Below are 82,462 nucleotides of genomic sequence, written 5' to 3' on the forward strand. Positions count from 1 at the left end.
ACGTGCGCCTCTGCGGTCCGGCAGCCACACCCCCGCCAGCACATCTGCGACGCACGCGCCGGCCAGTGACCGGCCGGCCCGAGACCCGAACCCCGACGCCCCGCCAGCGAGGAGCGCGGAGAGACGGGCCACGGACCGCCGCACACCGCGATCCCTGAGACGTGCGCCTCTGCGGTCCGGCAGCCACACCCCCGCCAGCACATCTGCGACGCACGCGCCGGCCAGTGACCGGCCGGCCCGAGACCCGAACCCCGGCGCCCCGCCAGCGAGGAGCGCGGAGAGACGGGCCGCGGACCGCCGCACACCGCGATCCCTGAGACGTGCGCCTCTGCGGTCCGGCAGCCGCAGTCACATGACTGTCAGCTCACCCGGCGCACCCTCGGACCTCGCGTCCGACCGCGACAAGAGCCTCGGCGACCGATGCGCACCACGGCGGGCCGCTACGCCCCGGACGCCAGCGCCCCCCGCTGCGGGGCGATCCCCGCCGGGACCGCGCGGGCCCGCGCCGGCGTGCCGGTCCAGCAGGTGCCGCGCCGGGCCAGCAGGCGCCGCAGCCACAGTTCGAGGGAGACCAGGTCGGCCAGCCCGTCCAGCGGCAGCGGCTCCCCCTGCGCCGCCGCCCGCAGGGCCTTGCGCACCACACGGGCCTCCACCAGCCCCGCCTCGGCGAGGAGCGGTGTGGCGAAGAGGTCGACCAGGGAGTTCACGGCCACCCGCAGCCCCGTCCGGGCCGCCGCGGCCGACGTGTGGGAGGGCGCGCCCCAGCCGGGCGGCAGCTCCCGCACCCCGGCCCCCTCCAGCACCGTCCGCAGGATCGCCGCCCGCGCCCCCGGCTGCACGCGCAGCGCCTCCGGCAGGGCCCGGCCCGCCCGCACGACCTGGTTGTCGAGGAACGGCATGTGCAGCCGCTGGGAGCGGATCTCGGCGGCCTGCTCCAGGACCCGCAGGTCCGCCGCCTGCCGGGCGAGCACGGCACGTGCCCGGTAGTCGCCGGGACGCTGTCCCGGCCCGACCCCGGAACGGCTGGTCGCCCGCTGCAGCCGAACCGATACTTCAGCCAGCGCCTCTCCGGTCAGCCAGCGTGCCGCGGGCCCGGGTCTGGCCCAGGTGAGCGCGGCGAGGGACGCGCCCACCGCGCCGCCGGGCTCGTCGAAGCCGCGCTGCCGCAGCCGCTCGGCGAGCGTCTCCAGGCCCGCGTGGTACGACGTCCGCGCCAGCCGCCGGGCCGCGCCGTACACGCGCGCGGGGACCATCACCGAACCGTCGGCGCGGGTCAGCGCGGCGACGGGCCGGACGAGGTGGCGCCGCTTGCGGTCCATCAGCAGGTCGGCCAGGCGCGCGGGGTGCGCGTCCAGGACCTCGCGGGCGCCGTACCCGGTGAAGTGGTCCGCGCTGCCGGAGACCAGCCGCGCCCGGTGCCGGGCCGCCGCGACCAGCGAGGGTCCCGGCTCGTCCGTCAGCGGCCCCTCCAGGTCGGCGTAGGGCAGCACCTCCTCGCCGCCCGCCACCACGACGTGGTGCACGCGGGGGCCGGCCGCGATCGCCCCGGCCCGTTCCAGTTCGGCCTCGCGCCCGCCGACGGCCAGGTCGTTGAAGGTGACGGCGAGCAGGCGCTCGCCGGCTCCCGTGCCGTGGCCCAGGAGCGTCCCCGGTCTGCCCGGCAGGCCGGCGGCGAGCAGGGCCAGGGTGCCGGAGGCCGGGCCGCCGGACAGGTCGGCCCCGATGCCCGGCACCGGCATCCCGCGGGCCGCGCGGCGCTCGGCGGGGCCCATGCCCGGCACGGGCCCGGGATCGATGTCGGGGACGTGGCGGGGCGCGGAGAGGCGCACGCGCACGGCCTCCACGAGCGCGTCCCGCACCGCGTCGACCGCGCTGTCCGGGTCGGCCGGGGGCGCCGCGACGGCGAGCGAGGCGACGGGGTCGTACCCCGCCACCTCCCGCGACCCGGTGCGCAGGATCAGCGCGTGGCCGGGCGGGACCCGCCGCACGCCCTCGTACGGCGTCGAGTCGTGCAGGGCGGCCGGGACGTCGGGGGCGGCGAGCAGCGCGGCGAGGTGCGCGAAGTCGAGGTTGGCCTCGACGAGGTCGGCCAGCGGCAGCGCGGCCGTCGCGTACGCGGTGCCGCCGGCCCAGGGGGTGTGGAAGACCGGGCGGGCGCCCGCGAGGTCGCCGCAGACGGTGATGCGCCGGCCCACCTGGACGACGGCCGTGTAGCTGCCCGCCCAGGCGGTCAGGTGCCGCAGGGCACCGCCGCGCGCGGCGAGCAGGCCGACCCTGAGCTCCTCGTCGGAGGCGCCGCAGATGCCGAGGACGGCGATGCGGGTCCGGGCGTCGACGCTCACCAGCCGGATCTCGTCGGGCCGCCAGTCGCCGACGGCCCACAGCGGGTCGGGGTCGCCCCACAGCAGCTGGGAGCCGACCGGCTGCACGGTCTCACCGTCGGGTCCGGTGGCGCCCGCGGAACCGATGCGGGCGGCCCCCGCGGCGGTGCTGCTCCATCCCACCAACCACCGCATCGCCGCCTCCACAGACCGTGGACCACCAGTGCACCGCACGAACAGGGCACCATGCTGCCACGAAGGAGGCGTGCCGGAGCGGAGGCGGCGCCGCCCGTGCCGGACGGCGCGCGCCCTCGCGCGCCTGCTCGAACACGGGTCAACTCCCGCACCGGGCACGGTTGCTGCGACCTGAATGCGCCCCCGGATGCGCTCGTGACGACACCCTGTACGCCCTCAACTCCCCTGGCGAGGAGGGAAATCGACGGCGGGAAGCAGGATCGATTTTCGGCCGAATCGCCGACGAGGGGACAGACGTGCGCACGCTCCGTACATGGTCCGCGCACCGGCGGACAACGCACGGTCCGGGAGGCGGAGTTCGCCTCCCGGACCGTTCCGCCGCCCGCGGGGATGGTGGCGGCGGTGTCCCCCAGCCCACTGGTCCAGCACAGCGGGCCGACCCACGCACCATCATGGAACCGCTCCCCCGGTGGCCGGAGAAGAGCGCACGGGCGGGCGCACGGCCACACGTCGGGAGCGCGCCGCAACCCTGCGTGCTGGGCCCGTACTTCCGTACGGGCCACAATCCCGCCATCCGGAAGAATGCCCCTTAACGCTTGGGATGCGGCGAACTACGCTGGGTTTACGAATGCCGCGTGCTTATGCCATCGCGGCAGCCGTCTGTGTCGAGGGGTGGCGCATGTCCAGGGAGCAACGCGGGCCGAACGAGAAACTCGGCGCCGTTCTCGCCCTCGCGGGCATCAGCAACGCGGGACTCGCCCGACGCGTCAACGACCTCGGCGCCCAGCGGGGGTTGACCCTTCGCTACGACAAGACCTCGGTGGCGCGGTGGGTGTCGAAGGGGATGGTGCCGCAGGGCGCGGCGCCGCACCTCATCGCGGCCGCCATCGGGCAGAAGCTCGGCCGCCCGGTGCCGCTGCACGAGATCGGCCTGGCCGACGCGGACCCCGCGCCCGAGGTCGGCCTCGCCTTCCCCAGGGACGTCAGCCAGGCGGTCCGGTCGGCGACGGAGCTGTACCGGCTGGATCTCGCGGGCCGCAGGGCCGGCTCCGGCGGCATCTGGCAGTCACTGGCCGGCTCGTTCGCGGTGAGCGCCTACGCGACGCCGGCCTCACGGTGGCTGATAACCCCGGCCGACAGCTCGGTGGCGCGCGAGGCCGGTCCGGCGGAGGGCTCGGGCGCACCGATCAAAGTCGGCCACAGCGACGTGCGGAAGCTGCGGGAGGCCGCCGAGGACGCCAGGCGCTGGGACTCCAAGTACGGGGGCGGCGACTGGCGTTCGTCGATGGTGCCCGAGTGCCTGCGGGTGGAGGCCGCTCCGCTGCTGCTCGGTTCGTACTCCGACGAGGTCGGCCGGGCGCTGTTCGGCGCGGCCGCCGAACTGACCCGGCTGGCGGGCTGGATGGCCTTCGACACCGGCCAGCAGGAGGCCGCCCAGCGGTACTACATCCAGGCGCTGCGCCTGGCCCGGGCGGCCGCCGACGTCCCCCTCGGCGGGTACGTGCTGGCGTCCATGTCCCTCCAGGCGACCTACCGCGGCTTCGGCGACGAGGGCGTCGACCTGGCGCAGGCGGCCCTGGAGCGCAACCGCGGCCTGGCCACGGCCCGCACCATGAGCTTCTTCCGCCTCGTCGAGGCCCGCGCGCACGCACGCGCCGGCGACGCGCAGGCGGCCGGCGCCGCGCTGAAGACGGCGGAGGGCTGGCTGGAGCGCTCGCGCGACGGGGACACCGACCCCTCCTGGCTCGGGTTCTACGGCTACGACCGGTTCGCCGCCGACGCCGCCGAGTGCTACCGCGACCTGAAGGCGCCGCGCCAGGTCCGCCGCTTCACCGAGCAGGCGCTGTCGCAGCCGACGGAGGAGTTCGTGCGCTCGCACGGTCTGCGGCTGGTCGTCTCGGCCGTGGCCGAACTGGAGTCGGGCAACCTGGACGCGGCGTGCGAGCAGGGCGTGCGTGCCGTGGAGGTCGCCGGGCGCATCTCGTCCGCCCGGACCACCGAGTACGTCAAGGACCTGCTGCACCGGCTGGAGCCGTACGGCGACGAGCCGCGCGTGGTCGAGCTGCGCGAGCGCGCGCGTCCGCTGCTGATGACGCCGGCCTGACCGGCCCGCCGACACGGCGCCGCGACGCCGGCCGGTCACGGACGCCTCCCGGGTTTGAGGGCATTGTCAGTGGCGCAGTGCACTATCGGAGGCCGGGAGGTGGCGCAGGTGCGGCGGGAGATCGCCTACGACTGTGACGTGCTCGTGATCGGCGGCGGCATCGTCGGTCTGTCGACGGCGTACGCGATCACGCGCGCCGCGCCGGGCACACGGGTCACGGTCCTGGAGAAGGAAGCGGGTCCGGCCCGGCACCAGACCGGGCGCAACAGCGGGGTCATCCACAGCGGGATCTACTACCGCCCGGGCTCGCTGAAGGCGCGGTACGCGGTGCGGGGCGCGGCCGAGATGGTCAAGTTCTGCGCCGAGTACGGCATCGCGCACGCGGTCACCGGCAAGCTGATCGTGGCCACCGGCCGGGAGGAGCTGCCCCGGCTGCACGCGCTGGTGCAGCGCGGCCGGGAGAACGGCATTCCGGTGCGGGAGCTGGGTCCGGCCCAGATCACCGAGTACGAGCCCGAGGTGCGCGGGCTGGCCGCGATCCACGTCGGCACGACGGGGATCTGCGACTTCACCGGCGTCGCCCGGCAGCTCGCCCTGGCCTCGGGCGCGGAGATCCGCTACGGCGCCCGGGTGGTACGGGTGGACCGGCGCCCGGAGCGGGGCGTGGCCGTGCGCACGGCGGACGGTGACGTGGTCCGCGGCCGGGTGCTGGTGAACTGCGCCGGGCTGTACTGCGACGAGGTGGCGCGGCTGACCGGGGACGAGCCCGAGGTGCGGATCGTGCCGTTCCGCGGGGAGTACTACGAGCTGGCGCGGCCGGAGCTGGTGCGGGGGCTGGTGTATCCGGTGCCGGACCCGGCCTTCCCGTTCCTCGGGGTGCACCTGACCCGCGGGATCGACGGGGGCGTGCACATCGGGCCCAACGCGGTGCCGGCGCTGGCGCGCGAGGGGTACGGGTGGGGGGTCGTCCGGCCGCGCGAGCTGGCGGCCACGCTGACGTGGCCCGGCGCCTGGCGGATCGCCCGCCGGCACTGGCGGTACGGGACCGGGGAGCTGCGGCGCTCGGTGTCGAGGGCGGCGTTCACGCGGGCCGTGCGCAGGCTGCTGCCGGCGGTGCGGGAGGACGACCTGGTGGCGGCGCCCGCGGGCGTGCGGGCGCAGGCGGTGCTCCGGGACGGCACCCTGGTGGACGACTTCCTGATCCGGGAGGGCGCCCGGGCGGTGCACGTGCTGAACGCCCCGTCGCCGGCGGCCACGGCGTCCCTGCCGATCGGACGGGAGGTGGCGAGGAGGGCACTGGCCGTGCTGCGGTCCGCGTGACGGGGCCGGACGCGCCCGGGCCCGGCGCCCCCGCCGGCGTGGGCGCGCAGGACGTCCCGGCCCTTCGCCCCGCCGCAGCGGGCGCCGGCGCAGGACGTCCCGGTCCGGCGCCCCCGCCGGGGTGGGCGCCGGCGCAGGACGTCCGGCCCGGCGGGCCGCCGCACTGGGCGCCGACGCAGGACGTCCGGCCCGGCGCCCCGCCGCAGTGGGCGCCGGCGCAGGACCCGGCTCGCCCGGCGGGCCGTCCGGTTCCCGCGCCGTCCCCGTAAAATCGGCTGCACTGTGTCGAACTTCCTGAACACCCCCGACGCCTCCCGGACCGCCCCCGGCGAGCGGCCCGGTCACACCCCCGGCGCGTCCGTCCCGCAGGCCCGGGCCAAGGGGGAGCCGCGCTTCCCCGGCGGGCCCCAGGCCGATCCGGCCGGGTCGCACTTCGAGCGGCGCATCCGCAGCTTCCAGCCGCGGCGCAGCCGCGTGACCACGGGCCAGGCAGACGCGCTGCAGCGGCTGTGGCCCGTCTGGGGGCTGGACATCGACGGGCAGCGGGTGATCGACCCGGCCGAGCTGTTCGGGAACACGAACCCCGTGGTGCTGGAGATCGGCTTCGGCATGGGCGAGGCCACCGCGCGGATGGCGGCGGCGGACCCCGGCACCAACATCCTCGCCGTCGACGTGCACACCCCCGGCCAGGGCAATCTGCTGGCCCTCGCCGAACGGGGAGGCCCGACCGGCCCGGACGGGACCGGAGGCGGAGGCGCGCTGACGAACGTCCGGGTCGCCAACGGCGACGCCATCATCCTGCTCCGGGAGATGCTCGCCCCGGACGCGCTCGACGGACTGCGCGTCTACTTCCCCGACCCCTGGCCCAAGAAGCGGCACCACAAGCGGCGGCTGATCCAGCCCGAGTTCCTGACCCTGGCCGCGTCCCGGCTGCGCCCCGGCGCCCTGGTCCACCTCGCCACCGACTGGGAGCCGTACGCCGAGCAGATGCTCGAGGTGCTGTCCGCGCACCCGGCCTTCGAGAACACGCAGGCCGACGGCGGTTTCGCGCCCCGGCCCGGCTTCCGGCCGCTGACCCGTTTCGAGGCCCAGGGGCTGGAGAAGGGCCATGTGGTGAACGACCTCCTCTTCCGCCGCGTACCGCACGGGAGCCGGCCGCGGCCCCAGCGCCCGTCGGACCGGCCCTCCACCGAGCGCCCCGACCGCGGCTGACCGGTCCTCGCCGCACGAGGTCCTGTCGCCGGGGGGCGCCCCACCTCGTTAGGGTCGATGCCGTGGCCACCTGTCCCCCGTACCCGACGTCCCCCAGCGGCCCGGTCGGCGGCGCGCCGCGGCACGCGCACTGGTGGCAGCGCCGGTGGGTGCGGTACGGCGCCCCGGCCGCCCTGCTCGCGCTGTCCGGGCTGGTCATCCTCGCCCTCGTCCGCGAGCAGACCGGCACCGAGGGGTTCCTCGTCGGGCTGGGGCTCGCCGTCCTGCCCGTACCGCTGCTCATGGCCGCCTTCCGCTGGCTGGACCGGGTGGAGCCCGGCCCCTGGCGGAACCTGCTGTTCGCCTTCGCCTGGGGTGCCTGCGCGGCCGCGCTCATCGCGATCGTCGCCAACAGCTTCGCGACGCACTGGATCGCCACGGCGACCGCCGACCCGTCGGGCGCGGACACCCTGGGGGCGACCGTGATAGCGCCGGTCGTGGAGGAGTCCGCGAAGGCCACCGCGCTGCTGCTGGTCTTCGTCTTCCGCAGACGGGACTTCACCGGCATCGTCGACGGGGTGGTGATAGCCGGGGTCACCGCCACCGGCTTCGCTTTCACCGAGAACATCCTGTACCTCGGGACCGCCTTCGGCACCGATCAGCTCTCCGGCGAGCCGGGCCTGCCCTCCGTCACCGCGGCGACCTTCTTCGTGCGCATCGTCATGTCGCCGTTCGCGCATCCGCTGTTCACCGTCATGGCCGGCATCGGCTTTGGCATGTCCGCCCTCCTCGCCGACCACCAGCGCGTGCGGCGGGCGCTGCTGCCGCCGGCCGGGCTGCTGCTCGCGATGGGCATGCACGCGATGTGGAACGGCTCCGCGTCCTTCGGCGGCTACGGATTCCTCGCCGTGTACGCCGCCTTCATGCTGCCCGCCTTCGGGCTGCTGACCTGGCTGGTGGTGTGGACGCGGCAGCGGGAGCTGCGGACCGTGCGGGAGGAGCTGCCGGCCTACGCGGCCGCCGGATGGCTGTCGCCGGCCGAACCGTACGCCCTGGGCTCCATGCGGGCGCGCCGGCTGGCCCGGGACCACGCGCGGCGCCACGCCGGGAGGGCGGCGGCCCGGGCCGTCGCCCAGTACGAGGCGTACGCGACGTCGCTGGCCTTCCTGCGGCGCCGGGGGCGCCGGGGCCGGGCCGGCGCCGACTTCGTCCCGCGGGAGCAGGAACTGCTGTGGGAGCTGTGGCGGCGCCGGGACGTGGCCGGGCCCGCCCTGGACCACGCGGCGCGCCGGACGGCGCCGCCGGTGCGGGTGGCTCCGCCGCCGTGGCCGCTGCACGGGGCGTACGGGCCGCCCTACCAGGTGTACCGCCAGCCGTCGGCCCACCGGCCGTACGGTCCGGCGGCGCCGTACCCGGCGCACAACCCGTACCGGTCCTGAGGCCCGGCCGGGGCGAAGCACGCCGGCGGGCCTCCTGCCGGGCCGGGCGGGCGGACCGGCGGGCGAGCCACCGCGCCCGGACACACGGCGACCGCACCCGCGTCGCGTCGCAGGACCGCGCCCGGGCACCGGCCAGGGCACCCGCGTGGCAGGCGCACCCCGGCGGGCGGTTCACCGCATCCGAGGACCGGCGACGGCACCCGCTGGGGAGGCAGGCCACGGCGGGCGAGTCACCGCACCCGCGGACCGGCGACCGCACCCCTCGTCGCAGGCAGGCCACGGCGGGCGAGTCACCGCACCCGCGGACCGGCGACCGCACCCCGCGTCGCAGGCAGGCCACGGCGGGCACGGACGACCGCGCCCGGGGGCCGGTGACCGCGCCCGCTCGGGGGTGCGCCTAGGCCGACGCCTCGTCCAGCTTCGCGATCTCCTGGCCGGACAGCGCCAGCTCCGCCACTCCCACCAGCGCGGGCAGCTGCTCCACGGTGCGCGCCGAGGCGATCGGGGCCGCCACCGTCGGCTGCGCGGCCAGCCAGGCCAGGGCGACCGTCGCGACGGGGACGTCGTGGGCCGCGGCGATCTCGTCGAGGGCGGTGAGGACCTTGCGGCCCCGCTCGCTCTCCAGGTGCTTGCCGGCGCCCTGGGCCCGTGGGCTGTCCACCGTCGCGCCGGGGCGGTACTTGCCGGTCAGGAAGCCGGAGGCCAGCGCGTAGTACGGGACGGCGGCCAGGCCGGAGCGCTCGGCGAGGTCGCGGAGCGGTCCCTCGTAGGTGTCGCGTGAGACCAGGTTGTAGTGGGGCTGCAGCGCCACGTACCGGGCCAGGCCCTCGCGCTCGGAGAAGTCGAGGGACGCGCGCAGGCGCTCGGCGGAGATGTTCGAGGCGGCGATGTGGCGGACCTTGCCCGCCGTCACCAGGTCGTCGAGGGCGCCGATGATCTCCTCGACCGGCACCTCCGGCTTGTCGAAGTGGGTGTAGTACAGGTCGATGTGGTCGGTGCCCAGGCGCCGCAGGGAGGCGTCGGCCGCGGCCTTGATGTTGGCGGCGGTCAGCCCCTGGAAGTCGGGGTGCTGGCTGACCTTGGTGGCGATGACCACGTCGGAGCGGTTGCCGCGTTCCTTGATCCACTTGCCGACGATGGTCTCCGACTCGCCGCCGCTGTTGCCCTCCACCCAGGCCGAGTAGGAGTCGGCGGTGTCGATGAAGTTGCCGCCGGCGGCCGCGTAGGCGTCGAGGACGGCGAAGGACTGCGCCTCGTCGGCGGTCCAGCCGAAGACGTTGCCGCCGAGGGCGAGCGGGAAGACCTCGAGGTCGGACGTACCCAGCTTGCGTAGAGAAGTCATGTCCAGTGTCAACGCACGTTCCGGAGCGCTCAATTCCGGATCCGCTGCAAAAGGTGGGCAAACACCTGACCGGCGGTCCTGACGTCGGGGGGACGTCGTCAGGACCGCCGGGGCCGGGAAGCGGCTGTCAGGGGGTGAGGCCCTTGTCGCGCAGCCACGCCGCCGGGTCGATGCCGGTGGCCTGGCCCCCGGGGTGGACCTCGAAGTGCAGGTGCGGTCCGGTGACGTTGCCCGTGGCGCCCACGCGGCCGATCACGTCGCCGGTGGCGACCTTCTGCCCGACGCTCGCGCTGATCGACGACTGGTGGCAGAACCACAGCTCAGTGCCGTCGTCGAGGGTGAGGATGGTGCGGTAGCCGTACGCGCCGGCCCAGCCGGCCTCGGTGATGGTGCCGCCGTGCACGGCCTTGATGAGGGTGCCCGTGGGCGCGGCGAAGTCCAGCCCGGTGTGGTAGCCGGAGGACCACATGGAACCGGCCTGGCCGAAGGCCGAGGTCAGGGTGTACGAGGAGGTGGGGAGCGTGTACTGCGCGGCCAGCCGGGCCAGGCGCTCGGCCTCGGCCTTCTTCGCGGCCTCCTGCTCCGCCTCCTTCTCCGCGGCGGCGGCCTTGGCCTCGGCCTCCTTCACCGCCTTGGCGGCGGCCTCCTCCGCCTGCCGGGCGGCGGCGGCGGCCGCGGCCTGCTGGGCCTTCGTGTCGACCTGGACCTGCTGCTGCTCGGCCTGGGCCATGATCCGGTTGCGCAGGGCCTCGCCCGCGTCGGAGGACCCCTGCGCCGAGTCGGCGGCGCTGGTGGTGAGGCTGCTGAGCGCGGTCGCGGAGCCCTGGGCCGCCGGTGCGGAGCCCTCGTCGTCGAAGAGGGTGCCCACGGAGGGCAGATCGGGCATGGAGATCGACACCGGCGGCTTGCCGGTCTGGGCGCTGGCCATGCCGCCCGCGCCCACGGCGGCGATGACGCCGACGCCGAGGACGGTGGAGCTGCGGGCGAGCCCGCCGCCGCGCTGCTTGGTGACGCGATGCCGGCCACGGACCGGGCGGACGGAGTCCGCGGTGGGGTTCCACTCCTCCCACGGGCCCTCGTCGGGGATGCGGCTGCCGTACCCGAAGGTGTCGGTGCTGTTCCCGCCGGTGTGGAACGGGGCCTGGGGGGCAGGCGGGTTGGACGCCACGCGGGCGCGCTCCTTTCCTTCCGTTCGCCTACCGGGTTAGCTGACGGGTTCGGAGCGGGAAGGTCTCCTACGCGCGTATACCGCCCGTTCGACACGGCGGACTACGCTCGACTCACCCCAGGTTGGTGGTTCCCCGGTTCCCTGACGGGATTCGGCGCGTGCGCACGGAGCCGTCTCGGGTGACGGCTGGGACGACCGCGCTGCGTTATCGAACGTTAATAGACCCGGGCCGTGGATTCCAAGCCGTTCGGCTTGATCGTTAAACCCAATTGGCGCGGAGAATCTGGCCGACGGGGGTCAAATACGGGCGAGTCGGCCAACCTCCGTGTGCACATGCCGCCTGACGATATGTCAGCCGTTGTGCGCGCGGAGACGGCACGCTCACCCACGGTGACGCGGCGTCAGGACCGCCGTACGGCCAGCAGGGCCATGTCGTCCGACAGGCCGTCCCCCGTGTGCCGGCGCACCTCCGCCGCGAGGGTGTCCAGCAGGGCGTGCGGGTCCCGGAAGGCCCGTCCGGCCAGGCGCTGCTCGGGGTCGTAGAAGCGGCCCCGTTCGTCGCGGGCCTCGGACAGTCCGTCGGTGTGCAGGAGGAGGGTCGCCCCGGCGGGGAAGCGGGTCTCCTCCGCACGGCCGGGCCGGACGCCGAGGTCCTCCAGGCCGAGCGGCAGCGCGGGCTCGGCGGCGAGCAGCGGACGCACGGTGCCGTCGGCGTGCAGCAGGAGCGGCGGCGGATGACCGCGGTTGACGATCCTCACCACCGCCCGGTCGTGCGGGATCTCGGCGAGGACGGCCGTGGTGAAGTCCTCGCACGCGTCGGGCCCGCCGCGCCGCGCGTCCTCGCGGGCCAGCGCCCGCTCCAGCCGGCCCGCCACCCCCTCCAGCGTGGCCTCCTGCTCGGCGGCCTCCCGGAACGCCCCGAGGACCACGGCCACGGCCGCCACCGCCCCCATCCCCTTGCCGCGCACGTCGCCGACGACGAGCCGCACGCCGTACGGGGTGTCCTGCACGGCGTACAGGTCCCCGCCGATGAACGCGTCCGCCTGCGCCGCCTCGTAGCAGGCCGCGACGTCCAGCCCGCCGATCCGCCCGGCCGGCTCCGGCAGCACCGCGCGCTGGGCGGCCTCGGCGATCTCGTGGGCGGAGGCCAGCCGCTCGTGGCCGCGGCGCACGAGGAGGTTGATGAGCACGGCCAGCACCGCGACGGTCGCCACGGTGACCAGTTCGGTGAACGCCTCGACGCGCCGTACGGCACCGGTGCCGAGGTGCACCGCGAGCACGACGGCGACCGCCGCCGCCCCGGTGAGCGCGGTGGCCCGCCGGGACAGCAGCGGCGCGGCGACCAGGGGCGCGGCCGTCAGGAGCGGGGCCGCGGTGACGTCGGTGGGGGCGAGGCAGTCGAAGCAGGCGCCGACGGCGAGCAGCAGCGCCGGGAGCAGCCGGGTGAGGGCACGGGCGTACGGGATCCGCCGCCGCCCGCCCGCACCGGGCGGAACGGGAGCGGCAGCACTGTCCCCGGCTGCCGGACCGGGCGCGGGGCCGCCGGGTGGCCGGCCGCCGGCTCCGATGCCGTGGGAGGCGCCGGGTGAGGAACCGCGCGGGGCGGCGGGGGCGGCGGGGTGAGGGCTGACCGCGGGTGGGCCGTTGTGCGGGGCGGCGTCTCCGTCACCGGGCTGCCGGCCGCCGTGCCCGCGCCCGGTCGCCCCACCGGCGTCACCGGGTCTGAGGGCGTACGGCCGCTCGTCCTCCACCTCACCTGGCCGCACCACTCGTCTCCTGCCGCACGCGCCGAACGCCGGTCTCGCCCGTCCAGGTTTCCCGGAGCCGGCGCGGGGGGCGAGTTGGTGGGGGCCGACCGGATGAACCGGACGATCGAGTGTGACGCAGCACACGGACACACACCGGGACCGCGGGCTGCCGGAAAGCACTCAGGGCCGGAATCCTGGAACGGATTCCGGCCCTGAGCCTTCAGTAGCGGGGACAGGATTTGAACCTGCGACCTCTGGGTTATGAGCCCAGCGAGCTACCGAGCTGCTCCACCCCGCGTCGTTGTGCTTTGAGTGTACGGCATGCGCAGGACAGATGGCCAATCGCTTCCCGGGCCGCGTGTCCGCCGCCGGTACCGGTGACGGGAAACCCCTGGTGATCGGGCGACGGGTGAGCCCCTCGGTACCGGCCCGAGGGAACCCTCACCGCGGCCGGGAACGCCCACCGGTGCCCCCGCTCAGCCCAGCAGGTGCCGGTTCGGCGCCTTGGCCCGCTCCTCGTACTCCGGCAGCACGACCGTCTCCGCGCCCCCGGCCGCCAGCACCCCGGCCCCGTCGGCCGCCTCGACGAACGTGTCCGGCTCCCGCCAGGCCGTCACCACCCGACGCACCCCCGCGTCGAGGATCAGCCGGGCGCAGGGACGGGGCCGGGAGGCCCGCCGCGCGCAGGGCTCCAGGCTGCTGTACACGGTGGCGCCGGGCAGCCGCGGGTCGGCGCCGTCCACCTTCGCCAGCGCGGCCTCCTCCGCGTGCACCACCGGGTCACCGCCCTCGCGGGAGTACCCGCGCGCCAGCTCCGTGCCGTCGGCGGCCACCACCAGCGCGCCCACGCTGAACGCGGTCGCCGACGGCGGGCATCGCTCCGCCAGCTCGCACGCCATGCGCAGCCAGTGCCGGTCCGCGGGCGAGGCGAGGCGTCCGCTGCCGGGAGCCGTCGGCTCGTACCGCATGAGCACGACGTCCCCGATGGCCCGTGTCTCCACCAGCCGCAGCCGCCCGCCCTGGTAGGCCCCCGGCCCGAACAGCCGCGGCGCCCCGGGATCGCCCACGAACAGCGGGGCCAGGACGAGCTGCAGTTCGTCCGCGAGCTGCTGCTGGATCAGCTGGGTGTGGACGATGCCGCCGCCCTCGACCATCAGCCGCCGCACCCCGCGCTCGTCGTGCAGGTGTTCCAGCAGCCGCCGCCAGTCCACCTCCGGGCCCAGCGGCACGACGTCGGCGGCGATGCCGGCCTCGCACGCCCGCTCCGCGCCCCGGTCGGTGGTGTAGACGACCTTCTCCCCGCCGGTGTGCCAGAAGAGCGCCCCCGGGTCCAGGTCGCCCGAGGTGCTGACCGTGACCTTCAGCGGGTACTCCGGCCGGCCGGCGGCGACCCGGGCGGCCCGCCGCCCGGGCGAGTTGACCAGCAGCCGCGGGTTGTCGGTGCGCAGGGTGCCGGCGCCGATCAGGATGGCGTCGACGGAGGCCCTCACCTCGTCGACCCGGTCGAAGTCGGCGGGGCCGGAGAGCACCAGCCGCTCGGGGCCGGTGTCGTCCAGGTAGCCGTCCAGGGAGACGGCGGCGGACAGCAGGACGTACGGGTGGGGCATCGACGCACTCTCTCTCGGAGCCGGACCGGCTGCTTGCACTGCTCCATCCTGTCGGTCACCGCCGGGACACCGGAACGCCGGGCCGGGCACGGCAGGCCGCACGGGGTTCCACCACCGCTCGCGTGAGCCGTACGTCTGCATCCAGGGCGAGAACAGCATCCAGTGCAACCCCGACGTGCTGGGCAGCATGACCTGGATGAACATCGTGGCCGGCTCCGTGGCCATCACCCCCTGGCCGCCAACACGCCCACCAGCTCGACCGTTTCCGGGCTGAACGTCACGGGCCAGGTCCTGCGGGCCTTCACCGGCATCGCCAACCCCGCCCCCGGCTTCACGTCCAACAACCTCGGCGTCACCGGCACCGGCTGCAGCAACCCCACCAGCAGCGGCCTGACGGTCTGGGCGACCCGCCAGAACCTGACCCCCATCACGGTGACCTGGATGGTCATCGACCTGAACGCGTATGGGAGTCGGCCCGTATGACGACCGAGATGGCGCCCTTCCTGGATTCCCCGGCCCGGTGCAGCTGGTCGCGGTCTGCCACACGCCCGGCTGCCCGTCGAGGGCGAGGAGTGCCACGGCACGTAACTACCCGGCCGGCGACTTCGGCCCGCCCCGCTGCATGGGCCAGTGCGGCCGGTGCATGCAGCCGATCACCGACCTGCGCCACCCGCCCGCCGGCCTTCCGGCCCCCGAGCCGGAGCCGGAGGACCCGCCGGCCCCCGCGCCGGTCCCCGTGCAGCCGACGCCCCCCGGCGACACCTCGTCCGGCTGATCCCCGCGCTCCTACCCGCCACCTCACAAGGAGATCCGCGTGGCCATCACGCAGACAGCGCCCGGCAAGGTGCAGCAGCCGCCCGTCTGCTGCAACGAGCTCGAGCACGCTGAAGGTCGAGACGGGCTACGCGCAGCCGGGCGTCCACCGGTGGACCGACCCGCCCGCCGCCTGACCGCCACCCACCCTGTACGCCCCGCGCCGCCCGGCCCGGGGCCCTCCTCATATCCGGAGTTCCGCTATGGCTGCCCCCCTGACCGCTGACAAGCTCCTCGCCATCCTCAAGGCCGAGGGCGTGAAGACCGCCGAGTACCCGGGCTGGCGCACGCGCGAGCGTGACGACGAGACCGGCAAGACGTTCGGCCCCGTCCACATGGTGCTCAACCACCACACCGCAGGGAAGGACAGCCGGGACGTCGTCGCCCGGGACGGCGTGCCCGGCCTGCCCGCGCCGCTCGCCCACATCCACCTCGCCAAGTCGGGGCTGGCCACGATGTGCAGCGCGGGCCGCGCCAACCACGCCGGGCTCATGGCGGTGAACGCGTACAACTCCTTCCGCAACGAGGCGACCACCCACCCGGCACCGTCCAAGAGCTCGGGCACGATCGACGGCAACGACGTCTCGTACGGCATCGAGACCGAGAACCGCGGCGACGGGAAGGACGTGTACCCGCGCGCGCAGTACGACGCCTGGGTACGGATCAACGCCGCGTTCTGCCGGCACTACGGCTGGTCGGCCGAGTCGTGCGGCTGCCACAAGGAAACGTCGGTCGAGGGCAAGGTCGACCCGCGCGGACCCGTGGAGGGGTACGGCACCCGGGGCCGGTTCGAGTACACGCCGTCCCGGTTCCGCAAGGACGTGGCCGAGCGGCTGAAGCACGCGGCCGGCTGGTCGCCGAACACGGCCACGCCGGCCCCGAACACCGAGCAGCGGCTCTCCGCCCTGGAGAAACCGTCTCCGAGCACGGCAAGCGCATCGCTGCCCTCGAAACCGAGTGAGGTGCCCATGGCTGCACCCGTAGAGAGGAAGGTCACCGCGGCGACCGCCGGCACTTACGTCGCCAGCACCGCGCTGCTCGCTGCACTCGAAGCCGCGCAGGACCACCACGAGCTGGTCGGGTGGATGCCGGCAGGCCTGTCGCCGTTCGTGCTGGCGCTCGTCCCGGCCGCCGTCTCGTTCGTGTCCGGGTGGGCGGCGAGGCACACCCCGCGCGGTCCGGCGGGCGTCTGATGCGAGCGGCGGCCCGGAGACTCAGCAGGCGGCTGGGCCGCCGCGGCGCCCTCCTCTCCCTCAAAGGGTTACTGGGTGGACGCCGGCGCGCTGCTCGACCTCGCCCAGTCGGGCTCGCACCCCCGCTACTGGCTCGCGCCGACGCCGGTAGCGGGATGAGCCCGCCGAGAGTGCTGGGGCTTCGGCTCTGCAGATGACAGCCGAAGCGGGCGGCGGCTGGGCGGCCGTCCGCTCCCCACCCGTGGGGGAGGCACGGCGCCGGCTGGGACCCCCGACCCGGCCGGGGCCGTCGCACGTCCAACATGATCACGTGGCGTTCGGGCCAGCGACGGGCCGGCCAGCGATCACGACAGGGGGTCAAAACGGACGAGACCCCAGCTCGTTCACGCGCTGAGCTGGGGTCCTGTCGGTAGGCCCTGTGGGACTCGAACCCACAACCAATGGATTAAAAGTCCACTGCTCTGCCAATTGAGCTAAGGGCCCGGGCGATGTTGCTCGTCCGAGCATAGCCGCAGGAGGCCGTCTTACCGATCGGGTATCGGGGAGCGGGGCCGGAAGTGCGCGGTGCGGGTGCCGCCCGGGCTACGGATCGACCGGTTCGGGTGCGCCCGCGCGGGCCGCCTCGCGGGCCAGGGTGCGTTCGTGCCGGGGGTTGAGGAACCAGTGCCGGGCCGAGGCCAGCCACCAGGTCGCGGCGAAGCCGAGGACGACCAGGACGGCGACCGGGGCGTAGTTGAACGTCTCCCACGTCACCGGGGAGACCTGCGGGAGCATGAAGAGGACCGTGATCACGCCGACCCACGCCACCGCCACCACCCCGATCACCTTTGACCAGCGGCCCAGGTGCCAGGGCCCGCGCTCGAACGCCTCGCCCCTGCGCACCCGCAGCAGGGTCGGGATGACGTAGGCGATGTAGAGGCCGATCACCGCGATGGAGGTCACCGCCGCGTAGGCCGTGACGTTGATCAGGTAGGGCAGGCCGAGCACCAGCGCGCCGAGCGCCGCGAGCCACACCGCGGCGACCGGTGTCCGCGTGCGCGGACTGACCGTGTGCCAGACGCGGGAGAAGGGCAGCGCGCCGTCGCGCGAAAAGGCGTAGATCATGCGGCTGTTGGCCGTCACCGACGCCATGCCGCAGAACAACTGCGCCCCGATGACCACCAGCAGCAGCGCCTTCCCGGCGGACGCGCCGAGGGCGTCCAGCAGGATCTGGGCGGGCGGTGCGCCGGTCGGTGACGCGAGCGCCCCGTCGTACGACTGGATCGCGAAGGTGAAGCCCAGCAACAGGACGAAGCCGGCCAGCCAGGAGGTCCAGATGGAGCGGACGATGCCCTTCGGGCCCGCCGTGGACGCGTCGTGGGTCTCCTCGGTCATGTGGGCGGAGGCGTCGTAGCCCGTGAACGTGTACTGCGCCATCAGCAGACCCAGCAGCACCACGTAGACCCCGCTGCCCCAGCCGGTGTTGTTCACGAACTCCGTGAAGACGAACGACGCCGACTGGTGCCGGTCCGGTACGAGGGCGAGCGCGCCGACGATCAGCCCGACCCCCAGCACGTGCCACCACACGCTGACGCTGTTGAGGAAGGCGACGATGCGGACACCGAAGGTGTTCAGCAGTCCGTGCAGCAGGAGGATCGCCGCGAACAGCAGGATCGTGCGGCCCGGCGTGACGTGGAAGTCGAACTGGAGGTTGAGGTAGGCGCCCAGGAAGGAGGCCGCGCCGAAGTCGATGCCCGCCGTCACGGCCACCTGGCCCAGCACGTTGAACCAGCCCGTGAACCACGCCCAGGCCGCGGCCGAGCGGGGCGGCGCCAGCCGGTGCGCCCAGAAGTACAGGCCGGCGGAGGTCGGGTAAGCCGAGCAGATCTCGGCCATCGACAGCCCGACGAACAGCGTCATCAGCCCCACGGCGACCCAGCCCCAGGTGATCACGGCGGGACCGCCGGTGTTCATCCCGAAGAGGTAGAGCGTGAGGCAGCCGGAGAGGACCGAGATGATCGTGAAGGACACCGCGTAGTTGGAGAACGCCGACATGCGGCGCGCGAGGACCTGCGTGTAACCGAGCTGGGCCAGTCGCTCTTCGTCCGACGGCCCACCGGCTCTGGCGTCATCTGTCATGTCCCCAGCGATTCCCTCACCGAAGACGTGACATGCGTCACGTGGCGACGCAGTACGGCAGTGCGAGGCGCCCCTGGTGGACCCGGCCGCCCGCCGACTCCGCCCGCGGCCCGGACGCACCCTTGCCACGCACGGTCTTAGGGCCTCGGGCGGCCGACGTCGTGCGAGCCGCGCAGTGCGGTCGGCGCAATGCGATCGGCAGCACGGGCGGGGGCAGTGCGATCGGCCCTGCGGGCCGACGCGCGCGATCGGCGCCATGCGGTCGGCAGCACGGGCCGGGGCAGTGCGCTCGGCACCCCGGGCCGGCACGTGCGATCGGCGCCGAGTGAGCCGGCGCAGCCGCGCCGGCGTCTCCGGGGGCCCGGCGACGAGGCGGTGAGGCCCCCGCCTCCAGCCCCGGCCCCGGCCCCGGAACGCGGAAGGGCCCGCACGACCGGAGTCGTGCGGGCCCTTCCCCTGCTGCTCGCCCGCTTGCCGCGGGTCGGCGCGCGTCAGCCGTTGCGCTTCCAGCGCGGCTTGTCGTCGCGGCGGCCGAAGGAGCCGCCGCCGCGGTGGTCGTCACGACGGCCGTACGGGCGGTCGTGGCCGCCGGTGCGGAAGCCCGGGCGGTCGCCCTGACGGTCCCGGTTGAACGGGCGGTCGCTGCCGCGGTGCCCGCCGCGCTCGTCGCGCCGCGCGGGACGGTCGTCGCGGCGGAAGCCGCCCCGCTCACCACGGTCGTCACGGCGCTCGAAGGAACGGGGGGCGCGGTCGCGGTCCCGGTCGAACGAGCGGCCGTCGCGGTCGTCGCGGCGGAACCCGCCGCGGTCACCGCGGTCGCCGCGGTCGCCGCGGTCGTTCCGGTCGTCGCGGCGGAAGCCGCCACGGTCGCCCCGGTCGTCACGGCGCTCGAAGGAACGGTCGCGGTCGAACGAGCGGCCACCGCGGTCGTCGCGGCGGAAGCCGCCCCGCTCACCGCGGTCGTCCCGGCGCTCGAAGCCACGGTCGCCCCGGTCGTCCCGGCGCTCGAAGCCGCGGTCACGGTCGCGCTGGAAGCCGCCGCGGTCGTCGCGGCGCTCGAAGGAGCGGCCGCCACGGTCGCGGTCGTAGCCGCGGTCGCGGTCCCGCTGGAAGCCGCGGTCGTCCCGGCGCTCACGGCGCTCGTACGACGGGGCCGCCGTGCGCTCCTCGCGCTCGGCCTGCTCGGCGCGGTCGACGTCCTCGGCCGTCGGCTGCTCGGGCACCGACACCTCCGCCGCCTGCACGGCCGCCGCCTGCGCCTCGGCCACCGCCGCCTCGGGGTCCTCGCCCCGCTCGCGGGCGACCCGGGCGACCAGCCGGTCGGCCTCCTCGCGCAGCTCGGCGGCGCGCCGCTGCGCCCGCTCCAGCTGCTTGGTGAGGTGGGCGACCTCGCGCTCCGCCTGCTGCGCGGCGTTGCCCGCGGACTCCGCCTGCACCTCGGTCATGGACCGGGCGCCGGTGATCTCCGCGACCTCCGGGTCGAAGGCGGCGCCGCCCTGGATGATGTGGCGCGCGGCGTCGACGCCGGCGTCCTCCATCAGCCGGAAGATCTGGCGGCGCTGGTGCGGCAGGGACAGGGAGACCACGGTGCCCGTGCGGCCGGCCCGCGCGGTGCGGCCCGCGCGGTGCAGGTAGTCCTTGTGGTCGCCGGCCGGGTCGACGTTCAGCACCAGGTCGATGCCGTCGACGTGGATGCCGCGGGCGGCGACGTCGGTGGCGACGAGGACGTTGACGTAGCCGTCCTTGAAGTCGGCCAGTGTCCGGGTGCGGGCGCCCTGGGTCATGCCGCCGTGCAGCGCGTCGGCCTTCACGCCGGCGTCGCGCAGCTGCTCGGCGACGCGGTCGGCGCCGAGCTGGGTGCGCACGAAGATGATGGTGCGGCCCTTGCGGGAGGCGATGGCCGCGGTGACCGGCGCCTTGTCCTTCGGCTTCACGATCAGGATGTGGTGCGACATGGTCGTCACCGCGCCCTGCGCCGCGTCGACCTCGTGGCTGACCGGGTCGCTGAGGTAGCGGTCGACGAGGGTCTGGATCTCGTTCTCCATCGTCGCGGAGAAGAGCATCCGCTGACCGCCCGCCGGGACCTGGTCGAGCAGCTCGGTGACCTCGGGCAGGAAGCCCAGGTCGGACATCTGGTCGGCCTCGTCCAGGACGGCGATCTGCACGTCCTCGAGGGAGCAGGCGCCGCGGTTGATGATGTCCCGCAGGCGGCCCGGGGTGGCGACGAGGATGTCGACGCCCTTCTCCAGGGCGTAGATCTGGTTGCCCATGGAGGTGCCGCCGCAGACGACCTTCATCTTCAGGCCGAGCACGTCGCCGTAGGGCTGGAGCGCGTCGGCGACCTGCATCGCCAGCTCGCGCGTCGGGGTCAGGATGACGGCACGCGGCCGCTTCCTCTCGGTGCGGCCGCCGGCCAGCGTGGCCAGGGTGGGCAGGCCGAAGGAGAGGGTCTTGCCGGAGCCGGTGCGGCCACGGCCGAGGACGTCCTTCCCGGCCAGGGCGTCCGGGATGGTCGCGGCCTGGATCGGGAAGGGGACCGTCACGCCGTTCTGCGCGAGCTTGCGGACGACGCCCTCGGGCAGTCCGAGATCCGCGAAGGTGATCTCGGGAGCCTCGTCCTTCGACTCGGCGGCGTCAAGGTGCTCGGGGTTCTCGGCGCCCTCGGGCACGACGACGTGATCAGTACTGGCAATGGACATGCGAATGCGAAACCTTCCGGAGTCTCGTCGGCACGCGCCCGTCAACTCCGTGATTCGCACAACGACCGCCTCGATGCGGTCCGCCACGGCAAAGGAGAGTACGCGCCACACGGCGCGCTCTGCTGGGGCGCCGGGCAAATGGGATCAAACGATCTGCCACCATACGCACTCATCCCCCGGGAAGGCAAACTGATCGGCATACCAGCAGGTCAGCCCCCGGGTCACGGCCCCGCCGGCGCGGCTCGCCCCCGCCGCCCGCCCGCGGCACCTCCGATTCCGTGGCACGCCCCGTACCGGTCCACGCCCCCCGGGCCGCCCGGTTCCGGACACACCCCACCTTCCATGCGCCGCCACTTCAGCGACCGCCGGGCCGGTGCGCCTCACACCGGGGCCCCGGCCGCCGGTGCCGGCTCGCGCAGCACCATCTGCGGCCGCGGGTCCTCGTGCGCCGAGGACGACGGCTCGGCGGCGGACGGCTCGGGCGAGGCGGGCGGCGGCTCGGGCGAGGCCGGCGGCGGCTCCGGGGCGGTGGTGCTCCGCGTCGGGGCCGGGTCGGCCGCGGTCGGCGTCGGCTGCCCGGGCTTCGGCGGCCCGCCGGGCTTCGCCGGCGCCCCGGCGGACGCGCTCCCCGCGGCGGACGGCGACACCGGCCCGGACGGCGGCCGGCCGGTCCTCCCCTCGCCCCCGTGCCCGTGCCCGCCGTCGCCCCCGGCCGCGCCGAACCCTCCGCCGCCGTTGCCTCCCTGCCCCCCGCCCGGCGCCTCGCCCGCATGCTGTCCCGCCGAGTGCGACGGCCGCGGCAGACCGCCCGATTCCTCCCCCACGCTCATGCAGCCGGAGGCGGCGGCGACGGCGAGGACCACGGCCACGAGACGAGCGGGTACGGACAAGGGGCGCACGGGCAGCCACCTCCGGAGGGAGAAGAAGTCGACGTGCCCAACTCCCGTCGGCCGCATGAGGACACGCGGGCCGTTCCGCGACAGGCAGCCGGCGCCCACCGCCGCCGCCCGGCGGCTCAGCCGTATCCGAGGGCGTGCAGGCGCGCGTCGTCGATCCCGAAGTGGTGGGCGATCTCGTGCACCACGGTCACCTCCGTCTCGGCGACGACGTCCTCCCGCGTCTCGCACATCCGCAGCGTCGGCCCCCGGTAGACCGTGATGCGGTCCGGGAGCACGCCGGCGTACCACTCGCCCCGTTCCGTCAGCGGGGTCCCCTCGTACAGCCCGAGCAGCCCGGGATCGTCGGCGGGCGGTTCGTCCTCGACGAACACCGCGACGTTGTCCATCAGCCGCGTCAGCTCCGGCGGGATCCGGTCGAGGGCCTCGGCGACCAGTTCCTCGAACTCCTCGCGCGTCATCTCCAGCACAGGGCCATTGTCCGGTACGGCACCCCCGGACGAGGGCTCACCACCGACGCGGCACACGCGGACGGGCTCCGCCCCGCGCGGGTCCCCGGCCCCGCGCGTCCTTGCCCCCACCCTCCGCGACCGCGCATATCCAGCCACGGACCTGGGCATACGCCACCAATGGCCCGCGTCCCCCTCGCAGACCTGAACCGCAGACCCGGCTTCCGACGGGCGGCCCGTGCCCTCCTCGGGCTCCGCCGCCCGCGTCACCAGCGTCCCGTCCCCGAGCTCACCGCCGCGCCCCGCCCGTGGGTCCGCGCCGCCGGTCTCGTGGCCGTGGTGGTGCTGGGGGCGTGGCTGGGCCTGCTGATCGTCGGCAACGTGCGGGTCCCGGTCGGCCCCATGGACACGACGATGACCCTGCGCCCGTCCCTGGCCGGCGGCACGAAGATCAACGTCTCCCCGCTGGGCGCGCTGCGGCTGGACAGCCATGTCGCGCCGGTCCGCCTCGACGTCAACGTCGACCAGCTCGACCCGGTCCGCTCCCAGGCGCTGGTGGACCACCCCGAACGCATCTCCGGCCTGCAGGACGAGGTGGTGCGCGACGTCGAGCGCGGCACGTTCGACCTGGCCGTGCGCTCGTGTGTGGCGGTGGTCGCCGGTGCCACGGCCCTCGGCCTGGCGGTCTACCGCCGCCCGCGCCGGGCCCTGGCCGCCGGCGGCCTGGCGCTCGCCCTCCTGGCGGCGAGCGGCGCGACGGCGTACGCGACCTGGAACCCCAAGTCCGTCCTGGAGCCCAAGTTCTCGGGCCTGCTGTCCTCCGCGCCCTCCCTGGTGGGCAACGCGCGCAGCATCGTCAGCGAGTTCGACGTGTACCAGAAGGAGCTGGCACGTCTGGTGACGAACGTGACGAAGCTCTACGACGTCACCTCCACGCTCCCCGCCTACTCCCCCGACCCCACGACCATCCGGGTGCTGCACGTCTCGGACATCCACCTGAACCCGGCGAGCTGGGAGATCATCGCCTCGCTGGTCCGGCAGTACAAGGTCGACGTGATCGTCGACTCGGGCGACACCATGGACCACGGCACCGCCGCGGAGAACGGCTTCCTGGACCCGATCGAGGACCTCGGCGCCCCGTACGTCTGGGTGCGCGGCAACCACGACTCCGCGGCCACGCAGCGTTACCTTCAGGGCCTGAAGAACGTCCACGTCCTGGACGACGGCCGCGCGGTGTCGCTGGCGGGACTGCGCTTCGCCGGCATCGGTGACCCCCAGTTCACCCCCGACCGCTCGGCCCCGGTGGGCGGCGAGGCGACGCAGGAGCTTGCGGGCGCCCGCCTGGCCTCGGCGCTGCGCGACCAGCGGGCGGCCGGCACGCCGGTCGACATCGCCGTGGCCCACGAACCGTCGGCCGCCCGTGAGACGGACGGCACGGTGCCACTGGTCCTGGCCGGCCACGTCCACCACGAGGACACGGAGGTCATGAAGTACGGAACGCGCCTGCGCATCGAGGGCTCGACGGGCGGCAGCGGACTGCGCGCCGTCCAGGGCAAGCACCCCGACCCCATCGAGGCGTCGATCCTCTACTTCGACCGGGACAGCCGCCGTCTGCAGGCCTGGGACGAGATCCGGCTGGGCGGTCTGGGCCGGACGACGGCCGAGGTCAGCCGTCACCTGCCGGAGGACAACCGGCCCGGCGCCACCCCCACCCCCTCGGCCCCTTCCCGCTCCGCGCCGTAAACCGTTTTGGCGATACTCCCCGCCATCCCATATGCTTCTCACGTCCCCGACGCGCTGAGAAGCGCCCAGGCGGGCCGATAGCCCTCATCGTCTAGCGGCCTAGGACGCCGCCCTTTCAAGGCGGTAGCACGGGTTCGAATCCCGTTGGGGGCACGCAGTACGGTGTGCAACACTTAGCTCGTTGGTTCGCACACAACAGCATGGTCCTGTGGAGCAGTTTGGAGTGCTCGCCACCCTGTCAAGGTGGAGGCCGCGGGTTCAAATCCCGTCAGGACCGCTGAGGTTTCACGTGAAACCTCGTGGCTGGGTAGCTCAGTTGGTACGAGCGTCCGCCTGAAAAGCGGAAGGTCGCCGGTTCGACCCCGGCCCCAGCCACAACCGCCCTACCAGGGCACACACCCCCTCCGGGATTTCCCGAGGGGGTGTTTTCGTGTCGGCCACGCCAACCGGTACGCGAGCGGTTCCTCATGTCGCGGTGTGGGGCGGTCCCCCCGCGTCCCGCCCCTGAAGGCGTCGCCGCTCGCTCCGGGGTCAGGGCGTCGCGTGGGCCGGACGGTCGGCGGCGTCGCGGCCCCAGATCAGGAAGACCGCGCATGAGACGACCGCCCAGCCCGCCAGCACCAGGAACGGGAAGGCGTGCTGGTTGTGGGGGAAGTACACGGCGGTGTGCTGGGCGTTCACGGAGGCCCCGGGCGGCAGCCAGCGGCCGACGACGCCGAGCGGGGAGGGCAGCAGCGGCCAGGAGACGGCGCCGCCCGAGGACGGGTTGCCGAGCAGCACCATCAGCCCCCACGTCGGGAGCATGGCCCAGCGTCCGAACATGGTGTTGAACATCGAGAAGACCATGCCGGAGGCGAACATGGTCAGCGCCAGGATCAGCCACGACTCCACGAACGGCAGGTTCAGGGCGCCCAGCAGCCAGTCCACCACCGCCGCGATCGCGAACCCCCCGAGCACGGAGTAGGCGGCGGTGAAGCCGACGCGCTCCCAGGCCTTGAGCGCCCGCGCGTGCACATTCAGCTGGATGGCACCGACGAAACCGATGATCACGGCGGCGAGGGAGATGTAGAAGATCGCCAGACCTCTCGGGTCGCCCTTCTGCAGCGGTCTGAGGTCGCGGACGGCGACGGGGATGCCGGTGGCCCGGCTCACCTTCACCGCCGACTCCCCCAGCACCTCGGCGACCGTCGCGCCGGACGCCCCGGACACCTCCAGCGTGATCGGCTTCTTGCCGCCGGCGGGCACGTCGATCACCGCGAACTCCTTCTGGTCGTCCACGGCCTCGACGGCCGCCCCGTGGGTCGCGTACGGGCGCAGCTTCATCGAGGCGCTCAGCGCCTTCTCCATGCCTGCGATGAAACGGCGGCCCTGCTCCCCGTCGTAGTCGCCGACCACCGCGGCCGGGATGGAGTGCGGGGTCGGGTTGGCCATGGCGTACGTGTACGAACCGGCGAAGAGGCCGGCCGAGGCGGCGAGGATGAGCACCAGCACGGTAGCGGGCAGGTAGGGAGACGCCCGGAAGGCTGCCCACCGCTCCGCGAGGGTAGGCGGACGGCCGTGGACACCGTGCGACACATCAGGCATATCGCCCACGCTAGATCACCCCGGCGCCAATCCTCTCTCCGGGGCCGCCGCCCCCACGCGCTTCGGTCTCCCCCCAGAACGGGGCCCGGCTTCCCTCACCGGACCAGGCCTCCCGGCCGGCAGGGCCCCGTCCTCCGCCGCACCGGCCACCGGCCTCCCGGTCGGCAGGGAGCGGGACCACCGCGGTCCCCCGCCGCACCAGACCTCCCGTCCCGGGCCCTGGCCTCCCCGCCCCACCGCGCCCAGCGCATCCGCCCGCCGAGCCACGCCAGACCGCCGGAGCTGCCCGCCCGCACCGCCGAGCCACGCCCGGCGGCCCAGCGGCCCGCCCGCACCGCCGGCACCGCCCCGTCCCCCCGCCCGCCTGCTCTTCCGTCCTCCCGGCCGGCACTGCCCGGGCGGCCCTTCCGCCCCGCCGGGCAAATGCGTTCGCGCGTGATTTCGTCGAGGTGCGATCCTGGAGGACGTATGTCTACGCATTCAGCCCCCACCCTCGGCAACCTCGGCACCCTCGCCTCCCGCCTGACCGAGCTGTCGCTGCGCGACGCGCACCGGCTCGGGCGCAGGCTCGAAGGCGCGCGCAGGATCCGCAAGCCGGAGGCCCGCGCGGCCGTCCTCTCCGAGATCGAGGCCGAGGTCGCCCGGGCCGAGGCGCGGATGGACGAGCGGCGCGCCCGCGTGCCCGCCGTCACCTACCCCGAGCAGCTGCCGGTCAGCCAGAAGAAGGACCTGATCGCCGAGGCCGTCCGCGACCACCAGGTCGTGATCGTCGCCGGTGAGACCGGGTCCGGCAAGACGACCCAGATCCCCAAGATCTGCCTGGAACTCGGCCGCGGCGTGCGCGGCATGATCGGTCACACCCAGCCCCGGCGCATCGCGGCCCGCACCGTCGCCGAGCGCGTCGCCGAGGAGCTGGACACCCCCCTCGGGGAGGCCGTCGGCTGGAAGGTGCGGTTCACCGACCAGGTCGACCAGGACGCCACCTTCGTCAAGCTCATGACGGACGGCATCCTGCTCGCGGAGATCCAGACCGACCGCGAGCTGCGCGCCTACGACACGATCATCATCGACGAGGCCCACGAGCGGTCCCTCAACATCGACTTCCTGCTCGGCTACCTCGCGCAGCTGCTGCCCAAGCGCCCCGACCTCAAGGTCGTCATCACCTCCGCGACCATCGACCCCGAGCGCTTCTCCCGGCACTTCGCCGACGCGCCGATCGTCGAGGTCAGCGGCCGCACCTACCCCGTCGAGGTCCGCTACCGGCCCCTCCTGGAGGAGGACTCCGACGACGCCGACCGCGACCAGATCACCGCGATCACCGACGCCGTGGAGGAGCTCATGGCGGAGGGGCCCGGCGACATCCTCGTCTTCCTCTCCGGCGAGCGCGAGATCCGCGACACCGCGGACGCGCTCAACAAGAAGAAGCTCCCCGGCGCCGACTGGCACAGGACCGAAGTCCTGCCCCTCTACGCCCGGCTCTCGCACGCCGAGCAGCACCGCGTCTTCCAGCAGCACTCGGGCCGCAGGATCGTGCTGGCCACCAACGTCGCCGAGACCTCCCTCACGGTCCCCGGCATCAAGTACGTCATCGACCCCGGCTTCGCCCGGATCTCCCGGTACAGCCACCGCACCAAGGTGCAGCGGCTGCCCATCGAGCCGGTCTCCCAGGCCAGCGCCAACCAGCGCAAGGGCCGCTGCGGCCGTACGTCCGACGGCATCTGCATCCGCCTCTACAGCGAGGAGGACTTCAACGCCCGGCCGGAGTTCACGGACGCCGAGATCCTGCGCACCAACCTGGCCTCCGTCATCCTGCAGATGACCGCGGCCGGCCTCGGCGACATCGAGGAGTTCCCCTTCATCGACCCGCCGGACCACCGCAACATCCGCGACGGCGTGCAGCTGCTCCAGGAGCTCGGCGCGCTCGACCCGGCCCAGAAGGACCCGCGCAAGCGCCTGACGCAGACCGGCCGCAAACTCGCCCAGCTGCCCGTCGACCCACGCCTGGCCCGCATGGTCCTGGAGGCCGACAAGAACGGCTGCGTCCGCGAGGTCATGGTGATCGCCGCCGCGCTGTCCATCCAGGACCCGCGGGAGCGTCCCGCCGACAAGCAGACCCAGGCGGACCAGAGCCACGCCCGGTTCAAGGACGAGACCAGCGACTTCCTCGCCTACCTCAACCTGTGGCGGTACATCCGCGAGCAGCAGAAGGAGCGCGGCTCGTCGTCCTTCCGCCGCATGTGCAAGCAGGAGTACCTCAACTTCCTGCGCATCCGCGAGTGGCAGGACATCTACACGCAACTGCGCACGGTCGCCAAGCAGATGGGCATCCACCTGAACGACCAGGACGCGCCCGCCGACCGCGTCCACGTGTCCCTGCTCGCCGGCCTGCTGTCGCACATCGGCATGAAGGACGTGAAGGAGTCCAAGGACCCCGGCCCCGGCGCGCGCCGGGACGGCGGCCGCGGTGAGTACCTGGGCGCCCGCAACGCCAAGTTCGCGATCTTCCCGGGCTCGGCCCTGTTCAAGAAGCCGCCGCGGTTCGTCATGTCGGCGGAGCTCGTCGAGACCTCGCGCCTGTGGGCGCGTGTCAACGCGAAGATCGAGCCGGAGTGGGTGGAGCCGCTCGCCGGTCACCTGCTGAAGCGGACGTACAGCGAGCCGCACTGGGAGAAGGACCAGGCGGCGGTGATGGCGTACGAGAAGGTCACGCTGTACGGCGTCCCGATGGTCGCGCAGCGCAAGGTCAACTACGGCCGTATCGACCCGGAGGCCAGCCGGGAGCTGTTCATCCGCAACGCCCTCGTCGAGGGCGACTGGCGCACGCACCACAAGTTCTTCGCCGACAACCGCCGCCTCCTCAGCGAGGTCGAGGAGCTGGAGCACCGCGCCCGGCGCCGGGACATCGTCGTCGACGACGAGACGCTGTTCGACTTCTACGACCAGCGGGTGCCCGAACACGTCGTCTCCGGGGCGCACTTCGACTCCTGGTGGAAGCGCAAGCGGCAGGAGCAGCCCGACCACCTCGACTTCGAGCGGGAGATGCTCATCCGGGAGTCGGCGGAGGCGGTCACCAAGGCCGACTACCCGGACACCTGGCGCCAGGGCGACCTGACCTTCCGGGTGACCTACCAGTTCGAGCCGGGCGCCGACGCGGACGGCGTGACCGTGCACATCCCGCTGCAGGTCCTCAACCAGGTCACGGACGAGGGCTTCGACTGGCAGATCCCGGGCCTGCGGGAGGAGCTGGTGACCGAGCTGATCCGCTCCCTGCCGAAGCCGGTCCGCCGCAACTACGTCCCGGCGCCGAACTACGCGAAGGCGTTCCTGGAGAAGGCGGCGCCCGCGCAGGGACGCGGGCGGGCGCAGGCCGGGCCGGAGCCGCTGACCACGGCCATGGCCCGCGAGCTGAGGCGCATGGTCGGCGTCCCCTTCGAACCGGACGACTTCGACTGGGCGAAGGTGCCCGACCATCTGCGCGTCACCTTCCGGATCGTCGACGAACGGCGCCGCAAGCTGGCCGAGGACAAGGACCTGGAGGCGCTGAAGCTCCGGCTGAAGCCGAAGGCCCGCAAGGCCCTGTCGCAGGCCGCCGCGGCCACGGCGCAGCGGGAGGGCGGCGAGTCGCTGGAGCGCAAGGGCCTGACCGACTGGACGATCGGGACGCTCACCCGCGTCTTCGAGACCCGGCGCGCCGGCCAGCCGGTGAAGGCCTACCCGGCGCTGGTCGACGACGGCGACACGGTGTCCGTACGGCTCTTCGACACGGAGGCCGAGCAGACGGAGGCCATGTGGAAGGGCACGCGCCGGCTGATCCTGCGCAACATCCCGGTCAGTCCCGCGAAGTTCGCATCCGAGAAGCTGACGAACCAGCAGAAGCTCGGTCTGTCGGCGAATCCGCACGGGTCGATCCAGGCGCTGTTCGACGACTGCGCGATGGCGGCGGCCGACCGGCTGATCGCCGACTTCGGCGGGCCGGCGTGGGACGAGGAGTCGTACCGCAAGCTGTACGACAAGGTGCGCGCCGAGATCGTCGACGTGACCGTCCGGACCGTGGGCCAGGTGCAGCAGGTGCTGGCCGCCTGGCAGGCGTGCGAGCGCCGGCTGAAGGCCGTACGGAGTCCCGCGCTGCTGCCGAACCTGGCGGACGCGCGGGCGCAGCTGGACGCGCTCGTGAAGCCGGGCTTCGTGACCGAGACGGGGCTGCGCCGGCTGCCGGACCTGATGCGCTACCTCGTCGCCGCGGACCGGCGGCTGCAGCAGATGCCGACGAACGTCCAGCGCGACACCACGCGCATGGAGAAGGTCCGGGAGATGCAGGACGAGTACGCCTGGCTTCTGGAGCAGATGCCGAAGGGGCGGCCGGTGCCCGCGCCGGTCCTGGAGATCCGCTGGATGATCGAGGAGCTCCGCGTCAGCTACTTCGCACACGCGCTCGGCACCGCGTACCCCGTGTCCGACAAGCGGATCGTGAAGGCGATCGACGCCGCGGCGCCGTGACGACCCGCGTACAGGGGGTGAGTTCGACCAGGCGGCTCGCCTCCTGTACAGTCTCTTCTCGCAGCGCAACGCGAGAGCGAGCGCCGCGAAACCTGGTCCTGTGGAGCAGTTTGGAGTGCTCGCCACCCTGTCAAGGTGGAGGCCGCGGGTTCAAATCCCGTCAGGACCGCATCAAGAAGGCCCGCTTCCCGTCGAGGAAGCGGGCCTTTCGCATGCCTCCCCGCGAGCGGCCCGCCCGGCCTGCGCCGACCCACGGTCCGGTCCGCGCACCGTCCAGGGCCGGCCCTGTGGGCCGCACCCGGTCTCTTGACGGACCGGGGTCCGGCCGGTAACCAGACAGCAGGGCCCGTTTTCCCGTGCGGGCCGCCGGAGGGGGCGTATGACGGCACCGGCCAGGCACGAGACCCGGGCGCTGCTCCGCGCGCACCTCGCGGCCGCCTCGTCGTACCGCCATCTGACCCGCAACTGCCCGATCTGCCACCACCTGCTGCGCATGGCCATGGACAGCGCTCCCCGGCCCGCCGAGGCCACCGACGAGGTGCCCGAGCCGGCCGACGACGAGACCGCCACACCCGCGTGAGCCCCGCCTCGCGAGCGTGCGCCGGCATGCGGGTGGACCGCCCCGCCCCGGGCAACGCCGGCACCTGCGCGAGCACCGCCGTCCGCGCGCACGCCCACGCCCGCATGAGCGCCGGCCACATGAGCGACGCCCACGCCGGTACGAGCCACACCTGCGACCGGAGCACCGGCGTCGCCGTCGGAGCCGGAGCCGGAGCCGGAGCCGGAGCCGGGGTCGCCGTCGGAGCCGGGGTTGGCGGCGGAGCCGGGGTTGGCGGCGGAGCCGGGGTTGGCGGCGGAGCCGGCGTCGGAGCCGGCGTCGGCGTCGGCGTCGGCGTCGGCGTCGGCGGGCGCGCGGTTCCGCATCGACGCCCTGATCGGCCGTCTCGGCCCGAACTCCCGTACCTGCGTGGGGAGCTGAGGCGCCCGCGCCCTTTAGCGCAGAAGGCCGCGCCACAACAAGCACCGTGCGGTGTGACGGGTGTCACCGCATAAGTTTTTGAGAGTGCGGTATTTACACCCCACCTACAACCAGTCGATTTAATATGTGCAATTGCACTGCGCTCAAAGGTGCTCCGCGGCCGTCTCCTGAGCCCGCCCGAGCCGCCCTCCAGAGGGCGCCGGAGCACCCCTGAGCCGCCTTCACCAGGCGATCCCCCAGGCCTCCCCAGACTCCGACAGGGCCGCCCACGAGCCCGTGCCGACCCCCGGAAGGGGCCTCGGCGTCCTTCGCCGGGCACAAAAAAATCGCGCTGGACCCGGCGGAGTCCAGCGCGATCGACGACGCACCCTGTTTCACATGCCTGACGAACTCGGTTCGGCTTGGGCCCGGGACCTGTTGGGGCAGGTCCCGCGTCGCTTGGAGCTGTGGTGCCGGACGTCTCGGCTGCTTGGGGGCCTGCCGGTTCGTCCGGTTGTGCGGGGGTTCAGGCCTCGCTGCGCTGCTGCGGAATGCCCGCCAGCAGGGCGCGGACCTCGGCCTCGCGGTAGCGGCGGTGCCCGCCGAGCGTGCGGATCGACGTGAGCTTGCCGGCCTTCGCCCAGCGCGTGACCGTCTTCGGGTCGACGCGGAACATGGTGGCGACCTCGGCGGGGGTCAGCAGCGGCTCGGCATCAGGGGTGCGAGCGGTCATGAGCGGCCTCCTCGGGAGAACCGAACCTTCTCGGTTCTTTCCTCTAAATTCTGCACCTTGACCCGCGTTGCCCGATATGGCGGACGCGAGTCGAGTCGGTTATAGGACGAACGGCTTGTCCTCGGCACTACAACTACACCATCTGTCCAGCCGCGTCGGCCAAACCGATGGAATTGCCCTCCCAGGTGTTCATCAGCGACGGAAGCCGATGGACCATGCCATAGCGGACAGTCACGCCGCTGTGACGATCAGTCACAGGGCGATCAGGAGGCACCAGACCCCCCAAAGCGTGCAATGCGGAGAATCCGCCCACCATGGAGCACAGGGGACGGAAGGAGCCCTCCCCGGACTCCTTGTCCTATTTTGACACGAGGAGGGGCAAGCGACGCAAGGGCCGGTTACGTGCTGTTGATCACGCTTGGGGCAAAGGCCCGATCGGCCCCACACCCCGTCAGCTCCCCCGAATTCCCCTGACCGTACGCTGCCGGCGGCCGCCCCGGACGTGACGTGCGTCACTGTCGCGACGACGTCCCCCGGCGCCCGGTGCGGCCCGGCGCGCGGCCGGGCCCGCGGTCAGTCAGTTCGCCGAGCGGCGGTCGCGGACCGCCCGCCACCGCTCCACCAGGCGCCCGTACGCCTCACCCGCGGCGGCGCCGTCGCCCTGCCGCAGTGCCTGGATGCCCTCGGCCACGTCCGCCGCCGAGTGGTCCCCCTCGAGCTCGCCCGCCGGCAGGGCGTGCACCAGCCCTCCGTAGTCCAGCTCCACCAGCGAGCGCGGATGGAACTCCTCCAGCCACCGCCCGACGTCCACCAGCCCGTCGATCAGCGGCCCCTCGTCGAGGGTCTCCTTGAGCGTCCGCAGCGACCGGGCCACCCGCCGCCGGGCCTGCACCATCTCCGTCCGGTACCGCAGCACCGGCGGCGTGCCGTCCCCGGAGCGCCCCGAGCCCTTGACGTACTCCCGCTCCGCGTCGGAGACCAGCACGAACCAGGTCAGCGGCACCTGCCAGGCCGCGGTGCGGATCCATGGGCGGGCGTCGGGGTTGCGGGCCAGCCAGCGCTCGTAGTCCTGGGCCGCCTGGCGCCGCACGACCGGGGGCAGCGCCGCGTCCAGGACGACCGCCGGGAGCTCCCCGGCGAGGTCGTCCAGGGCCTGCCAGCCGCGCAGCCGGGTGCGCCAGGGACAGACGCGGACCACCCCGTCCGTCTCGAGGACGAACGCGTCGCCGCTCTCGTGCACCGGCACCGGCACCGGCGGGGTGGGCAGCAGGTCGGCCAGGGAGCGGCGCAGCTCGTCCTGGTAAGTGGGGAGGTCGGTGCGGCGGGCGTAGCGGGCCCAGTGGCCGCGCTCCGGCTCGGGGAAGGCGGCCAGGGGTTCGTAGACGCGCAGGTAGGCCGCGTACGGGACGACCACCGAGGACACCTTGGGCACGCCTGCTCCCTCCCCACCGGTCCCGACGCGAAACCCGTCCGGCCGCAGCCCGGACGGATGGAAAACCATGGCAAACCATCCCACGTCCGGGTGCGAACGTACTCCGGGGGAGGGTGATCCCGACCATGGACCTCATCAGGGGCGGGGTCAGGCTCTACGCTCGTGCCGAGCGGCCCATCGGCCACTCTGGGCGGCCTTCGCTTCCCTCTCGCCACAAGCGTCGGGGGTGCCTCACGGACGCCCGTCCCCACTCGCCGCTACTCACCCGGGAGTCACCACCGTGACCGACCTGACCAACGGCGTCCTGCACACCCTGTTCCACTCGGAGCAGGGGGGCCATGAGCAAGTCGTGCTCTGTCAGGACCGCGCCAGCGGCCTCAAGGCCGTCATCGCCATCCACTCCACCGCCCTCGGCCCGGCCCTCGGCGGTACGCGCTTCTACCCGTACGCCACCGAGGAGGAGGCCCTCGCCGACGCGCTGAACCTCGCGCGCGGCATGTCGTACAAGAACGCCATGGCCGGCCTGGACCACGGCGGCGGCAAGGCCGTGATCATCGGGAACCCGGAGCGCGACAAGACCGAGGAGCTGCTGCTCGCCTACGGGCGCATGGTGGCCTCGCTCGGCGGGCGCTACGTCACCGCCTGCGACGTCGGCACGTACGTGGCGGACATGGACGTGGTGGCGCGCGAGTGCCGCTGGACGACCGGCCGCTCCCCCGAGAACGGCGGTGCCGGCGACTCCTCCGTCCTGACCGCCTTCGGCGTCTACCAGGGCATGCGGGCCTCCGCCCAGCACCTGTGGGGCGACCCGTCCCTGCGCGGCCGCAAGGTCGGCGTGGCGGGCGTGGGCAAGGTCGGGCACCACCTCGTGCGGCACCTGCTGGACGAGGGCGCCGAGGTCGTCGTCACCGACGTGCGGCAGGACGCCGTGCGCCGCGTCACCGACGCCCACCCGTCCGTCGCCGTGGCCGCCGACACCGACGCCCTGATCCGCACCGAGGGGCTCGACATCTACGCGCCCTGCGCGCTGGGCGGCGCCCTGAACGACGCCACCGTGCCGGTGCTGACCGCCCGGGTGGTGTGCGGCGCGGCCAACAACCAGCTCGCCCACGCGGGCGTGGAGAAGGACCTCGCCGACCGCGGGATCCTCTACGCACCGGACTACGTGGTGAACGCGGGCGGCGTCATCCAGGTCGCCGACGAGCTCCACGGCTTCGACTTCGACCGGTGCAGGGCGAAGGCGGCGAAGATCTTCGACACTACGCTGACCATATTCGCACGTGCGAAGACGGATGGGATTCCGCCGGCTGCCGCGGCCGACCGGATCGCCGAGCAGCGGATGTCGGAGGCGCGGACCGCGAGCGGGCGGTGACCTACCGCACATCCGGCGTGTGACCGGTACCTGCCGGTGGACTGTTGGAGAGAACTCTCACTTCCACCGGCGGGTCGTCCGCGGATAAGTGGTTAAAATCGCCATTGACCAGCGAGGACGGGGCACCTCGTAGGTTCTGCGCACACGCGCGTCCCGCGGGCGACGTACCGTATGGGCGCGGGCTCAGGTACCGTGGAAGCCCTACGGACCGGTCTCTCCACGGAGAGCCCGTTCCGGACCATGAACGCGTGTCAAGACTCTGGGGCCGTCGAGCCCCGTCGTTGAGGGGGTCGAGCCATGGGGCGCGGCCGGGCCAAGGCCAAGCAGACGAAGGTCGCCCGCCAGCTGAAGTACAACAGCGGTGGGACGGACCTCTCACGCCTGGCCGAGGAGCTGGGCGCATCGACGTCGAACACGTCGCCGAACGGCGACCGGTTCGAGGACGATGAGCACGACGACGACCTGTACGCACGGTACGCCGACCTGTACGAGGACGACGACGAGGACGAGGACGACAGTTCCTCGCACCAGCGTCGTCGCGGCGCTTGACCCTGCACTGACCACAGCCCGGTCCGTGGATGCCACGGACCGGGTTCTGTGCTGCCTGCGGGTTCTCAGCCCGCGTAGTCGCCGACCAGGGCGGCACCGGTGGGGTGCTCGCCGCGTCCGGTGATCTCACCGGCCACCCATGCCTCGACCCCGCGGTCGGCCAGGGTGGCGAGGGCCACGTCCACCGACTCCTGCGGCACGACCGCGATCATGCCGACGCCCATGTTCAGGGTCTTCTCCAGCTCCAGCCGCTCGACGTCGCCGGTCCTGCCGACCAGCTCGAAGACGGGGGCCGGGGTCCAGGTCGAGCGGTCGACCACCGCGTGCAGGCCGTCCGGGATCACCCGGGCCAGGTTGGCGGCGAGCCCGCCACCGGTCACGTGGCTGAAGGCGTGCACCTCGGTGGTGCGGGTCAGCGCCAGGCAGTCCAGCGAGTAGATCTTCGTCGGCTCGAGCAGTTCCTCGCCGAGGGTGCGTCCGAACTCCTCGATCCGCGCGTCCAGCGACAGGCCCGCCCGGTCGAGCAGGACGTGCCGGACGAGCGAGTACCCGTTGGAGTGAAGACCGGAGGCCGACATGGCGATCACCGCGTCACCCGTACGGATGCGATCCGCGCCGAGCAGCCGGTCGGCCTCCACCACGCCCGTGCCGGCGCCGGCGACGTCGAAGTCGTCCGGGCCGAGCAGTCCGGGGTGCTCCGCCGTCTCGCCTCCCACGAGGGCGCAGCCGGCCAGCACACAGCCCTCCGCGATGCCCTTGACGAGGGCGGCGACGCGCTCGGGGTGCACCTTGCCGACGCAGATGTAGTCGGTCATGAACAGCGGCTCGGCGCCGCACACCACGATGTCGTCCATGACCATGGCGACCAGGTCGTGGCCGATGGTGTCGTAGACACCCATCCGGCGGGCGATGTCGACCTTGGTGCCGACGCCGTCCGTGGCGGAGGCGAGCAGGGGACGCTCGTAGCGCTTGAGGGCGGAGGCGTCGAAGAGGCCGGCGAAACCGCCGAGGCCGCCGAGGACCTCGGGCCGCTGCGTCTTCTTCACCCACTCCTTCATCAGCTCGACGGCGCGGTCGCCCGCTTCGATGTCGACGCCGGCGGCCGCGTAGGACGCACCGGTGACAGGACCCGTCGACGGAGTCGACTTGTCGGACGCAGCAGACATTGCCTGGGATCTTTCGGTCGGTTTCTGCGGGGCTCAGGGGCGACGGATCGCGTCGGCCGCGGCCGTGGCTGCCGGACCGGCCGCCAGTTCGGTCTCCAGGAGCTGCTTGCCCAGCAGCTCGGGGTCCGGGAGTTCCATCGGGTACTCGCCGTCGAAGCAGGCGCGGCACAGGTTCGGCTTGGCGATCGTGGTCGCCTCGATCATGCCGTCGATGGAGATGTACGCCAGCGAGTCGGCGCCGAGGGAGGTGCCGATCTCCTCGATGGTCATGCCGTTGGCGATGAGCTCGGCGCGGGTGGCGAAATCGATGCCGAAGAAGCAGGGCCACTTCACGGGCGGGGAGGAGATCCGGATGTGGACCTCGGCGGCGCCCGCCTCGCGCAGCATGCGGACCAGGGCGCGCTGGGTGTTGCCGCGGACGATCGAGTCGTCCACGACGACCAGGCGCTTGCCCTTGATGACTTCCTTCAGCGGGTTCAGCTTGAGCCGGATGCCGAGCTGGCGGATGGTCTGCGAGGGCTGGATGAACGTGCGGCCCACGTAGGCGTTCTTCACCAGGCCGTTGCCGAAGGGGATGCCGGACGCCTCCGCGTAGCCGATGGCGGCCGGGGTGCCCGACTCGGGCGTCGCTATCACCAGGTCGGCCTCGGCCGGCGCCTCCGCGGCCAGGCGGCGGCCCATCTCGACGCGGGACAGGTAGACGTTCCGGCCGGCGATGTCGGTGTCGGGGCGGGCCAGGTAGACGTACTCGAAGACGCACCCCTTGGGCTTCGCTTCCGCGAATCGGGAGGAGCGCAGACCGTTCTCGTCGATGGCGACGAACTCGCCCGGCTCGATCTCCCGCACGAAGCTCGCGCCCGTGATGTCCAGGGCGGCGGTCTCGGAGGCGACGACCCAGCCGCGCTCCAGGCGGCCCAGGACGAGCGGGCGGATGCCCTGCGGGTCGCGGGCGGCGTACAGGGTGTGCTCGTTCATGAAGACGAGGCTGAAGGCGCCCCTGACCTTCGGCAGCACCACATGGGCGGCCTGCTCGACGGTCAGCGGCTTGCCGTCGGCGTCGACCTGGGCCGCGAGGAGGGCGGTGAGCAGGTCGGTGTCGTTGGTGGCCGCGACGCGGGGCGAGCGGCCGGCGGTGTCCTTCGGCAGCTCGGCGACCATCTCGGCGAGCTGCGCGGTGTTGACCAGGTTGCCGTTGTGGCCGAGCGCGATGGAGCCCTGCGCGGTGGCGCGGAACGTCGGCTGGGCGTTCTCCCACACGGAGGCGCCGGTGGTCGAGTAGCGGGCGTGACCCACCGCGATGTGACCCTGGAGCGAACCGAGCGAGGTCTCGTCGAAGACCTGGGAGACCAGGCCCATGTCCTTGAAGACGAGGATCTGGGAGCCGTTGCTGACCGCGATACCCGCGGATTCCTGGCCCCGATGCTGGAGGGCGTAGAGCCCGAAGTACGTGAGCTTTGCGACCTCTTCGCCCGGAGCCCAGACACCGAAGACGCCGCAGGCGTCCTGAGGGCCCTTCTCACCGGGGAGCAGATCGTGATTGAGTCGACCGTCACCACGTGGCACGGGTCCGAGTGTAGGCGAAGGTCGACCACTGGTCCGAATGCGGGATGGCCGGCGGTTGCCGCACGCTCCCGGGCCGCCGCTGTCGCACTCCGCGCGTTCCCGCAGCTCAGAGCGGACCTTTTGGGACGGCGGCAACGACTTCCCACGCCGTCGGAGGGCCGGATCGGGGCTCTGGGCGCGCGCCCGAGTGAGGTGACGCACACCGTTCGGGGCGCCGCGGGGGTGTCCGGGGCGCGATCCGGTGGCGGCCGGGGCGCGCTCCGGTGGCGGCCGGGGCCGGGCGGGTGGCGGCCGGGGACAGGCGGACGGCGCGCCCGGGAGGCCGGTTCAGTCCCCACGCAGGCCGTAAGCGCCCGTTCCGCAACGGTGGTCGCCTGCCCCGGCGTCCCGGCGGGTCACGTCAGCAGCGGCAGCAGCCCCGCGAGGTCCGCGCGCTCCCCGCTCGCGCTCACCTTGGCCTCCGCGACCGCCTCCCGCCACGCGAGCCGCCCGGTCGCCAGGCGGATCCACGTCAGCGGGTCGGTCTCGACGACGTTCGGCGGGGTGCCGCGGGTGTGCCGGGGGCCCTCGACGCACTGGACCACGGCGTAGGGCGGGACGCGCACCTCGGTCGAGCCGCCGGGGGCGCGGGCGGCCAGGGTGTCGGCCAGCACCCGCGTGCACGCGGCGAGGGCCTTGCGCTCCAGCGGTACGTCGAGGCCCGGCACCGCGTCGTTCAGGTCGTCGGTGTGGACCACGAGTTCGATGGTGCGGGTGACCAGGTGGTCGGTCAGGGTCATGCCGCCGGCCCGGGTGGCGACGAGCCGGCCGGGAGGGGCGGCGGCGAGATCGGCGGCGAGCCGCTCGGCGGTGCGGGCGTACAGGGCGCCGAGGTCGGGGTGCGCCTCGGCGAGGGCGTGGCTGCCTTCGGCGATCGCGTCCGCGAAGCCTGCCGTGGCCGAGCCGTAGTCCAGGGGCCCGAGGTCGGCCGACGCGGGCTCCTCCCGCTCCAGGGCGGTACTGACGCTCCCGACGGCCATGGTCAGGTGCGCGGCGAGGTCCCGCACCGTCCAGTCGCCCAGCCGCGTGGGCAGCGCGAGTTGCCCGGGGGTGAGGGCGGTGACGGCGTCCCGTACGTGCCCGAACTGGGTGAGCACCGCGGTGCGGGTCGTGGCGGCGTCGTAGGTGCGGGTGCGCTTCCTGGCCGGGGGCATGGCGGTGAGCCTAGTGCGCGCCGGGTGCGGGTGCGGTACCGGCGGTGGGTCGGGGCCGCCCGCCGCCGCGCGGCGGGCGGCAGACCGGCACCCGCCTCGGTCCGACGAGCCCGCCCCGCCCGCGACGACGGCCGTCACGGTGCCCTGCGTGGCCTTCCGGCAGGCACGGAACGGCTCTGAGCGCGACGGGACCGAGCGGGTCCGGCGGCCGGACCGTCGCACGGATCCCGACGGCATGCGGGGGAAGGCTCCGCCCCTCGGGACGGACGCCACGCGAGGGAGGGGGACCCGTCAGGCGGTCAGGACACGAACACCGGCGCTCGCCGGACCAGGCGCCAGGCAAGAACGTCCGCACCCGTCCGGACGGACGTCTCGCGGCAGGACCCGCCTCCCGTAACGGACACCAGGCGGGAAGGCCCCGCCCGTCGGAACGGGCGGGGCCTTCACCGCGTCCTACGACCGCCGTCGGTCAGGCCAGCAGCGACGGGATGGTGCTCTCGTGCGCCTCGCGCAGTTCGGCGAGGGTCAGCTCGAACTCGCCCTGGACCTCCACCGTGTCACCGTCCACGACACCGACGCGGGTGGCGGGCAGGCCGCGCGCGCCGCACATGTCGTTGAAGCGGACCTCCTCCGAGCGCGGCACGGCCACGACGGCGCGCCCCGCGGACTCGGAGAAGAGGAAGGTGAACGCGTCGAGACCGTCCGGCACGATCAGCCGGGCGCCCGTGCCGCCGAGCAGCGCCGACTCGACCACGGCCTGGATCAGGCCGCCGTCGGACAGGTCGTGCGCGGAGTCGATCATGCCGTCGCGGGAGGCGGAGATCAGGATCTCCGCGAGCAGGCGCTCGCGCTCCAGGTCGACCTTCGGCGGAAGGCCGCCGAGGTGGTCGTGGACGACCTGGGACCAGGCCGAGCCGCCGAACTCCTCGCGGGTGTCGCCGAGGAGGTAGAGCAGCTGGCCCTCCTCCTGGAAGGCGACCGGGGTGCGCCGGGCCACGTCGTCGATGACGCCGAGGACGGCGACCACCGGCGTGGGGTGGATGGCGGCCTCGCCCGTCTGGTTGTAGAGCGAGACGTTGCCGCCGGTCACCGGGGTGCCGAGCTGCCGGCAGCCGTCCGCCAGACCGCGGACGGCCTCCGCGAACTGCCACATGACGGCCGGGTCCTCCGGGGACCCGAAGTTCAGGCAGTCGGAGACGGCGAGCGGCTTGGCGCCGGTCGTCGCCACGTTCCGGTAGGCCTCGGCGAGGGCCAGCTGCGCGCCCGTGTACGGGTCGAGCTTGGCGTACCGGCCGTTGCCGTCGGTGGCGATGGCGACGCCGAGGCCGGTCTCCTCGTCGATGCGGATCATGCCGGAGTCCTCGGGCTGGGCGAGGACGGTGTTGCCCTGCACGAAGTGGTCGTACTGCGAGGTGATCCACTTCTTGGAGGCCTGGTTGGGGGAGGCCACCAGCTTCAGGACCTGGTCCTTCAGCTCCTCGCCCGAGGACGGCCGGGGCAGCTTGTTCGCGTCGTCGGCCTGCAGGGCGTCCTGCCACTCCGGGCGGGCGTACGGGCGCTCGTAGACCGGGCCCTCGTGCGCCACCGTGCGCGGGTCGACATCGACGATCTTGCCGCCGTGCCAGTAGATCTCCAGGCGGTCGCCGTCGGTCACCTCGCCGATGACGGTGGCGATGACGTCCCACTTCTCGCAGATCTCCAGGAAGCGGGCGACCTTGTCGGGCTCGACGACCGCGCACATGCGCTCCTGCGACTCGCTCATGAGGATCTCCTCGGGCGAGAGCGTGGAGTCGCGCAGGGGTACGTCGTCGAGGGTCACCCGCATGCCGCCGGAGCCGTTGGAGGCGAGCTCGGAGGTGGCGCAGGACAGGCCGGCCGCGCCCAGGTCCTGGATGCCGACGACCAGCTTCTCCTTGAAGGCCTCCAGGGTGCACTCGATGAGGAGCTTCTCCTGGAAGGGGTCGCCGACCTGCACGGCCGGGCGCTTCGACGGCTTGGCGTCGTCGAAGGTCTCCGAGGCGAGGATGGAGGCGCCGCCGATGCCGTCGCCGCCGGTCCGGGCCCCGTACAGGATGACCTTGTTGCCCGCGCCGGACGCCTTGGCCAGGTGGATGTCCTCGTGCCGCATGACGCCGATCGCGCCGGCGTTGACCAGCGGGTTGCCCTGGTAGCAGGCGTCGAAGACGACCTCGCCGCCGATGTTGGGCAGGCCCAGGCAGTTGCCGTAGCCGCCGATGCCGGCGACGACGCCCGGCAGGACGCGCTTGGTGTCGGGGTGGTCGGCGGCGCCGAAGCGCAGCGGGTCCACGACCGCGACCGGGCGGGCGCCCATCGCGATGATGTCGCGGACGATGCCGCCGACGCCGGTGGCCGCGCCCTGGTAGGGCTCGACGTACGACGGGTGGTTGTGCGACTCGACCTTGAAGGTGACCGCGTAGCCCTGGCCGACGTCCACCACACCGGCGTTCTCGCCGATGCCGACGAGGAGCGCGTCGCTCTCGGGGGCCTTCTCGCCGAACTGGCGGAGGTGGACCTTGGAGGACTTGTACGAGCAGTGCTCGGACCACATGACCGAGTACATGGCGAGCTCGGCGCCGGTGGGGCGGCGGCCCAGGATCTCGACGATCCGCTCGTACTCGTCCTTCTTCAGGCCGAGTTCGGCCCAGGGCAGCTCGACGTCGGGGGTCGCGGCCGCGTGCTCGACCGTGTCCAGAGGCGTCCGGCTCATGCGTTGACCAGCTTCTTGAGGATCGAGGTGAAGAACGGGAGGCCGTCGGTACGGCCCGTACCGATCAGCGGCTCGACGGCGTGCTCCGGGTGCGGCATGAGGCCCACGACGTTGCCGGCCTCGTTGGTGACGCCGGCGATGTCGCGGAGCGAGCCGTTGGGGTTGACGTCCAGGTAGCGGAAGGCGACCCGGCCCTCGGCCTCCAGCGCGTCGAGCGTGTACGCGTCGGCGACGTACCGGCCGTCCATGTTCTTCAGCGGGACGTGGATCTCCTGCCCGGCGGTGTAGTCGCCGGTCCAGGCGGTCTCCGCGTTCTCCACCCGCAGCTTCTGGTCGCGGCAGATGAAGTGGAGGTGGTCGTTGCCGAGCATCGCGCCGGGGAGGAGGTGGGCCTCGGTGAGGATCTGGAAGCCGTTGCAGATGCCGAGGACCGGGAGGCCGGCCCTCGCCTGCTCGATGAGCGGCTCCATCACGGGCGAGAACCGGGCGATGGCACCGGCGCGCAGGTAGTCACCGTAGGAGAAACCGCCGCACAGGACGACGGCGTCGACCTGCTTGAGGTCCTTGTCCTTGTGCCACAGGGCGACGGGTTCGGCACCCGCCAGGCGGATCGCGCGCTGCGTGTCGCGGTCGTCGAGGCTGCCCGGAAAAGTGACGACGCCAATACGAGCGGTCACTTCGCGGCCTCCGCGACTTCCTCGACCTTGACGGTGAAGTCCTCGATCACGGTGTTGGCGAGGAAGGACTCGGCAAGATCGTGAATGCGGGCGAGGGCGGCCTCGTCGAGGGGCCCGTCCACTTCCAGTTCGAACCGCTTTCCCTGACGTACGTCGGAGATGCCTTCGAAACCCAGCCGCGGCAGTGCGCGCTGCACCGCCTGGCCCTGGGGGTCGAGGATCTCCGGCTTGAGCATGACGTCGACTACGACGCGTGCCACTGGCACTCCCGGTGTGTGGTGCTGAGCAGGTTCCTTCAGACTACCCGCACAAAATTTCTACGCGAGTAGATTCGGAGGAAACTACGTGACGCCCGTCACGATCCGGTATCGAACGGTGCCCTTCGAGAAAAACTCTGCGAAAGTTCCACCGGCCGGTCCCGCATCCGGTATTGCCGGGGACACGCGGGCGGATTTAACCGGGCTTCACTTCACAATGCCCGGCACTGTACAAATGAATTGGCAACAGCCGATACTTTTCCCGCAACCGGCGGACAGCCGACATCTCCGAACGTCTTCGCATCATGGCGGAGTGCGTGGTCGCAGGTGTCGCACGAAGGGACCGATATTCGTGGCGCAGCGTGTCGTGGTCACTCTCTTTGACGACATCGACGGCTCGGAAGCGGCGGAGACGATCGCCTTCGGACTCGACGGCAGGTACTACGAGATCGACCTCAATCCCGCCAATGCCGAGCAACTGCGCAAGGCGCTCGAGCCGTACGTGGAGGCCGGCCGCAAGCGGTCGAAGTCGGGCCGGACGTACCGGCAGACGGAGGTCGCGCCCGACCCCGCCGCCGTCCGGGCCTGGGCGCAGGCCAACCGGATGGAGGTGCCGGCGCGCGGCCGGATCCCCAAGAAGGTCTACGAGGCGTTCGCCGCCGCCCGCTGACGCGGGCTTCCCGGGCGGGGCGGGGCGCGCTCCCGGGCGCCCCCCGAGTGCTTCCGGACGCGCGCCCGGGGCCCGTCATCGGGCCCCGGAGTCAACCGACTTGCGCAACCCCCCGGCTGATCAGCTAATGTCTGGAGCACGCCGAGGGGCGAGGCCGAAAGGCCGGGTCCCACGGAGTACACGCGGGTGTAGTTCAGTAGTAGAACATCCCCCTTCCAGGGGGAAGGCGCAGTGTGCGATCCCTGTCACCCGCTCTGCACCGCCGGTCCTGACCCGGACGGGTTCTTCCCGCCCGAGCCTGTCGAGAGCTCGCTCGAGGATCAGGTAGGCTGGTGCTCGCACCGATCGGTGGGAGCCGGTCGGAGGCAATGCGGACGTAGCTCAGTTGGTAGAGCGCAACCTTGCCAAGGTTGAGGTCGCGAGTTCGAGCCTCGTCGTCCGCTCCAGCGAGAACCCCGGTCGTCCGACCGGGGTTTTCTTGTTGCCCCCGAGTTGTCGTCCCCCGTTGTCCTCGAGTCGTTCCCGGGGTTGTCCAACGAGATGTGCCCACCGGCCGGACGGCCTCCTCGTCCGCCTGCTGACATTTGTCATGCCCGGCGATGACACCGCGCACTGCCGCCTCCCCCGTCCTGCCGGGAGGCTGGGGCCATGGGACACAACGGGCACGATCACGTGATCGACGTCACGGACCTGCGGCGCGTCTACTCGGGCGGGTTCGAAGCCGTGCGCGGCGTCACCTTCCACGTGGAGCCGGGGGAGGTCTTCGCCCTGCTGGGCACCAACGGTGCGGGCAAGACCTCCACCGTGGAACTGCTGGAAGGGCTGACGCCGCCGACCGGGGGACGCGTGCGCGTGCTGGGCCACGATCCGTACGCCGAGCGCTCCGCCGTGCGGCCGCGCACCGGCGTGATGCTGCAGGAGGGCGGCTTCCCGTCGGAGCTGACCGCTGCCGAGACGGCGCGGATGTGGGCGGGCTGCGTGAGCGGGGCCCGCCCTCCGCACGAGGCACTGGCGCTGGTCGGGCTGGAGCACCGGGCCGGCATCCGGGTGAAGCAGCTGTCCGGGGGCGAACGGCGGCGGCTGGACCTGGCGCTCGCCCTGCTCGGCCGCCCCGAGGTGCTGTTCCTGGACGAGCCGACGACCGGGCTGGACGCCGAAGCGCGCCGGCAGACCTGGGAGTTGGTGCGCGCGCTGCGCGACAACGGCACGACCGTCCTGCTCACCACGCACTACCTGGAGGAGGCCGAGGGCCTCGCCGACCGGCTGGCGATCCTGCACGAGGGACGCATCGCCGCCGCCGGCCCCCCGGCCGAGGTGACGGCCACCCAGCCGGCCCGCATCTCCTTCGAGCTGCCCGAGGACTTCTTCCTGGGCGATCTCCCGCCGCTGGCCGAACTGGGCGTCCTCGCCCACGAGGTGAACGGCCGCAAGGTGCTGCTGCGCACGAACGAACTGCAGCGGGCCGCCACCGGGCTGCTGCTGTGGGCCCGGCAGGCCCGAGTCGAACTGCGGTCCCTGGACGTGCGGTCGGCGTCCCTGGAGGAGGCGTTCCTCGGCATCGCCCGCAACGCGTCCCGGAACGCCTCCCCGACCGGCCTTTCCACGCCCTCGGAGAAGGAGTACGCGGCATGAGCGGCACGGCCACCACCCGGGCGGCCGGCCGGGCCGCCACCACCCCGGCCGGCCGCATGGCCGCCCTCGCCCGCGCCGAACTGACCCTGTTCGGCCGCAGCAGGAGCACCCTCGTCGCGGCCGTGTTCGTCCCGCTCGTCCTGCCGTTCAGCCTGCGGTCGGCAGCCGGGGAGATGGACCTCGAGGAGGCGGGGCTCAGCGTGGGCCTGCTCATGCTGCCCGCCGCCATCGGCTTCTCGCTGCTGTTCGCCGTGTACTCCACGCTCGTGAACGTCTTCGTCGCCCGCCGCGAGCAGCTGGTGCTGAAGCGGCTGCGCACCGGCGAGCTGCGCGACGCGGAGATCCTCGCCGGGGCCGCGCTGCCGGCCACCGCCACCGGGCTCGTCCAGAGCCTGCTCGTGGTGGGCGCGTGCACCGCGCTGCTCGACCTGCACGCCCCGCGCGCGCCCCAACTCGCCGTGGCGGGCCTGCTGCTCGGCCTGGTGCTGTGCGTGGCCCTCGCGGCCGTCACCGCGGCCCTGACCCGGACCGCCGAGAGCGCACAGGTCACCTCGATCCCGCTGGTGCTGGTGTCCATGATCGGCTCCGGCCTGGCCGTCCCGCTGGAACTGCTGCCCGACCGGCTGGCCGGCCTCTGCCGACTGCTGCCGCTCACCCCGGTGGTCACGCTGCTGCGGGCCGGCTGGACCGGCGGCCTGTCCGCCGCCGAGACGCTGCGCGCGCTGGGCGTCGCGCTGGTCTGGATCGCACTCGCGGTGTTTGCTGTACGGCGATGGTTCCGCTGGGAACCGCGTCGCTGAGGGGCGGGACGACCGGTGGTGGACACGTGATCGCACGGATGCGGGACTTCCAGCGCCGCACCTGGCACGAGCGCAGCAAGGCCGCGCGGGTCGAGTTGCAGAGCGTTCTCACCTGGTGCGTCACCCCGTGGGTGTTCTGGGCCTTCTGGCTGGTGCTGCCGCTCGTCGCCGGACACCACGACGGGGTGGCGGAGACGGTGCTGAGCGCATCGCTGGTCCTCGGCAGCGCCCTGCAGTGCGCGACCGGCAACCGGCTCGTCCGGCCGGTTCTGGACCACTACCTGGGCCGCGCGCCGCTGCCCGGACGCGCCCTGCGGGCGGCCGCCGGTCTGCCGGCCGGGCAACTGGCCGTGATCGGCGTGCTGCACGCCTGCCGTCCGGCCGACCCGTCGACCGGCCGGATGGCACTGGGCGCGACGCTGCTGACCTTCGGTCTGCTCTACGGCCTCGTCGTTCCGCCGAGGGTCTTCGTCCGCCGTGCCGCCGTGTGCACCGCCGTGCTGATGGCGGTCTACGGTCTGGCCCGCGCGGACGTCACGGAGTCGCTGGTGACCGGGGTGCTGGCGGCTTTCGCCACCCTGTTCTCGCTGCTCGCCGCCCGCTGCGGGGCGTGGACCCTGTCGGTGCTGTGGGAGGCGGAACGGGCCCGTGAGGTCGAGGCCCGGCTGGCCGTCGCGGAGGAGCGGCTGCGGTTCGGGCGGGACCTGCACGACGTGATGGGGCGCAACCTGGCCGTCATCGCGCTGAAGGCGGAGCTGGCCGTGCAACTGGCCCAGCGGGGGCGGCCGGAGGCCGTGGCGCAGATGACGGAGGTGCAGCGGCTCGCGCGGGAGTCGCAGCGCGAGGTGCGCGCCGTCGTGCGCGGCTACCGCGAGGCCGACCTCCACGCGGAGCTCGCCGGCGCCCAGGGCGTCCTCGCCGCCGCCGGCATCGACTGCGCGGTCTCCGGCTCGGCGGCCGGCCTGCCCGGCCCGGTGCAGTCCGCGCTCGGCTGGGTGGTCCGGGAGGCCGCGACGAACGTGCTGCGCCACGGGGACGCCCGGAGCTGCTCGGTGACCCTGCGGGTGGCGAACGGCCGGGCGGAGCTGTCCGTCGAGAACGACGGGGTGCCCGAGGGCGGCACCGGCGGCGGGCCCGGTACGGGACTCGTGGGGCTGCGCGAACGTCTGGCGGAGCTGGACGGCACGCTGCGGGCCGGCCCCGCCGGCAGGGGCCGGTTCCGGCTCACCGCCGAGGTCCCCCTGCCTCCGGCCGGCCCGTCCGCCCCGCTGCCCCGGCCGCTGAGCGAGGTCCCCTCATGACGACGTCCCCCGATGCGACGCCCGCCGCCGGTACGGCGTCCCCCGGTCCGGTGCGGCTCCTGCTCGCCGACGACGAGCACCTCATCCGGGGCGCGCTCGCCGCGCTGCTCTCGCTCGAGGACGACCTCCTCGTCGTCGCCGAGGCGGCGAGCGGGCCGGAGGCGCTGGCCATGGCCCGGGCGCACCGGCCCGACGTCGCCGTGCTGGACCTGCGGATGCCCGGCGCCGACGGTGTGAAGGTCGCCACATTGCTGCGCGCCGAGCTGCCCCGCTGCCAGGTGCTGATCGTGACCAGCCACGGGCGGCCCGGGCATCTGAAGCGGGCGCTCGCGGCGGGCTGCCGCGGGTTCGTCCCCAAGACCGTCAGCGCCCAGCGGCTCGCGGAGATCATCCGTACCGTGCACGCCGGGAACCGCTACGTGGACCCGGAATTGGCCGCCGACGCCATCTCCGCCGGGGACTCCCCGCTGACCGCGCGCGAGGCGGAGGTGCTGGAGCTGGCCGCGGACGGAGCGCCCGTCGCGGAGATCGCCGAGCGGGCCGCGCTGTCGCCGGGAACGGTGCGGAACTACCTGTCGTCGGCCGCCACGAAGCTCGGGGCGGAGAACCGGCATGCGGCAGTGCGTCTCGCACGCGAGCGAGGTTGGGTATAGTTGGCCTCGCGCCACGGCGCAGTGCGGACGTAGCTCAGTTGGTAGAGCGCAACCTTGCCAAGGTTGAGGTCGCGAGTTCGAGCCTCGTCGTCCGCTCGCAGAGCGAAGGCCCCGGTCCACCGACCGGGGCCTTCGGCGTTCCGGGAGCCGCCGGTGCACCGGGCCCGCGGGCCCGGTGCACCGTCCGCCGTCACGACCAGCTCAGGCCCGTCAGCCGCTCGTAGGCCTCCACGTACTTCCCGCGGGTCGCCGCCACGACGTGCTCCGGCAGCGCCGGCGGGGGCTGCTCGCCGCGGCGGTCCCAGCCGGACTCGGCGGAGGTCAGCCAGTCGCGCACGTACTGCTTGTCGTACGAGGGCTGCGCCCGGCCCGGCTGCCACTGGTCGGCCGGCCAGAAGCGGGAGGAGTCCGGGGTGAGCACCTCGTCGGCGAGGACGAGCGCGTCGCCGTCGAAACCGAACTCGAACTTCGTGTCCGCCAGGATGATCCCCCGGTCGCGGGCGATGTCCCGGGCGCGGCCGTAGACGGCGAGGGTGGCCTGGCGCAGCCGGGCGGCGGTGTCCGCGCCGACCTGGCGGGCGACCTCCTCGTAGGAGACGTTCTCGTCGTGCTCGCCGACCTCCGCCTTGGTGGCCGGGGTGAAGATCGGTCCGGGGAGTTCCGAGCCGTCGACGAGGCCCTCGGGCAGGGCGAGGCCGCAGACCGTGCGGGACTCGGTGTACTCGGCCAGGCCCGAGCCGGTGAGGTAGCCGCGGGCCACGCACTCGACGGGGACCATGCGCAGGGACTTGCAGACCAGGGTGCGGCCCGCCCAGTCGGCGGGGGCGCCCTCGGGCAGGTCGGTGCTCAGGACGTGGTTCGGGACCAGGTCGGAGAGCAGGTCGAACCACCACAGGGAGAGCTGGGTGAGGATGCGGCCCTTGTCGGGGATCTCGGTGGGCAGCACCCAGTCGTAGGCGGAGAGGCGGTCGCTGGCGACCATCACGAGGTCGCCCGCCGCGTTCCGGTACAGCTCGCGCACCTTCCCGGTGTGCAGGTGCACCAGACCCGGAACCTCGATCGGCTCGGGCTTTTCGACGAATCCGGACACGGTTCCTCCCCGTGGTGGAAGACAGAGGGCGCCCGTGGGGTCCGCACAGCAGGGTGGCGGGCGACGGGCGGGCCAAGTGGCTCGATTCTCCCGTATGCCCGGGGCCGGCCGCGGGCTGGGGTGCCTCCGGACGGGGACGGCCGTGGTCGCGTGACGGACGCTCAGTCGCGTTTGCAGATGCGGTCCAGGAGGTTGGCGGTGGCCCGCTGGATCCGCGCGTCGACGTGGCCGGGCCGGTCCAGGGCCGGGGACCAGGCGAAGGTCCCGGACGCGAAGACCCAGGCTCCCGACGGGGCCCGGTAGAGGGAGGTCTCCTGGTGGCGCAGGACGCCCCCGCCGTCGGTGTACGGGGAGTGGGCGAGCAGGATGCGGTGGTCGTGCGGGGGCAGCGGGGTGCGGGGGAAGTAACGGTCCGCCTCGCCCGCGACCAGTCCCTCGATGCCGTCGCCCTCGTGCGTCCCGGTCGCCTCCCACAGCCAGTGGCCGGCGTTGCGCACGATCAGCGGGTGCGGCTCGGGGACGCGGCCCGCGTACTGGATGCCGACCAGCAGCTGCTCCGGGCGGTCGATCTCCCGCCACAGCACCGGTTTGCCCGGGCCCCTGCGCTTGCGGCAGGTCAGCAGGCGGTCGGGGACGCCGGACGGGGAGGGCCCGAGCTCCACCTGCCAGTACAGGGTGTTGGCGGAGAGGAAGACCAGGGACGTGCCGTGGTCGCGGGCCCGTTCGACGGCGCGGCGCATGCCGGCCGACCAGTACTCGTCGTGGCCCGGGAAGAGCAGGCCGCGGTAGCGGGCCGGATCGACCCGGCCGGCATGCAGGTCGCGGGCGTCGGCGTAGGAGAGGTCGTAGCCGTAGCGCTCGGCCCAGCGGATCACGTCGTAGGCGTGGCCGACGTGCAGCGGCAGGCCCGCGCCCGCGTAGGGGCGGTCGAAGGAGACGGTGGTCGCGGCGTCGGCCTCGCCGAGCAGGCGGCCGTCCTCGTCCCAGGCGTGGTACAGGCTGGCGCCGGTGCGGCCGTCCTCCGGGTAGAGGTTGTAGGCCTGCCAGGTGATGTCGGGCAGGACCATGAGCAGGTCCGCCGTGCGGTCGTCGCGGACGGTGAAGGGGACGTGGGAGCGGTAGCCGTCGGCCGTGGTCAGGACGGCGACGTAGGCGCCGACGCTCCAGTACGAGGGGACCTGCAGGCGCCACGACAGCCACCAGTGGTGGCAGGAGACCGTGCGGTCGGCGGTCAGCGGCGGGGGCTGGACGATGCCGGACAGACGGGGGCTGCTGGTCATCTTGGCGGCGCCGTCGCCGCCGTAGTGGCCGATGCGGTAGACGTCGACGCCGAACTGCTGGGGCGGGTCCACCGTGACGTGGAAGTCGATCGCCTCGCCGGGCGCGACGGCGCCGGTGTCGGTGAAGCCCTTGATCTGGCGGCGGACGTCGTCGGCCGAGCGGGGGCCGCCGGGGGAGCGCGGAGCCGGGACGCGCGGGGCGCCGGCCGGGGGCCGCGGGGCGGGATCGACGTACCAGGGCACCACGCGGCCGGTGTCGTCGAAGTACGTCTCGGCGCCGCGGAGCCAGGGGAGGGGCCCCTGGCCGAAGGGATCCGTCACGGCGTGCGCGAGTGCTCCCGACTCCCAGCGGCGGACGTGGTCCGATCCCATGGCCGTCCCCTCCCTCGTGCCCCCGTCTGGTTCGCGGTGGTCCTGGTGCCCGGCGGGTACGCGGTTCGTGGCGCGTACCGGAGTCCTGCCGCGTACGCGGGGTGTGGTGCGTACGCATGTGCCTGTCGTATGTCGCGTGCCCTTGCCATGCGCGCGGTCGGTCTCCAGCACATCACATGTGGCGCGCAGTCTGTCACTATTGGTGGCCGATCGACCGAAAGTGGAAGCGGGTGGTCCGGTAGCTCACCGGTGAGGCGTCCGCCGTACCTCGCGGCCTGCCGGACGCTCGGCCGCCTCCGCTCGCCGGGCTCTCGCGGAAACGGGCCAGCGCTCCGGCGCCGGCTCCGCGGCCGGCCCCCGGGCCCTGGCCCGGCGGTACCACGTCAGACGAGCCGTACCGGTTTCTCCGGGCGTATCCCCAGGTCGGCCAGCCAGTTCCGCAGCGGGCCCGGGTCGCCGTCCTCGACGAGGGCGAGCACCCGGGGGCCGAGGTCCGCGGCTCTCTCCCCGTTGATCAGCAGGGAGGGGCCGTCGAGCCAGTCGAGTCCCGGGGTGGCGCCGACGGTGTCCATCGCCGCGCAGCACACCATGGCGGTGACGTGGTCGGCGAGGAGTTCGCGGCCGGTGCGCGGCGGCTGGAGGGGGAACAGCGGCAGCGAGCCGTCGTCCCGGAGGGAACAGCCGGGGAGCTGGGCGGAGGCTTCCGCCGGGGTGTCCCGCGCCTCCGGTGCCGCCGCCTCCTCGCGCGCCACCTCGGCGCTGAGCCCGGCGGCGAGCGCGGCGCTCCGCTCGTTGGCGAGACGGGCTCCGTCCTCCCCGCCGTCCTCGGCCGGCCGGCCGCCGGGACCGGCACCCGCGGCCGGCACGGGCCGGTGGTCGCCGGCGGACGGCGACGAGCCCAGGTGGTCCAGGACGCGGGCCAGGGTCGGGCCGTGCGGGTCGGCGGCCGGCGGCTGCGGGGAACGGCGGACGCCCAGGGCGTCGAGGACCCGGTGCAGGCGGGCGGCGTCCGTGCGCCACTTCCGGTCGACGACCTGGTCCGGGTACTCCTGCCAGTCCACCGGCGACCAGTTGGGACCGCTGCCGGCCGGGCCGCCGTGGAAGAGGCGGGCGGCCAGCAGCGAGGCGGCCTCGTCGACCACGCCGGGCTCTTCGAGCAGGTCGCATGCGGGGCGCTCGCCGAGCCGCGACGCGAAGCCCTCGGCCAGCCGGTCCCGGCGGGACAGCTCGGTCAGCGCCGAGACGACGCCCGCGTCCAGCCGGGACGGCCAGCGGCCCATCCGCCAGGCGGGGAGCGCGACCCGGGTCAGCAGCCGGTCCCAGCCCGCGTAGGCCAGCCCCACCTGCTCCTGGGCCACGATCCGGAGCCCGTAGTCCACCGCCTGGGCCCGCTCGGCGGCCGCGGCCGCCACCCCGCGCTCCATCTGCACGGCGTGCTCGCGGCAGCCGCGCAGCAGCAGACCGGCCACCCACCCGAGCCCCGCGCACACCGACCGGGCCGGCGGACACCGGCCGGACGTCGAGGCGACGGCCACGGCCGCGTCCAGCCCCCGGACGAAGCGGCGGGCGGCGGCTATGTCGGGCTGCGCGGACGGCCCCGTACCGGCGACGACCGGGGCGAGGACCGCCCGCAGCTCGCCGACGCGCATCCACCACAGGAACGGGGAGCCGATGACGAGGACCGGCGCGGCCGCACGCCGCGACCGGCCGGAGGCGTGCCCGGGTATGCCGCCCGCGTCGGCGCGGCGCCCCGCGGGTGGGCCGTGGGCCGGGTGGGAGCGGTCCTCCAGCCAGCTGTCGCAGTCCGGGGTGAGCGCTATGGCGGACGGGGCCGGCACGTCGAGGCGGTCGGCGAGGTCCCGCACCAGGCGGTACAGGTCCGGGGCGGACTCCTCGGGGATCGCGACCGTCGGCGTGGTGGCCGGGCGGGCGCGGGCGACGACCAGCCCGACGGCGGTGGCGACGAGCAGGACGAGCACCGCCGCCACGCCCGCGGTCCAGCGGGCGGTGTCCCAGCCCCGGCCGGCGAGGTGGCCGGCGGCGCCCCCGGCGAACAGGACGACGGCCACGGCGGCGGGCAGCAGGGCGACGGCCAGCGCCCTGCCGCGGACACGCAGCACGGCTACGGCCCGGGAGCGCGCGGCCTGCGCGCCGGCCTCCACACCCATACCGGTCACGACCGGACGTCACCCCTCCCGACGGTCCTGGTGTTGCTCACTCCCCCACTGTGGCACCGCCCACCGACATCGCAATGCCGATGGGCCAAGTGCCCGAACGCTTGCGCCGCACCCTAGTTGGGGCTTCGGCCCCCGTCAGCGGTAACGGCGATCAGTCACTCGATGGAATGGCTTTGGTCAGAGGTGGATGACGTACAGCAAAGATCAGGCCCCGGATCTGCATCCGGGGCCTGAGGCTTGTGGGGTGGGTGTTCCGCCCGGGGCCGGTGAGCCGCCGGATCGTTGGCCGGAAAGCGGCTACGCCCCCGCGGCCGCCTTCGCCGCGATGTCCGTCCGGTGGTGCGAACCGTCGAGGCCGATGCGGGCCACGGCCGTGTACGCCCGGTCCCGGGCCTCGGTCAGGTCCCTGCCGGTGGCCGTGACGGACAGCACGCGGCCGCCCGCGCTCACCACGGTGTCCCCGTCGCGCCGGGTGCCGGCGTGCAGGACGTACGCGTGCGGGGCGTCCTGGCGGGCCACCTCGTCGAGCCCGGTGACCGGGTCGCCGGTGCGCGGCGTGCCGGGGTAGTTGTGCGAGGCGACGACCACCGTGACCGCGGCCTCGTCGCTCCAGCGCAGCGGCTCCACGTGGGCCAGGGTTCCGGTGGCCGCGGCCGTCAGCAGCCCGGCCAGCGGCGTCCGCAGCCGGGCCAGCACGACCTGGGTCTCGGGGTCGCCGAAGCGGGCGTTGAACTCGATCACGCGGACCCCGCGGCCGGTGATCGCCAGGCCCGCGTAGAGCAGGCCGGAGAACGGCGTGCCCCGGCGGCGCATCTCGTCCACGGTCGGCTGCAGCACGGACTGCAGCACGTCGTCGACCAGCTTGGGGTCGGCCCAGGGCAGCGGGGAGTAGGCGCCCATGCCGCCGGTGTTCGGGCCCTCGTCGTGGTTCAGGGCCCGCTTGAAGTCCTGTGCGGGCTGCAGCGGGACCACCGTCACGCCGTCGGTGACGGCGAAGAGGGAGACCTCCGGCCCGTCGAGGTACTCCTCGACGACCACGCGGTCGCAGCCGGCGGCGTGGGCCCTGGCCGCCTCGATGTCGTCGGTGACGACGACGCCCTTGCCGGCGGCGAGGCCGTCGTCCTTCACCACGTACGGGGCGCCGAAGGCGTCGAGGGCCGCGGCGACCTCCTCCGCGGTCGTGCAGACGTACGACCGCGCCGTGGGGACGCCGGCGGCGGCCATCACGTCCTTGGCGAAGGCCTTGGAGCCCTCGAGCCGTGCCGCCTGCGCGGACGGCCCGAAGACCGGGATGCCCGCCTCGCGGACGGCGTCGGCGACACCGGCGACCAGCGGCGCCTCCGGCCCGACGACCACGAGGTCGGCGCCGAGCCGGCCGGCCAGCGCGGAGACGGCCGCGCCGTCGAGCGCGTCCACCTGGTGCAGCTCGGCGACCTCCGCGATGCCGGCGTTGCCAGGGGCGCAGTGCAGCGCCGTGACGTCGGGGTCGAGGGACAGGGAACGGCACAGGGCGTGTTCGCGGGCGCCGCTTCCGATGACGAGGACCTTCACGGGGTCAGCCTAACGTCAGCGGGCCGAGACGGTTTGTGGGGGCTTCCGAGGAGCGGAGGGCGGAGGACTCGTGCATTCCTCCGAACCCGCTTCGGGGCGGCGGCTCGCGGCACGCCGCGCGGAGGCCTTCACGGGCCGGCGACGTGCGCGGCGCCGTCCCTCACTCCGTCGTGTACTCCTCCACCACCGTGGCCCCGAGCTCGCGCACGATCAGCTCGTGGCCGGACAGGGCCGACTCGTCGAGGTCGGGGTCGTCGTCCTCCGGGATGTCGTCCTCGGGGGCGACGGGCACCGGCTCGGGCGCGGACGGCCGGAGCGGTGCCGGGGAGGGCATCGCGGCCGACACCGGCCGGGCCGCCGGCGCGGTCGGCGAGGGCGCCGCGGCCACGGACTGCGGAGCCGCCGTTCGCTGGGCGGTCGCGGTCCCGCCACCGCCGTAGCCCCCGCCACCGCCGCCATGACCGCCGCCGCCGAACCCGGAGCCGCCGCCACCGCCGAACCCTCCGGAGGGCGGCGGCGCCGAGCCCCCGCCCGCGGGATCGACGATCGCCTCGATCTTCCACTGGACGTTGAACTGCTCGGCCAGCGCCTGGCGCAGCACGTCCTCACTGCCGCTGCTCGCGAAGTTGTCGCGGGCGCCGGCGTTGACGAAGCCGAGCTGGAGCGTGGTGCCGTCGAAGCCGGACACCTGGGCGTTCTGACTGAGCAGGATCCAGGTGAAGCGGCGCCGGTTCTTGACCGCTTCGAGGATGTTCGGCCACAGGGAGCGCGGGTCGATGCCGCCCGCCGGGGCCGGCACGGAGGGGCCGGGCGGGGAGGCAGGAGGTGCGCCGGGAGGTGTGGTGGACGCCGGCGCGGCCGACCGCGCCGGTGCCGGCCCCGCGGGCGCGGTGGGCTGCCCGCCGCCCGGGGCCGCCGCGGTGGGCCAGCCACCGGGACGCCGGCCGCCGCCCGCAGCGGCCGCGGTGGGCCAGGCGCCGGGTGCGGACGGAGCGGGGGCCGCCGGTGCCGAGGGCGGCGCGGCCTGCGGGGCCGGAGCCTGCGGAGCGGCAGGGGTAGGCGCCTCCGGGGAACGGTCACCGGCGGCGGGTCCCGGCGGTGTGGAGGGCACGGAGGGCACGGAGGGTGCGGGGCCGCCGGGGGCCTGGCTCACGGGGGCACCGGCCGGTGCGTGGGTGGCCGGAGCGCCCGAGGGCCCCGGGGCGCCGGCGGCCGCCGCGGCCCCCGCACCGGCGGGAGCGCCCGGAGCGCGTACCGCGGCGCGGGCCGCCGCGGGGCCGCCGACCGGCGGGACCGGGCCGCCCGCGGGACCACCGCCGCCGGCCGCGAATGCGGGGCCTCCGGCGGCCGCCCCGTGGGCCTCCGGTCCCGGCACGTATCCCATCGCGGGTGCCCCGGCGCCCGCGGAGAAGCTCACACCCCGCTCGATCCGGTCGAGGCGGGCCATCACGGACCGCTCGTCGCCGTACGCCGCGGGCAGCAGGACGCGGGCGCAGATCAGCTCCAACTGGAGGCGCGGCGACGTGGCGCCCCGCATCTCGGTCAGGCCCTCGTTGACGAGGTCGGCGGCCCGGCTCAGCTCGGCGGCGCCGAACACTCCGGCCTGGGCCTGCATCCGCTCCAGCACGTCGACGGGGGCGTCGATGAGGCCCTTCTCCGCCGCGTCTGGGACGGCGGCGAGGATCACCAGGTCCCGCAGCCGCTCCAGCAGGTCGGCGACGAAGCGGCGCGGGTCGTTGCCGCCCTCGATGACGCGGTCGACGACCTCGAAGGCCGCCGCCCCGTCGCCGGTGGCGAACGCCTCCACCACGGAGTCGAGCAGCGAGCCGTCCGTGTAACCGAGCAGGGAGGTGGCCATGGCGTAGGTCACACCCTCCTCCCCCGCGCCGGCGAGCAGCTGGTCCATGACGGACATGGAGTCACGCACGGACCCGGCGCCGGCCCGCACGACCAGCGGCAGGACGCCGTCCTCGACGGGGATGTCCTCCTGCCGGCACACCTCGGCGAGGTAGTCGCGCAGGGTGCCCGGCGGGACGAGCCGGAAGGGGTAGTGGTGGGTCCGGGACCGGATGGTGCCGATGACCTTCTCGGGCTCGGTCGTCGCGAAGATGAACTTCAGGTGCTCCGGCGGCTCCTCGACCACCTTGAGCAGCGCGTTGAAGCCGGCCGACGTGACCATGTGGGCCTCGTCGATGATGTAGATCTTGTACCGGCTGCGCGCGGGTCCGAAGAAAGCCTTCTCGCGCAGGTCACGGGCGTCGTCCACACCACCGTGCGAGGCTGCGTCGATCTCGATGACGTCGATGGACCCCGGCCCGTTCCTGGCGAGGTCGCGGCACGACTCGCAGGTGCCGCACGGGGTGGGCGTGGGCCCCTCCTCGCAGTTCAGGCACCGGGCGAGGATGCGCGCGCTGGTCGTCTTGCCACAGCCGCGCGGACCGCTGAACAGGTACGCGTGGTTGACCCGGTTGTTCCGCAGCGCCTGCTGCAGCGGGTCGGTGACATGCGCCTGCCCGATGACCTCGGCGAAGGACTCCGGACGGTAGCGGCGGTACAGAGCGAGAGACGACACGCATACGAGGTTATAGGCGCCCACCGACATCCGGCCCGGCCCGGGAAACGCAAGGGCCCCCCACGCACCCGCCAGAGCCGACCTACCCTTGCTGCCTTCCGGCCCTGGGGGAGTTCAGTCAGATAGCGCCGCGTGGGGGGCTGCGCACAGCCTACCTGATGCGGACCGGGTGGAACGAGTTCGCGAGCACACCTCCGGGTCATGTAATGTTTCCGGCGGAGGATTCGCCTAGAGGCCTAGGGCGCACGCTTGGAAAGCGTGTTGGGGGCAACCCCTCACGAGTTCGAATCTCGTATCCTCCGCCAGTGCCTCACCGGGCACGATGCCGAAGGGCCCCACCGTTCGCGGTGGGGCCCTTCGGCGTGTCTGGTCTCAGTTTTGGTCTCAGTCGGCTCCAGAGGAGCCCCACAGCTTTTCCCCGACCTGATCCGCGACCTTCCGGAGCATGAGCCCTGTCACATCCATGGACCGCGGGCGCATCCGGGCCGCTCCCCGCGCTCCCAGAGCGCGTCCCCGACCTGCCGAACGACCCTGCGGAGCATGATTCCCGTCACATGCAGAAAGCGGGCCGCACCGGCCGCTCCCCGGGCCTGGACGCGCTCCGCCCGCCCCGGTCCGCCCGTGCAGGACGAACGCCCCGGCCGTACGCGGCGGTCGGGGCGTTCGTCGTCGGGGGCGGGAGGTGCCTCAGGCGGGCTTGGCGGGTGTGGCGGGCTTGGCGGGCTGAGCGGATTTGGCCGGCTCGGGCAGGGATGCGGTGGGTGCCGCGTCCGCGGGGGCGTCCGGCTGCGGGCCGCGGCGCACCCGGTGGCGGGGGGTCGTCCGGCGGGGCGGGCGGGTCAGCGTGATCTGGCGGACGAGCTGCTGGAAGCACGCCAGGGAGGCCAGGCCCGGCAGTGCGGCCGCCGCGACGTCGACGACCGTCCTCGGCGCCTGCACCACGCACAGGAGCATCGCGATGGCTGAGAAGAGCAGGACGACGCACCAGGAGTGGACCGCCCGCCGCTGGTGCAGAGCGGCCCGCAGGACGGACAGCGACGCCACCAGCCAGGGCCCGTACACCAGCATCGGCCACCAGGAGGCCAGTCCCGTCTCGAGGCGGGCCATGGCCACGAGGCGCAGTGGGTCGTAGGCGACCATCCCGCTGAAGAAGCTCACGGAGGAGGCGGTCACCGCGGCCAGGGCCGCGGTGACGTGGCTGGCCGTGCGCACGCCGTCGAACTGCCTGCGCGGCCGGACCTTGCGATGGCCGCGGGGGGTGTCCCTCGGCAGGACCGGTTCGGCCGTGCTGTCCCGCGGGTCCTCCAGGAAGGTGTCGGAGGCCTCCGCGGGCACCGGGGGATCGTCCTCGGGCGCGGGGGCCGCGGCCCGCTGCTCCGCCATCGCCTCCTGGAGCAGGAACGCCAGTTCCTCGGCCGGATCCCAGGCGGCGTCGGGAGGTACCAGCGGCGCCGAGGAGAATTCGGCCGGCCCTCGGTGCCGACCGGTGCCGGCAGCCACGAATCCGCCCGGGTGACAGGCGGAATTTCCCGTACGTTGGTCGATTCTTTCGTCATGCATGACGCGGTCCGGCTATTCCGCTCCTGTGAATGCGGACCGGGCCTCCGTACGGCTCCACCGCCGGGCGAGGTCGGCCTCCAGCACGCTCATCCCGTCCAGGGAATGCCGCAGCAGGGGTCCGGTCGCCTTCGACGCCACCGGCGGTCCGCTTCGGGTCAGGGGCCCACCGGCCGCGGCCGGAGCCCGGACCCGGGCGGGAACATGGATGGGGGGACCCGGCGCCAGCCCGCGACCGGCCGCCGCGCTCTCCCGCCCCTGACGCACGAGCAGGCGGATGCGCCCTTCCCTGGATGCCTTGGTCATATCGCGATTAACGCCGTACGAGTGCGCCGGATGCGCGGCAAACGGGTGAAGGAATTCCCCTGACAAGCCCTATATATGCGATGGGATTGTCGTCCGCCGAGCCGACCAGATGACGGCCGATGACAACAGGCCGCACCTGCCGAAGCGTGGCCGATACGCACCTCTGGCGATCCTCGGCGGTCCCTTGCGGACTCGCCGTGTGTCACCGGGCGGCCACCTCGGGGTAACCGCTCGCCATGGCAGAGATCCTGGTTGGCGCGTGCTCGTGGACGGACCCGATGCTGGTGCGCAGCGGCTGGTACCCGGTGGGTTCCCGCAGTGCGGAGGGCCGGCTGCGCCACTACGCGACGCGGTTGCCGATCGTGGAGGTCGACTCCAGCTACTACGCCCTGCCCAGTGAGCGCAACAGCCGGCTGTGGGTCGAGCGGACCCCCGACGGGTTCGTCTTCGACGTGAAGGCGTTCTCCGCGCTCACCGGACACCCCACCCGGTCCGCCGCGCTGCCGGAGGACGTGCGGGGCGATCTGCGCGACCCGGCGGTGCTCGACGCGGTGTGGGACCGGTTCGCCGGGGCGGTGGAACCGCTGCGGCGGGCGGGGCGGCTGGGCAGCGTGCTGTTCCAGTTCCCGCCCTGGTTCCGGCCGGGCGCGCGGGCGGAGGAGTTCCTCGAGCAGTGCGCCGGGCGGACGGACAAGTGGCCGGTCGCGGTGGAGTTCCGGCATCCGGCGTGGTGGCGGGAGGAACAGGCCGACGCGACCTCCGCGCTGCTGCGCCGGTACGGCTTCGCCGCGGTCGCCGTCGACATGGCGCAGGGGCTGCCCTCGTCGATCCCTCCCGTCCTGCCCGTCACCTCCTCCCGGCTGTCCGTCGTCCGCTTCCACGGCCGCAGCACCGCCTGGGGCACCGGCAGCAAGGAGGACCGGTTCCGGCACGACTACACCGACGACGAACTCGCGGAATGGGCGCCGAGGCTGTCGTCCCTCGCCGGGCGGGTCGGGCAGCTGCACGTCCTGTTCAACAACTGCTGCGGCGACGCGGCCGTCCGCGCCGCCGAGCGGATGCGCGACCTGCTCGACGGGGGGGCATCGGGAGGGCTGACCGGGCCCGGACAGCGGCTGACCCGGGGGCCGGCCGGCCGCTCGTCCGGACGCTGATCGGCGGTGATGAGCGGCCGGCCTTCGCCGTAAGTGAGAGCCGGCTTCCGGGTGGTCGCTCCTGCGGCCTCCCTCCCCCGGCCGGGCGGCCGGCGCGCCGCGTGGTCGGCGCGGGGTCCCGCTCCCGGCTCCGGCGTCACCGCAGGATCCGTATCGTCCTCGACGCGCTCGTCTGGTCCAGCTCGGAGGTCCGCACCGTCGCCTTCGCCGTCCAGGTGCCGGCGAGCGGGAGGTCGAGGTCGTCGGTGCCCCAGTAGCCGCCCTTGTCGGTGAGCCCGGCGTCGATCGGGCCGATGTCCTTCGCCGGAAGCGACAGGGACAGGCGCAGCTCGGGGACGATGGCCAGGCCGCCGTCGGCGCCGAAGACCACGGCCTCCACCGCGTTCTGCCCGACCCGGCCGGGTTCCAGGGTGATCTGCACGGTGCCGTGGCCGCCCGGGGTGCCGAGGTCGAACGGGATCGTCGTGACGGAAGCGGTGCGGCCGCCGGCCACGGGTGCCGCGTCGGCGGCCTCGGTGGCGGCCCGCCCCGGCAGGGTGCCGGTCAGCGTCGTCGTGATGCCCAGCACCACCACGCTCACCGCGACCTCGGCCAGGACGGAGCGGCGCAGGCCACGGCGGCGCGCCTCAAGGGCGGGGGAAGACGCGGCGGCCTCCGCAGTACCGGCGGCCTCCTTCGAAGTACCGGCGGCCTCCTTCGAAGTACCGGCGGCCTCCTTGGAAGTCATGGCGGCAGTCGTCGGAGTGACAGCGGCCGTGGGCTTTACGGACGCGGCGGAGGACACGCCGGCTGCGCTCGGCGCGGAGGAGGCCGCGGCTGCGCTCGGCGCCGGCTCCGGGGATGGGACGTGTGCGGCCGGCCTCCGGACCTCCGCCAACGCCGAAGACCTCGCCGTCCAGCGACGCGAACGGCTCGCCACGGCGAGCAGCACGATGACGACCGCCACCTTGGCGAGCAGGAGCCGCCCGTACGTCGTGCCGGTGAGCGCGGTCCACGAGCCGAGGCCGCGCCAGGACTGGTAGACGCCGGTGACCACCAGAACGGTCACGGCGGCCAGGGCGAGGCGGGAGAAGCGGGCCGCCGTCGCGGTCAGTGCGCGGACACCGTCCGCCTCCGCAGCGGCACCCCGCCCGGCCGCGTCCCCGGCCGGGGCACCCCGGCCCGCCGGATCCTCCACCGCGACACCCCGCCCCGCCGGATCCTCCACCGCGACACCCCGCCCCGCCGCGTCCCCCGCCGTGCCCTTCGTGGCCCGGCGCAGCGTTGTGAGCAGGGCCGTCAGGCCGCCGAGCCAGACCGCCATGGCCAGCAGGTGCAGCACGGAGGACGTCATCGCCACGGGGACCTGGATGCCGGCCGACGCGTGCTCGGCCGCCGCCCACGTCAGGGCCAGGCCGAGGGCCAGGGCGGTGCCCGCCGCGAGCATCCGGCGCGAGGGGTTCTCCCCGCGCCGCCGGAGCAGCCGTACGAGGAGGACGGCGGTCGGCGGGAGCAGCGCCAGCCGGGCGAGCAGGGCGAGGCCGGGCCGGCTCGTCAGGGTGCGGCCCAGGGCCTCGGCGTCGAAGGCCGCGGCCGGTCCCGCGCCCGTCTCGTACGGAGCCCGCAGCAGCACCAGGACGACCGTCGAGGCGAGCAGGACCCACCAGCCGGCCGCCAGCGGCCCGCGCAACGCGCCCGGGTCCGGCGGACGGCAGGCCAGGACGAAGGTCGCCGTGCCGACGAGCAGGGCCACGGCCGCGTACGCCGCGTAGCGCGCGAGGGTGTGGAGGCCGCCGGTCACGGGGTCCTCCACCGGTCCCGCGGCGACCGCCGCCGTCGTCGGGGAGGGCTTGCCGACGGAGAAGGTGAAGGCGCCGGAGACCGGATGGCTGTCCGCCGACACCACCCGCCAGGCCACGGTGTAGGTGCCCTGGCCGAGCCCGGACGGCAGCGACACCCGCGCGGTGTTGCCCTGGCCGGACGCGTGTTCCGTCTCTCCCGTGCGCACGCGCCGCCCGTCGGGGTCGAACAGGCGGAAGGAGTCGTCGAGCAGGCCGACGGACTCGGTGAAGGTCAGCGTGACGGCGCGGGGTGCCGTCCCGAGGACGCTGCCGTCGGCGGGGTCGGCCGCGCGGAGGGCGGCGTGCGCCGACGCGGGCCCGGCTCCGCCGAGGAGCAGCAGGACCAGGAGCGCACCGAGCAGGACCGCCCCCGGGAGCCGCCGCCCGCCTCGGGCTCCCTGACGGTCCCGGCGCTCCGGGCGTCCCCGGCATCCTCGGCGTCCTCCCCGTCCGTAGCGCGCACTGCCGTCACACCCCTCGCTCCGCCGTCGGGTCACGTCACTTCTCCGTAGTGGGACTTGGGCTTCCGGACAGGTACGGACCGAGCCCGGACTTCGCTCACCCGGCCCCCGTGCGGAGGGGCCGGTCGTGGCGCCGCCGTGGCCCGGCAGGCCGCGCCCCGGCTGCGGCGGGGACGGCGCGGGGCGATCATCGTGACATGGACGTCACCCTGCACCTCGCCCAGGACCCCGAGGCCGACGCGCTGCTCGGGCGCAGCCCGCTCGCCGCACTGATCGGGATGCTGCTGGACCAGCAGATCCCGATGGAGTGGGCGTTCAAGGGTCCGGCGACCATCGCCCGGCGGATGGGCACCGACGACCTGGACGCGCACGAGATCGTGGCGTTCGAGCCGGAGACCTTCGCCCGGCTGCTGTCGGACAAACCCGCCGTGCACCGCTACCCAGGGTCGATGGCCAAGCGGATCCAGCAGCTGTGCCAGTACCTCGTAGAGCACTACGCCGGCGACCCCGAGGCGCTGTGGCGGGACGTCGGCAGCGGGCGCGAGCTGCTGGAGCGGCTCCAGGGGCTGCCCGGGTTCGGCAAGCAGAAGGCGCAGATCTTCCTCGCCCTGCTCGGCAAGCAGCTCGGCGTGCGGCCCGAGGGGTGGCGCGAGGCCGCGGGCTCCTACGGCGACCCGGGCTCCTTCCGGTCCGTCGCCGACATCACCGGACCCGACTCGCTGGCGCAGGTGCGGGCGTACAAACAGGAGACGAAGGCCGCGGCCAAGGCGGCGAAGCCGGCCAAGGGCTGAGCGCGGGGGAGAGCCGGGCCGGAGGTGCCGGTTCGCACGGTCCTCCCCCGGCGGGCGCCGCAACCGTCGGCACGGCGACACCCCCGCGCGACGCCGGCCCGGCGGCGGCTGCCCGGTCGCGCGGTCCCGGCACGGACCCGCGTGCCGGCCGCTCCGGTGCCGGCGGAGATCCGGCGCCGACCGTCCACTGCCGGTGTACAGATCCGGAGCCGACGCTCCGGTGCCCGCACAGATCCGGCGCCGACGCTCCGGTGCGGGCACGGATCCGGCGCCGGCCGTCTGCTGCCGGCGTCAGCCGACCGGCCCGTCCCCGCTGGCCGTTCGCGTCCACCCGGTCCCAGCATGGGGCATGAGCGAGCCACCGAGCGGCTCCCCGTGGGGCCAGGAGTACGACGACCGCCGCGTCCACGCGGCCCGCGACCCGCACGCCCCGCCGCCGCACGACGAACGGCCGCTGGAAGGACCCCTGCACGCCCTCTCGCGCGCGGCCTGGCAGGCCGTCCTCGCCGCCGGAGTGGCGGCCGTCGTCCTGGGCGTCCTGGTGCTGGTTTGGCCAGGGCCCTCCCTGCTGGCCGCCGCGGTCCTGCTGGGCCTGTACCTCCTCGTCAGCGGCGTGCTCCAGCTGGCGGCCGCGTTCGGCACGCACAGGGCGGCCTCGCTGCGCGTGCTGGCGTTCGTCAGCGGGGCGCTGTCGATCCTGCTGGGCCTGTTCTGCTTCCGCGGCACCCTCCAGTCGGTCCTGTTGCTCGCCCTGTGGATCGGCATCGGCTGGCTGATCCGCGGGATCACGCAGACGCTGGCCGCCGTGCACGACCGGACGGCGCCCGCGCGCGGCTGGCAGATCTGCCTCGGCCTCCTCACCTTCGCCGCCGGCGCCGTCCTGATCGTCTCGCCGCTGGAGTCGGTCGCCGTGCTGGCCCTGCTGGCCGGCTGGTGGCTGGTGGCCGTGGGGATCGCCGAGATCGTGACGGCGTTCCGGATCCGCGGCCACGCCGCGCGCGTCCCGCGCACCGTGTGACCACCCCGCCCGGTACGCGGTCGTACGCCATGCGGGCGAATTCCGGGTCCCGAGTGGTCGACCGCGGGCGCGCCGCGGGGACATGACCCGGTGTGAGCACCGCACCGCACGTCCGCCGCACCGCGCGCCGCGGCGGCTGTGTGCGGGTGCTCGTCCTCCTGCTCGCCCTGTTCCTGCCGGGTGCGCACACCGCGGGCTTCACGGCCCCGGTCCCGGCGGTGTCCGGCCAGGCGGGCGGTACCGCCGCCGAGCAGGACCACCTCGATGCGGCCCTGCGGCCCCCGGTGCGCAACGCTGAGCGAGCCCCGGTCCTCCCCCTGCGGCCCGTCCCGCGGCCCGTCCCGCCGGCAACTCCCGCGGTGGGCCGCGGCGTCGCCGCGCCGCCGCATCCTTCCCCCCTCCTGCGCGCCCTGCGGTCCGTCGTCCTGCGCTGCTGAGCCGGCCGGTCCCCCACCGCGGTCCATCGGCAGGTACGACGCAAGGAACCAACCACCCATGACCAGCGACCTCTACGCGGTCCTGCGCGCCCTTCTGCGCGCCGAGGCCGCCCGCAGCCACCCGCGGCAGGTGCGTCAGGAGACGTCCCCCGCCCCCGAGTCCCCCGACCGACGGCCGCCGGCGGCCGAGGAAGGAGAGCGCGGCTGAAGCGGAGCCGGGCGCCCACGCGGCGTCCGGCTCGGCACGGGGCCGGACGAACGCGGCGTGGACCGGACGCGGGACCGACCGAACGCGGCCGACCGTTCCGGAGCGGGCTCGATGCGGGGTCCGGTGGCGGGCTCGAAGGGGGCCGCTGTCACCCACCCGGACCTGCCGCAGGCTCAAACGCGCTCCTCGCCGCGCTCCTTTGTCCACAGGCTGTGGACAAAGAGAAGGCGCGCTCGCCGGGGCGCCACGGGAGACGCCGCCAGGACGGACGGCGAGCCGGCACACGAGCGGTCAAGTCCCCTCCCGGGCGATCGAGTCGGCCGTCGGCGGACCTGCCGTGGAGGCGACGCCGGCGCCCCGCACGGTCACGCCGGGGACTGCCGTCGCACAGCAAGCGGCCACCCACGGCGCGTTCCGCCACCGCGGACCCCACGCGGCATGATGCCGCTTTGCCCGGGTTTTCCACGGCATTTCCCACGTCGCACTCCGTCGCCATGGCTGCGCCCGGAACGCCGGGGCCGGTAGGCTTTCCGTGTGATCTTCAAGCGCATCGGAAACGGCCGGCCGTACCCCGACCACGGCCGGGAAAGCACCCGGCAGTGGGCGGACGTCGCGCCGCGCCCGGTCCGCCTCGATCAGCTGGTGACCACCAAGCAGCAACTCGACCTGGAGACGCTGCTCGCCGAGGACTCCACCTTCTACGGCGACCTGTTCGCCCATGTCGTGAAATGGCAGGGCGACCTGTACCTGGAGGACGGTCTGCACCGCGCGGTGCGGGCGGCGCTCCAGCAGCGCCAGGTGCTGCACGCGCGCGTGCTCGAACTGGACTGAGCGCGCTCGCACGGCCGAACCGGGTTCCCACGGACGGCCGGAGCACCTTCCCCGCGGACGGCCGGAGCCACTTCCCCACGGCCCGCCGACGCTCGTTGTCCGCAGGACGGCCGAAGCGCGTCGTCCGCACGGACGGCCGAACCGGACCCCGTGAAGAGCCGTGGCGCGTCCCCGCGGACGGCCGGAGCGCGATCCCCACACGGACGGCCCAACCGGGCCCCGGCGAACGGCCGGAGCACGTCGCCGCGGACCGGCGACCGCCTCCCCTCGGACCACCGGAGCGCGTCCCCGCAGGCCGGCGACCCCATCCCTGCGCACCGCCCGACCCGGTCCCCCGGACCGTCATGCGGCACCCGGTGTGGACCTTTCGGGTTCTGCTGAGCCCCGTCCAATGATCATCTAGTAGGAATCACCGCCCGCGCACACTACGCTGCGCTCATGAGCATGCTGACTCCCCCCGGCATGGGCGGGCAGTACCGGATCACGGGGAACAAGTACCCGCGAATGCGCAGGCCCCGTCGGCGCGGCAGGCTCGTTGTGCTGTCCGTCGCCTCCGTCGTCGCGCTCGGCGTGCTCGGCTGGGGCACGCTGCAGCTCGTCGACGTCTTCACCGGCGGCGGCAGGGCCGAGGCGGGCGGCGCCGGAACGGAGTGCGCTCCCGCGCTGACCACGTCGGCCCGGACGGGCGCCTCGCCCACGACCCCGCCCCGGGTGCTGCCCAAGCCGGGCGGGATCACGGTGAACGTCTTCAACGCCACGCCCCGCAGCGGCCTGGCCAAGCAGACCGCGGACGAGCTCAAGAAGCGGGGCTTCCGCATCGGCCAGGTGGGCAACGCCACCCAGCAGTTCGACAAGAAGGTCAAGGGCAGCGGGCTCCTCCTGGGCCCCGCCTCGTCCCTGAACACCTCGCTGCCCGTGCTCGCCACGCAGCTGACCACCGCCGAGCGCCGCGCGGACGCCCGCAAGGGCGCCGACATCGATCTGATCATCGGGGACGGCTTCAAGGCGCTGACGCCGCGCGCCGACGCCGACAAGGCCCTGACGGCCCTGGCCGCACCCGCGCCGAAGACGCCCACCCCGAAGAAGAAGGGGTGCTGAGCCGCCGTACGCCCCGGTGACCGGGCGGCCCGGCGCGGGGCGGGGCGGCCGGGCGGCGTCCCGCGGAACGGCGGCCGGTTACTCGGCGGCCCCGTACATCCGGTCGCCCGCGTCCCCGAGGCCGGGCACGATGTAGCCGAGCTCGTTGAGGCGCTCGTCGACCGAGGCCGTCACGACCGTCACCGGGGTGCCGGCCAGTTCCCGCTCCATGACCTCGACGCCCTCGGGCGCGGCCAGCAGGACCACGGCGGTCACGTCGTCGGCGCCGCGCCTGATCAGCTCCTTGATCGCCGCGACCAGCGTGCCGCCGGTGGCGAGCATCGGGTCGAGGACGTAGACCTGGCGGCCGGAGAGGTCCTCCGGCATGCGCGTGGCGTACGTGGAGGCCTGCAGCGTCTCCTCGTTGCGGATCATGCCGAGGAAGCCCACCTCGGCGGTCGGCAGCAGCCGCACCATGCCGTCCAGCATGCCGAGGCCGGCCCGCAGGATCGGCACCACCAGCGGACGCGGGTGGGAGAGCTTGACGCCGGTCGTGCGGGCCACCGGGGTGTCGAGGTCGACCTGTTCGGTGCGCACGTCCCGCGTGGCCTCGTAGGCGAGCAGGGTGACCAGTTCGTCGGCGAGCCGGCGGAAGGTCGCGGAGTCGGTGCGGCGGTCGCGCAGGGTGGTGAGTTTGTGGGCGACCAGGGGGTGGTCGACGACGTGGAGACGCATGGGCACAACACTAACCGGGCCCTGTGACCGCCCGCCCGCCCGCCGTCGCCCACTGCCGGGCCCGCACCGGCCCGGCCCCCCGTCCAGCGTCTTTCCGGCATCAAACCGGCCGCCGGGGGGAACGTGGGGAGACGGACTGGGGTGGTGAACCAATGCCTGACCGGGAATTCCGCGGGGATCCGTCGTTTCGCCGGGAGCATCCGGAACCGGACACGCCGGACACGCCCGGCCTGCCCGAGACGGACGCCGAGCGCCGGCGGCGCCGCGCCCGGTTCCTGCGCGAGCTGGCCGAGGCGCGCGCGCTGCGTGACCGCGTCCAGCCGCGCCGCGCCAAGGCCGCCCGGCTGCGGCACGCGATGCGGATGCGCACGTTCCGCTGGTGAGAACCGGGAACCGGCAGGTCGGAGTGGTCGGCACGCGCCGTCCGGTGCCCCGCGCGGACACCGGGCGGGCCGGGCACGGACAGCGGCCGGGAGACCGAACGGGCTACCGCGGGACACCGGCCGGGTTACCGGCGGAAGCCCGCCGGGTGCGCGCCGGAAAGATCCACGACGGCTCCGGCGTTGCGGCGGTGGGCGTGCTCGGACGCCCGGAAAAGCCGCGTACGATCCGCAGAAGGCGGCAATGAGCGTGCTGGTGGCCCGTCATGGAACTACGGTCGAAAGTGCCGGACACAGGGGGCTGAAGACATCCCCTGAGCGCCTTGTTTCTGCCACGATTCCGAGTGGGTGGGGCTCGGAGCCCAGCTCTCTCCGCCCAGAACCTCCGCCGGGGGGATTCCCAACCGGCACCCTATGACCAGTGGGAGAGTCACGGTGTACTTCGCCGCACTGCTCGCGCGCACCGAAGACGGGTGGGAAGCGAGCGACACGGAGCTCGACGATGTGGAGACGCTGGCCGACCTGGCCGACCTGGCCCGGGACGCCTCGACCGAGGACGACACGGTGCTCGTCCTCATCGAGCAGGAGGACTCCTGGTTCGGCGTCGTCCGCGTGGACGGCGAGGACGACCCTCGTATCTACGTCTCGGACGCCGCCGCCGCGGCCCGCAGCTCGTACGGCGAGATCCTGCTCACCGACGAGCTGCTCGGCCGGGAGCCCGGTGACGACGTCCCCGACCTGGACGCCCTGGACCTCGACGGCACCGAGGACGGTGAGCCCGCGTCCGCCGAGGACGAGGACGAGCCCGGTTCCGCCGAGACCATCACGCACGGCCCCCTCGGCGACGGCGAGATCCTCGACGACCTCGGCGTCGGCGAGAAGGAGCTGCGCGCCCTCGACGCGGACGACGCGCTGAGCGCCATCGCCGAGGCCCTGGGCGCCTCGGAGGTGCTGGAGACCGTCCGCTGACCGTGCAGGAGACAGGAACGGCACCGGAGCCGGCCCCGGACGGCTCTCCGGCCCCGGACGGCTCTCCGGCCCCGGAGGGCCACTCCCCCGGCGCCCCGGGGCCGCACGGCACGCCCCCCGACGGTGACACGCCGCCCCTGGGCGGTGCGCCCGCGCCGGGCGGTGCGCCCGCGCCCGGCGGCGCCTCCGCGCCCGGCGGTACACCCGATCCCGGCGGTACACCCGATCCCGCCGATCCGCCCGATCCGGCCGATCCGCCCGATCCGGCCGATGCGCCCGATCCGGTGCGCGAGCCCTGGCGGCCGGCGATGCGGCTCGCCCTGGACGAGGCCCGGCTGGCCGTCCGGGGCGGGGACGTGCCCGTCGGTGCCGTGGTGCTGGCCGCCGACGGCACGACCGTGCTCGCCGTCGGGCACAACGAGCGCGAGGCCACCGGCGACCCGACCGCGCACGCGGAGGTGCTGGCCGTCCGGCGCGCCGCCGCCGCGGTCGGCGAGTGGCGACTGTCCGGCTGCACGCTCGTGGTGACGCTGGAGCCGTGCACCATGTGCGCGGGCGCCATCGTGCTCTCGCGGGTGGACCGCGTGGTCTACGGCGCCCGCGACGAGAAGGCGGGCGCCGCGGGCTCCCTGTGGGACGTCGTGCGGGACCGCCGGCTCAACCACCGCCCCGAGGTGATCGAGGGCGTGCTGGCGCAGGAGTGCGCCCAGGTCCTCACCGACTTCTTCCGCACCCGCTGACCCGCCCGGTCCCGGGAGGGACGGCCGCTCCGGACGCCGGGAGACCGGTCCGGGGAGTCACCGGCCGCGGCGGACGCCGGGCTTTCCCGCCGCCCGGCCGGTGTCCGCCGCTCCCGCCGCTTTCCGCCGTCCCGCCGTCGCCGTCCGTCCTCTTCCAGCGGTTTCCTTCGCTGCCCGTCGGCAGCGACCGGCAGCCGACAGCCCCGGGGGAACGGATTTCAAACCTCGGGGCACCTTGCTGTAAGGTCTCCCTCGGTAGCGTGTCCGAGCGGCCGAAGGAGCTCGCCTCGAAAGCGAGTGTGGCGCAAGTCACCGAGGGTTCAAATCCCTCCGCTACCGCTGGCAGACGAAGGGCCCGGTCCGATGGACCGGGCCCTTCGTGGCCTCCCGTCTCAGTTTCCGTCTCATTCAGCCCAGCGACGGCCACACAATGAGGTGGATCGTCGCGGTCGCCGCGTCCGGCGCGAGACGCGAGCGCCCGGTCCGGGTGCGCTCCGGCCCCTACACCTCGGTGAGTTTGAAGGTGAACCGGTTGCGGTCGTCGCGCGAGTAGTCCAGGTTCTCGGGGACGTTCGAGGCGTCGGCAACGTCGATCGACTTGGTCCCGGAGTTCCAGGCGAAGTAGATGGCCCCCAGGGCGACATATGCGCCGGACAGCTCGTTGCGGACGTAGATGGCACTGGTGACCGGCGGCCCGTCCTCGGGCATGACGCCGACGAGCCCGTACTCCGGGTCGCCGGAGCGGACGACGGTGTCCCCGACGTCGTAGGAAGCGACCTTCAGGCTGTACCGCCCGGGCTGGGATCCGGTGAGGTCCTGGAGCCGGACCGCGATGGGCAGCGTGGTGCTCTCGACGACCTTGAACCGGGTCAGCCCGCCGATGTCAGAGATGTCCGGCTGGTCGACTTCCCATTCCCGATACTTGCCGGTCTGGTTGGCGTGCTGCCAGGCCAGGACCTTGGCTTTCCGGCCGACCCTGACGGACTTGAACCTGTCGTTGAGCTCGCCGGGGTGCAGGTTCTCGTTGGCTCCCACCCTGTAGGTGTGGGCGTCGCCCGTGTAATCGGGTCGGGTGTGGAAGGTGACTTCTTGCTCGCTCATGTGCCCCTCTGCGTGATCACTCGGCCGCATGCATGGCAGATAGTTCCCCATTGACCACCATCCGTTACCGACCCGTCCGAGGATCCACTGGGAAGGGCGAGCGGACACTCATGGAGTGTTCGCCAAGTCGCTCGGCTCATGGTGTCAGCCGTTGTAGGCCGCCTGGTGGATTCCGCTCCCCCTGTGCGGCGTGCACTGTCGACGGCAGCACGTGACCGTGCAGACGCTGCTCGTTGTCGTCTCGCTGCGCATCAGCACCCACCCACAACCCAAGGGAGGTAGCCATGACCACGGTCGCAGAACTCCAGCCGGACCCGAACAAGAAGATTCGCATCGTCAGTCACCGCGAAAGCAAGAACGGCGTGTACCACGACGGGATCGTCCGATCCATCCAATGCGTGAACGCTGACGAGAACCTGTACGAGGTCACGCTGTACAGCACGACGTACAACAGGGAGTCCACGTGCTACGTCTACGGCAGTGACCAGGTCACGGAGCCCACCCGAACCCAGAACTACGCCAACACCCAAACCGACCGCCAGCGCCAGGCCTCGCGGGAGATGTTCGACAACTAGCACCGGGCCGACCCGCTGCCACCCTGAGTGCGTACGAAGGGGCAACCATCAAGGGCCGCCCCTTCGTCTCAAGCTTCAGCCAGCAGGAACAGGCGCGCCGGCGAGAGCGTCGTCATTCGTCGTCCGACTCCCGGATCAGCCCGTCGACCTGTCGGGCAACATCGCTGCGGACGGAATCGACCATGTGCTCATACCGCGCGGCCGTGGCCGTGGTGGACCATGGCGCCCTACCCGTCGCGCTCCGTCTCGGTTTCCGTCTCATTCACTGCCGTCAGGACCCCTTCACGGCGGTTCGCGGAACGGGCGCGAGGACGGGGATGAACGCGGGTGAACGGCCGCGGATCGTGCCCCGTTACCGCGAACAGACCTCGAAAGCGAGTATGGCGCAAGTCACCGAGGGTTCACATCCCTCCGCTACCGCCGAAGAAGGGCCCGCCGCACGGCGGGGCCCTTCGTGCGATCATGAACAGCGCTCCGGGCAGTCAGCGACAGGGGGAGGCCGCGGTGGCCGTGAACGCCAAGAAGATCGCCGTCTACGTCGTCGTGGTCTTCGTGCTCTACTTGATCATCACGGATCCGGCCAAGGCCGCGGACTACGTGCAGATAGGGTTCGAGGGCATATCGGACGCCGCCAAGGCCCTCGGCGACTTCATGGGCTGGGTCGCCCACGGAGGTACCTCATGATCCGCCACCTGGTCCTCTTCAAGCTGAACGACGGCGTCCAGCGCGACGACCCGCGCGTCGTGGCGGGCGCCGAGGCCTTCCGCGCCCTCGGCGGGCAGATCGGCGACCTGCGCTTCTGGGAGTGCGGCTGGAACGTCAGCGACCGGTCCGTCGCCTACGACTTCGCGATCAACTCGGCCGTCGAGGACGCCGACGCCCTCCAGCGGTACCTGGACCATCCGGCGCACCGGGCGGGCGTCGCGCTGTGGCGCGAGTTCGCCACGTGGGTGATGGCGGACTACGAGTTCTGAACCCCGCGACCGCACCACCTCACGACGGCCGGCCCCGCACCCTCCCGGTGCGGGGCTTTTCCGCTTCCGACGGCCTGCTTTCCTCCGCCAACACGTGACTATGCGGTGCTTGAACACGGTGCACCTGTCTTGTGATGCTATGACCGCTTTTGACGGATGAGTTGATCGACGAAGAGGTGGCGTTGACCGTGTCGGCCAGTACTGCGCCGCCCCAGGAAGAGGCTTCCGCTCAGGCACCGGCCAAACGCCGCGGCGCCGACACGCGGGCACTGACCCAGGTGCTCTTCGCCCAGCTGAAGGAGCTCGAACCCGGAACACCGGAGCACACCCGCGTGCGCGGGGCGCTCATCGAGGCCAACCTCCCGCTCGTGCGCTACGCGGCAGGCCGTTTCCGCTCCCGCAACGAGCCGATGGAGGACGTCGTCCAGGTGGGCACCATCGGGCTCATCAACGCCATCGACCGCTTCGACCCCGACCGCGGCGTGCAGTTCCCGACGTTCGCGATGCCCACGGTCGTGGGCGAGATCAAGCGGTACTTCCGCGACAACGTCCGCACCGTGCACGTGCCGCGCCGGCTGCACGAGCTGTGGGTGCAGGTCAACGGCGCCACCGAGGACCTGACGACCGCCTTCGGGCGCTCCCCGACGACCGCCGAGATCGCCGAGCGGCTGCGCATCACCGAGGAGGAGGTGCTGTCCTGCATCGAGGCGGGGAGGTCGTACCACGCGACGTCCCTGGAGGCCGCCCAGGAGGGCGACGGGCTGCCCGGCCTGCTGGACCGGCTCGGCTACGAGGATCCGGCCCTGGACGGCGTGGAACACCGCGACCTGGTGCGCCACCTGCTCGTCCAGCTGCCCGAGCGGGAGCAGCGGATCCTCCTGCTGCGGTACTACAGCAACCTGACCCAGTCGCAGATCAGCGCGGAGCTCGGCGTCTCGCAGATGCACGTCTCGCGGCTACTGGCGCGTAGCTTCCAGCGGCTGAGGTCCGCGAACCGGATCGAGGCCTAACCCGTACGGGGGAATGCCCTCATCAGCGCGGATACCGACATCCACACCCCGAAAGACCGTCAGGTCCCGTGTGTGCAGGACGGATTGCCGTTCCAGATGTCGACATGTCACTACGGCGCGTTGCCGACATGTGACATTCTGCGGGAAGCGCGTTTGCCGCGGCTTCGGCTCCGGTATTCAGGTGAAGGCTGCGTTCTCCTCGCCGAGGAGGCCGGCCGCGACCGTCCCGCGACCCAGAGGGGGTGGCATGTCCGCAGATCAGGGCAGCTCCAAGGTGCTCACGCTCATGAAGAGCGACGGCGCGCCCGAGGCGCTCGGCGCCCTCGACGCTCTCGACGAGGGGGTGGCCCTGCCGGCCGCTCCGGCCCCGGCCCTTCCCACCGCCCCCACGCCGGCCCCGCCGGCCCCGGAGGACATCGACACCCGTACGCTGTCCCGCTCCCTGTTCCTGCGGCTCGCCGCACTCGACGAGAACAGCCCCGAACGCGCCTACGTCCGGGACACCCTGATCGAGCTGAACCTCCCGCTGGTCCGCTACGCGGCCGCCCGGTTCCGCTCGCGCAACGAGCCGATGGAGGACATCGTCCAGGTCGGCACCATCGGCCTGATCAAGGCGATCGACCGGTTCGACTGCGAGCGGGGCGTGGAGTTCCCGACGTTCGCGATGCCGACGGTCGTGGGCGAGATCAAGCGGTTCTTCCGCGACACCTCGTGGTCGGTCCGCGTCCCGCGCCGCCTGCAGGAGCTGCGGCTGGCGCTGACGAAGGCCAGCGACGAGCTCTCCCAGAAGCTCGACCGGTCCCCGACCGTCACCGAACTTGCCGCCGTGCTGGGCGTGTCGGAGGAGGACGTGGTCGACGGCCTGGCGGTCGGCAACGCCTACACCGCCTCGTCACTGGACTCGCCGGCGCCCGAGGACGACGGCGGCGAGGGCTCGCTGGCGGACCGCCTCGGCTACGAGGACCAGGCTCTGGAGGGCGTGGAGTACCGCGAGTCGCTCAAGCCCCTGCTGGCCAAGCTGCCGCCCCGCGAGCGGCAGATCATCATGCTGCGCTTCTTCGCCAACATGACGCAGTCGCAGATCGGCGAGCAGGTCGGCATCTCCCAGATGCACGTCTCCCGGCTGCTGACCCGGACGCTGGCTCAGCTGCGTGAGGGCCTGATCTCGGACTGAGTTCCCTGGGTCTCCGCGGACCTCGGGACCTCCCCGACGCGGGAGGCACCGGCCCATGGCCGCCGAAGCGCCGACACGGTCGCGTCGGCGGCCGTCGTCCGTCCGCCCCCGGTCAAGCGGCCCCGGCGCTCGGCCGGGCGGCAGCGCCGGACGGCTCCTCGTCCGTCGGGGCGCGGCAGCCCACGCGGGACATGCGGCTGAGAGCGTGTGCGGGCGCCGTGCGTGCGCGGAGGCGTAGGCGCGCGGGCCGTGCCCGCGGAACGGCGCCGGGTGCCGCCCACGGCGGCTGCCGCCCGAGGTACATGCGGCCCCGGTTCCCGCACGCGGTGCGCGCCACCCGGTGTACCTGCCGGACCTGCACCGCCGGGCGTCTCCATCCCCGGACCTCTCCACCGCCGGATGTGCAGCCCGAACAGGCGGCCGCGCCCCTCGCCCGAGGAGCGCGGCCGCTGAGACGGTGCGGCGGTTTCTACTTGAGCGCCAGCCAGGCCACCGCGGCGACGATCACAACGGCGACGACGATCCCGGCGATCAGGCCCACGCGCGGACCCGACTGGGCCTGCTGCGGAGTGGCCTGGGGGGCCGCCTCGTCGACGAACGCGCGGAACATCTGGGTGCTGCCGGCGGGGTCGTAGTTGCCCTGGGGGCCCTGGGTGTTAGCCATGGCCCGAGACCCTAGCGAATCCGCGGGATGGGCCCAAGCCCGGGTGGAGTTGGGGGTCCTGAGGGTTCGGGGAGCCCGCCGATCCGTCCGGATCCTCCGGGTACCGGCCGTCGGCGGGCGGGGTTCCCCACGGCTGCCGCTGCCCGGCGGAGCGGCCGGGCCGGGCAAAGGCCGGTCGCCGGCAAGGCCCTGAGAGGTCCGGGCCGGCCGAACCCGGTCGAGGACGGCCGACGCCGGCCGCACGCGTCTCCCGAGGCCCGAGCGACGGCCCGGCACCTGCGCCGATCCCGGCCGGACCAGCCGCACCCCCCGGCGGCCCGGCTGAGCTGGGCGTTTACACAAGCAATACTTGCCTTTGTCAAGTTTTTGCGGCCCACACCCCGTACTTGTTTGCCTGCAGCAACCAACAGCTCTATGGTTGCCCTAAGCAACGAATACGGGAGGTGTGATGGCCGAGCGCGCCCAGTACGAAGAGCTGGCGCGTCAGCTCAGCGCCGTCGGCGCCGTGAAACGGGACATGGGACGCATCCTGCCGTCCGACTGCCCGGCCGGTTCCGCCGCCGTGCTGACACTGCTCGGCCGCCACGGAGACATGCGCATGAGCAAGCTCGCGGAGCTGCTCGCCGTGGACATGTCGGTCACCAGCCGGCACGTCGCGCACGTCGCCGAGCGCGGCTGGATCGAACGGCTCCCCGACCCGGCGGACAGGCGCTCACGCATCCTGCGCCTGACGGCCGAGGGCCGGAACCGGCTCGACGATCTGTCCGAGCGGACCGCCCACCTGCTCGCCGACCGGCTGAGCGACTGGACCGACGACGAGGTCGGCCAGCTCATCCGGCTGATGACGCGCCTGCGCGCGAGCTTCGGCGACTGCCGGTCCGCACCGCACCGGATCCCCGCACCCGTAGTCGAACAGACCACCCGTACACCCGCAAGCACGTAAGAAAAGGAAGCCCATGGCAACGACCACACCAGCCGGTGTGCGGGCTCACGCCAAGCACGGGGGAGGCTCCTCCGGCGGCGTTGCGATGACGCACCGGCAGATCATGGAGGCGCTTTCCGGGCTGCTGCTCGGAATGTTCGTGGCGATCCTGTCGTCCACGATCGTCTCCAACGCGCTGCCGGAGATCATCAGTGACCTCGGAGGCGGCCAGTCCGCCTACACCTGGGTGGTCACCGCCGCCCTGCTGTCGATGACCGCCTCCACTCCCCTGTGGGGCAAGCTCGCCGACCTGTACAGCAAGAAGGCGCTCGTCCAGATAGCCCTGGTGATCTTCGTCGTCGCCTCGGCGGCGGCGGGTCTGTCGCAGAACCCCGGCATGCTGATCGCCTGCCGTGTGGTCCAGGGCATCGGCACCGGCGGCCTGTCGGCCCTGGCACAGATCGTCATGGCCGCGATGATCTCCCCGCGCGAGCGCGGCCGGTACTCCGGCTACCTCGGCGCCACGTTCGCCGTCGCCACCGTCGGCGGCCCGCTGCTCGGCGGTGTCATCACCGACACCTCCTGGCTGGGCTGGCGCTGGTGCTTCTACGTCGGCGTGCCCTTCGCGGTGATCGCGCTGATCGTGCTGCAGAAGACCCTGCACCTGCCCGTGGTCAAGCGTGAGGTCAAGGTCGACTGGGGCGGTGCCGTCCTCATCTCGGCCGCCGTCTCGCTGCTGCTGATCTGGGTCACCTTCGCCGGTGACAAGTACGACTGGCTGTCGTGGCAGACGTACACGATGGTCGCCGGCGCGGTCGTCCTCGGCGCGCTGTTCGTCCTCGTCGAGTCCAGGGCGAGCGAGCCGATCATCCCGCTGCGCCTGTTCCGCAACCGCACCATCACACTCGCGTCGCTGGCCTCGCTCTTCGTCGGCATCGCCATGTTCAGCGGCACCGTCTTCTTCAGCCAGTACTTCCAGCTGGCCCGCGACAAGTCCCCGACGATGTCGGGTGTCATGACGATCCCGATGATCGGCGGTCTGTTCGTCTCCTCCACCGTCTCCGGCCAGCTCATCACCCGCACCGGCCGCTGGAAGGCGTGGCTGGTCAGCGGTGGCGTCCTGGTGACGGCCGGTATGGGCCTGCTGGGCACCATCCGGTACGACACGGACTACTGGAAGATCGGCGTCTTCATGGCCCTGCTGGGTCTCGGCGTCGGCATGATGATGCAGAACCTCGTGCTGTGCACGCAGAACCAGGTGGCCCCCAGCGACCTCGGTTCGGCCAGCTCCACGGTCACCTTCTTCCGCAGCCTCGGCGGTGCGGTCGGCGTCTCCGCGCTCGGCGCGGTGATGGCCCACCGGATCACCGACTACGTCAAGGACGGCCTGGCGACCCTCGACCCGAAGTACGCCGCCGCGATGGCCGGGTCCGGCTCCGCCAACAGCAGCATCCCGGACATGGACGCGCTGCCCGCGCCGCTGCGCACGGTCATGGAGAGCGCCTACGGCCACGGCATCGCCGACGTCTTCCTGATCGCCGCCGCGCTGGCCGCCGTCGCCTTCCTGATCAGCCTGTTCATCAAGGAGGTCCCGCTGCGGACGAAGGGCGCCCTGGCGCAGGCCTCCGAGGGCGAGGCCCCCCCGGTGGACCCGGCCGCCGCCCCCACCGTCGCGGAGGCCCAGGCCCTCGCCGAGTCCGGCTCCCCCGCCGGCGGGCAGGCGCCCGACCGGTTCGGGGCCGCCGCCACCACCGGCGCCGGCCCCGAGGGCACGCAGCGGCTCGCGGCCGCGGCGTCCGCCGGATCCGCCGCCGGTGACGGCAGCGGCATCCCGGTGCGCGGCTTCGTCCGCGGCGCCGAGAGCGCCCCGGTGCCGCAGGCCGCCGTCACGCTGATCTCGCTCACGGGCCGCCAGCTGGGCCGTTCGGTCGCCCAGGCCGACGGCGCCTACGCGGTGGACGCGCCGGGCGCGGGCTCGTACGTCCTGATCGCGGCGGCCGACGGCTACCAGCCGCAGGCCTCCACGATCGTCGTGGCCGGCGAGCCGGTGTCCTACGACATCCTGCTCAGCGGCACCAGCGGCCTGGCCGGTCTGGTCCGGGCCGCCGAGAGCGGGCTGGCGGTCAAGGACGCGATGGTGATCGTCACCGACGTGCGCGGGGACCTGCTGGCCACCGGCACCACCGGTGAGCAGGGCGAGTTCTCCTTCGCGGAGCTGGTGCCCGGCGCGGTGACCGTCGCGGTGAACGCCGAGGGCTACCGGCCGCGGGCCCTGCCGGTCGAGGTGGGCGGCACCGGGGTCACCCGGGTCGAGATCGACCTCGACGCCGGCGCCCAGGTGCAGGGCGTCGTCCGCGCCCCGCACGGTCCCCTCGCGGACGCCCGTGTGACGCTGGTGGACGCGGCGGGCAACGTGGTCGGCACGGCCACCACCGGCGCGGACGGGGCGTACGCCTTCACCGACCTGAACAGCGGTGAGTACACCGTCATCGCGACGGGCTACCCGCCGGTCGCGACGGCCCTGTCGGTCAGCGGCCGCGGCGTCGACGACCACGACATCGAACTGGCCCACCCGGGCGAGTAGGCACCACCCGGCCCGTGCGGGGCGCGCTCCGAGCGGAGGTGCGCCCCACGCGGGCCGGTTTTCTACGACCGGTTTGCAATACTTCGCAGGGAGAAAACGGGATGGGACTGACCGCGAGGATCCGCACCCGGGACGGATGGGCCGTGTCGCACGCGGTCGTCACGGTGACCGACATGACGGGCACGCAGGTGGTGCGCGCCGAGGCCGACCAGGAGGGCACGGTCCGGGACGCGACCGCCCTGGCGCCGGGGGCGTACACGGTCATCGTCACGGCGGTCGGCTACGCGCCCACCGCCTCCAGCGCGATCGTCACCGCGAGCGGCCGGGCGGAGATCGGCACGGTGACCCTGGCCCGCCGGGGCGGCACCGAGCTGCCGCCGCCGGGACCGTGGACCGTCGACCCGGCGCACTCCTCGGTGGCCGCGGTCGCCCAGCACCTGGGCATCTCCAGCGTGCACGGCCGCTTCACCGAGTTCTCCGGCACCATCGAGATCGCGCCGGACGACGTCACCAAGTCCCGGGTGGAGGCGGTGATCCGCGCGCACTCCATCGACACGGGCAACCGCATGCGCGACGGGCACCTGAGGTCCCCGGACTTCCTCGACGTCGAGGCGTACCCGGAGATCACCTACCGCTCCACGGGTGTGACGGTGGCGGGTTCCGACCGCTGGACCGTCCACGGCGAGCTGGGCATGCACGGCGTCGTCCGCCCGGTCGACCTGGACCTGGCCTACCTCGGCACCGGCGCCGACCCCTGGGGAGGCACCCGGGCCGCCTTCCGCGCGACCACGGAGCTGCACCGGGAGGACTTCGCCATGAACTACAACCAGGTCCTCCAGGCGGGCATCGCCGCCGTCGGCACCACGCTGAGGGTGGAACTCGACATCCAGGCGGTCCAGGGCGAGTCGCTGCCGTCCGCGTGACGGCGGGCGGACGCCCTCCGCCCCCACCTGCCTGCGCCCCCGCGGCCCGCGCCACCACGGCGCGGGCCGCCGTCGTCGGGCGGGCCCGCGGGGGCGTCGCCGTCAGCCGGACCTGTTCGAGTCCACCACGCGGCGGGCCAGGTCGCGCAGCTTGACGTTCTCCCGCTGCGAGGCGCGAACCAGGCTGTCGAAGGCCTCCGCGGCGTCGATGTCGAGGCGCTCCATGAGGATGCCGGTCGCCTGGCCGATCAGGTCCCGGGTGCGCATCGCCTCGGTGAGCTGCTCCCGCACGGTCGCCGACTCCAGCGCGAGACTGACGTGCGCCGTGAACAGCCGGCCGATCCGCGCCGCCGTCTCGTCGAAGGCGCGCGGCTCCCGCGCGTAGAGCGTGAGCACGGTCAGCCGCCGCTTGTCGGCGCGCAGCCGCAGCGCGAGGGCCGAGCGCAAGCCGAGATCGGCCAGGAGTCCGCCGCCGCCCTCGGTCTCGCTGTCCGCCAGCCGCACGACCGGCGTCTGCCACAGGTGGTCCCAGTACGGGGGCTCGTCGCTCTGCCCGGCCGGCCCCTCGGCCTTGCGCACCACTTCGTCGGTCCAGGCGACGGCGCGACGGCGGTCGCCGCGTTCCCGCACCGAGATGCCGGCGTGGTCGGCGCCCGGCAGGATGCGCACGGCCAGTCGGACGGCGGTGCGGATCGTGCTGTCGGGAGTACCGGACGCGTGCAGTTGCCGAGCCGCCGCCGTCAGGGCCTCGGCCAGCTCGAAGTCCCCGGAGGAACCGGGCAGATCAGGAAAGTCGGACGCAGGCACCACGAACCTCTTCGGCATGCACGGCCGTGCGGCCATGCGCAGGAGAGCTCCGCAGCACATTCCCGACTGCGAGCACAGGACGAACAGAACCTTATCCCGTTCTGCGTGGGGACTTCCGCCCGGTTGAGCTCCGTACCCGTGCCCGCGCCCACCCGGCTCCGGCCCGCCCGGCGCGCCCGGGCCACGCCCCCGTCATGGCCCCTGGAGGCGCCCCTTCGGATCCCTCGGGCCCCGTCCCCACCGGCGGCCGGGCGCCACGTCCCGCGCCACGTCCCGCTCCGCGCGCCCGGCCTCACCCGTACGGGCGATTGTCCGTCCCCCCTTGGAACCGGGGGCCCGGCGATGGTGGAATGGGCCCCCAGGTCAGGAAGCGGCCTCCCGAAATCCGGATGGACGTCTCTCTTTTGCAGGTGAGTGCCGTGACCTTCTACCCGAGTCCGTGCCGGGTGCGCGACCTTCCCGGCCGCACCGTGCTCGTTCTGCCCCCGGAGATCGACCTGTCCAACGCCTCCGCGCTCTGCGCGGGCATCCTGTCCTTCGCCGGCACCCGCACGGGCCGGCTGCCCGTGCTCGTCCTGGACCTGACGCGGACGGTCTTCATGGACTCCCAGGGCGCCCGCCTCGTCGAGGACGTCCGGGACCGGCTGGACTCCCGTGTGCGGTTGCGGGTGGTGGCGGAACCCGACGGCATCCCGAGCCGGGTCCTGGAGCTGACCGGCGTGCGGCGGGACGTACCCGTGTACGACGATCTGGCCGAGGCGCTCGCCCCCGGGTGAACCGTGTGGTCATGGGCAATGGGCGAGCGGGCCGCGCCTCCGGTCGCCCACGAACGAACCCACCGCTCCGGCCCTTCTCAGGACGGGGCGGGCCGCTCCTGCTCCACCCGTCGCACCATCGCCTCGATCCCCGCCACCAGCAGCTCCAGGGCGAAGGAGAAGTCGCGCTCCAGCATCTCCCCGACCGTGTCGCCGCCGCGGGCCGCCATGAGGGTCGCGGAATCCCGCAGGGCGCCGGCGTCGTCGGGGGACCCCGTCGCCGCGTCCATCGCGTGCCGGAAGTAGTCGTCCGGGGCCATGCCCGCGTCCGTGCAGCGGGCCCTGAAGTGGCCCTCGATCGTGCCGTAACCGTAGACGAACTGGAAGACGGCGGAGATCGCCCCGGTCAGGCCGTACTCGGGCAGCCCGGTCCGGCGGATGACGCGCTGCACCGTGCCCGAGAAGGCGAGCGAGTTGGGGCCGATGTTGAGGAAGGTCCCGGCGAGCGGCGACAGCCAGGGGTGGCGCACCAGCAGGGCCCGGTACTCGGTGGCGAGCCCGCGCAGCTGGTCGCGCCAGTCCTCCTCGGCGTCCGGGTCGGGCAGCCGCAGCTCCCCGAAGGCGGCGTCCAGGGCGAGTTCGAGGAGGTCGTCCTTGGTGTCGACGTACCAGTAGACGGACATCGCCGTCACGTTGAGCTCCGCGGCCAGCCGCCGCATGGAGAACCCCGCCAGGCCCTCGGCGTCCAGCAGGCGGACGGTCGCGTCGGTGATCCGGTCGCGGTCCAGTCCGGACGGCTGCCCGCCGCCACGGCCGCGGCGGCGCGCCTTGCCCTCCAGCCAGACGCTGGTCCGACCCGCGCCCCCGGGCTGCTGGACTGCCTTCGCCATGCGCACCTTCCTCAGCTCTCCGACGCCGGCCGCGTGAGGCGCCCCGCGAGGCGCGGGGAACCGCGCGAGCGGCCCACCCACGGCCCGCGCCGGGCGACCCCTGTGTCCCCCGAGCTCGCGGGCGGTCTCCTTCCCCGAGTCTGCCCCCTCGGCCCGGTGCGACAACGCCACGGCGAACAACCCCCGGCGGTCCGGCAGTCGAGCCCCCACCAGCCGACCGGTCTCCGGGCCGGCGGAGGACGCGGCGGTCGGGTCGCCCGGCGTCCCGCCCGGGCGACCGCGTGGCTGCCCACGCCGCCCGCAGGGAGGCCGTGCCCACGCGCGGCGGCCCAGGGGACTCGTGCCGCCCCGGGGGGGGTGCCTCTATGTCTTTCGTCAAGCAGGCTGTGGGGTTCTGGGTTCGTAGAAGGTTCCGTCGCGGAGCATGGCGAACAGGACGCTGATGC

At 73.5% G+C, this 82,462-nt stretch carries 64 protein-coding genes, 11 tRNA genes, 1 other RNA gene, 1 pseudogene and 1 riboswitch; of the genes and pseudogenes, 44 read left to right on the forward strand and 33 right to left on the reverse strand.

Annotated elements, in window-relative coordinates; genetic code table 11:
* Positions 1-440: 440 nt before the first annotated feature.
* Positions 441-2,516, reverse strand: a complete 2,076-nt coding sequence (locus tag ABZ920_RS22745; RefSeq protein WP_361507904.1) for an asparagine synthase-related protein — start codon at positions 2,514-2,516, stop codon at positions 441-443.
* Positions 2,517-3,195: 679 nt separating this feature from the next.
* Between ABZ920_RS22745 and ABZ920_RS22750 the strand changes: the two genes are divergently transcribed.
* The 4 genes from ABZ920_RS22750 to ABZ920_RS22765 all read left to right on the forward strand — a co-directional run bounded on the left by ABZ920_RS22750 (position 3,196) and on the right by ABZ920_RS22765 (position 8,570).
* Positions 3,196-4,620 carry an MFS transporter gene (locus ABZ920_RS22750; RefSeq protein ID WP_361507907.1) on the forward strand — a complete coding sequence of 475 codons (1,425 nt, stop codon included), beginning with the start codon at positions 3,196-3,198 and terminating at the stop codon, positions 4,618-4,620.
* Positions 4,621-4,719: 99 nt separating this feature from the next.
* The gene (gene lhgO, locus ABZ920_RS22755; RefSeq protein ID WP_361508064.1) at positions 4,720-5,940 is read left to right on the forward strand and encodes an L-2-hydroxyglutarate oxidase; all 1,221 of its coding nucleotides are present in this window, start codon (positions 4,720-4,722) and stop codon (positions 5,938-5,940) included.
* Positions 5,941-6,222: 282 nt separating this feature from the next.
* Complete coding sequence (gene trmB, locus ABZ920_RS22760) at positions 6,223-7,152, forward strand: tRNA (guanosine(46)-N7)-methyltransferase TrmB (protein ID WP_361507910.1); 930 nt, start codon at positions 6,223-6,225, stop codon at positions 7,150-7,152.
* A 62-nt stretch (positions 7,153-7,214) separates the two neighbouring features.
* A complete protein-coding gene (locus tag ABZ920_RS22765; RefSeq protein ID WP_361507913.1) occupies positions 7,215-8,570 on the forward strand; it encodes a PrsW family intramembrane metalloprotease in 1,356 nt (451 codons plus the stop codon).
* 397 nt (positions 8,571-8,967) lie between these two features.
* Here the strand turns inward: ABZ920_RS22765 and ABZ920_RS22770 are convergent, their stop codons facing one another.
* The 5 genes from ABZ920_RS22770 to ABZ920_RS22790 all read right to left on the reverse strand — a co-directional run bounded on the left by ABZ920_RS22770 (position 8,968) and on the right by ABZ920_RS22790 (position 14,435).
* The gene (locus ABZ920_RS22770; protein WP_361507916.1) at positions 8,968-9,912 is read right to left on the reverse strand and encodes an aldo/keto reductase; all 945 of its coding nucleotides are present in this window, start codon (positions 9,910-9,912) and stop codon (positions 8,968-8,970) included.
* Positions 9,913-10,039: 127 nt separating this feature from the next.
* Entirely contained in the window at positions 10,040-11,080 is a 1,041-nt protein-coding gene (locus tag ABZ920_RS22775) for a M23 family metallopeptidase (protein ID WP_361507919.1), read from the reverse strand.
* Positions 11,081-11,091: 11 nt separating this feature from the next.
* Positions 11,092-11,247, reverse strand: a riboswitch (cyclic di-AMP (ydaO/yuaA leader).
* A 234-nt stretch (positions 11,248-11,481) separates the two neighbouring features.
* Positions 11,482-12,648 (reverse strand): PP2C family protein-serine/threonine phosphatase, encoded by a 1,167-nt coding sequence (locus ABZ920_RS22780; protein WP_361508067.1) that lies wholly within the window; start codon positions 12,646-12,648, stop codon positions 11,482-11,484.
* A gap of 404 nt (positions 12,649-13,052) precedes the next feature.
* Positions 13,053-13,126, reverse strand: a tRNA-Met gene (locus tag ABZ920_RS22785).
* A 178-nt stretch (positions 13,127-13,304) separates the two neighbouring features.
* A complete protein-coding gene (locus ABZ920_RS22790; protein ID WP_361507922.1) occupies positions 13,305-14,435 on the reverse strand; it encodes a dihydrofolate reductase family protein in 1,131 nt (376 codons plus the stop codon).
* A gap of 162 nt (positions 14,436-14,597) precedes the next feature.
* Between ABZ920_RS22790 and ABZ920_RS22795 the strand changes: the two genes are divergently transcribed.
* A complete protein-coding gene (locus tag ABZ920_RS22795; RefSeq protein WP_361507925.1) occupies positions 14,598-14,918 on the forward strand; it encodes a hypothetical protein in 321 nt (106 codons plus the stop codon).
* Positions 14,919-15,451: 533 nt separating this feature from the next.
* Positions 15,452-16,441 (forward strand): N-acetylmuramoyl-L-alanine amidase, encoded by a 990-nt coding sequence (locus ABZ920_RS22800; RefSeq protein ID WP_361507928.1) that lies wholly within the window; start codon positions 15,452-15,454, stop codon positions 16,439-16,441.
* A 410-nt stretch (positions 16,442-16,851) separates the two neighbouring features.
* On the opposite strand, the gene ABZ920_RS22805 is transcribed toward ABZ920_RS22800, so the two are convergent.
* From ABZ920_RS22805 to ABZ920_RS22820, 4 genes are all read right to left on the reverse strand, one after another.
* Positions 16,852-16,924: transfer RNA gene (locus ABZ920_RS22805), tRNA-Lys, on the reverse strand.
* 99 nt (positions 16,925-17,023) lie between these two features.
* Positions 17,024-18,559 carry an amino acid permease gene (locus ABZ920_RS22810; protein ID WP_361507930.1) on the reverse strand — a complete coding sequence of 512 codons (1,536 nt, stop codon included), beginning with the start codon at positions 18,557-18,559 and terminating at the stop codon, positions 17,024-17,026.
* A 491-nt stretch (positions 18,560-19,050) separates the two neighbouring features.
* Positions 19,051-21,258, reverse strand: a complete 2,208-nt coding sequence (locus tag ABZ920_RS22815) for a DEAD/DEAH box helicase (protein WP_361507933.1) — start codon at positions 21,256-21,258, stop codon at positions 19,051-19,053.
* Between the two features lie 1,015 nt (positions 21,259-22,273).
* Complete coding sequence (locus tag ABZ920_RS22820; protein WP_361507936.1) at positions 22,274-22,624, reverse strand: metallopeptidase family protein; 351 nt, start codon at positions 22,622-22,624, stop codon at positions 22,274-22,276.
* Between the two features lie 159 nt (positions 22,625-22,783).
* Between ABZ920_RS22820 and ABZ920_RS22825 the strand changes: the two genes are divergently transcribed.
* The 4 genes from ABZ920_RS22825 (at position 22,784) to ABZ920_RS22840 (ending at position 24,721) form a co-directional block, all read left to right on the forward strand.
* Positions 22,784-24,346 carry a metallophosphoesterase gene (locus ABZ920_RS22825; protein WP_361507939.1) on the forward strand — a complete coding sequence of 521 codons (1,563 nt, stop codon included), beginning with the start codon at positions 22,784-22,786 and terminating at the stop codon, positions 24,344-24,346.
* Between the two features lie 80 nt (positions 24,347-24,426).
* A tRNA-Glu gene (locus tag ABZ920_RS22830) sits at positions 24,427-24,499 on the forward strand.
* A gap of 49 nt (positions 24,500-24,548) precedes the next feature.
* Positions 24,549-24,623: transfer RNA gene (locus tag ABZ920_RS22835), tRNA-Asp, on the forward strand.
* Positions 24,624-24,647: 24 nt separating this feature from the next.
* Positions 24,648-24,721: transfer RNA gene (locus tag ABZ920_RS22840), tRNA-Phe, on the forward strand.
* A gap of 156 nt (positions 24,722-24,877) precedes the next feature.
* On the opposite strand, the gene ABZ920_RS22845 is transcribed toward ABZ920_RS22840, so the two are convergent.
* Positions 24,878-25,930, reverse strand: a complete 1,053-nt coding sequence (locus ABZ920_RS22845; RefSeq protein WP_361507942.1) for an ABC transporter permease — start codon at positions 25,928-25,930, stop codon at positions 24,878-24,880.
* Positions 25,931-26,398: 468 nt separating this feature from the next.
* Here ABZ920_RS22845 and hrpA point away from each other — a divergent pair, with 468 nt between their 5' ends.
* The 3 genes from hrpA (at position 26,399) to ABZ920_RS22860 (ending at position 31,007) form a co-directional block, all read left to right on the forward strand.
* Positions 26,399-30,427: an ATP-dependent RNA helicase HrpA gene (gene hrpA / locus ABZ920_RS22850; protein WP_361507944.1), complete on the forward strand. Its 4,029-nt coding sequence runs from the start codon at positions 26,399-26,401 to the stop codon at positions 30,425-30,427.
* 94 nt (positions 30,428-30,521) lie between these two features.
* Positions 30,522-30,596, forward strand: a tRNA-Asp gene (locus ABZ920_RS22855).
* A gap of 210 nt (positions 30,597-30,806) precedes the next feature.
* Positions 30,807-31,007 (forward strand): DUF6274 family protein, encoded by a 201-nt coding sequence (locus ABZ920_RS22860; protein WP_361507947.1) that lies wholly within the window; start codon positions 30,807-30,809, stop codon positions 31,005-31,007.
* A 904-nt stretch (positions 31,008-31,911) separates the two neighbouring features.
* On the opposite strand, the gene bldC is transcribed toward ABZ920_RS22860, so the two are convergent.
* Together bldC and ABZ920_RS22870 are read right to left on the reverse strand one after the other, a co-directional pair.
* Positions 31,912-32,118 (reverse strand): developmental transcriptional regulator BldC, encoded by a 207-nt coding sequence (gene bldC / locus ABZ920_RS22865; RefSeq protein ID WP_003949541.1) that lies wholly within the window; start codon positions 32,116-32,118, stop codon positions 31,912-31,914.
* 577 nt (positions 32,119-32,695) lie between these two features.
* Positions 32,696-33,550, reverse strand: a complete 855-nt coding sequence (locus tag ABZ920_RS22870; RefSeq protein WP_361507950.1) for a hypothetical protein — start codon at positions 33,548-33,550, stop codon at positions 32,696-32,698.
* 280 nt (positions 33,551-33,830) lie between these two features.
* Here ABZ920_RS22870 and ABZ920_RS22875 point away from each other — a divergent pair, with 280 nt between their 5' ends.
* Positions 33,831-34,922, forward strand: a complete 1,092-nt coding sequence (locus ABZ920_RS22875; protein WP_361507953.1) for a Glu/Leu/Phe/Val dehydrogenase dimerization domain-containing protein — start codon at positions 33,831-33,833, stop codon at positions 34,920-34,922.
* A gap of 297 nt (positions 34,923-35,219) precedes the next feature.
* Positions 35,220-35,471 carry a DUF3073 domain-containing protein gene (locus tag ABZ920_RS22880; RefSeq protein ID WP_361507956.1) on the forward strand — a complete coding sequence of 84 codons (252 nt, stop codon included), beginning with the start codon at positions 35,220-35,222 and terminating at the stop codon, positions 35,469-35,471.
* Between the two features lie 65 nt (positions 35,472-35,536).
* On the opposite strand, the gene purM is transcribed toward ABZ920_RS22880, so the two are convergent.
* The 6 genes from purM to purS form a co-directional block, all read right to left on the reverse strand.
* A complete protein-coding gene (purM, locus tag ABZ920_RS22885; protein ID WP_361507959.1) occupies positions 35,537-36,637 on the reverse strand; it encodes a phosphoribosylformylglycinamidine cyclo-ligase in 1,101 nt (366 codons plus the stop codon).
* Positions 36,638-36,670: 33 nt separating this feature from the next.
* Positions 36,671-38,200, reverse strand: coding sequence for an amidophosphoribosyltransferase (purF, locus tag ABZ920_RS22890; RefSeq protein WP_361507962.1), 1,530 nt, complete (start codon positions 38,198-38,200; stop codon positions 36,671-36,673).
* 395 nt (positions 38,201-38,595) lie between these two features.
* Positions 38,596-39,393, reverse strand: coding sequence for a sterol carrier family protein (locus tag ABZ920_RS22895; protein ID WP_361507965.1), 798 nt, complete (start codon positions 39,391-39,393; stop codon positions 38,596-38,598).
* Between the two features lie 469 nt (positions 39,394-39,862).
* Entirely contained in the window at positions 39,863-42,121 is a 2,259-nt protein-coding gene (gene purL / locus ABZ920_RS22900) for a phosphoribosylformylglycinamidine synthase subunit PurL (protein ID WP_361507968.1), read from the reverse strand.
* The gene (purQ, locus tag ABZ920_RS22905) at positions 42,118-42,798 is read right to left on the reverse strand and encodes a phosphoribosylformylglycinamidine synthase subunit PurQ (RefSeq protein WP_361507971.1); all 681 of its coding nucleotides are present in this window, start codon (positions 42,796-42,798) and stop codon (positions 42,118-42,120) included. The genes purL and purQ overlap by 4 nt, the downstream gene beginning before the upstream one ends.
* Positions 42,795-43,058 carry a phosphoribosylformylglycinamidine synthase subunit PurS gene (purS, locus tag ABZ920_RS22910; RefSeq protein ID WP_361507974.1) on the reverse strand — a complete coding sequence of 88 codons (264 nt, stop codon included), beginning with the start codon at positions 43,056-43,058 and terminating at the stop codon, positions 42,795-42,797. The genes purQ and purS overlap by 4 nt, the downstream gene beginning before the upstream one ends.
* Before the next feature lie 349 nt (positions 43,059-43,407).
* Between purS and ABZ920_RS22915 the strand changes: the two genes are divergently transcribed.
* The 8 genes from ABZ920_RS22915 (at position 43,408) to ABZ920_RS22950 (ending at position 48,207) form a co-directional block, all read left to right on the forward strand.
* Positions 43,408-43,725 (forward strand): Lsr2 family protein, encoded by a 318-nt coding sequence (locus ABZ920_RS22915; protein WP_361507977.1) that lies wholly within the window; start codon positions 43,408-43,410, stop codon positions 43,723-43,725.
* 182 nt (positions 43,726-43,907) lie between these two features.
* Positions 43,908-43,979 (forward strand) — tRNA-Gly (locus tag ABZ920_RS22920).
* Between the two features lie 116 nt (positions 43,980-44,095).
* Positions 44,096-44,171 (forward strand) — tRNA-Gly (locus ABZ920_RS22925).
* 202 nt (positions 44,172-44,373) lie between these two features.
* Positions 44,374-45,357, forward strand: coding sequence for an ABC transporter ATP-binding protein (locus tag ABZ920_RS22930; RefSeq protein ID WP_361507980.1), 984 nt, complete (start codon positions 44,374-44,376; stop codon positions 45,355-45,357).
* A complete protein-coding gene (locus ABZ920_RS22935) occupies positions 45,354-46,157 on the forward strand; it encodes an ABC transporter permease (protein WP_361507983.1) in 804 nt (267 codons plus the stop codon). The genes ABZ920_RS22930 and ABZ920_RS22935 overlap by 4 nt, the downstream gene beginning before the upstream one ends.
* Positions 46,158-46,183: 26 nt before the next feature.
* Positions 46,184-47,458, forward strand: coding sequence for a histidine kinase (locus tag ABZ920_RS22940; protein ID WP_361507986.1), 1,275 nt, complete (start codon positions 46,184-46,186; stop codon positions 47,456-47,458).
* Positions 47,455-48,111 (forward strand): response regulator transcription factor, encoded by a 657-nt coding sequence (locus tag ABZ920_RS22945; protein ID WP_361507989.1) that lies wholly within the window; start codon positions 47,455-47,457, stop codon positions 48,109-48,111. Before ABZ920_RS22940 ends, ABZ920_RS22945 begins: the two co-directional genes overlap by 4 nt.
* Positions 48,112-48,134: 23 nt before the next feature.
* A tRNA-Gly gene (locus ABZ920_RS22950) sits at positions 48,135-48,207 on the forward strand.
* Between the two features lie 94 nt (positions 48,208-48,301).
* Here ABZ920_RS22950 and ABZ920_RS22955 read toward each other — a convergent pair.
* The 6 genes from ABZ920_RS22955 to ffs form a co-directional block, all read right to left on the reverse strand.
* Positions 48,302-49,201 carry a phosphoribosylaminoimidazolesuccinocarboxamide synthase gene (locus ABZ920_RS22955; protein ID WP_361507992.1) on the reverse strand — a complete coding sequence of 300 codons (900 nt, stop codon included), beginning with the start codon at positions 49,199-49,201 and terminating at the stop codon, positions 48,302-48,304.
* A gap of 161 nt (positions 49,202-49,362) precedes the next feature.
* Positions 49,363-50,853 (reverse strand): N,N-dimethylformamidase beta subunit family domain-containing protein, encoded by a 1,491-nt coding sequence (locus tag ABZ920_RS22960; protein ID WP_361507995.1) that lies wholly within the window; start codon positions 50,851-50,853, stop codon positions 49,363-49,365.
* Between the two features lie 383 nt (positions 50,854-51,236).
* Positions 51,237-53,021, reverse strand: coding sequence for a hypothetical protein (locus ABZ920_RS22965; protein WP_361508070.1), 1,785 nt, complete (start codon positions 53,019-53,021; stop codon positions 51,237-51,239).
* Between the two features lie 306 nt (positions 53,022-53,327).
* Positions 53,328-54,581: a phosphoribosylamine--glycine ligase gene (gene purD / locus ABZ920_RS22970; RefSeq protein ID WP_361507998.1), complete on the reverse strand. Its 1,254-nt coding sequence runs from the start codon at positions 54,579-54,581 to the stop codon at positions 53,328-53,330.
* Positions 54,582-54,741: 160 nt separating this feature from the next.
* Entirely contained in the window at positions 54,742-57,153 is a 2,412-nt protein-coding gene (locus tag ABZ920_RS22975) for a DNA polymerase III subunit gamma and tau (protein WP_361508001.1), read from the reverse strand.
* Positions 57,154-57,201: 48 nt separating this feature from the next.
* Positions 57,202-57,298: signal recognition particle sRNA small type (gene ffs / locus ABZ920_RS22980), an RNA gene on the reverse strand.
* A 72-nt stretch (positions 57,299-57,370) separates the two neighbouring features.
* Here ffs and ABZ920_RS22985 point away from each other — a divergent pair.
* Positions 57,371-57,458, forward strand: a tRNA-Ser gene (locus tag ABZ920_RS22985).
* Between the two features lie 382 nt (positions 57,459-57,840).
* Here ABZ920_RS22985 and ABZ920_RS22990 read toward each other — a convergent pair.
* On the reverse strand, positions 57,841-58,653 hold the full coding sequence (locus ABZ920_RS22990; RefSeq protein ID WP_361508004.1) for a DUF2637 domain-containing protein: 813 nt from the start codon (positions 58,651-58,653) through the stop codon (positions 57,841-57,843).
* A gap of 599 nt (positions 58,654-59,252) precedes the next feature.
* Here ABZ920_RS22990 and ABZ920_RS22995 point away from each other — a divergent pair.
* Positions 59,253-60,170 (forward strand): DUF72 domain-containing protein, encoded by a 918-nt coding sequence (locus ABZ920_RS22995; RefSeq protein ID WP_361508007.1) that lies wholly within the window; start codon positions 59,253-59,255, stop codon positions 60,168-60,170.
* A gap of 136 nt (positions 60,171-60,306) precedes the next feature.
* Here the strand turns inward: ABZ920_RS22995 and ABZ920_RS23000 are convergent, their stop codons facing one another.
* Positions 60,307-62,352 carry a copper resistance protein CopC gene (locus ABZ920_RS23000; protein ID WP_361508073.1) on the reverse strand — a complete coding sequence of 682 codons (2,046 nt, stop codon included), beginning with the start codon at positions 62,350-62,352 and terminating at the stop codon, positions 60,307-60,309.
* Positions 62,353-62,648: 296 nt separating this feature from the next.
* Here ABZ920_RS23000 and ABZ920_RS23005 point away from each other — a divergent pair, with 296 nt between their 5' ends.
* The 6 genes from ABZ920_RS23005 to ABZ920_RS23030 all read left to right on the forward strand — a co-directional run bounded on the left by ABZ920_RS23005 (position 62,649) and on the right by ABZ920_RS23030 (position 66,834).
* Complete coding sequence (locus ABZ920_RS23005; RefSeq protein WP_361508010.1) at positions 62,649-63,242, forward strand: HhH-GPD-type base excision DNA repair protein; 594 nt, start codon at positions 62,649-62,651, stop codon at positions 63,240-63,242.
* 349 nt (positions 63,243-63,591) lie between these two features.
* Positions 63,592-64,260: an HdeD family acid-resistance protein gene (locus ABZ920_RS23010; protein ID WP_361508013.1), complete on the forward strand. Its 669-nt coding sequence runs from the start codon at positions 63,592-63,594 to the stop codon at positions 64,258-64,260.
* A gap of 92 nt (positions 64,261-64,352) precedes the next feature.
* Positions 64,353-64,697 (forward strand): hypothetical protein, encoded by a 345-nt coding sequence (locus ABZ920_RS23015; protein WP_361508016.1) that lies wholly within the window; start codon positions 64,353-64,355, stop codon positions 64,695-64,697.
* A 58-nt stretch (positions 64,698-64,755) separates the two neighbouring features.
* Positions 64,756-64,905, forward strand: coding sequence for a hypothetical protein (locus tag ABZ920_RS23020; protein ID WP_361508019.1), 150 nt, complete (start codon positions 64,756-64,758; stop codon positions 64,903-64,905).
* Positions 64,906-65,439: 534 nt separating this feature from the next.
* Positions 65,440-65,736 carry a type II toxin-antitoxin system VapB family antitoxin gene (locus tag ABZ920_RS23025; protein ID WP_004943146.1) on the forward strand — a complete coding sequence of 99 codons (297 nt, stop codon included), beginning with the start codon at positions 65,440-65,442 and terminating at the stop codon, positions 65,734-65,736.
* A gap of 462 nt (positions 65,737-66,198) precedes the next feature.
* Positions 66,199-66,834: a LytR C-terminal domain-containing protein gene (locus tag ABZ920_RS23030; RefSeq protein WP_361508076.1), complete on the forward strand. Its 636-nt coding sequence runs from the start codon at positions 66,199-66,201 to the stop codon at positions 66,832-66,834.
* Between the two features lie 78 nt (positions 66,835-66,912).
* On the opposite strand, the gene upp is transcribed toward ABZ920_RS23030, so the two are convergent.
* On the reverse strand, positions 66,913-67,548 hold the full coding sequence (upp, locus tag ABZ920_RS23035) for a uracil phosphoribosyltransferase (RefSeq protein WP_361508022.1): 636 nt from the start codon (positions 67,546-67,548) through the stop codon (positions 66,913-66,915).
* 152 nt (positions 67,549-67,700) lie between these two features.
* Between upp and ABZ920_RS23040 the strand changes: the two genes are divergently transcribed.
* From ABZ920_RS23040 to ABZ920_RS23055, 4 genes are all read left to right on the forward strand, one after another.
* On the forward strand, positions 67,701-67,931 hold the full coding sequence (locus ABZ920_RS23040; RefSeq protein WP_361508025.1) for a hypothetical protein: 231 nt from the start codon (positions 67,701-67,703) through the stop codon (positions 67,929-67,931).
* 432 nt (positions 67,932-68,363) lie between these two features.
* A complete protein-coding gene (locus tag ABZ920_RS23045; RefSeq protein ID WP_361508079.1) occupies positions 68,364-68,897 on the forward strand; it encodes a hypothetical protein in 534 nt (177 codons plus the stop codon).
* A gap of 308 nt (positions 68,898-69,205) precedes the next feature.
* Complete coding sequence (tadA, locus tag ABZ920_RS23050; protein WP_361508082.1) at positions 69,206-69,637, forward strand: tRNA adenosine(34) deaminase TadA; 432 nt, start codon at positions 69,206-69,208, stop codon at positions 69,635-69,637.
* A gap of 254 nt (positions 69,638-69,891) precedes the next feature.
* Positions 69,892-69,976 (forward strand) — tRNA-Ser (locus ABZ920_RS23055).
* Between the two features lie 162 nt (positions 69,977-70,138).
* Here the strand turns inward: ABZ920_RS23055 and ABZ920_RS23060 are convergent.
* Complete coding sequence (locus tag ABZ920_RS23060; RefSeq protein ID WP_361508028.1) at positions 70,139-70,738, reverse strand: beta/gamma crystallin domain-containing protein; 600 nt, start codon at positions 70,736-70,738, stop codon at positions 70,139-70,141.
* A 398-nt stretch (positions 70,739-71,136) separates the two neighbouring features.
* Between ABZ920_RS23060 and ABZ920_RS23065 the strand changes: the two genes are divergently transcribed.
* Entirely contained in the window at positions 71,137-71,313 is a 177-nt protein-coding gene (locus ABZ920_RS23065; protein ID WP_361508031.1) for a hypothetical protein, read from the forward strand.
* Positions 71,314-71,388: 75 nt separating this feature from the next.
* Here ABZ920_RS23065 and ABZ920_RS23070 read toward each other — a convergent pair.
* Positions 71,389-71,533: pseudogene (locus ABZ920_RS23070) on the reverse strand (site-specific integrase); the annotation flags it as partial.
* Positions 71,534-71,817: 284 nt separating this feature from the next.
* On the opposite strand from ABZ920_RS23070, the gene ABZ920_RS23075 reads away from it, so the two are divergent.
* The 4 genes from ABZ920_RS23075 to ABZ920_RS23090 all read left to right on the forward strand — a co-directional run bounded on the left by ABZ920_RS23075 (position 71,818) and on the right by ABZ920_RS23090 (position 74,471).
* A complete protein-coding gene (locus tag ABZ920_RS23075; RefSeq protein ID WP_361508085.1) occupies positions 71,818-71,997 on the forward strand; it encodes a hypothetical protein in 180 nt (59 codons plus the stop codon).
* Positions 71,994-72,287 carry a Dabb family protein gene (locus ABZ920_RS23080; RefSeq protein ID WP_361508034.1) on the forward strand — a complete coding sequence of 98 codons (294 nt, stop codon included), beginning with the start codon at positions 71,994-71,996 and terminating at the stop codon, positions 72,285-72,287. The genes ABZ920_RS23075 and ABZ920_RS23080 overlap by 4 nt, the downstream gene beginning before the upstream one ends.
* A gap of 182 nt (positions 72,288-72,469) precedes the next feature.
* Complete coding sequence (locus tag ABZ920_RS23085; protein WP_361508088.1) at positions 72,470-73,297, forward strand: RNA polymerase sigma factor SigF; 828 nt, start codon at positions 72,470-72,472, stop codon at positions 73,295-73,297.
* Positions 73,298-73,544: 247 nt separating this feature from the next.
* Positions 73,545-74,471: an RNA polymerase sigma factor SigF gene (locus ABZ920_RS23090; protein WP_361508037.1), complete on the forward strand. Its 927-nt coding sequence runs from the start codon at positions 73,545-73,547 to the stop codon at positions 74,469-74,471.
* A 469-nt stretch (positions 74,472-74,940) separates the two neighbouring features.
* On the opposite strand, the gene ABZ920_RS23095 is transcribed toward ABZ920_RS23090, so the two are convergent.
* Complete coding sequence (locus tag ABZ920_RS23095) at positions 74,941-75,135, reverse strand: hypothetical protein (RefSeq protein ID WP_361508039.1); 195 nt, start codon at positions 75,133-75,135, stop codon at positions 74,941-74,943.
* A 448-nt stretch (positions 75,136-75,583) separates the two neighbouring features.
* On the opposite strand from ABZ920_RS23095, the gene ABZ920_RS23100 reads away from it, so the two are divergent.
* The 3 genes from ABZ920_RS23100 to ABZ920_RS23110 all read left to right on the forward strand — a co-directional run bounded on the left by ABZ920_RS23100 (position 75,584) and on the right by ABZ920_RS23110 (position 79,564).
* Positions 75,584-76,078 carry a MarR family transcriptional regulator gene (locus tag ABZ920_RS23100; RefSeq protein WP_361508041.1) on the forward strand — a complete coding sequence of 165 codons (495 nt, stop codon included), beginning with the start codon at positions 75,584-75,586 and terminating at the stop codon, positions 76,076-76,078.
* Positions 76,079-76,091: 13 nt separating this feature from the next.
* Positions 76,092-78,641, forward strand: a complete 2,550-nt coding sequence (locus ABZ920_RS23105) for an MFS transporter (protein ID WP_361508044.1) — start codon at positions 76,092-76,094, stop codon at positions 78,639-78,641.
* A 101-nt stretch (positions 78,642-78,742) separates the two neighbouring features.
* Positions 78,743-79,564, forward strand: coding sequence for a YceI family protein (locus tag ABZ920_RS23110; protein WP_361508047.1), 822 nt, complete (start codon positions 78,743-78,745; stop codon positions 79,562-79,564).
* A 102-nt stretch (positions 79,565-79,666) separates the two neighbouring features.
* Here the strand turns inward: ABZ920_RS23110 and ABZ920_RS23115 are convergent, their stop codons facing one another.
* Complete coding sequence (locus tag ABZ920_RS23115; RefSeq protein ID WP_361508050.1) at positions 79,667-80,407, reverse strand: GAF and ANTAR domain-containing protein; 741 nt, start codon at positions 80,405-80,407, stop codon at positions 79,667-79,669.
* 383 nt (positions 80,408-80,790) lie between these two features.
* Here ABZ920_RS23115 and ABZ920_RS23120 point away from each other — a divergent pair, with 383 nt between their 5' ends.
* Complete coding sequence (locus ABZ920_RS23120; RefSeq protein WP_361508053.1) at positions 80,791-81,147, forward strand: STAS domain-containing protein; 357 nt, start codon at positions 80,791-80,793, stop codon at positions 81,145-81,147.
* Positions 81,148-81,224: 77 nt separating this feature from the next.
* On the opposite strand, the gene ABZ920_RS23125 is transcribed toward ABZ920_RS23120, so the two are convergent.
* Positions 81,225-82,016, reverse strand: coding sequence for a TetR/AcrR family transcriptional regulator (locus ABZ920_RS23125; RefSeq protein ID WP_361508056.1), 792 nt, complete (start codon positions 82,014-82,016; stop codon positions 81,225-81,227).
* Positions 82,017-82,462 lie beyond the last annotated feature (446 nt).

This window comes from Streptomyces sp. NPDC046831 (genome assembly GCF_040645305.1).
Lineage (GTDB): Bacteria > Actinomycetota > Actinomycetes > Streptomycetales > Streptomycetaceae > Streptomyces.

Bases quoted from the DNA above. Each gene is read 5' to 3' on its own strand.
- ABZ920_RS22745 (WP_361507904.1), bottom strand. From the start codon at position 2,516: ATGCGGTGGTTGGTGGGATGGAGCAGCACCGCCGCGGGGGCCGCCCGC.
- ABZ920_RS22750 (WP_361507907.1), top strand. From the start codon at position 3,196: ATGTCCAGGGAGCAACGCGGGCCGAACGAGAAACTCGGCGCCGTTCTC.
- ABZ920_RS22770 (WP_361507916.1), bottom strand. From the start codon at position 9,912: ATGACTTCTCTACGCAAGCTGGGTACGTCCGACCTCGAGGTCTTCCCG.
- ABZ920_RS22790 (WP_361507922.1), bottom strand. From the start codon at position 14,435: ATGCCCCACCCGTACGTCCTGCTGTCCGCCGCCGTCTCCCTGGACGGC.
- ABZ920_RS22800 (WP_361507928.1), top strand. From the start codon at position 15,452: ATGGCTGCCCCCCTGACCGCTGACAAGCTCCTCGCCATCCTCAAGGCC.
- ABZ920_RS22810 (WP_361507930.1), bottom strand. From the start codon at position 18,559: ATGACAGATGACGCCAGAGCCGGTGGGCCGTCGGACGAAGAGCGACTG.
- ABZ920_RS22815 (WP_361507933.1), bottom strand. From the start codon at position 21,258: ATGTCCATTGCCAGTACTGATCACGTCGTCGTGCCCGAGGGCGCCGAG.
- ABZ920_RS22825 (WP_361507939.1), top strand. From the start codon at position 22,784: ATGGCCCGCGTCCCCCTCGCAGACCTGAACCGCAGACCCGGCTTCCGA.
- ABZ920_RS22845 (WP_361507942.1), bottom strand. From the start codon at position 25,930: ATGCCTGATGTGTCGCACGGTGTCCACGGCCGTCCGCCTACCCTCGCG.
- hrpA (WP_361507944.1), top strand. From the start codon at position 26,399: ATGTCTACGCATTCAGCCCCCACCCTCGGCAACCTCGGCACCCTCGCC.
- ABZ920_RS22860 (WP_361507947.1), top strand. From the start codon at position 30,807: ATGACGGCACCGGCCAGGCACGAGACCCGGGCGCTGCTCCGCGCGCAC.
- bldC (WP_003949541.1), bottom strand. From the start codon at position 32,118: ATGACCGCTCGCACCCCTGATGCCGAGCCGCTGCTGACCCCCGCCGAG.
- ABZ920_RS22880 (WP_361507956.1), top strand. From the start codon at position 35,220: ATGGGGCGCGGCCGGGCCAAGGCCAAGCAGACGAAGGTCGCCCGCCAG.
- purM (WP_361507959.1), bottom strand. From the start codon at position 36,637: ATGTCTGCTGCGTCCGACAAGTCGACTCCGTCGACGGGTCCTGTCACC.
- ABZ920_RS22895 (WP_361507965.1), bottom strand. From the start codon at position 39,393: ATGCCCCCGGCCAGGAAGCGCACCCGCACCTACGACGCCGCCACGACC.
- purL (WP_361507968.1), bottom strand. From the start codon at position 42,121: ATGAGCCGGACGCCTCTGGACACGGTCGAGCACGCGGCCGCGACCCCC.
- ABZ920_RS22930 (WP_361507980.1), top strand. From the start codon at position 44,374: ATGGGACACAACGGGCACGATCACGTGATCGACGTCACGGACCTGCGG.
- ABZ920_RS22935 (WP_361507983.1), top strand. From the start codon at position 45,354: ATGAGCGGCACGGCCACCACCCGGGCGGCCGGCCGGGCCGCCACCACC.
- ABZ920_RS22945 (WP_361507989.1), top strand. From the start codon at position 47,455: ATGACGACGTCCCCCGATGCGACGCCCGCCGCCGGTACGGCGTCCCCC.
- ABZ920_RS22960 (WP_361507995.1), bottom strand. From the start codon at position 50,853: ATGGGATCGGACCACGTCCGCCGCTGGGAGTCGGGAGCACTCGCGCAC.
- ABZ920_RS22965 (WP_361508070.1), bottom strand. From the start codon at position 53,021: ATGGGTGTGGAGGCCGGCGCGCAGGCCGCGCGCTCCCGGGCCGTAGCC.
- ABZ920_RS22995 (WP_361508007.1), top strand. From the start codon at position 59,253: ATGGCAGAGATCCTGGTTGGCGCGTGCTCGTGGACGGACCCGATGCTG.
- ABZ920_RS23005 (WP_361508010.1), top strand. From the start codon at position 62,649: ATGGACGTCACCCTGCACCTCGCCCAGGACCCCGAGGCCGACGCGCTG.
- ABZ920_RS23010 (WP_361508013.1), top strand. From the start codon at position 63,592: ATGAGCGAGCCACCGAGCGGCTCCCCGTGGGGCCAGGAGTACGACGAC.
- ABZ920_RS23020 (WP_361508019.1), top strand. From the start codon at position 64,756: ATGACCAGCGACCTCTACGCGGTCCTGCGCGCCCTTCTGCGCGCCGAG.
- ABZ920_RS23030 (WP_361508076.1), top strand. From the start codon at position 66,199: ATGGGCGGGCAGTACCGGATCACGGGGAACAAGTACCCGCGAATGCGC.
- upp (WP_361508022.1), bottom strand. From the start codon at position 67,548: ATGCGTCTCCACGTCGTCGACCACCCCCTGGTCGCCCACAAACTCACC.
- ABZ920_RS23040 (WP_361508025.1), top strand. From the start codon at position 67,701: ATGCCTGACCGGGAATTCCGCGGGGATCCGTCGTTTCGCCGGGAGCAT.
- tadA (WP_361508082.1), top strand. From the start codon at position 69,206: ATGCGGCTCGCCCTGGACGAGGCCCGGCTGGCCGTCCGGGGCGGGGAC.
- ABZ920_RS23060 (WP_361508028.1), bottom strand. From the start codon at position 70,738: ATGAGCGAGCAAGAAGTCACCTTCCACACCCGACCCGATTACACGGGC.
- ABZ920_RS23080 (WP_361508034.1), top strand. From the start codon at position 71,994: ATGATCCGCCACCTGGTCCTCTTCAAGCTGAACGACGGCGTCCAGCGC.
- ABZ920_RS23090 (WP_361508037.1), top strand. From the start codon at position 73,545: ATGTCCGCAGATCAGGGCAGCTCCAAGGTGCTCACGCTCATGAAGAGC.
- ABZ920_RS23095 (WP_361508039.1), bottom strand. From the start codon at position 75,135: ATGGCTAACACCCAGGGCCCCCAGGGCAACTACGACCCCGCCGGCAGC.
- ABZ920_RS23100 (WP_361508041.1), top strand. From the start codon at position 75,584: ATGGCCGAGCGCGCCCAGTACGAAGAGCTGGCGCGTCAGCTCAGCGCC.
- ABZ920_RS23105 (WP_361508044.1), top strand. From the start codon at position 76,092: ATGGCAACGACCACACCAGCCGGTGTGCGGGCTCACGCCAAGCACGGG.
- ABZ920_RS23110 (WP_361508047.1), top strand. From the start codon at position 78,743: ATGGGACTGACCGCGAGGATCCGCACCCGGGACGGATGGGCCGTGTCG.
- ABZ920_RS23115 (WP_361508050.1), bottom strand. From the start codon at position 80,407: ATGGCCGCACGGCCGTGCATGCCGAAGAGGTTCGTGGTGCCTGCGTCC.
- ABZ920_RS23125 (WP_361508056.1), bottom strand. From the start codon at position 82,016: ATGGCGAAGGCAGTCCAGCAGCCCGGGGGCGCGGGTCGGACCAGCGTC.